This is a genomic window from Pseudahrensia aquimaris (assembly GCF_042676045.1).
In the GTDB taxonomy this organism is placed as follows: domain Bacteria; phylum Pseudomonadota; class Alphaproteobacteria; order Rhizobiales; family Rhizobiaceae; genus Pseudahrensia; species Pseudahrensia aquimaris.
The window spans coordinates 1-115343 of the sequence record NZ_JBHTJV010000025.1 but is presented as its reverse complement, the minus strand read 5'-3'; the positions used below and the strand labels follow the sequence as shown (position 1 = coordinate 115343).

At 54.8% G+C, this 115343-nt stretch carries 104 protein-coding genes, 2 tRNA genes, 1 other RNA gene, 1 pseudogene and 2 riboswitches (1 of these 110 running past the window's edge); of the genes and pseudogenes, 38 read left to right on the top strand and 70 right to left on the bottom strand.

Features of this window, described 5'->3' with window-relative positions:
* Window positions 1–399 carry the beginning of a glycine cleavage system aminomethyltransferase GcvT gene (gene gcvT / locus ACFQ14_RS15010; RefSeq protein ID WP_377213564.1) on the bottom strand. It extends 687 nt beyond the left edge of the window, so 399 of the gene's 1086 nt are visible here — the first part of the coding sequence; its start codon is at window positions 397–399; its stop codon lies beyond the left edge, outside the window.
* A gap of 45 nt (window positions 400–444) precedes the next feature.
* Window positions 445–542: riboswitch (glycine riboswitch) on the bottom strand.
* Between the two features lie 24 nt (window positions 543–566).
* Window positions 567–667: riboswitch (glycine riboswitch) on the bottom strand.
* Between the two features lie 203 nt (window positions 668–870).
* On the opposite strand from gcvT, the gene ACFQ14_RS15005 reads away from it, so the two are divergent.
* Complete coding sequence (locus ACFQ14_RS15005) at window positions 871–2247, top strand: M24 family metallopeptidase (protein ID WP_377213563.1); 1377 nt, start codon at window positions 871–873, stop codon at window positions 2245–2247.
* Window positions 2248–2400: 153 nt separating this feature from the next.
* On the opposite strand, the gene ACFQ14_RS15000 is transcribed toward ACFQ14_RS15005, so the two are convergent.
* On the bottom strand, window positions 2401–3156 hold the full coding sequence (locus tag ACFQ14_RS15000) for a phosphate/phosphite/phosphonate ABC transporter substrate-binding protein (RefSeq protein ID WP_377213562.1): 756 nt from the start codon (window positions 3154–3156) through the stop codon (window positions 2401–2403).
* Window positions 3153–4097 (bottom strand): fatty acid desaturase, encoded by a 945-nt coding sequence (locus ACFQ14_RS14995; RefSeq protein ID WP_377213561.1) that lies wholly within the window; start codon window positions 4095–4097, stop codon window positions 3153–3155. The genes ACFQ14_RS15000 and ACFQ14_RS14995 overlap by 4 nt, the downstream gene beginning before the upstream one ends.
* 164 nt (window positions 4098–4261) lie before the next feature.
* Between ACFQ14_RS14995 and bmt the strand changes: the two genes are divergently transcribed.
* Window positions 4262–5293: a betaine--homocysteine S-methyltransferase gene (gene bmt, locus ACFQ14_RS14990; RefSeq protein WP_377213560.1), complete on the top strand. Its 1032-nt coding sequence runs from the start codon at window positions 4262–4264 to the stop codon at window positions 5291–5293.
* Between the two features lie 8 nt (window positions 5294–5301).
* Here the strand turns inward: bmt and ACFQ14_RS14985 are convergent, their stop codons facing one another.
* Both ACFQ14_RS14985 and ACFQ14_RS14980 read right to left on the bottom strand, forming a co-directional pair.
* Window positions 5302–6081, bottom strand: coding sequence for an outer membrane protein (locus ACFQ14_RS14985; RefSeq protein WP_377213559.1), 780 nt, complete (start codon window positions 6079–6081; stop codon window positions 5302–5304).
* A gap of 363 nt (window positions 6082–6444) precedes the next feature.
* A complete protein-coding gene (locus tag ACFQ14_RS14980) occupies window positions 6445–8013 on the bottom strand; it encodes a trimethylamine methyltransferase family protein (RefSeq protein WP_377213558.1) in 1569 nt (522 codons plus the stop codon).
* A 224-nt stretch (window positions 8014–8237) separates the two neighbouring features.
* Between ACFQ14_RS14980 and ACFQ14_RS14975 the strand changes: the two genes are divergently transcribed.
* The 5 genes from ACFQ14_RS14975 to ACFQ14_RS14955 all read left to right on the top strand — a co-directional run bounded on the left by ACFQ14_RS14975 (window position 8238) and on the right by ACFQ14_RS14955 (window position 12488).
* Window positions 8238–8939 carry a corrinoid protein gene (locus ACFQ14_RS14975; protein WP_377213557.1) on the top strand — a complete coding sequence of 234 codons (702 nt, stop codon included), beginning with the start codon at window positions 8238–8240 and terminating at the stop codon, window positions 8937–8939.
* Between the two features lie 54 nt (window positions 8940–8993).
* Entirely contained in the window at window positions 8994–9605 is a 612-nt protein-coding gene (locus tag ACFQ14_RS14970; RefSeq protein WP_377213556.1) for a DUF1638 domain-containing protein, read from the top strand.
* 34 nt (window positions 9606–9639) lie between these two features.
* Window positions 9640–11226: a GMC family oxidoreductase gene (locus ACFQ14_RS14965; RefSeq protein WP_377213555.1), complete on the top strand. Its 1587-nt coding sequence runs from the start codon at window positions 9640–9642 to the stop codon at window positions 11224–11226.
* Between the two features lie 114 nt (window positions 11227–11340).
* Window positions 11341–11643, top strand: a complete 303-nt coding sequence (locus ACFQ14_RS14960; RefSeq protein WP_377213554.1) for a virulence factor — start codon at window positions 11341–11343, stop codon at window positions 11641–11643.
* Entirely contained in the window at window positions 11640–12488 is an 849-nt protein-coding gene (locus tag ACFQ14_RS14955; protein ID WP_377213553.1) for a methylenetetrahydrofolate reductase, read from the top strand. The genes ACFQ14_RS14960 and ACFQ14_RS14955 overlap by 4 nt, the downstream gene beginning before the upstream one ends.
* On the opposite strand, the gene ACFQ14_RS14950 is transcribed toward ACFQ14_RS14955, so the two are convergent.
* A complete protein-coding gene (locus tag ACFQ14_RS14950; protein WP_377213552.1) occupies window positions 12485–13369 on the bottom strand; it encodes a methylenetetrahydrofolate reductase in 885 nt (294 codons plus the stop codon). The genes ACFQ14_RS14955 and ACFQ14_RS14950 overlap by 4 nt on opposite strands.
* A gap of 234 nt (window positions 13370–13603) precedes the next feature.
* Here ACFQ14_RS14950 and ACFQ14_RS14945 point away from each other — a divergent pair, with 234 nt between their 5' ends.
* The 4 genes from ACFQ14_RS14945 (at window position 13604) to ACFQ14_RS14930 (ending at window position 18177) form a co-directional block, all read left to right on the top strand.
* A complete protein-coding gene (locus tag ACFQ14_RS14945; RefSeq protein ID WP_377213551.1) occupies window positions 13604–14557 on the top strand; it encodes a methyltetrahydrofolate cobalamin methyltransferase in 954 nt (317 codons plus the stop codon).
* Between the two features lie 51 nt (window positions 14558–14608).
* Window positions 14609–14926: a hypothetical protein gene (locus tag ACFQ14_RS14940; RefSeq protein ID WP_377213550.1), complete on the top strand. Its 318-nt coding sequence runs from the start codon at window positions 14609–14611 to the stop codon at window positions 14924–14926.
* A gap of 68 nt (window positions 14927–14994) precedes the next feature.
* Entirely contained in the window at window positions 14995–17052 is a 2058-nt protein-coding gene (locus ACFQ14_RS14935; RefSeq protein ID WP_377213549.1) for an ASKHA domain-containing protein, read from the top strand.
* Window positions 17053–17142: 90 nt separating this feature from the next.
* Complete coding sequence (locus ACFQ14_RS14930) at window positions 17143–18177, top strand: GlxA family transcriptional regulator (RefSeq protein ID WP_377213548.1); 1035 nt, start codon at window positions 17143–17145, stop codon at window positions 18175–18177.
* Window positions 18178–18184: 7 nt separating this feature from the next.
* On the opposite strand, the gene ACFQ14_RS14925 is transcribed toward ACFQ14_RS14930, so the two are convergent.
* Together ACFQ14_RS14925 and ACFQ14_RS14920 are read right to left on the bottom strand one after the other, a co-directional pair.
* Window positions 18185–20599 (bottom strand): EAL domain-containing protein, encoded by a 2415-nt coding sequence (locus ACFQ14_RS14925; protein WP_377213547.1) that lies wholly within the window; start codon window positions 20597–20599, stop codon window positions 18185–18187.
* Between the two features lie 132 nt (window positions 20600–20731).
* Window positions 20732–23248: a GcvT family protein gene (locus ACFQ14_RS14920; RefSeq protein WP_377213546.1), complete on the bottom strand. Its 2517-nt coding sequence runs from the start codon at window positions 23246–23248 to the stop codon at window positions 20732–20734.
* Between the two features lie 371 nt (window positions 23249–23619).
* On the opposite strand from ACFQ14_RS14920, the gene ACFQ14_RS14915 reads away from it, so the two are divergent.
* The 5 genes from ACFQ14_RS14915 (at window position 23620) to ACFQ14_RS14895 (ending at window position 31169) form a co-directional block, all read left to right on the top strand.
* A complete protein-coding gene (locus ACFQ14_RS14915; protein WP_377213545.1) occupies window positions 23620–25275 on the top strand; it encodes an ABC transporter substrate-binding protein in 1656 nt (551 codons plus the stop codon).
* A 255-nt stretch (window positions 25276–25530) separates the two neighbouring features.
* The gene (locus ACFQ14_RS14910) at window positions 25531–26589 is read left to right on the top strand and encodes an ABC transporter permease (RefSeq protein ID WP_377213544.1); all 1059 of its coding nucleotides are present in this window, start codon (window positions 25531–25533) and stop codon (window positions 26587–26589) included.
* Between the two features lie 6 nt (window positions 26590–26595).
* On the top strand, window positions 26596–27798 hold the full coding sequence (locus ACFQ14_RS14905; protein ID WP_377213543.1) for an ABC transporter permease: 1203 nt from the start codon (window positions 26596–26598) through the stop codon (window positions 27796–27798).
* 28 nt (window positions 27799–27826) lie between these two features.
* On the top strand, window positions 27827–30466 hold the full coding sequence (locus tag ACFQ14_RS14900) for a dipeptide ABC transporter ATP-binding protein (protein WP_377213542.1): 2640 nt from the start codon (window positions 27827–27829) through the stop codon (window positions 30464–30466).
* Window positions 30467–30584: 118 nt separating this feature from the next.
* Window positions 30585–31169, top strand: a complete 585-nt coding sequence (locus ACFQ14_RS14895) for a transglutaminase-like cysteine peptidase (RefSeq protein ID WP_377213541.1) — start codon at window positions 30585–30587, stop codon at window positions 31167–31169.
* Between the two features lie 3 nt (window positions 31170–31172).
* On the opposite strand, the gene ACFQ14_RS14890 is transcribed toward ACFQ14_RS14895, so the two are convergent.
* Window positions 31173–31454 (bottom strand): hypothetical protein, encoded by a 282-nt coding sequence (locus ACFQ14_RS14890; protein WP_377213540.1) that lies wholly within the window; start codon window positions 31452–31454, stop codon window positions 31173–31175.
* A gap of 195 nt (window positions 31455–31649) precedes the next feature.
* On the opposite strand from ACFQ14_RS14890, the gene ACFQ14_RS14885 reads away from it, so the two are divergent.
* Complete coding sequence (locus tag ACFQ14_RS14885) at window positions 31650–33230, top strand: SulP family inorganic anion transporter (RefSeq protein ID WP_377213694.1); 1581 nt, start codon at window positions 31650–31652, stop codon at window positions 33228–33230.
* Between the two features lie 2 nt (window positions 33231–33232).
* Here ACFQ14_RS14885 and ltaE read toward each other — a convergent pair whose 3' ends face one another.
* From ltaE to ACFQ14_RS14855, 6 genes are all read right to left on the bottom strand, one after another.
* A complete protein-coding gene (gene ltaE / locus ACFQ14_RS14880; protein WP_377213539.1) occupies window positions 33233–34282 on the bottom strand; it encodes a low-specificity L-threonine aldolase in 1050 nt (349 codons plus the stop codon).
* 14 nt (window positions 34283–34296) lie between these two features.
* The gene (locus ACFQ14_RS14875; protein ID WP_377213538.1) at window positions 34297–34908 is read right to left on the bottom strand and encodes a hypothetical protein; all 612 of its coding nucleotides are present in this window, start codon (window positions 34906–34908) and stop codon (window positions 34297–34299) included.
* Window positions 34909–35072: 164 nt separating this feature from the next.
* Window positions 35073–36320: a cytochrome-c peroxidase gene (locus ACFQ14_RS14870; protein ID WP_377213537.1), complete on the bottom strand. Its 1248-nt coding sequence runs from the start codon at window positions 36318–36320 to the stop codon at window positions 35073–35075.
* Window positions 36317–37219, bottom strand: coding sequence for a PhzF family phenazine biosynthesis protein (locus tag ACFQ14_RS14865; protein ID WP_377213536.1), 903 nt, complete (start codon window positions 37217–37219; stop codon window positions 36317–36319). The genes ACFQ14_RS14870 and ACFQ14_RS14865 overlap by 4 nt, the downstream gene beginning before the upstream one ends.
* A gap of 9 nt (window positions 37220–37228) precedes the next feature.
* Window positions 37229–38491 (bottom strand): cation:proton antiporter, encoded by a 1263-nt coding sequence (locus ACFQ14_RS14860; RefSeq protein WP_377213535.1) that lies wholly within the window; start codon window positions 38489–38491, stop codon window positions 37229–37231.
* A gap of 34 nt (window positions 38492–38525) precedes the next feature.
* The gene (locus ACFQ14_RS14855) at window positions 38526–39671 is read right to left on the bottom strand and encodes an endonuclease/exonuclease/phosphatase family protein (protein WP_377213534.1); all 1146 of its coding nucleotides are present in this window, start codon (window positions 39669–39671) and stop codon (window positions 38526–38528) included.
* A gap of 110 nt (window positions 39672–39781) precedes the next feature.
* Here ACFQ14_RS14855 and ACFQ14_RS14850 point away from each other — a divergent pair, with 110 nt between their 5' ends.
* Together ACFQ14_RS14850 and ACFQ14_RS14845 are read left to right on the top strand one after the other, a co-directional pair.
* A complete protein-coding gene (locus ACFQ14_RS14850; protein WP_377213533.1) occupies window positions 39782–40126 on the top strand; it encodes a hypothetical protein in 345 nt (114 codons plus the stop codon).
* Between the two features lie 193 nt (window positions 40127–40319).
* Window positions 40320–40622, top strand: coding sequence for a BA14K family protein (locus ACFQ14_RS14845; protein WP_377213532.1), 303 nt, complete (start codon window positions 40320–40322; stop codon window positions 40620–40622).
* Window positions 40623–40821: 199 nt separating this feature from the next.
* Here the strand turns inward: ACFQ14_RS14845 and ilvC are convergent, their stop codons facing one another.
* The 3 genes from ilvC to ACFQ14_RS14830 form a co-directional block, all read right to left on the bottom strand.
* Entirely contained in the window at window positions 40822–41841 is a 1020-nt protein-coding gene (gene ilvC, locus ACFQ14_RS14840; RefSeq protein WP_377213531.1) for a ketol-acid reductoisomerase, read from the bottom strand.
* Window positions 41842–41948: 107 nt separating this feature from the next.
* A complete protein-coding gene (locus tag ACFQ14_RS14835; RefSeq protein ID WP_377213530.1) occupies window positions 41949–43175 on the bottom strand; it encodes an FAD-dependent oxidoreductase in 1227 nt (408 codons plus the stop codon).
* A 2-nt stretch (window positions 43176–43177) separates the two neighbouring features.
* On the bottom strand, window positions 43178–43927 hold the full coding sequence (locus tag ACFQ14_RS14830; RefSeq protein WP_377213529.1) for a pyridoxine 5'-phosphate synthase: 750 nt from the start codon (window positions 43925–43927) through the stop codon (window positions 43178–43180).
* Between the two features lie 125 nt (window positions 43928–44052).
* Here ACFQ14_RS14830 and ACFQ14_RS14825 point away from each other — a divergent pair, with 125 nt between their 5' ends.
* On the top strand, window positions 44053–44895 hold the full coding sequence (locus tag ACFQ14_RS14825; RefSeq protein ID WP_377213528.1) for a heme-dependent oxidative N-demethylase family protein: 843 nt from the start codon (window positions 44053–44055) through the stop codon (window positions 44893–44895).
* Here the strand turns inward: ACFQ14_RS14825 and ACFQ14_RS14820 are convergent.
* The 9 genes from ACFQ14_RS14820 to ACFQ14_RS14780 all read right to left on the bottom strand — a co-directional run bounded on the left by ACFQ14_RS14820 (window position 44892) and on the right by ACFQ14_RS14780 (window position 54072).
* Window positions 44892–45326, bottom strand: coding sequence for a hypothetical protein (locus ACFQ14_RS14820; protein WP_377213527.1), 435 nt, complete (start codon window positions 45324–45326; stop codon window positions 44892–44894). The two genes, ACFQ14_RS14825 and ACFQ14_RS14820, sit on opposite strands and share 4 nt — an antisense overlap.
* Before the next feature lie 90 nt (window positions 45327–45416).
* Complete coding sequence (locus ACFQ14_RS14815; RefSeq protein WP_377213526.1) at window positions 45417–46541, bottom strand: ATP-dependent DNA helicase; 1125 nt, start codon at window positions 46539–46541, stop codon at window positions 45417–45419.
* 39 nt (window positions 46542–46580) lie between these two features.
* Window positions 46581–48677 carry a calcium-binding protein gene (locus ACFQ14_RS14810; protein WP_377213525.1) on the bottom strand — a complete coding sequence of 699 codons (2097 nt, stop codon included), beginning with the start codon at window positions 48675–48677 and terminating at the stop codon, window positions 46581–46583.
* A gap of 186 nt (window positions 48678–48863) precedes the next feature.
* Window positions 48864–49514, bottom strand: a complete 651-nt coding sequence (locus tag ACFQ14_RS14805; protein WP_377213524.1) for a TetR/AcrR family transcriptional regulator — start codon at window positions 49512–49514, stop codon at window positions 48864–48866.
* 21 nt (window positions 49515–49535) lie between these two features.
* On the bottom strand, window positions 49536–50288 hold the full coding sequence (locus ACFQ14_RS14800; protein WP_377213523.1) for a sulfite exporter TauE/SafE family protein: 753 nt from the start codon (window positions 50286–50288) through the stop codon (window positions 49536–49538).
* Between the two features lie 6 nt (window positions 50289–50294).
* Window positions 50295–51896, bottom strand: coding sequence for a carboxyl transferase domain-containing protein (locus tag ACFQ14_RS14795; RefSeq protein ID WP_377213522.1), 1602 nt, complete (start codon window positions 51894–51896; stop codon window positions 50295–50297).
* A 10-nt stretch (window positions 51897–51906) separates the two neighbouring features.
* Window positions 51907–52308, bottom strand: coding sequence for a rhodanese-like domain-containing protein (locus tag ACFQ14_RS14790; RefSeq protein ID WP_377213521.1), 402 nt, complete (start codon window positions 52306–52308; stop codon window positions 51907–51909).
* Between the two features lie 82 nt (window positions 52309–52390).
* Window positions 52391–52525 (bottom strand): hypothetical protein, encoded by a 135-nt coding sequence (locus tag ACFQ14_RS14785; protein ID WP_377213520.1) that lies wholly within the window; start codon window positions 52523–52525, stop codon window positions 52391–52393.
* A 158-nt stretch (window positions 52526–52683) separates the two neighbouring features.
* A complete protein-coding gene (locus tag ACFQ14_RS14780) occupies window positions 52684–54072 on the bottom strand; it encodes a mechanosensitive ion channel family protein (protein WP_377213519.1) in 1389 nt (462 codons plus the stop codon).
* Window positions 54073–54125: 53 nt separating this feature from the next.
* Here ACFQ14_RS14780 and ACFQ14_RS14775 point away from each other — a divergent pair, with 53 nt between their 5' ends.
* A complete protein-coding gene (locus ACFQ14_RS14775; RefSeq protein ID WP_377213518.1) occupies window positions 54126–55061 on the top strand; it encodes a DMT family transporter in 936 nt (311 codons plus the stop codon).
* Here ACFQ14_RS14775 and ACFQ14_RS14770 read toward each other — a convergent pair.
* Window positions 55058–55888: an aldo/keto reductase gene (locus tag ACFQ14_RS14770; protein WP_377213517.1), complete on the bottom strand. Its 831-nt coding sequence runs from the start codon at window positions 55886–55888 to the stop codon at window positions 55058–55060. The two genes, ACFQ14_RS14775 and ACFQ14_RS14770, sit on opposite strands and share 4 nt — an antisense overlap.
* A gap of 85 nt (window positions 55889–55973) precedes the next feature.
* Here ACFQ14_RS14770 and ACFQ14_RS14765 point away from each other — a divergent pair, with 85 nt between their 5' ends.
* Entirely contained in the window at window positions 55974–56915 is a 942-nt protein-coding gene (locus ACFQ14_RS14765; RefSeq protein WP_377213516.1) for a DUF1624 domain-containing protein, read from the top strand.
* Window positions 56916–57026: 111 nt separating this feature from the next.
* On the opposite strand, the gene ACFQ14_RS14760 is transcribed toward ACFQ14_RS14765, so the two are convergent.
* The 3 genes from ACFQ14_RS14760 to ACFQ14_RS14750 all read right to left on the bottom strand — a co-directional run bounded on the left by ACFQ14_RS14760 (window position 57027) and on the right by ACFQ14_RS14750 (window position 59194).
* A complete protein-coding gene (locus ACFQ14_RS14760) occupies window positions 57027–57380 on the bottom strand; it encodes an SH3 domain-containing protein (RefSeq protein ID WP_377213515.1) in 354 nt (117 codons plus the stop codon).
* A 189-nt stretch (window positions 57381–57569) separates the two neighbouring features.
* Window positions 57570–58742 carry an isovaleryl-CoA dehydrogenase gene (locus ACFQ14_RS14755; protein WP_377213514.1) on the bottom strand — a complete coding sequence of 391 codons (1173 nt, stop codon included), beginning with the start codon at window positions 58740–58742 and terminating at the stop codon, window positions 57570–57572.
* Between the two features lie 5 nt (window positions 58743–58747).
* On the bottom strand, window positions 58748–59194 hold the full coding sequence (locus ACFQ14_RS14750; protein WP_377213513.1) for a GNAT family N-acetyltransferase: 447 nt from the start codon (window positions 59192–59194) through the stop codon (window positions 58748–58750).
* Window positions 59195–59386: 192 nt separating this feature from the next.
* Between ACFQ14_RS14750 and ACFQ14_RS14745 the strand changes: the two genes are divergently transcribed.
* A complete protein-coding gene (locus ACFQ14_RS14745; protein WP_377213512.1) occupies window positions 59387–59785 on the top strand; it encodes a methyltransferase family protein in 399 nt (132 codons plus the stop codon).
* A gap of 4 nt (window positions 59786–59789) precedes the next feature.
* Here ACFQ14_RS14745 and ACFQ14_RS14740 read toward each other — a convergent pair whose 3' ends face one another.
* Entirely contained in the window at window positions 59790–60176 is a 387-nt protein-coding gene (locus ACFQ14_RS14740) for a MerR family transcriptional regulator (RefSeq protein WP_377213511.1), read from the bottom strand.
* A 65-nt stretch (window positions 60177–60241) separates the two neighbouring features.
* Here ACFQ14_RS14740 and ACFQ14_RS14735 point away from each other — a divergent pair, with 65 nt between their 5' ends.
* The gene (locus ACFQ14_RS14735) at window positions 60242–60817 is read left to right on the top strand and encodes a hypothetical protein (protein WP_377213510.1); all 576 of its coding nucleotides are present in this window, start codon (window positions 60242–60244) and stop codon (window positions 60815–60817) included.
* Window positions 60818–60824: 7 nt separating this feature from the next.
* Here the strand turns inward: ACFQ14_RS14735 and mgtE are convergent, their stop codons facing one another.
* From mgtE to ACFQ14_RS14695, 7 genes and pseudogenes are all read right to left on the bottom strand, one after another.
* Window positions 60825–62231: a magnesium transporter gene (gene mgtE, locus ACFQ14_RS14730; RefSeq protein WP_377213509.1), complete on the bottom strand. Its 1407-nt coding sequence runs from the start codon at window positions 62229–62231 to the stop codon at window positions 60825–60827.
* Window positions 62232–62999: 768 nt separating this feature from the next.
* A complete protein-coding gene (locus ACFQ14_RS17055) occupies window positions 63000–63563 on the bottom strand; it encodes a hypothetical protein (protein WP_449301310.1) in 564 nt (187 codons plus the stop codon).
* Window positions 63564–63713: 150 nt separating this feature from the next.
* On the bottom strand, window positions 63714–64190 hold the full coding sequence (locus tag ACFQ14_RS14715) for a hypothetical protein (RefSeq protein WP_377213508.1): 477 nt from the start codon (window positions 64188–64190) through the stop codon (window positions 63714–63716).
* On the bottom strand, window positions 64187–64723 hold the full coding sequence (locus tag ACFQ14_RS14710; protein WP_377213507.1) for a hypothetical protein: 537 nt from the start codon (window positions 64721–64723) through the stop codon (window positions 64187–64189). The genes ACFQ14_RS14715 and ACFQ14_RS14710 overlap by 4 nt, the downstream gene beginning before the upstream one ends.
* 25 nt (window positions 64724–64748) lie before the next feature.
* Entirely contained in the window at window positions 64749–65144 is a 396-nt protein-coding gene (locus ACFQ14_RS14705) for a hypothetical protein (RefSeq protein ID WP_377213506.1), read from the bottom strand.
* A gap of 20 nt (window positions 65145–65164) precedes the next feature.
* Window positions 65165–65926: pseudogene (locus ACFQ14_RS14700) on the bottom strand (RHS repeat-associated core domain-containing protein); the annotation flags it as partial.
* A 197-nt stretch (window positions 65927–66123) separates the two neighbouring features.
* Window positions 66124–66211: transfer RNA gene (locus tag ACFQ14_RS14695), tRNA-Leu, on the bottom strand.
* Between the two features lie 124 nt (window positions 66212–66335).
* Between ACFQ14_RS14695 and lipB the strand changes: the two genes are divergently transcribed.
* On the top strand, window positions 66336–67046 hold the full coding sequence (gene lipB, locus ACFQ14_RS14690; RefSeq protein WP_377213692.1) for a lipoyl(octanoyl) transferase LipB: 711 nt from the start codon (window positions 66336–66338) through the stop codon (window positions 67044–67046).
* On the opposite strand, the gene ACFQ14_RS14685 is transcribed toward lipB, so the two are convergent.
* From ACFQ14_RS14685 to miaA, 15 genes are all read right to left on the bottom strand, one after another.
* Window positions 67043–67618 carry a nucleotidyltransferase family protein gene (locus tag ACFQ14_RS14685; protein ID WP_377213505.1) on the bottom strand — a complete coding sequence of 192 codons (576 nt, stop codon included), beginning with the start codon at window positions 67616–67618 and terminating at the stop codon, window positions 67043–67045. The two genes, lipB and ACFQ14_RS14685, sit on opposite strands and share 4 nt — an antisense overlap.
* Window positions 67615–68592, bottom strand: a complete 978-nt coding sequence (locus ACFQ14_RS14680; RefSeq protein WP_377213504.1) for a molybdopterin-binding protein — start codon at window positions 68590–68592, stop codon at window positions 67615–67617. The genes ACFQ14_RS14685 and ACFQ14_RS14680 overlap by 4 nt, the downstream gene beginning before the upstream one ends.
* 29 nt (window positions 68593–68621) lie before the next feature.
* Window positions 68622–69305, bottom strand: coding sequence for an XdhC family protein (locus ACFQ14_RS14675; RefSeq protein ID WP_377213503.1), 684 nt, complete (start codon window positions 69303–69305; stop codon window positions 68622–68624).
* The gene (locus ACFQ14_RS14670; RefSeq protein ID WP_377213502.1) at window positions 69302–69649 is read right to left on the bottom strand and encodes an XdhC family protein; all 348 of its coding nucleotides are present in this window, start codon (window positions 69647–69649) and stop codon (window positions 69302–69304) included. The genes ACFQ14_RS14675 and ACFQ14_RS14670 overlap by 4 nt, the downstream gene beginning before the upstream one ends.
* Window positions 69646–70923, bottom strand: coding sequence for a vWA domain-containing protein (locus tag ACFQ14_RS14665; RefSeq protein WP_377213501.1), 1278 nt, complete (start codon window positions 70921–70923; stop codon window positions 69646–69648). Before ACFQ14_RS14665 ends, ACFQ14_RS14670 begins: the two co-directional genes overlap by 4 nt.
* Before the next feature lie 5 nt (window positions 70924–70928).
* Window positions 70929–71858: an AAA family ATPase gene (locus tag ACFQ14_RS14660; RefSeq protein WP_377213500.1), complete on the bottom strand. Its 930-nt coding sequence runs from the start codon at window positions 71856–71858 to the stop codon at window positions 70929–70931.
* Window positions 71859–72141: 283 nt separating this feature from the next.
* Entirely contained in the window at window positions 72142–72738 is a 597-nt protein-coding gene (locus tag ACFQ14_RS14655) for a LysE family translocator (protein ID WP_377213499.1), read from the bottom strand.
* A 79-nt stretch (window positions 72739–72817) separates the two neighbouring features.
* The gene (locus ACFQ14_RS14650; protein ID WP_377213498.1) at window positions 72818–73450 is read right to left on the bottom strand and encodes a hypothetical protein; all 633 of its coding nucleotides are present in this window, start codon (window positions 73448–73450) and stop codon (window positions 72818–72820) included.
* A gap of 116 nt (window positions 73451–73566) precedes the next feature.
* The gene (locus tag ACFQ14_RS14645) at window positions 73567–73968 is read right to left on the bottom strand and encodes a hypothetical protein (RefSeq protein ID WP_377213497.1); all 402 of its coding nucleotides are present in this window, start codon (window positions 73966–73968) and stop codon (window positions 73567–73569) included.
* Between the two features lie 99 nt (window positions 73969–74067).
* A complete protein-coding gene (gene ilvN / locus ACFQ14_RS14640) occupies window positions 74068–74661 on the bottom strand; it encodes an acetolactate synthase small subunit (RefSeq protein WP_377213496.1) in 594 nt (197 codons plus the stop codon).
* Between the two features lie 163 nt (window positions 74662–74824).
* The gene (locus tag ACFQ14_RS14635) at window positions 74825–75529 is read right to left on the bottom strand and encodes a glutathione S-transferase family protein (RefSeq protein ID WP_377213495.1); all 705 of its coding nucleotides are present in this window, start codon (window positions 75527–75529) and stop codon (window positions 74825–74827) included.
* On the bottom strand, window positions 75522–77315 hold the full coding sequence (locus ACFQ14_RS14630; RefSeq protein WP_377213494.1) for an acetolactate synthase 3 large subunit: 1794 nt from the start codon (window positions 77313–77315) through the stop codon (window positions 75522–75524). Before ACFQ14_RS14630 ends, ACFQ14_RS14635 begins: the two co-directional genes overlap by 8 nt.
* Window positions 77316–77606: 291 nt before the next feature.
* On the bottom strand, window positions 77607–79112 hold the full coding sequence (locus ACFQ14_RS14625) for a BCCT family transporter (protein WP_377213691.1): 1506 nt from the start codon (window positions 79110–79112) through the stop codon (window positions 77607–77609).
* 258 nt (window positions 79113–79370) lie between these two features.
* A complete protein-coding gene (locus tag ACFQ14_RS14620) occupies window positions 79371–80135 on the bottom strand; it encodes a GGDEF domain-containing protein (RefSeq protein WP_377213493.1) in 765 nt (254 codons plus the stop codon).
* A 142-nt stretch (window positions 80136–80277) separates the two neighbouring features.
* Window positions 80278–81165 (bottom strand): tRNA (adenosine(37)-N6)-dimethylallyltransferase MiaA, encoded by an 888-nt coding sequence (gene miaA / locus ACFQ14_RS14615; protein WP_377213492.1) that lies wholly within the window; start codon window positions 81163–81165, stop codon window positions 80278–80280.
* A gap of 39 nt (window positions 81166–81204) precedes the next feature.
* Between miaA and serB the strand changes: the two genes are divergently transcribed.
* A complete protein-coding gene (gene serB / locus ACFQ14_RS14610; protein WP_377213491.1) occupies window positions 81205–82107 on the top strand; it encodes a phosphoserine phosphatase SerB in 903 nt (300 codons plus the stop codon).
* Between the two features lie 94 nt (window positions 82108–82201).
* On the opposite strand, the gene ACFQ14_RS14605 is transcribed toward serB, so the two are convergent.
* Window positions 82202–83677, bottom strand: coding sequence for a DegQ family serine endoprotease (locus ACFQ14_RS14605; protein ID WP_377213490.1), 1476 nt, complete (start codon window positions 83675–83677; stop codon window positions 82202–82204).
* A 255-nt stretch (window positions 83678–83932) separates the two neighbouring features.
* Here ACFQ14_RS14605 and ACFQ14_RS14600 point away from each other — a divergent pair, with 255 nt between their 5' ends.
* The gene (locus tag ACFQ14_RS14600; RefSeq protein ID WP_377213489.1) at window positions 83933–85975 is read left to right on the top strand and encodes an acyltransferase family protein; all 2043 of its coding nucleotides are present in this window, start codon (window positions 83933–83935) and stop codon (window positions 85973–85975) included.
* A 3-nt stretch (window positions 85976–85978) separates the two neighbouring features.
* On the opposite strand, the gene ACFQ14_RS14595 is transcribed toward ACFQ14_RS14600, so the two are convergent.
* The 5 genes from ACFQ14_RS14595 to ACFQ14_RS14575 all read right to left on the bottom strand — a co-directional run bounded on the left by ACFQ14_RS14595 (window position 85979) and on the right by ACFQ14_RS14575 (window position 89705).
* Window positions 85979–86164 (bottom strand): DUF2065 domain-containing protein, encoded by a 186-nt coding sequence (locus ACFQ14_RS14595; protein ID WP_377213488.1) that lies wholly within the window; start codon window positions 86162–86164, stop codon window positions 85979–85981.
* Window positions 86165–86187: 23 nt separating this feature from the next.
* A complete protein-coding gene (gene hflC / locus ACFQ14_RS14590) occupies window positions 86188–87093 on the bottom strand; it encodes a protease modulator HflC (protein ID WP_377213487.1) in 906 nt (301 codons plus the stop codon).
* Complete coding sequence (hflK, locus tag ACFQ14_RS14585; protein WP_377213486.1) at window positions 87093–88223, bottom strand: FtsH protease activity modulator HflK; 1131 nt, start codon at window positions 88221–88223, stop codon at window positions 87093–87095. Before hflK ends, hflC begins: the two co-directional genes overlap by 1 nt.
* Before the next feature lie 172 nt (window positions 88224–88395).
* The gene (locus ACFQ14_RS14580; protein ID WP_377213485.1) at window positions 88396–88911 is read right to left on the bottom strand and encodes a dihydrofolate reductase; all 516 of its coding nucleotides are present in this window, start codon (window positions 88909–88911) and stop codon (window positions 88396–88398) included.
* Complete coding sequence (locus ACFQ14_RS14575; RefSeq protein ID WP_377213484.1) at window positions 88911–89705, bottom strand: thymidylate synthase; 795 nt, start codon at window positions 89703–89705, stop codon at window positions 88911–88913. The genes ACFQ14_RS14580 and ACFQ14_RS14575 overlap by 1 nt, the downstream gene beginning before the upstream one ends.
* A gap of 266 nt (window positions 89706–89971) precedes the next feature.
* Here ACFQ14_RS14575 and ACFQ14_RS14570 point away from each other — a divergent pair, with 266 nt between their 5' ends.
* A complete protein-coding gene (locus ACFQ14_RS14570) occupies window positions 89972–90313 on the top strand; it encodes a DUF2853 family protein (RefSeq protein WP_377213483.1) in 342 nt (113 codons plus the stop codon).
* A 104-nt stretch (window positions 90314–90417) separates the two neighbouring features.
* Here the strand turns inward: ACFQ14_RS14570 and ACFQ14_RS14565 are convergent, their stop codons facing one another.
* Together ACFQ14_RS14565 and ACFQ14_RS14560 are read right to left on the bottom strand one after the other, a co-directional pair.
* On the bottom strand, window positions 90418–90870 hold the full coding sequence (locus ACFQ14_RS14565) for a YHS domain-containing (seleno)protein (RefSeq protein WP_377213482.1): 453 nt from the start codon (window positions 90868–90870) through the stop codon (window positions 90418–90420).
* 151 nt (window positions 90871–91021) lie between these two features.
* A complete protein-coding gene (locus ACFQ14_RS14560; RefSeq protein ID WP_377213481.1) occupies window positions 91022–91333 on the bottom strand; it encodes a DUF2853 family protein in 312 nt (103 codons plus the stop codon).
* Between the two features lie 136 nt (window positions 91334–91469).
* On the opposite strand from ACFQ14_RS14560, the gene ssrA reads away from it, so the two are divergent.
* From ssrA to ACFQ14_RS14545, 3 genes are all read left to right on the top strand, one after another.
* Window positions 91470–91831: a transfer-messenger RNA gene (gene ssrA / locus ACFQ14_RS14555) on the top strand.
* 56 nt (window positions 91832–91887) lie between these two features.
* Entirely contained in the window at window positions 91888–92472 is a 585-nt protein-coding gene (locus ACFQ14_RS14550; RefSeq protein ID WP_377213480.1) for an SspB family protein, read from the top strand.
* A gap of 30 nt (window positions 92473–92502) precedes the next feature.
* Window positions 92503–92724, top strand: coding sequence for a ribbon-helix-helix domain-containing protein (locus ACFQ14_RS14545; protein WP_377213479.1), 222 nt, complete (start codon window positions 92503–92505; stop codon window positions 92722–92724).
* Here ACFQ14_RS14545 and ACFQ14_RS14540 read toward each other — a convergent pair.
* Both ACFQ14_RS14540 and ACFQ14_RS14535 read right to left on the bottom strand, forming a co-directional pair.
* Window positions 92721–96431 carry an AsmA family protein gene (locus ACFQ14_RS14540; RefSeq protein ID WP_377213478.1) on the bottom strand — a complete coding sequence of 1237 codons (3711 nt, stop codon included), beginning with the start codon at window positions 96429–96431 and terminating at the stop codon, window positions 92721–92723. The two genes, ACFQ14_RS14545 and ACFQ14_RS14540, sit on opposite strands and share 4 nt — an antisense overlap.
* A 31-nt stretch (window positions 96432–96462) precedes the next feature.
* On the bottom strand, window positions 96463–97872 hold the full coding sequence (locus ACFQ14_RS14535) for an FAD-binding oxidoreductase (RefSeq protein WP_377213690.1): 1410 nt from the start codon (window positions 97870–97872) through the stop codon (window positions 96463–96465).
* 138 nt (window positions 97873–98010) lie between these two features.
* Here ACFQ14_RS14535 and ACFQ14_RS14530 point away from each other — a divergent pair, with 138 nt between their 5' ends.
* The 5 genes from ACFQ14_RS14530 to ACFQ14_RS14510 all read left to right on the top strand — a co-directional run bounded on the left by ACFQ14_RS14530 (window position 98011) and on the right by ACFQ14_RS14510 (window position 104420).
* Window positions 98011–98499, top strand: coding sequence for a thioesterase family protein (locus tag ACFQ14_RS14530; RefSeq protein ID WP_377213477.1), 489 nt, complete (start codon window positions 98011–98013; stop codon window positions 98497–98499).
* A gap of 146 nt (window positions 98500–98645) precedes the next feature.
* On the top strand, window positions 98646–100187 hold the full coding sequence (locus ACFQ14_RS14525; RefSeq protein ID WP_449301309.1) for a chloride channel protein: 1542 nt from the start codon (window positions 98646–98648) through the stop codon (window positions 100185–100187).
* Between the two features lie 24 nt (window positions 100188–100211).
* Complete coding sequence (locus tag ACFQ14_RS14520) at window positions 100212–101411, top strand: lytic murein transglycosylase (RefSeq protein WP_377213475.1); 1200 nt, start codon at window positions 100212–100214, stop codon at window positions 101409–101411.
* Window positions 101412–101461: 50 nt separating this feature from the next.
* Window positions 101462–104002, top strand: a complete 2541-nt coding sequence (locus ACFQ14_RS14515; RefSeq protein WP_377213474.1) for an ATP-dependent helicase — start codon at window positions 101462–101464, stop codon at window positions 104000–104002.
* 82 nt (window positions 104003–104084) lie between these two features.
* On the top strand, window positions 104085–104420 hold the full coding sequence (locus ACFQ14_RS14510; RefSeq protein WP_377213473.1) for a hypothetical protein: 336 nt from the start codon (window positions 104085–104087) through the stop codon (window positions 104418–104420).
* On the opposite strand, the gene ACFQ14_RS14505 is transcribed toward ACFQ14_RS14510, so the two are convergent.
* From ACFQ14_RS14505 to ACFQ14_RS14485, 5 genes are all read right to left on the bottom strand, one after another.
* Window positions 104417–105055 carry a glutathione S-transferase family protein gene (locus ACFQ14_RS14505; protein WP_377213472.1) on the bottom strand — a complete coding sequence of 213 codons (639 nt, stop codon included), beginning with the start codon at window positions 105053–105055 and terminating at the stop codon, window positions 104417–104419. The genes ACFQ14_RS14510 and ACFQ14_RS14505 overlap by 4 nt on opposite strands.
* 4 nt (window positions 105056–105059) lie before the next feature.
* Window positions 105060–105614, bottom strand: a complete 555-nt coding sequence (locus tag ACFQ14_RS14500; RefSeq protein WP_377213471.1) for a peptidoglycan-binding domain-containing protein — start codon at window positions 105612–105614, stop codon at window positions 105060–105062.
* Between the two features lie 235 nt (window positions 105615–105849).
* Window positions 105850–106074 (bottom strand): hypothetical protein, encoded by a 225-nt coding sequence (locus ACFQ14_RS14495; protein WP_377213470.1) that lies wholly within the window; start codon window positions 106072–106074, stop codon window positions 105850–105852.
* A 327-nt stretch (window positions 106075–106401) separates the two neighbouring features.
* Entirely contained in the window at window positions 106402–108447 is a 2046-nt protein-coding gene (locus ACFQ14_RS14490) for a L,D-transpeptidase family protein (protein WP_377213469.1), read from the bottom strand.
* Window positions 108448–108671: 224 nt separating this feature from the next.
* Window positions 108672–109658 carry a complex I NDUFA9 subunit family protein gene (locus ACFQ14_RS14485; protein ID WP_377213468.1) on the bottom strand — a complete coding sequence of 329 codons (987 nt, stop codon included), beginning with the start codon at window positions 109656–109658 and terminating at the stop codon, window positions 108672–108674.
* A gap of 290 nt (window positions 109659–109948) precedes the next feature.
* Between ACFQ14_RS14485 and ACFQ14_RS14480 the strand changes: the two genes are divergently transcribed.
* Window positions 109949–110035 (top strand) — tRNA-Leu (locus tag ACFQ14_RS14480).
* Window positions 110036–110217: 182 nt separating this feature from the next.
* Window positions 110218–112284: an acyltransferase family protein gene (locus ACFQ14_RS14475; protein WP_377213467.1), complete on the top strand. Its 2067-nt coding sequence runs from the start codon at window positions 110218–110220 to the stop codon at window positions 112282–112284.
* A 107-nt stretch (window positions 112285–112391) separates the two neighbouring features.
* Here the strand turns inward: ACFQ14_RS14475 and ACFQ14_RS14470 are convergent, their stop codons facing one another.
* Window positions 112392–115010 (bottom strand): calcium-binding protein, encoded by a 2619-nt coding sequence (locus ACFQ14_RS14470; RefSeq protein WP_377213466.1) that lies wholly within the window; start codon window positions 115008–115010, stop codon window positions 112392–112394.
* Window positions 115011–115343: the final 333 nt, after the last annotated feature.

The window sequence follows — 115343 nt, the reverse complement described above, 5'->3', positions numbered from 1 at the left end:
TTTCGCGACAGCGCGAATATGCGCTTCGTCTTTTTCAGCGCAACCTGCGTTGCAAACCAGCAAATACCGATCCGCTCCCAAGTTCGTAACGATCAGATCATCAATAATGCCCGCCCGATCGTTCAGAAAAAACGTGTATTTACAGCTCCCCAGAGGCTGCTCTGCGGCCTCATAGGGGCAAAGCCGCGAAATGCAGGCAGCCGCATCAAGGCCGCCGATTTCAACGTGCATCATGTGAGAAATATCAAACAGGCCAGCGCTGGTACGGGTGTGCAAATGCTCCTTCATCACGCCAAGCGGATAGAAGAGCGGCATGTCATAGCCAGCAAAGCCGCCCATTTTGGCGCCAGCGCCAACATGCATCGCATGCAGCGGAGTTTGTTTAAGCGGTTCGGTCACGTCCCAGCCATCCACACAAGAGCATGCCGCCGCACCATCGCGACCGCATACCCCTCTGTCTTTGGCCTGAGAGACTCGCGGGGAAGTTTCCCGCTTACACCTTCGGCGCGGACCAGACGGCCCGACTTTCCAGAGTGCATGGAAGCTTCAGACCTGCGCCCTACGCTCCGCTGTCAACGGTCCTTTTGCCTGAGAGATTATGGGTGTTTTCACCTTCGGCGGCAGCGCACTCAAAACCCTAGGCGCCACGCTCTCCCACTGACAGCCCGACTGGAGTCGGCCAGCGCTTAAACGCTATTCCACTTTCTTTCCCTTGTCACCACCCTGATGAACGCTCTTCACTGTTCGGTAAAGCGTCAAGCATTTGTGTCGCATATCCGTCCCCATTTGCCGAGGCGAATGTCGCTTTTCACTCTATCCGAACACTTGGCGCGGCCGCATCATCTTCCGGACAGACGGGAGAACACCGCTATGAACATTCACTCCAAATTCGGTCGTCACAAGCGAAAGATCGAGCCTTGGGTGATGCCGGAACATCCCGGCAATGGCGCAGGCCACGATGCGCTGGAAGCCTATTCACGGGCTAAGGCAGCGGCGATGAATCAACATCTGATCGGTTACGGCGAACTGGCTGAATCGGAATGGAAATCAGCAGGTCTGCCCGCGCCCGATCTGAACGCCATGCGTCATTATCGGCTTGACCGGATCCGCGCCGAACTGCGCAAACGCGATCTGGCGGGCATACACCTTTATGATCCGCTTAACATCCGTTACGCGACCGACTCAACCAACATGCAGTTGTGGACCACCCACAACCCCGCCCGCTGCGCTTTCATCGCGACGGACGGGCCAGTGATCCTGTTTGAATTCCACAATTGCGAGCATCTGTCAGACCATACAGGCGTGGTCGACGAAATACGCGGTTGCACAGCCTGGTTCTATTTTGAAGGCGGCAACCGCTCGTTTGAATTTGCCGAGAACTGGGCGCGAGACGTTGCCGATCTGGTGCGAGAGTACGGCGGCGGCAACATGCGCTGCGCCTTCGATCAGGTCGACAGCCACGGCGTCCCATATTTGGAGAAGTTTGGTGTCGAGGTTGTCTATGGCGAAGAGGCGATGGAAGAAGCCCGTAAAATTAAGTCCTCAGACGAAATCATTTGCATGCGCCGCGCCATTGTTGCCTGCGAAGCCGCTATGGGCGAGATGGAAAAGGCTCTCACCCCCGGCATGAGCGAAAACGATCTTTGGGCCGTTCTTCACGCGGAAAACATACGCCGCGGCGGCGAATGGATAGAAACACGCCTTCTTGCCTCCGGTCCACGCACGAATCCGTGGTTTCAAGAATCATCCGCTCGAATCATCGAAGAAGGAGATATCGTCTCTTTCGACACCGACCTCGTCGGCCCGTACGGATTTTGCTGCGATATTTCCCGCACATGGCTTGCCGGAGATGGCAAACCCACAAATGAACAATGCGATCTGTATCAAATCGCTGCCGATCAAATTCAGACCAATAGCGCCTTGTTGAAACCCGGCATGAGTTTCAAAGAATTGTCACTGACCGCCAAACAGGTGCCAGACGACTGCATGCCCACCCGGTATGGCGTGCTGTTCCACGGTGTCGGACTGTGCGACGAATATCCATCAATCCGCTATGCCTGCGACTACGAAGGCCATGGCTATGACGGCGTTTTAGAGCCCGGCATGTGCGTCTGCGTTGAAAGCTATGTTGGCCGCCACGGCGGCGGCGAGGGGGTGAAGCTGGAAGACCAAGGCATCATAACCGAAACAGGCTATGAGCAGCTATCCGCTTATCCGCTCGACAAGCGCCTCATGGGCAAGGCGTAATTGAACGACTAGGCCGCGCAGTTTCCTCCCAACCACGCGGCCCTGCTGATGTGGGAGCACTTGGACACTCCGGTTCAGCATGTGCCGATGTCGAGGGGGCATCGGCACATGGAGAAACGCTAATAGTCGTGGTTTGGTTCGCTCTATCTGCGGTCACAGATTTTGAAGCGCCGCGTAGTCAGCGTTTTGCGCGTCTACGATGGTTCCAAGCCGCAAAGGCTTACAACGAGCCTCTGTTTGAGCGAGGGCAACGACCTTTGTGAGAATTGCACCCATCGCTTTCGCTTCGTCGGAAGAAAATCGCTTCGAGCAAATGAAAGGTAGCGACGGAAATTCTGGCGCCCACGCAACCACCTCCAGTTTGGCAGCAACATTGCGGTCAAAACGGCGCACCATATCCCAACAAACCGCGTCCAGCGCTGCGCAATCAGCCTCTCCCCGCGCAACCATTCGCGCCGACTCACGATGGCTGCCGCTCATCCTCGTTTCTCCGAAGAAGACCTCAATGTCGTCCACCAATGGCTTCAAACACCGATAACCTGACAGAGAATCACGACCGTTGAACGCCAGCCGCTTGCCGGCAAAATCAGCCAAGCCAACATCTCCACCCCGTCGCGCTACGATTGCGCTGCGATATGTGCCCTGCCCGCAGCCCTCAACCGCATAACTTGGTCGTCCCAAAAGGTGAACGTTGTCTTGCAATTGGGTGATGTATGGGTAGCCGCAGGTCTGGCTGAAAAGCAGATTGTCAGCCCTCCAATGGGCCAAGACATCTGCCGGTCGAGACAAATGATCAGGCGCATCAAAACCTGCGGCTAACAGTTGGCCTCTAAGCAATTCCCAGAAAGCCGCAGTCGCCTTTTGCTGCTCCTGCCAGTCATACATCGGCAAAGATGCGATCAGGCTCATTCGGTCGCCATTGTGTCTCTTCGGGTGGGATTACGGTGCAAAAACGGATGATCGACAGGCTGTTTGACACGGAAGGCAAAACGGCGCGCGATTTCGCTGTAGCCATGAAACAATGTGTTTTCGTTCGCTGCCAGAAACTGAGCGCGACGCTCACGATAAAGCGATGGCAGATTGTACCAAGCGACGGATGGATTGGCGTGGTGAACGATATGGAGATTGTTGTTGAGATAGAGCAGTGCAAGCGGCGGTACAGTTTCCACGATGGCGGAGCGCGCGCCCACATTTTCCGCTGCCTGATGCTCTGCATACGAGCGCATGGCGGTAAGTGCCAAAGCGGGATAGACAACACCAAGGGCATAAGCCCACAGCGGCATCCCAAAAACGAATGTCACAATCGCAGCCACTGCCAAAATGCCGGGAACGTGCAGTGCCCAAGCACGCCTGACACCGCGCTCGTTTGCCCTTAGCCGCGCAATTTCGGTGCGGCTAAAGCCGATAATGGTCAGTGCGGGACCAATAACCAGTCGACCAACGAATGTGTTGTTCGCCGCAAACAGCCATTTCATCACTGGCCGCATGGCCTGATAGTGCTGCACTGGCCAAAAATAACTCTCGGGATCCTCATATGGGTCCGTCAGGTTCATATCGTTGTGGTGTTTCAAGTGTAGATCGCGATACCGACGATAGGGAAAGACACCCGCCAAGGGCAAGCTAACAAGGCTTTCATCGATCACCCTCTGGCCCGTTGGATGTCCGTGGATCGTTTCGTGCTGAAGCGATGTGTGAAAGGCGGCGACAATTGGAAGAACAATTAATCCAAGCCACCAGAACCCGGTTTGCCACGACAGCCCAGCCAACAGCCAAAGGCCATAGCAAGCAGCCATCAGGCCGATTGTTTGCCATTCGATGTTTTTAAAGAAGTCCTGCCTCATATCCTGCATAACACATGCTCCCCATCCACCACGTTGTGAACATTGGGATAATCGCGCTCAAATTTTGAATTCCGCAAGCGATTTTTATTCTTTTGCATACGAATGCAATCATTGCGCCGCCCCATCAATCAATATAAAGATTTCATTATATCATTGAAGATCGGACCTCTCCCATGCCCACCCCCCTCGCAGACCTCATTGCCGAGCGTGGCGTACTGCTCGCCGATGGCGCAACCGGCACTAACTTTTTCGACATGGGGCTGCAATCAGGCGATGCGCCGGAGCTGTGGAACGAGGATGAGCCGGAAAAGGTCAAAGCACTGCACCGCTCTTTCGTGGAAGCCGGAGCAGACATCATTCTCACCAACACATTCGGCGGCAACCGCAATCGGCTGAAGCTCCACAACGGACAGGATCGGGTTCACGAATTGAACTTGGCGGCTGCCAAACTGGCCCGCGAAGTTGCCAACGAAGCCGACAAGAAAGTTCTGGTTGCTGGCTCCGTCGGCCCGACAGGCGAACTCTTCGTTCCGCTGGGAGAATTGACCCACGAAGACGCCGTGTTCTCGTTTCGCGAGCAAATGGAAGGGCTTAAGGCTGGCGGAGCCGATGTGATCTGGATTGAAACCATGTCAGCGGAAGAAGAAATCCGCGCCGCTGCTGAGGCTGCACAGGCAACCGGCATGGAATACGTCTTTACCGCCAGTTTTGACACCGCAGGCCGCACGATGATGGGCATCACACCATCACGTTTGGGCAACATTGCCGAGAGCCTTTCTCCACCGCCCGTCGCTGTCGGTGCAAATTGCGGCGTTGGTGCTACCGACCTGCTCTACTCAGTGCTCGACATGACGGGCGAAGGGCCAACCTCGGACAAAGGCTCAATTGCCGTTGTCGCCAAAGCCAATTGCGGCGTCCCGCAAATCAAAGGCGGTGACGTGGTGTATTCGGGCACGCCCGAACTCATGGCACGCTATGCTGAGTTGGCTGTGGATTCAGGCGCGAAAATCATCGGTGGTTGCTGCGGCACATCTGCAGATCATTTGGCGGCCATGCGTGTGGCATTAGACCATCATAAAAAAGGCCAGCGCCCCGCTTTGGAGGCGCTGGTTGAAGGCACTGGAGCCTTGGTCAACGAGATCAGCACGGCTTCTACCGAGCCAAAACCCGCCGGTGGCGGACGCCGTGGAGGTCGCCGCCGCTAACGCTCGCCTCAAAACTTGAAGCGAAGGCCGCTCATAACCGAATGGCTGTCGAGCGAGACATCTGTGTCGGTGCCATCGACTGCGGTTAGTTCCACGTTCTCTATGCCAGAATAACGATAGCCAATTTCAAAGTCGATTGTTTCAGTTACAGCCACACTTGTGCCAAGTCCAACCTGCCAGGCAAAGCCGTAACCGCTGTCATCGATAGCCGTGACGGGACCGGCCGGCAGTCCAGCGGTGGGCGCGGCCAAGTTGATACCGTAATTGTCGAAATCCAACTGCGCCATGCCGATACCTGCGCCGACATAGGGTTTGAACGTGCCCAGATCGAAATCATAATAGCCGTTCACCAGCCCAGTAATCGCCGTGGCGTCGCCAAATGCATCTGAACCGCCGAAGCGGGTATCGAGTGCAGTGAGCCTATGGGATTCAACATCAAACGAGGAATATCCAAGTTCCAATTCACCGCGGAATCCGTTGCCGAATTCCATACCAGCAGCGACTGCACCGGAAAGGTTCCAGTCTTCATAGGCAGTTGAAACGCCGGTAGGCACATCTGCCGCCGTATCAAGGCCAAACGAAGTATCATCCGGCAGCGCAAACCCAAGCCGTGCAGCGACGTAATAGCCATAGAGTGCCGCATCTTCGACCACCGCAGGAGGTGGAGGGGTTGGGTCTTGCTCAATTACCGCGTCAGCGGCGAAAGCGAGGGGTATGGATACGCCACTCATCGCCAAGGCGGCAAAAATGCTTTTTATGGGGGAAGTTTTTGCGAAAGTCGTTTTCATGATCGTTCTCTTTCCTTCTGCGGTCGCGGACGGGGATTGCCGAACCTGTGGAATGAGAAAGAGCTTGTCGCAGTGCTGTGATTGCAATGTGGAGACGCAATTCAATGTTGGCGACAGCCTGAGACACAAATTGCAAGACTGCCACCTAGACGCCGCCTTGATTGCCTCAGTGTCGCCAAATAGATGAACGAATGTTTATGCCGCATCAGCACTTTGCCGAACGCCGCTGAATCACTTTAGCACGTGATCAAAAGCCGTAATTCAGCCCTTGATGGCCGAACGCCACACTTCCTTGTGAATGAACTCCGCGATGGTTTCGCGGCTATTCGCTTCCCGACAATGTGGCGCCCTGACCTCGCGTGTTCAACTGAACGCATCGGGCATTGAGTTCTTCTTCTGAGCGATAAATTCGTCCAAAGCCTCACGAATACCCTCATCCAAGGCGGGTGCTTCGTGCTCTTCTATCCATTTACGGGCGATAGCATTGGCGCGTTCGGGAGCCGACTTTGAGCCTTCAACTTCCCATTGCTCGAACGAATTGTTGTCCGAAATGGTTGAGGCGAAGAACGCCGTCTTGAAGTTGTTCTGCGTGTGTTCAGCGCCAAGATAGTGGCTAACAGGACCAAGGCCAACTTCGCGGATCGCATCCAGTGCCTGGCCGTTTTCGTCAACTGACACGCCTTGCGCCATTTTCTGTTGCGCGGCGAGTTGGTCGCAATCCATGACAAATTTCTCGAACGAGGACACCAAGCCACCTTCCAGCCACCCGGCCGCGTGGAGCGAAAAGTTCACCCCACCCAAAAGCGTTGCGTTCAGCGTGTTGGCACTCTCGTATGCTGCCTGCGCATCGGGCAATTTCGAACCCGTCAAAGAACCGCCCGAACGGAATGGCAGATTGTATTTCCGCGCAAATTGCGCGGCACCGTATAACACTTGGCTCGGCTCGGGCGTGCCGAAGGCTGGAGCGCCCGATTGCATGGAAATTGATGTCGCAAAGGTGCCCATAATCACCGGCGCACCGGGTCGGCAAAGCTGCGAAAAGGCGATTGCTGCCTGCGCTTCCGCTAAAACCTGAGTTAACGTGCCCGCGACTGTCACCGGAGACATGGCACCGCCCACGATAAACGGCGAAATAATACAAGCCTGCCCTGCACGGGCATACACTTTCAACGAGCCCAGCATAGTATCGTCCATCACCAGCGGTGAGTTGATGTTGATGAGCGAAGTGACAACGCAGTTGTTGTCGACGAAATCATCGCCAAACAGGATCTTTGACATTGCCACAGTGTCTTCCGCCCGTTCCGGCGCGGTCACTGACCCCATATAAGGCTTGTCCGACAGCGTCATGTGAGCGTGGACCATATCCAGGTGACGCTTATTGACTGCAATATCCGACGGTTCAACAACGGTGCCGCCACTGTGGTGCATAGCGGGCGCTGCGTAGGCCATTTTCACGATGTTGCGGAAATCTTCGATGGTGCCGTAACGGCGAACACCATCCAGCGCGCGCACGAAAGGCGGACCATAAACGGGCGCAAACACTGTATTGTGGCCACCAATCTCCACATTCCGCTCAGGATTACGTGCGTGTTGGGTGAATTGCGACGGTGCCGTCTTCATCAATTCGCGACACATGCCCTTTTCAAAACGCACCCGCTCACCATCAATCTGGGCTCCTGCGGCCTTCCACATGGAAATCGCCTCGGGATCATCACGAAACTCGATGCCGACTTCTGCAAGAATCGTATCGGCATTGCGTTCGATTATCTCCATCGCTTCTTCGTCGAGAATTTCGAACGTATTAATTTTGCGCTGAATGTAAGGAAGCTGAACCGCCTTACCGCCACTCCGTTCGGCTCTTCGCGCCGCAGCACCGCCTCCGGCGCCTCCGCGTCCACCCCTGCCTCTTCTGCCCTCAGCCGCTTCAGCCATTGTTCGCCTCTTAAAAATCCTGCGCGGAAAAACTGCTGCAATATCCCTGCCCGTCTACTCCGGCAACTGCCTGCCAGCGTCACCCCTTGGCGCATTGGCGATATAGTCGCGACAGGACAACAGGTCGCAATCGTCTTTGGTCAGGTCGCTTTAGGAAAGGTTGAGACTTTTGTTGCAAAGGTATTCTATGACAATGCAGTGCTGCCTTGGTGGAGGAAAATTCCATGGCTGACGAAGAAGAAATCATCCTGTCCGAACTGACCACCGAGGAACTCGTGCTGCAAATGCACGACGATCTCTATGACGGCCTGAAAGAAGAAATCACCGAAGGCACTAATATTCTGCTTGAACGCGGCTGGCAGCCCTATCAGGTACTCACAGAGGCCCTCGTTGAAGGCATGCGGATCGTCGGTGAAGATTTCCGTGACGGCATTCTGTTCGTGCCAGAAGTTCTGCTTTCAGCCAACGCGATGAAGGCGGGCATGAACATTCTACGTCCGCTTCTGGCAGAGACCGGCGCTCCCAAACAGGGCAAGATGGTTATCGGCACCGTGAAGGGCGACATTCACGATATTGGCAAAAACCTCGTCGGCATGATGATGGAAGGCGCGGGCTTCGATGTGATCGACCTCGGCATCAACAACCCGGTTGAAAACTACCTCGAGGCGCTGGAAGAACATCAGCCAGACCTACTCGGCATGTCAGCGCTGCTCACCACCACGATGCCCTATATGAAGGTCGTGATCGACACGATGGTCGAAAAGGGCATACGTGATGATTACACCGTCCTTGTCGGCGGCGCACCCTTAAACGAGGAATTTGGCGCAGCCATCGGCGCAGACGCCTATTGCCGTGATGCAGCAGTCGCCGTTGAAACCGCCAAAGACTATATGGCGCGCAAGCACAATCAGCGCGAAAGCGCTTAGCGTCTTGGCAACAGGAATTGAGACAAGGGCGCTTTCAAGCGCCCTTTTTCGTTTATGAGCAAAACAGCAAAACAGCCTGAAAAGACTCGCATAATCGGATGCGGAATGATCGCGCGCGAGATTCTTGCCGTGCAGCGGGCCGGCCAGTTGGACCACCTTGATCTGAAATGCTTGCCTGCCATGTGGCACCACCACCCAGAACGCATCGCGCCGGGCGTGGAAAAGGCCATCAACGAGGCTCGCGCGGAAGGCTTTGACAAAATATTCATCGCATACGCCGAATGCGGCACGATGGGGCAGCTCGACAAGGTTTGCGAAAAGCACGGTGTTGAGCGGATTGAAGGCCCGCACTGTTTTTCATTCTACTGGGGCAATGACGCCTTTGCGCAGGCCGAAGACGAGCACATGACAGCCTTCCTGATGACGGACTTTCTGTGCCGCCATTTCGAAGCTTTTTTCGTCAAACCGCTGGGCCTAGACCGCCACCCGGAACTGAAGGAAATGTATTTTGGCAACTACGAGAAGCTGATTTACCTCGCCCAGACGGAAGACCCTAAACTCGAAGCCGTCGCGCGTTCCGCCGCTCATTATCTTGGCCTAGCCTACGAGTACCGCTTCACAGGATACGGCGATCTGGTTCCGGCATTAAACTTGACCAAAGCATGACACCCGCTCACCTTCGCATCAGGAGGACTAAGACATGGACAGGTTCGATTACATCGTTGTCGGTGGCGGATCCGGCGGTTGTGCGGTGGCTTCGCGGCTGAGCGAAGACCCGAATACGAGCGTTTGCTTGATCGAAGCGGGTGGCGAAGGAAAGAACGTTTTGAGCCGGATGCCAGCTGGTGTCGCGGCAATCCTGCCCTACCCCATCCTCAACTACGCCTACAAAACGCTCCCCTCCCGCAACTCTGGCAACAAGGCCAAATTTCAACCAAGAGGCCGCGCTCTTGGCGGCTCCAGCGCCATCAACGCAATGCTGTATGTGCGCGGCCATCGCGGCGATTATGACGAATGGCGCGATCTTGGTTGCTACGGTTGGGGGTGGGACGACGTGCTGCCCTATTTTAAAAAGTCAGAGACCAATGAACGCGGTGGAGATGCATTGCACGGCATTGACGGCCCGCTGAACGTGGCAGACCCACGTTCACCCCATGAAATCAGCCATGCTTTTCTGAAAGCAGGCGAGGAATTGCAGATACCCACCAATCCGGACTTCAACGGCGAAACGCAAGAAGGTTTGGGGTTCTTCCAGGTCACCCAGAAGAACGGCGAACGCCACAGCGCAGCTGCCGCTTACATCTGGCCCCATATGAACCGCAAAAATTTGACAGTTCTAACCAAGACTCGCGCTGAAAAGCTGCTGTTTGAAGGCACCCGCGCCGCGGGCGTGCGCGTGACCAACAAAAGCGGCACACGCGATCTTCATGCCGGTTCTGAGGTCATTCTCGCAGGCGGTGCATTCAACTCCCCGCAATTGCTCATGCTGTCTGGCATCGGCCCAGCCCAACACCTGAAGCAACACGGCATCGGAGTCATAGCGGACCGCCCACAAGTGGGCGAAAATCTCCAAGATCACGTCGACTACATCACCGCCATCCGCTCGCCCCGAAAGGATGTATTCGGCCTATCAATTTCGGGCACCGTCGACATTTTCAAGGGGGTTTTCGATTGGCGCAACAAACGAACAGGCAAGCTCACCACGACTTTTGCGGAAACCGGCGGTTTCATCAGGTCTTCTCCGGACATAGACCGCCCGGACCTGCAATTGCATTTTGTCGTTGGCATGGTGGACGACCACAACCGCAAACTGCATCTAGGACATGGTTTTTCCTGCCACGTCTGCGTGCTGCGACCCAAAAGCCGCGGCACTGTTCGCCTTGCCGGTCCGACCAGCAAAACCGCCCCCGCTATCGACATGAATTTCTTCGGTGAGCGCGAGGATTTCGACACAATGCTGCGCGGCTATCATGCCATGCACCGCATTCTCGATGCCCCGGCCCTTAAACCATGGCGCGGGAAAGACCTCTACACCGAAAAGGTGGCGAACGAAGCCGAACTGGAGCGCATCATCCGCGAGCGCTCCGACACCGTCTACCACCCCGTAGGCACGTGCCGGATGGGCAGTGACGCGGATGCGGTCGTTGACCCGCAATTGCGCGTCAATGGGGTTACAGGTCTTCGCATTGCAGACGCCTCGATCATGCCACGGTTGATCGGTGGCAACACCAACGCTCCGACAATCATGATAGGCGAAAAATGTGCCGATATGATCCTCAACCCCTAACAGCGCCGGGAGGTCGCATTCGCGCTTGGAGTGCGTCGTGCTTGCACTAGGAATCTCGACGTAAAACCACCATTTTCGACATCAGAAAATGCACACGCCTGCGGAACGTTTTTTATGGCTCAGCTACAAATCGTCTATTGGCGTGATATTCCAGCGCAAATCATGGTCAAAGCAGGACGCCGCAATCAAGCCAAACGTGAACTCTCCCTGCGCTTTACCGAAGCCATAGACATGGCCGCCATGCGCACGGGCGCAGCAGAGACCGACGATTATCTGGCAGAATGGCGACGCGGTGATCCGCAAGAAGTTGGCGATGATCTGGAAGCCGAGGCTGAAAAGGCGACGGCTGCGATCGAGGCTGAGTACGACAAAGAGCGCCTCGTCGCGCTGGTTAAGAACGGAGGCCGCGAGGCATGAGCAAACACATTTCAGCTTCGATGGAAGTCTCGGCCAAGCACGTCCACGACGGCAAGTTGCAGGCAGGCATGTTCCCCCATGGCACCCGCGTCTACATCACCGATGTTGGTGTCGATCCGGTCGCCGACATCATCAAAGCCACACGCGCCATCACCGATATGGGCTACCATGCCGTGCCCCACATTCCCGCACGCCGCATCGAAAGCCAAAATGCCTTGGAAAGCCGTCTTTCCGGCCTCGTGAACGAAGGTGGCACGAACGATATCCTGGTCATCGCAGGCGAAGCGGACCGCCAGATGGGCCCGTTTTCGCAATCGCTGGAAGTCCTTCAATCCGGCCTTGTGGACAAGCTTGGAATCGCCCACGTCGCCATCGGCGGCCATCCTGAAGGCAACGCAGCCTATAGTGGCCGTGATGTTATGGAAGTGCTGAAAGAAAAGGTAGCTTTCGCAAGCCAGATGGACGCCGAACTTCGGCTCACCACACAATTCGGCTTCGACGGCCCCAAATTTGTCCAATGGGCAAACGATGTGAAAGCCGCAGGTATAGATGCGCCAATCCATTTGGGTGTTGCTGGCCCTGCCAAGATCACAACGCTGATCAAATATGCAGCCATGTGCGGAGTGGGCAATTCACTCAATTTCTTCAAGAAGCGCACCAGCGCCATTGCAGCGCTTGCCACAAAACACTCACCAGAGGACGTTGTGAAGCCTATTGAGGCATCATGGGCATCGGGCGAAAACAACATTGCCCAATTGCACGTATTCCCCTTCGGCGGGCTACAAGCCTCTGCCGACTGGCTAAAAGAGCGCGGCTCTTTCGCGCCAGCCGAAAACGCAGCCTAACTTGCCAGTTTCAGGTGATGCGATTGCGCAATCGCATCGCTTTCACCCTGAAAGGCACGGATTGTATCGGCAGCCAGATCGATGCGGTTCATCGTGTAAACATGGATTGCCTCCACACCGTTTCGAGCGAGATCAGCGACCTGTTCACTGACCAGTTCCCGCGCCAAAATCGTGTGATTTTCGCGATCATCACCACAAGCAGCGAAACGTTCACGCATAGTTTGTGGAATTGCCGCGCCGCACTGCTCAGCAAAGCGTGCAATCTTCTCAAAGTTTGTGATGGGCATGATGCCCGGTACGATTTCACGATAAAACCCGGCTCGTTCTGCCCTATCGCGAAAGGCGTAAAAGTCCTCGTTATCGAAGAAAAATTGCGTAATCGCCCAGTCAGCTCCGGCCTCCTGCTTTGCCAACAGCACATCAAGGTCGCTCGCGTCTGAACCCGCAAGCGGATGCACTTCGGGGTACGCAGATATGGAAATATCGAAGGGGTGCAGACCCTTAAGCACACGAACGGCATGGGCGACCGACTGGAAACCCACCAGTACCCCATCCCCGTCTCCTCGTATCACGACGAGCCGCCTGACCCCGCGCTGCCACAAATGATCGGCATGGGAGAGAACAGCATCCCTGCCCTGAAATCGAGACAGCGATAAATGCGCAGCTGTTGGCACCTCGTTTAGGTTCTGCAAGCGTGATGGCCAATCCAGACTGTCGCTAACATCGCTACCACCAGCGCCGAAAGTAACGGTTTGATAGGCCGGTTTGAACCGCGCCAGCGCATGAGCGGCCGTCATCAGAGCACGCTCTGCCGAAATCGATTTCGGCGGGAAATACTCAAGGCTTACACGGGCTTTCGGGAAGAGAACGGGGCTGGACATACATGAACTCCTGAGGCTGTGGAGCATCAAGAATGATATAAAGATTTCGTTATGTCAATATGGACATAAGTTTTTCTTTATGTCATTCATAGGCATCTAATCACACCGTTCTCACCACCATTCCAAACGGAAAAGTGGGTGTCGCATTTGGAGTGGTGAAATGCCCGCAAGGCGTTGAAAGTCTCGCACGAACAACATTCAAGCCGCCGCGCGCGCAGATTCGGGATCGAACCAATGACCAGAACAATCATTGCCTCCGCCACCAAAGAAATCGCCATGGGTTTCGACGAAAAATTCTGCGTCATCGGTGAGCGCATCAACCCGACAGGCCGCAAAAAGCTGGCCGCGGAAATGCAGGCAGGCAACTTTGATACGGTCAAAGCCGACGCATTGGCCCAAGTCGCGGCCGGTGCGACGATGCTGGATGTGAACGCGGGCGTCACCGCCGTGAACCCCAACGAGACAGAGCCACCGCTTATGGTGCAGACGCTGGAGATCGTTCAGGAACTCGTGGATGTGCCGCTGTCGATCGATTCGTCCGTCACCGCCGCCATCGAAGCAGGCCTGAAAGTTGCCAAGGGCCGCCCCTTGGTGAATTCGGTTACAGGCGAAGAGGAAAAGCTGGAAGCCATCCTGCCGCTCATCAAGAAATATAACGTGCCGGTCGTCGCGATTTCCAACGACGAGACGGGCATTTCAGAAGACCCGGACGTCCGCTTTGCCGTCGCCAAAAAAATCGTCGAACGCGCCGCCGATTTTGGCATTCCCGCCCACGATATCGTGGTTGACCCCCTCGTCATGCCAATCGGCGCGATGGGAACGGCAGGAAAGCAGGTCTTTGCTCTTGTCCGCCGCCTGCGCGAGGAGTTGGGCGTAAACACCACTTGCGGCCTGTCGAACATCTCGTTCGGCCTGCCCCACCGCCACGGCATCAACGCAGCCTTCATCCCCATGTGCATCGCATCCGGCATGACCAGCGCCATCATGAACCCCTGCCGCCCGCAGGAAATGGAAATGGTTCATGCGGCGAATGTCTTGGCCGGAAACGACCAAGACTGCACCGAATGGATCATGAATTACAAAGACCACGCAGCAAACGCAGCCTCTGGCACACCCAACGCTGCTCCGGCAGCCGCAGGCCGCGCAGGCGGTCGCCGCGGGGGACGTGCCGCGCGGATAGGGGGCTGACTAGCAGTTTGACCCACCAAACCTCATGCGAAGCACATACCGACAGATGAAATGGCCGACGAAAGCGCTTCCAAGGCCAATCAATACGAACAAAGACAGCCCAGCGGTTTTGGAGAAAGGATTGAACCACAGAAGCCAGAGCCAGCTGAACAACGTCATGATGAGCAGATAACGCAGATCGAACAGTGCCCGTTGACGGATAATCTTCTCCCAACCGTATGGAGAAAAGAAACCGTCATTGTAGCCATTCAAAGGGTGATCATGATGCTCTCTCAGCCCTTTTTCGGTCTCGGCATCTGCTCTCTCAAGAATTGCCAAAACCGACGCAGCGCAGATGAAGGCCGCGATCAGGCAAAGAGCTGCGGATAAAACATGGGCTTCCATAACGGAATGGTAGGACACGAAATCTAAGAATGGGTGAAAGAAGCTAAATCTCCATGTCAAAAACCGACCCCCTCATCATCTTCACCCCCAGCGGCAAGCGCGGCCACTTTCCTGTGGGCACGCCCATCCTTGATGCGGCGCGAGAACTTGGCGTTTACGTCGAATCCGTTTGCGGCGGACGGGGCATTTGCGGGCGCTGTCAGGTGGCGCCGGAATTTGGACACTTCGCCAAGCACAAGATCGAATCCAAGGCTGATGCTGTCTCCGATTGGACGGCCAAAGAGGCCCGCTACACCGACAAGCGCGGCGATCTGCCGGAAGGCCGTCGCCTGTCCTGCTCAGCCACCATCCAAGGCCCGCTGGTCGTCGATATTCCCGCCGACACGGTCGTGAACCAACAGACGATCCGCAAGGCCGTCGACACCCGCGACATCCACCGCAACCCAGCTATTCAGATGTGCTATGTCGAAGTCGAAGAGCCGGATATGCACAAGCCGCTCGGCGATCTCGACCGGCTGAAGCTGCAACTGGAAGAAGAATGGGGCTTCGCCGACCTGCTGGTCGATCAACAGGTAATGCCGCAAGTGCAGAAAATTCTGCGTAAGGGCGATTGGGCCGTCACCGCCGCCATCCATCAGGATTTGGAAACATCGCGTCCTACACTGGTCGCGCTGTATCCGGGCCTGAAAAACGAAGCCTACGGCATCGCCTGCGATATCGGCTCCACCACCATCGCAATGCACCTCTCGTCGCTCCTGTCCGGCCGCACGTTGGCATCCGCTGGCACGTCAAACCCCCAAATCCGCTTCGGCGAAGACGTGATGAGCCGGGTCTCCTATGTGATGATGAACCCGGATGGCCAAGAGGCCATGACGAAAGCGGTGCGCAAAGCGGTCAACGATCTGATCGGGCAAGTCTGCGCGGACGCAGACATAGACCGCGAAGATATTCTAGACAGCGTGTTCGTGGGCAACCCGATCATGCACCACCTGTTCCTCGGCATTGATCCAACTGAACTCGGCGGCGCGCCCTTTGCGCTCGCCGTTTCCGGCGCAGTTCACACGTGGGCAACGGAAATCGGGCTGGAAATGAACGCTGGCACGCGCGTCTACATCATCCCCTGCATTGCAGGCCATGTCGGTGCAGACGCTGCCGCTGCCACGCTGTCCGAAGCACCCCACAAGGGCGAAGGTTTGTCATTGATGGTTGATGTCGGCACCAACGCCGAAATCGTGCTGGGCAGCAAAGCGCATACGCTCGCCTGCTCATCACCGACGGGCCCTGCCTTTGAAGGCGCGGAAATCTCTTGCGGCCAACGCGCCGCTCCCGGCGCCATCGAGCGCGTGCGCATCGACCCCGTGACACTGGAACCGCGCATCCGCGTGATCGGTGCTGAAATGTGGTCCGATGAGGAGGGTTTTGAAGAGGCCGTCGCGGGAACGGGCATTACCGGCATTTGCGGTTCCGGCATCATCGAAGTGATCGCAGAGATGTATCTCGCTGGTATCATCGACGAAGATGGCGTGATTTCCAGCAGCGGCACAGCTCGCAATCCGCGAATATTCGAAGATAAGCGCACCTTCTCCTACAAATTGTGGGAAACCGCCAGCGGCCCGGATATCACCATCACTCAAACAGACGTCCGCGCCATCCAAATGGCGAAGGCAGCACTGTATGCAGGTGTCAAACTGTTGATGGAAAAGCTGGACACAACAACGGTAGACCGCATCAGTCTCGCAGGCGCGTTCGGCACGTTCATCGACCCCAAACACGCCCTTGTCCTCGGTCTCATTCCCGATTGCGAGGTCGAGAACGTCTCCGCCGTGGGCAATGCCGCCGGAACTGGCGCAAGGATGGCGCTGCTCAACCGCGATCACCGCCGCGAAATCGAAGAAACCGTGCGCAACATCGAGAAAATTGAAACCGCTCTCGAGCCTAAATTCCAAGAACATTTCGTCAACGCAATGGCTTTCCCCAACAAGGTCGAGAAATTCCCAAAACTCGAACAGAGCGTAACACTGCCGCCGAAACGCGCGGCGAAGGACGACAACGGAGACGGCAACCCTTCAGGCGCTCCACGCCGCCGTGGCGGACGCCGCCGCGCGGCCTAAGCCTTATCAATGCGGCTCAAACTATTCTGTTTGCGACCTGCACTTTTCCTGCTAAGAGCAACAAACGATTGATCGCTGAGATACGATTGAATGGACGGTTTGGAAAGCCACGAAGAACCCAGAGCGGCGCCTCCCAGCCCCGATATCCAGCGTTCTTTTGTATTTTTTCTGGTTCCAGATTTCTCCATGATCGCCTTCGCGACAGCCATAGAAGTGCTGCGCCTGGCCAACCGCATGATCGGCTACAAAACCTACTCATGGCGTCTCGCATCACAAGATGGCGAAACCGTCACCGCCTCCAACAGCGTCGAGGTTTCAGTAAACACGTCTCTTGCAGATGAGCGCCGGCTGCTCTCCGGCAAAGATCGCCCGTCGATGGTTTTCATCTGCTCCGGCGTGAATGTAGAGAAGTTTGACAACAAAGCCGTTCACGGCTGGCTGCGCGAAGAACACAATCGCGGCGTCGCCGTGGGTGGCCTTTGCACCGGCGCGTATATACTCGCCAAAGCCGGCCTGCTGAGTGGTAAGCGCTGCGCAATCCACTGGGAGAACCTCCCCGGATTTGCCGAAGCTTTTCCTAAGGCGGACGTTTATGCAGATTTGTTTGAGGTAGACGGCAACATCTACACCTGCGCGGGCGGCACAGCAGCGCTCGATATGATGCTCTCGCTGGTGGCAGAAGACCACGATGAAAACCTCATCAACGCCATTTGCGAACAGGCACTCACGGACAGAGTGCGCGGCCCCCATGACCGTCAGCGTCTGCCACTGCGCGCGCGGCTAGGCGTTCAAAATGCGCGTATTCTGTCAATCATCGAAATGATGGAAGCCAACCTCTCCGAACCGCTAACGCTGATCGAAATTGCAGATCATGCTGGCCTGTCACGCCGTCAAATCGAGCGCTTATTCCGCCAACACATGGGGCGTTCACCGGCGCGCTATTATCTGGAAATCCGTCTCGACCGCGCCCGCCACCTGCTGCTGCAATCCGCACTACCTGTGGTTGAGGTTGCCGTCGCTTGTGGCTTTGTTTCCGCATCGCATTTCTCCAAATGCTACCGCGAACTCTACGGTCGCTCTCCACAACAAGAACGCGCCGAACGGATGGCACTGGAAGACAGTTGAGGCGTTCTCATCGGCGGTTCTGGTTGAGCCGGTTCTGTATTGAAATGACCTTGGCCCGAGTGGCATCAGATGCCACTTCCTCCCCCGCAATCGGATAACGGGAAAACTGGTGCAACGCATTTTGCGGCATCGGTTTGTCGAGCAGGAAACCCTGAACCTGCTGACAACCCTCAGAGCGAAGCAGTTCGATGTGCTCGCGCGTTTCAATGCCTTCGGCCAATGTCGTTATGTTGAGATAACCGGCAAGGCTCAGGATCGAGCGCACAATGGCAAGATTTTCAGGCGACTCTGCCGCCCCTTGCACAAACGAGCTATCGATTTTGAGTTTGTCGAATGGGAAGCGCACCAGATAGGAAAGCGACGAATAACCCGTACCAAAATCGTCCAACGCGATCGAAACGCCCAATTCACGAAGATTACGAAGCAATTCAAGCGTTGTTTCAGGATCATTGATCAAAACGGATTCCGTCACTTCCAATTCCAACCGTTGCGGCGGAAGACCGGATTCGTGCAAAGCGTCCAAGACACGCTGCACCATCTTAAAGCTGGTCAATTGCTTACCTGACAGATTGACAGACACCTTCATGTGAGCTGGCCAACCCGTAGCGTCACGGCAGGCTTGTCGAATTACCCAATCACCGATGTCATGGATCATGCCGGTCTCTTCCGCCAGCGGAATGAACTTTGCGGGCGGCACCTGCCCACGGCGCGGGTTGTTCCAGCGCACCAAGGCTTCAAACCCGATCACACGACCATCTTCGATTTCTGCCAGAGGCTGATAGTGCAATTCCAATTCGCCATTGGCCACAGCCGATCGTAATTCGCCCTCCATCGCACGACGTTCGCGCAAGGCTGTATCCATATGTTCAGCGTACAGCTTAAAACATCCACGACCGTCAGCTTTGGCGCGATAGAGTGCCAGGTCAGCAGCATGAATTAATCGTTCGGCATTGTCCGACACGCGGTCTGCCATAGCTATGCCAATGGATGTGCCGATCATTAGCTGATGCCCATCCGTCGTGAAGGGACGCTGAACGGCGGCAATGAGTTTTTCGCTAATGGTCTCGATATCTTGCAATCCACCGGGTGCCTCAACAAACACGGCAAATTCATCGCCACCGAAACGCGAAGCGACACCGTTAAGGCCAACCACTTCGCCGATACGTTTAGCGACTTCAATCAGCACGCGATCACCAATTGCATGGCCCAATGTGTCGTTAATATTTTTGAATTTATCGAGATCCAGATACAAGACGCCGAGAAATTCTTCTGAACTACGCAGGCTGCCAAGGCGGCTGTTCAGGCGGGTGGTAAATTCGGTGCGGTTGAACAGGCCGGTCAGGTGATCTTGCCGCGCCAATTGCGCCAACTTCAATTCGGCTTCCTTACGGTCGCTAATATCAGAGCAAACGCCTTTGTAACCGGCCGGATTTCCACGAGCGTCTTTCACGCTGTGACCGGAAAACACCCACCACTTGCGGCCAAACGGCGAAGAAACACAAATTGTTATCTCGCGGAACTGTTGGCGCGAAGCAATCAGCTGACGCAAATTTTCTTCGTCAATAACATTGGCCCGGCGGCGTTCAACCTGCGGAATATCCTCCATCAAAGTAAGGATTGTCATCGTCTCCAAATCCACCGCATCGCGGCCAGAGACTTCGCAGAACCGTTTTGACGGGTTGCGGAAAAAACCATCGGCGTTCGTTTCCCAAATCCAGTCGCCGGAATTGTCTTCAAACTCGCGCAGCAACAAGCCGATAGTTTCAGCAGAATCGCGCACCTGATGCTCGCTCAAACACGATTCGATATAGCGCTGCCCCTGCTCGCGAACAGATTTCATGAGCGCATAGCTGTAATTCACCAGCAACATACAACACACGAGATAGACCGGGTCAGAGTACTGAACCATCGTGACGAAACAGCCGATACCGATGGATAAGACCAAGACATTCGATGCTGCCGAAACATAAGATAGCGCCAGCGCCCCACCACCCATCATGCCCGCAACTACGCAGGTTATGAAAACCCGCTCTGCAGTGTTGGCGTCGTGGAAGAACATGAGCGGCAACGCGCCCCACACCATGCCAAGCACCATAGCATTTCGCACGGGCTTGCGGGTCGAGCGGGTTGGGCGCGGCGTCAAAACTTTGCCAAAGTGCTTACGATGCCCCCAAGCACCAACCAGCACAACGCCAATCGCGAACACCGACCAGATGGCCAGCAACACAGGATCGGCGCTTCCGTTCAGCACAAAAATGGTCAAAGCAACGTTGAGCGCCATCGCGAGCAGCATCGGCGGCGTTGCATTCATTGTAGCAGCGGTCTGGTGACCGCGCAGCATGTCGCCGACTTCATCGTTCGGCACAAACCGTGAAATCTGATCGGGCGCAATCAGATCCCACAATTGAGCTAAAGGCTTCATAACCTGCTTTTCCAACCCTCATGGTCTAGCAGCGATTATGAGCAAGCAGAGTTGCCTTTACGTTAACCAGATAATTAAAAAACCGCCGAAGCTGGGCTATGCGGCGGTTTTTGTTTTGCGATGCAATGCAGATCAGACGTCGGCGCGCAGACGCTCATTTGCAGGATCAAACGGGCTTTCTTCCAGTACGGTCGCCTTATAGCGTTCGCCGAGGATTCGAATTTCCATATTGGTTCCGATTGCCTCAAAACCGGGTTTTACCATTGCCAGCGCCAGAGATTTGCCAGTGCGGAAGCCGAAACCACCGTGGGTGGCACGACCAACCAGTGTGTCGCCTTGATAAATCGCTTCGGAGCCACGCGCATCGGCATCCTTCACACCGTGCACTTCCAGCGTCACGAATTTCCAATCATCACCCTTCTCGCGGCGTGCAACCAGCGCCTCTTTGCCAACGAAATCCTTGTCCAGCTTGATGAAGCGGTCGAGAGCGGATTCAAAGGCAGAGTATTCAATGGAAAGCTCACGCGGTATAAGGCGGTAGGATTTCTCAATCGCCATAGCCGTCATAGCCCGGATACCGAATGGCTTGATGCCAAACTCTTCACCAGCCTCCATCACAAGATCCCATATCTTGTTTTGCATCTCAATCGGATGGTGCAACTCCCAGCCCAGTTCACCGACAAAGTTCACACGCAGCGCATGAGCGGTTGCGGTGCCAACGCTGATTTTCTTGCCCGACAACCAACCAAAATTGGCGTTATCGAGCGGCGTGCGCGTGAGTTTCTGCAAAACCTTGCGAGCGTTCGGCCCGGCCAACACCAAAACGCCCAAGCGCTCGGTCAACGGCGTAAGCGTGACCGAACCGTCAGCCGGCGCATGGCGGAACAGTACGTCATGGTCATGCGCCTCAAACGCTCCAGCGGAAACGAGATAAAAGCGCCCCGGTTTCCACTCATAGACCGTGAATTCCGATTTAACGCCGCCATGCTTTGTCAGCACATGGCAAAGCGCGATGCGCCCCTGCTTTTTTGGAATTTTGTTAGCGAAGATCGATTCCAGCCAATCCCGCGCACCGGGACCAGATACCTCCATCTTGGCAAATGCCGACATGTCCAACAGGCCACAGGATTCCGTGACGGCCTTAACCTCATTGCCCACATGCTCGAAATAGTTTGAGCGGCGGAACGACCATTTCTCGCGGATACGGCCTGTATAGTCGGCAGGCGCATGGTTTTCTGTGACCAACACATCGGCACCAACGCCAATTTCGTCAGCAGGCAGTTCATAGCCTTCCGGCGCATACCAGTTAGCGCGCTCCCAGCCATAGACGGAACCGAATACAGCGCCGTGCTGTTTCTGACGCTCATAAGAAGGCGTGGTTTTCAGTGGACGACCAGCGGCACGCTCTTCGTCAGGGAAGTGAAGGGTGAAGACGTTGGCGTAAGCCTCTTCGTTCTTCTCGATCAAATAACCTTCGGTCGCATAGGGGCCGTAGCGGCGTGGGTCGACGCCCATCATGTCGATGGTCGGTTCACCGTCGACAATCCATTCAGCCAATTGCCACCCTGCCCCACCCGCAGCTGTAATGCCAAACGAGTGGCCTTCATTCAGCCAAAAGCCCTTCAGACCGGGTGCCGGGCCAATAATCGGATTGCCATCGGGCGTGTAAGCGATAGCGCCGTTGTAGACCTTCTTGATGCCAGCCTCACCGAAGTAAGGAACCCGCTCCACCGCAGTTTCGATATGCGGCATGAGGCGATCCAGATCTTCTTGGAACAGCTCGTATTCGCTCTCATCATCCGGCCCATCAATATAGCAGCACGGTGCGCCTTTTTCGTATGGCCCAAGAATGAGCCCACCGGCCTCCTCACGCATATACCACTGCGAATCACTCTCCCGCAGAACGCAAAGTTCTTCGCCGTTGCCAGCACGGAACTTCTCGATCTCAGGATGGGCTTCCGTGACTATATATTGATGCTCCACAGGAATGACCGGCACATCGAGGCCAACCATTTCGCCTGTTTTGCGCGCGAAGTTGCCTGTGCAGGAAATAACGTGCTCACATTCAATGTCGCCCTTGTCGGTGGAGACAACCCATGTGCCATCGGGCTGCTGCGTGATCGCCGTCGCTTTGGTGTTGCGGTAAATGGTGCCGCCCAAGTCCCGTGCGCCTTTGGCAAGCGCTTGGGTAAGATCAGCAGGCTGTATGTAACCGTCATCAACATGCTGGATAGCGCCAAGTAGACCGTCTTTTTCAACATAGGGCCAGCGGTCGGTGATCTCCTCAGGCGTCAATTTCTTGACATTGATGCCAATCGTTTCAGCGACGCCCATGTAGTATTCATATTCATCCCAGCGATCCTGCGAACGGGCCAAGCGCACGTTGGAAACCTTGCGAAACCCTGTATTCATGCCGGTTTCCTTCTCTAACTCTTGATAGAAGGCGACCGAGTATTTGTGAATTTGTCCCACCGAATATGACATATTGAACAGCGGCAGCAGGCCAGCAGCGTGCCATGTGGAGCCAGAGGTCAATTCCTTGCGCTCAAGCAAGATTGAATCCGTCCAGCCCTTTTTGGCCAGATGATAAAGCGTGGAGACGCCGACAACGCCTCCGCCGATAACGACTGCGCGCGCTTTGTTTTTCATAGGGTGGCTCCTCGCACCAAAAACGTGGCCCAGACGTCAGGGCCGATCTGTCGCAGACGCTATCGCGCAACGCCCGCGCAGAGGCTGTTATTTGCGACATAGGCAACCGTTTGCGCGACCGTCCAAGCCGATGAAACGCTGGAACAAAGCCTTCGAGCACTGCCTCCCTCGATAGCCCTGAGAAACCATGTCGCAAATTGTCTCATACCCTGTGGACTCTGCCACACCGCTTGTGTGAGACTGTCAACGGAATGCCAAGGGAGGAATTTGTGCAGGGTAAAGCTAGCCGCGCGTCGGCAAGTGCGATGCCGGGGGCCACTCGACACCCATTCCAACGAGCTATCCAATTGTTGTCACGACCGGAGGAACATATGTCTGACACTAAAATACATCCAAAACTTCCAGCGCTTGCGAAAGACACGCTCAATGGCGACATGAATCGCCGCGAGTTTCTCGCAACCGCTTCAGCGCTCGGTGCATCCACCGCAGCAGCCTATGCCATGATCGGACTTGCCGCGCCTGCTAAAGCAAACGCAGCGGCGCACGCAAAAAAAGGTGGCACAGTCCGCATGCAGCAGGAAGTTCGCGCGCTGAAAGACCCGCGCACTTATGACTGGTCGCAGATCGCAAACTTTGCACGCGGCTGGCACGAATATCTGGTCCAATACAACAACGACGCAACTTTCGAAGGCAAATTGCTGGAAAGCTGGGAAGTTTCTGACGACGCCAAGACCTACACACTGAATGTCCGCAAGGGCGTCAAATGGAACAATGGCGACGACTTCACAGCCGACGACGTGATCCGCAACATTGAAGGCTGGTGTGACAAGTCTGTAGAAGGCAACTCGATGGCTGGCCGCATGGCGACGTTGATCGATGAAGCAACGGGCAAAGCAGCCGCTGGCGTCATCGAGAAGGTCGACAGCCACACTGTGAAGCTGAACCTGCCGCGCGCAGACGTTTCGCTGATCCCCGGCATGTCGGACTATCCGGCAGCTATCGTGCATTCGTCGTTTACGCCCGAAACCGCCCTTTCCAACCCAATCGGTACCGGCCCATACAAGCCCGAATCGCTTGAAGTCGGCGTTAAGGGCGTTCTTGTTCGCAACACCGACCACACGTGGTGGAACGAGGGCAACGGTGCATTTGTCGACCGTTTCGAATTCATCGACTACGGCACAGAACCAGCCGCTTGGGTGGCCGCAGCCGAATCCGATGAGGTTGACACGACTTATTCGATCGAAGGCGAATTTATCGAACTATTCGAGCAGCTTGATGGCTGGCGTCGTGACGACATCGTCACCGCATCCACCATCGTTATCCGCCCGAACCAGCAGGCTGAAATCGATGGCAAGAAGCCCTACGCAGACGTTCGCGTTCGTAAGGCCATTCAGATGGCTGTCGACAACAACGTGCTTCTGGAACTCGGCATTTCCGGCCTCGGCATCGTGGCTGAAAACCACCATGTTGGCCCGATGCACCCAGACTATGCCCCAATCGGGGGCGTGAAGTTTGACCCCGAAGGTGCGATGAAACTGATGACCGAAGCCGGCATGGCCGACTACGAGCACGAGATCATCTCAATCGACGCTGGCTACCGCAAGGATACGACGGACGCCGTCGCAGACCAAATGCGCAAGGCTGGCATGAAAGTGAAGCGCACAGTGCTTCCAGGCTCTACTTTCTGGAACGATTGGGCAAAATACCCATTCTCATCCACCAACTGGAACCACCGTCCACTCGGCGTTCAGGTTCTTGCTTTGGCCTACCGCTCAGGCGAAGCGTGGAACGAGTCCGGCTTTGCAAACAAAGAGTTCGACGATCTTCTTACACAAGCACTTGCAATTCCTGACGTTGAAAAACGTAAGGAAATCATGGCTAAAGTGGAAAAGATTATGCAGGACGAGGGTGTCACCATCCAGCCATACTGGCGCGCTCTGACCAACTTCTCGAAAGAGGGCTTGGGCGGTTCCGCACACCACATTTCGTATGAGTATTACCCGCACGAAATGTACTGGAAAGCCTAAACGCTAGCCGGAATAATTCGGGAGGCGCAAAACCGCGCCTCCCGTTTTTGTTGTCTGAAATCAAGACCGGTTGAGCGCACCGAAAGACTAACTGCTTGTCCTTACAATAACGGAGCATGGCGTATCATTTGCGCCGCCCATGCACCGCTCCGCTGTTGTAAAGACAAACCATCGCAAAACCGTGGAGGCGGCGGCGCGACAGCCTGAAAAACAGGCGGCTTGAACTCGCGAGAGAGCAAGCAATTGGGGAGCGACATGGGTAGTTTTTTAATACGGCGTATCGGTGTGATGCTGCTGACGGCTTTGTGCCTCACCTTCGTGGTCTTCTACCTCACCAACCTTGATCCCAATCTGGAAAAACTCGCCAAGAGCGAGGGCAACCAGCGCATGACCGAGCAGCAGGTTGAGAACTGGCTGCAACGCAACGGCTATCGCCAAGGCATTTTCCGGCAATATGGCCAATGGCTCGGCGTGGCGCCCGGCTTCACACGGACCACCGACGACGGAAAAATAGCGGGACGCTGCATTGGCCGCTCGCCAGTAGAGCCCGATCAAGCAGCCGACGCGTCAACCTATTGCGGCCTGCTACAAGGGTACTGGGGCCAATCGACAGTGTTCAAAGAGCCAGTCGGCGGCATCATCTTGAAGAAGCTGGGCCTTACCGGCTGGCTGATGTTCTGGGTGATGATCGTTATGGTTCCTCTCGCTCTGATAATCGGTGTGTTTGCAGGCATGCGCGAAGGTTCCAAGACCGACCGCACGCTCTCCACATTCTCGATTTTGACGACATCAACACCGGAATACGTCTCCGGCGTTATTCTCATCGTCGTCTTCGCATCGAACCTGACGGGCCTGAAATGGTTTAAAGGCACAGCAGCGTCAGCGATGGACTCCATCACCTTCACCAACTTTACCCTGCCCGTCATCGCGCTTGCACTTTACGGCACAGGCTACATCGCCCGCATGACCCGCGCTTCGATGACTGAAGTGATGACAGAGCAATACATTCGCACCGCGCGGCTCAAGGGTTTGGACTTCCGCTCGGTCGTGCTGAAACACGCACTACGCAACGCGCTCATCGCGCCGTTTACTGTGATTATGCTTCAGATACCATGGCTGTTGACCGGCGTTGTGATCATCGAGACGCTGTTTAACTACAAGGGCTTTGGCTGGACGCTGGTTCAGGCCGTGGGCAACAACGACATCGAACTGATGATGGCCGCTTCCGTGGTCGCCGTGTTCGTGGTTCTCGTGACGCAGCTGATTTCTGATATTGGCTACGTCTTCCTCAATCCACGCATCCGCGTAGCGTAAGGGGCGATGATCATGGAACGTCTTACCGGACTTGAAATAACCTTCCAGGTTCTGGCGCAGTTTACGCCGGTCTGGATTGGCCTTGCAGTCATCCTTTTCCTATCCTTCAGCTTCCGCTCGCGGCTTGGCCTTTATGGCAAACTGATGGAAAGCCCGATTGGTGTCACTGGCTTGGTACTGGTGCTCTTCTGGGTTCTCACTGCCATTTTCGCAGACCAAATCGCCACCTTCGACGCGCTCGATCAAATATCGGGAATGAAGAACAAGAAGCCCGGCTGGCCCGTTCGCGGCCAAGAGGGTGCTTTCTATTTGCTGGGTGGCGACAACCTAGCCCGCGACGTCTTCTCCCGCGTGGTGCAGGGCTCCCGAGAAGTTCTGATCATTGCACCGGCTGCAACGTTGTTCGCCTTCATGGTGGGCATCACGCTTGGCCTGCCAGCCGGTTTCTTCGGCGGCAAGATCGACACTGTTTTGACCTTTCTGGCGAACCTTGTGCTCGCCTTCCCGGTTATTCTGCTGTTTTTCTTGCTGGTAACACCGGAAATTCGCGCCGCCGGACCGGAATATGCCATCTGGGGCGGGAAGACATGGGTCGCCTCGGTGCCAAACATCATGGCACTGGTTCTGTTCACCTTCCCCATCGCCTTCTTCTGTATCCTGTGGGTGTCGAAATATTCGACCCAACCTTCTAAGCTGACCTTGCTTCTAGCGCTAACCGCGATTGCTGGGATCTGGCTCTATACCGGTATGGTGTTTAACGCAGACCCTCTCGGCGTCCTGTACATGGACCCCAACCTGCTCAACATCTTCGTTTCAGTGGTGTTTGTGAACTCGCCAACCGTGTTCCGCATCGTGCGAGGTGTGACTATCGACATTAAAACCCGTGACTATGTCGCCGCCGCCCAGACCCGTGGTGAGCGCCCCTGGTATATTATGCTTTGGGAAGTGCTGCCCAACGCGCGAGGGCCACTGATCGTCGATTTTTGCCTGCGCATTGGCTACACCACAATTTTGCTCGGCACGTTAGGCTTCTTTGGCCTCGGCGTATCGCCGGAAAGCCCCAACTGGGGCCAGACCATCAACGAGGGCCGCAAGCTGCTCGCCCTCTATCCGCACCTCGCCCTGCCCCCCGCGCTCGCGCTCATGTCGATGGTTCTCGGCCTGAACTTGCTGGCCGATGGCCTGCGCGAAGAAAGCCTGAAGGATTGATCCGATGCCAGACCCGATGAATCGTGATATGCAAACACCCGTCCTCGAAATCGAAGACCTCAACATTTCCTTCTTCGTTCGCGCCGGTGAAATTCCCGCCGTGATGGATTTCTCGTGTAAGGTCATGCCCGGCGAAACCATGGGCCTTGTGGGCGAATCCGGCTGCGGCAAGTCCACCGTTGCGCTCGGCATCATGCGCGACATGGGCAACCGGGGGAAAATCGTAGGCGGCTCGATCAAGTTTCAGGGTCGCGACATGGGAGAGATGTCGGAAGAGGAATTGCGCGATATTCGCGGCTCCAAGATCGCCATGATCTATCAGGAACCGATGGCGAGCCTGAACCCCGCTATGAAGATTGGCCGTCAGTTGATGGAAGTGCCAATCATCCATGAGGAAGTGAGCGAAGAAGAGGCCTACAGCCGTTCGCTCGCAATGCTGGAATCCGTCAAATTGCCGGACCCTGCCCGTGTTATGGAAGCCTACCCCCATCAGATTTCCGGCGGCCAACAACAGCGCATTGTCATCGCAATGGCATTGCTGTCCAAACCTGATCTGCTGTTGCTGGACGAGCCAACGACTGCGCTTGATGTGACGGTTGAAGCCGGCATCGTGCAGCTTATCAAAGAACTCGGACGAACCACCGGCACATCCATGCTCTTCATCAGCCACAATCTCGGGCTGATCTTGGAAACCTGTGACCGCATTACGGTCATGTATTCCGGTGAAGCGGTGGAAACCGGCAGCGTCCACGAGGTCTTCGATCGGATGCGTCACCCCTATACCCAGGGCCTGTTCAATTCGATACCCCTGCCCGGCGCCGACAAAAACTCGCGGCCGCTCATCGCCATCCCCGGCCAGCTGCCTCTGCCCATGGATCGCCCCCGAGGCTGCAATTTCGGCCCCCGCTGCGATCACTACGTTGAAAGCGTCTGCAACGCCCACGAAATCCGTATGCAGCCGATACCCAATGAAGACCGTCACTTCTCCCGTTGCGCTCGCATCAGCGAAATCGACTGGAACGCAGAACCTGAACGCAATGTTGTAGAGGCGCCGGTGGAACCCGGCAAAGTCGTTTTGGAAATGAAAAGCGTCAAAAAATACTACGACGTCGCGGCAAACAAGATATTTGGCGGCGGAGACACCCGCACTGTCAAAGCAAACGAAGAAATCACCTTCAACGCCCGTGAGGCCGAAACCGTCGCCATCGTGGGCGAATCCGGCTGCGGCAAGTCCACACTCGCCAAAGTCTTGCTCGGTCTGGAAACGGCCACCGAAGGCGAAGTCTTGCTGGACGGGAAAAACATTGGCGACAGTGAAGTCCAGTCGCGTTCCAAGCGAACAGTGGCTGCCGTGCAGATGGTTTTCCAAAACCCTTTCGACACACTCAACCCCAGCCACACTGTCGGCTCGCAGATCATGCGAACACTGGAAAAATTTGGCATCGGCGATAATGCCACTGCGCGACGAGACCGCATGTTGGAATTGCTGGACCTGGTTAAACTCCCGCGTGCCTTTGCAGAACGTATGCCGCGTCAGCTTTCCGGCGGCCAGAAACAGCGCATCGGCGTTGCACGAGCTTTCGCAGGCCAGCCACGTGTTGTGGTTGCAGACGAGCCGGTATCAGCGCTGGATGTTTCGGTGCAAGCGGCGGTGACGGAACTGCTGATGGAAATTCAGCGTGAAGCCAGAACCACAATGCTGTTTATCAGCCATGACCTATCCATCGTTCGCTATATCGCAGACCGTGTGGTCGTTATGTATCTGGGCCATATCGTTGAGCAGGGAACGACTGACGACATTTTCTCGCCGCCATACCACCCTTATACCGAGGCTTTGCTGTCTGCGATTCCCATTGCCGATACGAGCGTGCAAAAGAAACACATCGTGCTTGATGGCGACATTCCCTCCGCCATGAACCCACCATCGGGTTGCCCTTTTCAAACCCGTTGCCCGCGCAAGGCGCAGGTTCCCGGCGATTTGTGCGAGCGCGAGGTGCCCCCACAGCGCGAAGTTGCCGAAGGTCACTTCGTAAAATGCCATCTCAACGAAGACGTGTTTGCCGCAATGGAACCGGTGATTGTGTTGGGCGGCGAGAACCCGAGCAAATCAACGCCAAAAACCTCCACAAAGCGCAAAAAAATAACGATGTCGAAATCGACAGAAGTGCCGGCCGCCAAGGCAAGCGGCCTGCCAACGGGCGGCGCAGCGGCATTGGGCGGGCTCAGCGCGGCTGGCGCGGTTGCCGCCAAAACCTCGGCTCCGCGCCGACGCCCCGCAGCCAAGAGCGCGACTAAAGCTAAAATCAAATCAGGCGATGTGCCCCTGTCAGATGCACGTGCTCGCGCGGAGGCTAAAGCCAAAGCCAAACCCTCAGCTGCAAAAACGCGCACTGCGACAAAAGCGAAAGACAACAGCCCTGCTCGCATTCGTAAGCCAGCCAAGCCCGATGATCTGAAACTCATCTCCGGCGTTGGCCCGAAAATCGAAGGCATTCTAAACAGCCTCGGCGTCTACACATTCGCCCAGATTGGCGCTTGGAAAAAGGCCGAACGCGAGTGGGTAGACGACTATCTCAGCTTCAAAGGGCGCATCGACCGCGATAATTGGGTTGGGCAAGCCAAAAAGCTGGCTAAACAATCCGTGAAACAGGCCACCAAGAAGAAATAGGCTCACAACGCCGTAAAACTGTTGTTTACCTTAACAACACGTTAAGACGCTAGTTTCGTTGACTCTCATCAAGCCGCCGCAATAGGTTAACAATGTCTTAACCGATGCGGGCTGTTTCATGCGTTCTATCTCCCTATCGCTTCTTCTGGCAGCATCGCTGTTCGGTGCCACCCAGTCAGACGCGGCATCGCGCATGAAACTTGGCGGTCTTACCAGCCAGCCCATCGGCCATGCAGTGTTCTGCGAACAATTCAAAGGCGATTGCGCACGTATTTCCGGCAATCAAGAGCCACAACGTCTCACACAATTGCGTTGGAACGATTTGGTGGATGTGAACAACATCGCAAATGTCGGCGTGGAGCCTGTCACCGATCAAGAATTCTACGGTGTCGAAGAGCACTGGACATACCCCCGCTCTTATGGCGATTGCGAAGATTATGTCCTGCTAAAGCGCTACATGCTTATCCAGCGCGGGTGGTCGGCGGCAAACCTGTTGATCACTGTTGTCCGTCAAGCCAACGGTGATGGCCATGCAGTGCTGACAGTGCGGACATCAAACGGTGATTTCGTGCTCGATAATCTGGAAAGAGATATCAAACGTTGGGATAAAACTCCCTACCGCTATGTAAAGCGCACGGCATCAAACCACAGCGGACGCTGGATTTCGATCCGCGACAGCCGCAATCAAGTTGCTCGATATTAGGATTTAGTGCTCGCCGCCTGGAAACGGCTGCATCGCACAAGCCGGGCAGGCCCGATAAGCGTCCCGCATTTTGATCCACTGCGCCTTTTGCGCAGCCGTGACGCTACGTCCGGTGACGATGGGATCCAACCCTGCATCCAAAGCACCCCTGCCCGCCAACTTCTGGCCAGACAAAGTCTGCGATGAAAAAATGGTGCCTTCGCCAATCTGCACGCCATCGACGGGAACCCCGGTAGTTGGCACAACGAAAGTGAAAGCAACGATAGCAAACATTTTTGCGAACATAACAGCCTCCTACGGCTATCCCTAGAATGCGGGTGGATTTCCTAACGAAGCGTTAACACTTGGAACTCGCTAAGCGTCGCAAAGCAGCACACCCTTTCTTTTTGTCCATACAGCCGCTACACGGCGGAAGAAATACTCCCCAAACTCATTGGAACTGTTTTGGTAAAGCCAACGATCGCAGCTTTTGCGGAACGCATGTCCCGTGGTGAACGCATAGATTTCTCCGTCTACACCCCCTCGCGCATCAAGACGGAGGTCCTCTCCGGCCTTACAGTTGCACTTGCGCTGGTGCCTGAGGCTGTCGCATTTGCTTTCGTGGCTGGCGTGCATCCACTTGTGGGTTTGTATGCTGCTTTCATCGTAGGCCTCATCACCGCCCTCTTCGGCGGTCGCCCAGGCATGATTTCCGGTGCGACTGGCGCTTTGGCTGTTGTGATGGTCGCGCTCGTGGCGCAGCACGGCGTGGAATATCTGTTTGCAACAGTTGTTCTGATGGGCATTTTACAAATTCTTTCGGGCATCTTCCGGCTCGGCAAGTTCATTCGACTTGTCCCTCACCCGGTCATGCTTGGTTTTGTGAACGGCCTTGCCATCGTGATTTTCTTGGCACAACTCAGCCAATTCAAAGTGGCGGACCCAAACAGCACCGTGGAGGGCGCAAAAGTCTGGATGTCGGGCATGACGCTTGTGACGATGTTGGGATTGGTGGCACTGACAATGGCGCTCATTCACTTTATGCCGCGCATCACCAAGGCAATTCCCGCCCCGCTGGCAGGCATCGGAATTGTTGCCGGTATCGTCATCGCTTTCGGAATAGACGTTCCGCGTGTTGGCGACTTGGCATCTATCGCTGGTGGCTTGCCGACTTTCCATATCCCCCAAGTGCCACTGACCTTGGAAACGTTGCAAATCATCCTACCCTATGCCGTCATTCTCGCAGCCATTGGCTTGATTGAGAGCCTGCTGACACTGAATCTCGTTGGCGAAATCACTGGAAAAACTGGCGGTGCTTCACAGGAATGCCTTGCTCAAGGCGCTGCCAACACAGTCACCGGCTTCTTCGGTGGCATGGGTGGTTGTGCAATGATTGGCCAATCAATGATCAACGTGAAGTCGGGTGGCCGCACCCGCCTGTCTGGCATTTCTGCAGCTTTGTTCCTGCTGGCTTTCATCATGTTTGCCTCCGGCTTGATCGAGCAAATTCCGTTGGCTGCCTTGGTTGGCGTTATGTTCATGGTCGTGATCGGAACGTTCGCTTGGCAGAGTCTTAAAATTCTTTCCCGCATCCCCCGCACCGACGCTGTCGTGATCATTCTCGTCACCATCGTCACTGTGATGAGCGATCTGGCTGTCGCAGTGGTCGTGGGTGTGATCGTCTCGGCGCTGGCCTACGCATGGAGCAACGCAACGCGCATCAAGGCACACTCAACGGTCGAGAAAGATGGGTCAAAAATCTACATGCTAGAAGGCCCGCTCTTCTTTGGCTCCACCGACAGCTTCACCGAGCTTTTCAATCCAAAAGAAGACCCTGATACGGTTATCATCGATTTTCTAGAGAGCCGCGTAGCAGACCAGTCTGCGCTGCAAGCAATTGAAGCGCTGGCAGCGAAATACGAGGCGAACGGCAAGACGCTTCAATTGCGCCACCTATCGCGGGATTGTCATTCGCTTTTGAACCGTGCCGGCCAACTGATTGTCGATTCTGACGATGATCCCGATTACGGAATCGCAGTCGATTACGACATCAAAACCGGCTCACTGGGCGGCGGTCACTAGACCTAGCGTAGCCAACCAGCGAAACCATCGACAACCTTGTCGATATCATCGGCGCTGAAATCGAGGTGACAGACAAGGCGCATGCCAGGGTCTGGTTCGCCGATGATGATACCGCGCTCCAGCATATAGGTGCTAAAGCTGCCCTCACCGCGCTTCGATAGACGCAGCCAGATCATGTTCGTCTGGACGCTGTTCATATCAATCTCGACGCCATCAATCTCGGTCAACTTTTGCGCCATCGCGCGGGCATTGGCGTGGTCGTCGGCCAGGCGTTCGACATTGTTGTGCAGGGCATAAAGCCCACAAGCGGCCAAAACGCCGGATTGACGCAATCCACCGCCCACCATCTTGCGGTTTCGCCGCGCCTTGGCGATGAAGTCTTTCGGGCCAGCAAGCACGGAGCCAACAGGCGCCCCCAACCCTTTCGACAGGCACAATGAGACCGTATCAACAGGCGCCACCAATTCCTGTGCAGATCTGCCAATTGCTACCGCCGCGTTGAGCAAACGTGCGCCATCAATATGGATCGAAAGGCCATTATCTCGCGCAACAGCGCAGGCAGCTTCTATCTTCGCTTGATCTTGTACACGGCCGTTGAACGTATTTTCCAAACACAACAAGCGCGAAATGGCGAAATGCGGATCATCCGGCTGCACCGCAGCTTCAATTTCCTCTGGCACCAACGCGCCGCTCTCATCCGGCGTCAGATGGCGTGGCGAAATTCCACCAAGCACCGCCGCACCGCCCGCCTCATATTTCGCAATATGATACCCTACACCCCCAATATATTCCTCTCCCCGTCCGCAATGGGAAAGCAGAGCGATGAGGTTGCTCTGCGTGCCAGACGCCACAAAAAGCGCCTCTTCCTTTCCCAGCAGATCAGCGACCTGCTCCTCCAGCGCTGTCACAGTCGGGTCGTCACCATAAACATCGTCACCCACATCAGCAGATGCCATCGCCTCTCGCATACCTTTAGAGGGACGCGAGACGGTATCGCTGCGCAAGTCTATCAGATGGTTTGATACAGCAAGTTTGGGGAGCGTGGCATACACGGCAAAACCTCGGTTTAAGTTGGTGATCCGGCCCACGGCAAAGCCGCAACCACGTGAACCCGATGGCTCTCACCACCATTGAGAGCGGTATGATAGCCGCGCGTGTCGGTGAAATACACCGATCCATCGGCCGGAAGATGCGTCACATGGTGGTTCACGATAAACAGCGATCCTGGGTTCGAAAGAATAGGAATGTGCAGCCGAGGCTCCGGATCGCGGTGCCATGAGTTGCAATTGTATTGCCCTTTGGAAAGCACCCGCATTCGCCCAATTTCAAAGCGACGGGTAAGTTCCGTATGAACATGCTCAAAATAGGTGCCAGCAAAGGCAGGCACGAATTCGGTGAAACGACTTTCATCCACCACTTCCTCGCGCCGCACTTCTTCGTAGCTATCGTCTACCCGCGTGAAAAAAAGACCCGATAGATCATTCGGCGTTTCCACCTCTACTCCAGGCCGTCGCGTGAGCGAAAACGCGCCAAATCCGGCAGCTAGATCACCTTTGAATTCCGTGCGCTTCAAACAAATGTCCAGCGCCTCACGCAGCTTGTCGATATCGAAAGATAGGTCCAGTTTTTCGATACCCGGTCCCGCCTGAAAGCGAGCGACTGACTCGGTGTCGGGCATTTTGGACAACCAAGATTTCATCCGCTGGGTATCTGCGTCTTCAATTCGCGTTGCTTGCGTCACATTCTTGGCCTTTATCTCCGGGTCGACAATTCAAAACCCGAATTGACAAAAGAGACAATGGCTCCGCAACACTAAATTGCGCGGAAACGTCTGCTGACCAATCAATCGATTGCAAGCGAACTGGGCACGGCTTCCGGTTTGCCCAAACGACCAGCCAGACCGGCTTCATCGGTCAGGCTTTCGAGAAAGGCGATGAGGTCTTTCTGCTCCTCGAGCGATGCGCGTTCAACGCGGCGCACCCTGATGTCCATCTCGGTGTCAGAATCAGCAGGTCTGTAGCTGCCAATTTTCACTGCATCGAAACCGCCTGCATGAACACGCATCAGTTCCTCCAAGGTCTCATATTGCCCTGCCAAACCATAAGGAGCCGTGCGAGCCACATTTCGAAGGCTCGGCGTGCGCACTTTCATCAGATCTTTCGCATCGCCAGTGACATTCATACGCCCAAGCCATCGAGGCCTGTCACCCTTTTCCGCCTCGGACTTGTGTTGCGGAGCTGTGAGGAACGCGGCGTGAAAGCCATGGTCGGTTTGAAAAGAACCGCTGTGGCAAACGTTGCATCCAGCCTCTCCATAAAACAACTTCATACCCCGTTGTTGTTGCATTGAAAGCGCAGTCGCATCACCTCTCAAATATCGATCAAAGGGCGCGTTATCGCTGCGCCACTCGCTTGCGACAAACGCGCCCAAGGCATTGGCTATGTGATCGATTCGGATGTCTTGCGACGCTGCCACATCATCAAAAGCGGCGTTGAAAAATGGGGTGTAATCCGGCAAATCTGCCACCCGCGCCACCAGCGCATCCCAGATCGCGCTATGATTGGATTGAGCCAAATCGCTGCCTTGGGTTCCGGTCAATTCATCGCTGGTGATGGTCGGAAACAGCGATTGCGCAGCCAAAACATCGGTTACGCCATCGGGCAGTTTAGCCTCCGGCGGCACAATCAATTGCCCGTCTTTCAACTGCACCCGCCCATCGGAGAACAGCGTATCGAACTCGTAAGCGCCCAGATTAAACAATGCTGGCGCGTGGCGCGACGAAGGAGCAAACGGTGCCCAAGGCGAAACGCCATTGGTTGCCATTTCGTCAAATGTCATCTCTGGCGCGCCATCGAGTCGGTAGCCATTTGACGAGCCACGATCATGATTGTGACAGGTGGCGCAAGACACACGATAAGTGCCGGAAAGCACGCGGTCGTAAAACAACATTTGCCCCAACCGTGCCTTTGCAGGCTCAACAGGGCGGTATTCTTGCTCGGAGACCGGCATTGGCAGTGTCTGCGCGGAAGGGGTCGAGGCGCTGGCAATTAGCGCAAGACACCCAGTCAAGATGCACAGAGTTGCGTTCAATCCACCAATTCTCCATTGGCAAACAGACGCACCATTCCGCCAATCCGCCCGCCGCTCATCGCACCGTCTTCCATATCAATTTCCAACTGAATGACGGAAGGGCGCCCCATTTCGATGCCCTGTTCGATGCGAAATGAATGCAGACCATCGGGCAAATCGTCAAACAAAGCGACGGCACGCGCAAACGAAGACACGGCAGAACCTGTTGCAGGGTCTTCTGGAATCCCGCTGTCTGGCGCGAACATGCGGGCATGAAACTGGTTTTCGTGCCCGACAGTATCGCGGCAATAAACATAAGCGCAATTGTGGCTGTGCGTGCCAAAAGCATCACGCCAATAGACCATGTTCGGCGCAGCGCGTGCTGCGGCATCCAAGTCCTTCACAGGCACCAATTCATAAGGCAAACCGCCGTCAAAGCTGGAAAGCAGATGGTTTTCAAAGCCGATATCAGCAACGTCGAGTCCAAGTGCCAGAGCCGCCTTCTCTTTATCTCCCGGGGGCACCAAACGTTTGGCGATCTTTGGCAGATCAAATTCCGCAAAAGCACCAGCTTCGTCAAAGCGAACGCCGCAGCGCATGGGACCTACATTTTCCTCCAGCACAACGATCCCCTGCCCTAGCGTGTCAATTCCCTGTTCCCGCGCAACCGCCACCGCAGCACCAACTGTAGGATGGCCAGCAAAGGGCAATTCGTTTTTCGGTGTGAAAATTCTCACCCTAGCACTGTGAGCACCATTTTCTGGCTCAGCGAGAAACACCGTTTCCGAAAACCCGAACTCAGTCGCAATCGTTTGCATTGCATCACTGTCCAAGCCTTCACTGTCATAAACGACTGCAAGCTGGTTGCCACCAGCCTTCTGCTCCGCAAAAACGTCAAAGATAGCAAAACGACGGGTCATGAATTTTCCTCAAACAAGTGTCGGATCAACGGTCGCACTGACCAATGGTTTAACAGTCAGTCCCTGCACAATGATGGAAAAAAGCACAACAGCATAGGTGGCTGCCAGCATAACCGGCTTATGCGCCATCGTCGGAAGCGATAAGGCTAGCGCCACCGATATGCCGCCGCGCAATCCACCCCATGTCAAAACGGGGATGGCACCAGCAGTAAAGTTTCGCCGCAGCGACAACAGCAAAATCGGAAGCGACACCGAGATAAACCGCGCAAACAAAACCAAAGGTATCGTTGCACCCGCCACCCATCCGAAAGAAGGATCAAGAGCAATCACGAGCACTTCAAGGCCAATGAGCAGGAACAGAACAGAGTTCAGGATTTCATCGATCAACTCCCAGAAGCCGAAGAGGTTAGACCGGGTTTCTTCGCTCATACCAAGCCGCGCGCCACGGTTTCCCACCAGCAACCCCGTCAGAACAACGGCAATAGGACCAGACAAATGCAGCCGTAGAGCAAGCGCATAGGTTCCTGCAACGATGCCCAGCGTGATGAGAATTTCAAGGGTGTAATCATCCATCATCGCCATAGCACGATATGCAATCCAGCCTGTAACAAGACCCAACACCGCGCCGCCAATAGCTTCAACGAAGAACAGTTCCGCCACTTCCAAAGCTGTAACCTGCGCACCTCCCTCGCCCATCGCAATCGCAAGAAGAATGGTAAAGACAACCACGCCGACACCATCGTTAAACAGCGATTCGCCAGCAATCTTGGCTTCCAGCGCATGAGGCACATTGATCGATTTCAGCAGACTCAAGACAGCTACTGGATCGGTGGGTGAAATTAGCGCGCCAAAGACAAGCGCCCAAAGCAAAGGCACCTGAACACCAAGAAGACCTGTTAGATAATAGAATCCGAAACCGACAATGAAGGTTGACAGAATAACGCCAACCGTCGCCATTAACCCAATCGCCCACGCCTGGGTGCGCAAGAACGAAAAATCCACGTGCAGTGCACCTGCAAAAAGCAGGAACGCCAACATGCCTTCCATAACAGTGGCGTAAAAATCAATCTGCCCAATGGCAGCCTGTAGTGTGTCTGTGATGCCCAGCGCGGGAAACAGTTTCTGGACACCCAACAAGACCAATGACGAAATTAACGCCATTACAAGCAGGCCAATCGTGTGAGGCAATTTCAATACGGTGTGGTTGAACCACCCAAAGAAGCTGGACAGCACCAGCAGAAGGGCGGCGATTTCAAAAAGTGACAGTGTCATGACAAGCGACGGTTCCGAGTTCGGCGAAGTCCGATCAAAGCATTTTCAAAGACACGACAACAGGGCAATGATCAGACGCCTTCGGCCTGTCCCAGCCCGTTCGCGGATAACGCGGTACATCTTGATGCGGAGGAAAAACCGTTCGATATGGCTGGCCCATCCGTATGATTTCTGGAACGGCTTTGCCGTTTTTGCTCGCCAATGCCGGTGAGGCCATGAAATAGTCAAGTTGCACGAGATGGCGCAATTCCCGCTCCTCAACCTCAGACAAATCCGACACACCACCAGCTGCATAGTAGAGCGTCCAACGGTTATCGCCCGACCGCCGCTGCACCAGATCCATAGCAAAACCATCGGTAAACAAAGGCTCAAGCCCACTCGTCGGCTCTGGCACTAAGTTGAACCGATAGCCTTCTGATTTGCTGCCGGAAACGACAAGTCGTTCGCGGTAATCGTTCAAATCACCACAAATCATCCAACGCATATCAGGCGCGCGCTCTGTTCCAAATTTCCGCTCTACAATGCGTCGCACGCCCTGCGCTTCGGCAAAGCGGACGGGCATCGTGTAGTCACGCCCGCTCACCCCATCTTCCTTTGATGAGCCCATGGATTTGAAATGGCACACGAACAGCGTCAGCATTTTGCCGCCGATACGCAAATCGACCTCAAGGCAATCGCGGCGAAACACCCGCTCGTGCGGCTCGTAACCCATTTGAGCCAAACGGCGGGTGTGGACGTCCAGATCCTTAAATGTGCTTTTGCGGTGCGATTTCACCCGCACAATCTCAATTTCCCGCCCATCGGCTGTGCGTTCGCGAGCCATCAGCGCGACGTCTATGCCGCGCCCGTCGTTGCCCTGCCGCCAAATTTTGTGCGGATAGGTCAAACCTGTCATACGCTCGAGATAATTGTCCTCAAACGCTTCAAGCGTATGGAGATCTTCCACCTCCTGAAGGCACACGATATCGGCTGCACAATCTGCAATGGCCAAGGCCGTCATCTGCCGCGCATCATCCGCATGGGCGATAACCCGCGCTCTCTCTAGCGCTTTGTATTCCTTTTCCGATTCCACATCGACCATCGCGATGGTGCGGTCACGTCGACGATCTTGCCGCCAGCCCGAAAAGTCGAACCGTGCCATCAGATTTTCAGCATTGAAGGTCGCGATGCGCACAGTCATGCATCTGTTATGGCCTCTTCCCTGCGCCGATTACAGCCTTTTTTGGCTGTTCAGTTTCGGTTCAGGTTGGGAATGCTTCTATAGACGCAGCAGAAACGAGGAGACTTCCTATGAACAAGATTCTCACAGGTTTGATGGCCGCCATGCTTTCCTTCGGCATTATCGGCTCCACCATGCAAACGGCTGACGCTGGGAAGCGTGAACGCCGCATCGCGGCTGGTATCGCTTTGGGCATTATCGGTGCGGCAATTATTGCAGATACGGCCCGCTCCGAACGCCGCTACAAGAAGCGCCGTTACTATCGCAATCGGCACTATCGTAACAAACACTACCGCAACCACCGCCGTTACGATAACCGCTACCATTCGCGTCGTTATTACAAAAAGCGTCGCTACTACAAACACCGCCACTACAACCGCGGCCACAGAGCGCAAGTGCGTCGTCACTACCGTTAAAATTCGGCGCCAGCGCACAAATCAAACGCCAGAAAAAGCCCGGCTCAACACCCGGGCTTTTTGCTTTTCAGCAGTGTGCGTAAGTGCACAGAAGCATGGCAACAGACCTGACATGATGAAACCAAGCCGGGGAACACCGGACAAAACCACAAAACAACAATTGCCCAGACTGGCCATAAAGAGGAAGAAAACCATGTCGAAACTCATCACCACAGCCCTTGCAGCAACGCTCGCCATTACAATTGCAATTCCTGCTGCTTTGACCGACGCAGACGCAGGCAAAAAAGGCCGTTACTTCGCAGGAGGTCTGGCCGCTGGCATCATTGGCACCGCGATCATTGCGAGAGAGAGCCGCCGCCGCGACCGCGAATACGACCGCTCCGAACGCCGCTGGGACCGCCACGTGCGCCGATGCTACGCCGCTTATCGCAGCTACGACGAGCGTTCCGACACTTGGATCGACAAATACGGCCGCGAGCGCATCTGCCGAAAATAGGCGAAACGCTTAGGATTGATCTCCAACAAAAAAGCCCTGCCAGCGTGATGCCGGCAGGGCTTTTTTGTTTGTTTCGCTGAGGCTTGATAGCCCTTAAGGCAAATCTGACCCCCTATGATTTTACTTCGCCGCCAAGCCCAGAGCGAAGCGAGGACGGTCAAACCAAGCACAGCCTTGGATTGCCCAACCTCTAATCCAATTAGTTTTTGTCTTTATCGACCAACTGGTTCGATTTGATCCAAGGCATCATGCCGCGAAGCGTTTCGCCGACTTCTTCGATCTGGTGACGGTCATGGCCACGGCGGGTCGCTTTGAAGCGGGCAGCACCTGAATGCCATTCCTGCATCCACTCCGACGTGAAGCGACCGGTTTGAATGTCTTTCAACACGCGGCGCATTTCATCTTTGGTGTCCGATGTGATGATGCGCGGGCCGGAGACGTATTCGCCCCATTCGGCTGTGTTGGAGATCGAATAGTTCATGTTGGCGATGCCGCCTTCGTAGATCAGGTCCACGATCAGCTTCACTTCGTGCAAGCACTCGAAATAGGCCATTTCCGGTGCGTAACCGGCTTCCACCAGCACTTCAAAACCGGCGCGGATGAGTTCAACCAAGCCACCGCAAAGAACAACCTGCTCACCGAACAGATCGGTTTCGCATTCTTCCTGGAATGTCGTCTCGATAACACCCGAACGACCGCCGCCAACGCCACAGGCGTATGAAAGCGCAAGATCATGGGCATTGCCGGAAGCGTCTTGATGGATAGCAATCAGGCACGGCACGCCGCCGCCTTTTTGATATTCGCCGCGAACCGTATGGCCCGGGCCTTTTGGCGCGATCATCACCACGTCGATGTCTTTGCCAGGCTCAATCAGGTTGAAGTGGACGTTGAGGCCGTGGGCGAATGCAATGGCAGCACCCGGCTTGATGTTGTCGGCAATGCTCTCTTTCCAGATACCGGCCTGAAGCTCATCGGGAGCGGCCATCATCATCAGATCAGAGACTTTGGCAGCGTCTGCAACAGACATAACCTTGAAACCGTCGGCTTCGGCTTTTTTGGCGGTGGCGGAGCCTTCACGCAGCGCGACAACAACGTCTTTCGCGCCGGAATCCTTAAGGTTCATCGCGTGGGCACGGCCCTGCGAGCCATAACCGATGATGCAAACCTTTTTGCCTTTGATCAAATTCAAATCCGCATCGCGGTCGTAATAAACGCGCATAGGCCCGTCTCCTGAAGTCAATGAAATGAGAGTGTTGGTCGGGGAACCCCGATCAAAGTTCGCGATTGTGTAGACGGGTGCGCGTCAAATGGCAATTGCGCAGCGCATCAATCCTTGCCTCGATAGTGCGAAAGCCCAATGGGCGCGAGCGGATCGACCAATGTTCCTGCAACCATGGCTCTTAAAAGCGCCGGAGCGGGCGGCACTCGGGCGACGCTTCCCATCAGCAAATCACGCATTTTTGGAATAGCGATGCTGTCGGATTGATAGAACGGGGTGAGCAGATAGGACAAAGCCTGATAGACCTTCACATGCCAGCGGCGTGCCTTCTGGTGAGCGGTAAGCGCTTCATCCACACTGTTGCTAGCGGCAAGAGCAAACGCGAAAGATGCAGCGTCAAGCAGAGCCATATTCGCCCCCTGCCCCAATTGTGGACTGGTTGAATGGGCGCTGTCGCCAAGATGCAAAACGCGGCCCGTATACACGGTTTTAAGCGTGTGGTGGCCGTATCCGGCCAGTGTGAGTTGGTCAAAATCGGATATTTGATCGAGGTAAGGCGCGGTTTGCGGCCAATAGCCCCGCACCTTTCCTTTCCAAGCGTCGATCCCCTCAGCGCGCACGTCATCGGCATCGCAGGCTTTCAAACTCCAAAAGAACGCGGCCTTCTTTGAGGACTCGCCGGGGCAATATCCTACCGGCAAAACGCCGATCATGACGCTGGCTTTGTCATAGCGCTGCTGAAGCGCATGCGGGTCAAACGCTTCGCCTACCCAATCCAGCGTCGTCCAAAACGCGCCATAGGCAAGCTTGCGTTGCTCAACATACGGCAACACGGATCGGCGCAAAGGTGAATGCCCCCCACAACAATCGATCAGCAAGTCCACAGGCTGCTGTGCTTGCCCGTCTACGAGCGGGGAAACCTTGTCACCTTGCTCCTCACGATCTGTGACCGGATGCGAAAATCGCATTTCTATGCCTTCCGCTTTCACAGCCTTGTAAAGCACATCGAAAAGCGCGGTGCGGTGAACGGCAAGACCGAAGCGTCCGGTCTTTTGGCGCTCATAGCTCACATCCAGCACAACACGGCCAGACGCAGCGTCGTTTCCGACCAGTCGGTCGATACGGTTGCCCATACTCAATATTGCATCAGCCAAGCCAAGCTCTGCCAGCACGGAAAGCCCGGTGGGCTGGAGCATCAGGCCGGAACCAACAGGCGCAGGCTTTTCGAAAGCCTCATAGATGCAAACGCTGTGACCGGCACGGTGCAGAAACAGCGCAACCGCCAATGCGCTCATGCCAGCTCCGGCAATTGCAATGGAGAGCTTCTTGTCCACGGTTAAGCCGATACGTGCCCGCAAGCGGCAAGGAAACGTCTTGTGGTTTCCGCCATGCCAAACTCCAACGCATCGGCTGTAAAACCGTGCCCAATAGAAACCTCGGCCAATTCTGGTATCCGCGCCACCAGCGGCGGCAGATTGGCAACCGTCAAATCGTGCCCAGCATTCACCCCCAGCCCCAAAGCCAAAGCCGCATCCGCCGTTGCACCAAGCCGCTCAATCTCAGCGGCGGCTGCTACCGGGTCATCATGGGTGCCGCCGTAGGGACCAGTATACAACTCGATCCTGTCCGCACCTGTTTCCTTAGCCGCTTGCACTTGAGACGGATCAGCATCGGCAAACAGTGAAACGCGCATCCCACCCTTTTTGAGCCGCGCCACAATCGGCGTCAGGAAGTTGTGGTTGGCAACAAAATCCCAGCCATGATCGGATGTTGCCTGCGAAGGGTCGTCCGGCACTAGGGTCACCTGCTCCGGCTGGTTGGCCTCAACAAGTGCGAGAAATTCCTCGGTCGGATAGCCTTCGACATTAAATTCTGCCTCAGGAAATTCGTCATCAATCAGAGCCCGCAAATCAGGAAGATCGGAAAACCGCGTATGGCGCTGGTCGGGGCGCGGGTGCACGGTTAATCCGTGCGCGCCCGCCTCAAGGCAAATCCGACCAAGGCCAACAACGCTTGGCCAAGGCAAATCGCGGCGGTTTCGCAATTGGGCAACGGCGTTCAAATTAACGGAAAGACAAACAGACATGGGCGAGACGCCGAAAAGCTTTGAATCGATAACAGAACCATGGGGCTTCCCCCAACGCGCTGCAATCCTCTAAACCTGATCTTGCACCAAGCCTTCATCAATCATCCATTGGTCAAACCAGCGCAATGCAGTTTCAACCGTTCACAACCGCTCCTTCAGCTTTTGGCATTGGTTTGAAGCCGCTAACGCCAGGCCACGCCTTGCACCAAGACGGCGAAGCAGAACGATACCGAGCAGAAAAGATCGCACTCTACCGTTCGATCCCCAATGAAGTCGTCCGCGCGCAGGACGATACACTGGAAGCACAGCAAGAAATCAAAGAACTCGTTGCGGCGCTCACTTCGCCCTACGCTAACCAAGAAACTTTAGAAGCGGAGTTTTCAGCCCTTGGCCCGATGGCGGTAGCCGCGCTTGGCATTCAAGACGATCTAATATTGATGCGCCGCAGCGACGACGGCTGGCGGTTGGCCGCAGCGTCGCTGTGTTTTCCCTCCTCGTGGAACCTGTCGGAGAAATTTGGTCACCCGCTCGAAGTCATCCATCAGCCGGTGCCACACATGGCGGGCAAAACAGGTGAGCGCATCCGCCGGATTTTCGACATGCTGCGCCCCGAGCAACCGCTTTGGCGGGAAAATTGGGCGATTGAAGGCGACGACGAGCTACGCCACGAACGCAAACTCAACCAGCGAGGAGCGGCCTACAAGGCCGACAAGCTGGCTGGCACAGTTCACATTCGGTGCGAATATCAAACTTTGCACAAGTTGCCACTTTCGGACGATGTTCTGTTCACGGTGAAAATTCTGGTTCGATCTGTGTCGCAATTGGCTGCTACGCCGAACGGTCGGGCCTATCTGCAACATTTGGTACGAAACGTGGACGAATTGAGCGAAGAAGGGCTGGCTTACAAAGGGCTAGCGGGCAACCGCGAGCGGTTGAAAACCGTTCTTGCAGAGGCAATAGGTGCCTAAGCCCTGCTGCTAAAGCCTTTCTTGCGGGGTTTAGCCATAGCTTTGGCTTTCGCGATTCGTATTTCTGCCTCTTGCGGACTTTCCACCCGACCACAGGGGTAGACCACATAACAGGGTTTTTCCTGCTTGCCGTTTCTCAACACCATATCGACGCGATCACGGCGCTTTTTGTCTTTGTTCACTTCTTCAACGTGCTGGTCGTATTTTTGAGCATACTTGGCGTTCAGCCGATCTTGATATTTCATGGCAAAAAAGAACAGCACCGCAATAATGCCCGTGCCGAAAGTCGCCCAGCGCATGAACACGCTGCGCGCGAAAATCGTGCCTTGAAAAATCAGGATACCTGACATGTCCAACGAAGAGGCAGCTGCGATGTTTATTGATTGCAGGCCAAAGAATGCCGACAAGACGATTGCAAGATAGAAACGCATAACAAGTCCTTCAAACTTGCTTCAAATTGTATGTATAACGGGTTGCGAATCCGTTAAATTACAACTAGCTGATCTTGCTCAATATTTGGCTTAGCGCACAATCGTTATGCGCTCTGAAGCACGCGTGATGGCCGTGTAAAGCCAGCGGTCGGAATGTTCGCGAAAGGCATAGCTTTCGTTGAACAGATAGACATCATCCCACTGCGAACCCTGCGATTTGTGCACGGTAAGCGCATAGCCGTAGTCAAAGTCGTCATAACGACGCTTCATCTGCCACGGAATTTCTGCGTCGGGGTCTTCGAAAGCTGCTTTCAAAACTTTGATTTTGGCCGACACCTGCTCAAGCCCTTCATCTTCGGAACGAACCAGCAGGTTCATGAACGCCTTGGCCGAATTCGGTGCAGAAACGACTTTCCAGAGCGAGCCGTTCAAAAGCCCTTTTGTTGGGTCATTTCGCAGCGCCACCAGCTTGTCGCCAGCAGCAGGAATCGGGCCTTGGAAGTCCTTCAAGTCGCGCAGCCGTTGGTTATAGCGTCGGCGTGTTTTGTTGATGCCGACTAGAACCTGATCGGCAGCGAGAACGTCCGCTTGATCCACTTCCCCGCGACCAATCACCTTGCTGTCACCATACTGCCCGTAAGGGATTTCACGGCCCTCCCGCGCCATCTGTGCAAGATCGATAATCGGATTGTCCCGCGCTTGGCGGTGAATGTTCTCCAAAAGAAAATCCGGCTCATGGTCCGTGAAAAACCCACCACCGGAAACAGGTGGCAATTGCCCAGGGTCACCCAGCACCAAAACGGGCGTGCCGAAGGAAAGCAAATCCTGACCCAATTGCTCATCAACCATCGAACATTCGTCCACCACGATCAGTGCGGCTTTAGAGACCGGGCTTTGACGGTTCAGTGTGAAAAGCGGCGCCATGGACGACTTGCCGGTGTCTTCATCCTCTACCAATTCCTCGCCACGGGGGCGATAGATCAGCGAGTGGATGGTGCTGGCACCTTTCGCCCCACGCGAACGCAAAACGAGCGCCGCTTTGCCCGTAAAGGCAGCAAACAGCACATCGCCGTCGACATTTTCAGCCAAATGCCGCGCAAGGGTGGTTTTGCCAGTTCCTGCATATCCGAACAGTCGATAGACCTGCGGATAGCCTTGCTTCAGCCAGCGGGAGACGGATACGAGCGCATCGTCCTGCTCAGGAGAGAATTTCACGCGCAACTCACCGATTGTTCGAATCCGTTCATGAGAACATTAATAGAACGAAAAGTCACTCGCATCGAGAGTTATCATTGAGCCGTCGGACGAATTCACGGAAATCATGTTGCTCGGTGAGGCGTTCAGTGACACCGTCACCGAAGCCGTGCCGTTGTCGCTGATGGTAAAGTCGTTGAATGCGTCGGCCACAGCGGAAAAGAACCGCAGCGTGTCTAAGCCATCTTGAAAATCGTGAATGATGTCAGAGCCAAACTCGGCCTGCACAAAACGGAACTGGTCCTGATGCTTACCGCCATACAAATCATCATCGCCCGTACCGCCGATGATCGTGTCTCGGCTATTTCCACCGCGTAGGTCGTCATTCCCAGCGTCGCCGCGCAAATAGTCAATGTTGTTTCCACCGAACAGTCGGTCGTCGCCACCGCTGCCGGCAAAACGCGCCCGACCATCTCCTGCGCGCATAATGTCACCAGCAGAAGCTGAGCCAATGAACGTCTCTATGGACGCAAAAAAGTCTCCTTCCGCCGCCAACGCATTCAGGCTCTGGTCGTTGAGATAGATGCGCACCGCCTCACCGCTTATACGAGCGTCAAAAACATCAACGCCCTGACCGCCGGAGAAAATATCAGCGCCGCCCTCGTCAATTATGAAGCGATCATTCCCCGCATTGCCTGCAAATCGGTTGTCCAACTCGTTGCCGCGTCCGATATGGTCGCCCGTGTCTGTAAAATTCAAGCGCTCGAAGTTTGGTGGAAGCGTGTATTCGGCCTGAGTGGTGAATACCTCATCATATCCTTCATCGGGCATTTCATAGACATCATCGAAAACCGAGTTGACGAAGTAATCATCGTTGCCCCTGCCACCACGCATTGTGTCCGAACCGATGTCGCCAAAGAGCACATCATCGCCGTCCAATCCGAGGAGATAGTCGCCGCCGGTGCCAGCCAGAATAATGGAACCATCCGGCCGAGCCGTGAGATAGTCTTGCTCGGCGGTACCGATTGTTAGTTCGTCGCGCGGATCAATGATCCGCAAACCGACATCGGCACCTGCACCCAGTTCAGCCCACGTCACACCAATGCGACCGTCGCTGAGAACGCCCATATTGAAGAGCGAAGCTGAAAGGCCTTCTGCGATAATCAAAGGGTCGCCGACCTCTACGCCATCATTGTCAAAGCGCTGCCCTTCGATCAGTTGATTGCCAACATCAAACCAAGCCACGAAGAAGCCACTGTCGCCGTTGCCCAAGGCTACAACACGCGGATAAAGCTCATTGGTTCCCGGTTCGTCGGCGACAACGAAGCTCGCTCGTACGATATTGTTGTCGATATCGCGAACGTGGCCATACACCCGAATGCCATCGTGCCAAGTGATGAAAACGTTTCCCGTATCGCCCAACTCGTAGGCCATTTGCGGGTCGTATCCCACATCGGCAATCTGGCCTTGTCTGATCAGTGTGCCGTCGAATGCCGTTTGGCGAAACTCGATGCTGCTGTCTACGTTATCCTGTTCGGCATAGACGCTCATGAAATTGAGACCTGCCGTGATCTCGACGTCGCTGTTCCTGTCGAAATCCGTTGCTCCGTTTTGAGCCATATCGAACTCGCTGGAAGCAGCCCCTGCGGCGTTCACATACACCCCTTTCACATCGGTATTCCCAAGAATATTTTCCCGATCAAAGGTGACAATATAACCGTCGCCAATAGTGGAAATCGACGGATCCCCGACCTTGTCGGCATTCGCCGCGCCTGTTGCGAGAGTAAAGCCGGTTGGAAACTGAGATCCGTTCTCGTAGACGTCGACCAGAATGTCCGTGTCGCCATCATCCCCAAACTGTGTGTAGACGACGACATATCCGCTATCGGTAGCAGCGATATCGAATTGGTACTCGTCTTCCAATTGGCCATGCTGGTTCAACTGGAAAGGGTTTGTAACGGCGTCTCCGCGATAAGTGAAAATCTGGCCGACAATATCTCGGCCCTGCGATCCGTCTATGTTATTTTCAAAATCAACCCAGGCGACAAGAAATCGTCCGTTCGACAGGGCTACGATGTTTGGTGTGACTTGAGTACCAAAGGTATTGCCAGCATTGGCAATGATGCTCTCATTCCAGTTCACGGTAGGGCGGGTCATGGTGTTCTCCTGTTCAAAACAAGCCAACACTGCCTCCCCGCCGCAGCTGGCAAGTTGAACTTTACCGAAAAGCCGTTGAAATATATGTGATTTATCTCACAGCAAGGGTGCACAAACTACTAGGCCAGCCATCAGCCGCTTGTAAGGGCATAGGCAAATGAGTTGGCATATAAATACCAAAACCAATCAGCGCGGGGCGCAAAGCCTCAGCCAACGGGTCAGCGCGGTATCCACAATCTGCTCCATCTGTGCCGCATCGGGCCGCGATGCTTCACCGAGCAACAATCGACGCTGCCGGTCGCCGATAAGAAGCCCTATAAGGATATCGAAAGCCTCATCAGCATCGTCGAATGTAACGTCACCCTGTGCCGCACCTTCCTTCAGCAACGCAACAAGGGGAGCCGCCACTTGCGCCTGCCAGTCGGCGATTGCTAAAGCGCCAAGGTCGTTCTTTTGGTGACAAGCGTCCGCCATCGCAACACGGTTGACCGCCAACACCGCTTCACCAGTCAAAATATCAATCAGCGCCAAGCAATAGGCCCGAAGCCGCGTCCGGAATCCGCTGCCTTCAACAGAGGCGTATGTTTTGTTAAGCGCCAGCCCCATAGACCGTGCCTGCTCTTCCACAAGCGCGCGCATAATGCCATCGCGGTCATTAAACCAAGCGTAGAGCGTTTCTTTGGAACACTTAGCTTCCGCCGCAATCTGCGCCGTGGAAATGCCCGTACCGTGACGGCGGATCAAACGCAGAGTAGCGCCCAAAATCTGGCGCTTTCGCTTGTCCTGACGAATCGTGCGGGCTTCTTTCTTCATAAGCGAACCATACGTTACGGTCATTGCTTTGTGAATCCCGCTTCTTCAAACCATCAATTCGCTCACCCCGTCCCAAATCAACTTCACGCCTGCAATGCTGAGCGCACCGATGAGAATATAGTCAAACAGTTTTTGACTGACCTTCCCGTTGAGCCAAAAGCCAAGTGCAATTCCCATCAAAGTGATTGGGAACAGCGATGCGCTGGCAGTGAGGTTGCTCATCGAGAACTGCCCTAAGAAGAAATAAGGAAACGCCTTCATAAAATTGATACCGGAAAACAAATACGAGTTGGTCCCCACAAATTGCTGCTTTGGCAGTTCTTCCGACATCAGCACCATCTTGATCGGTGGGCTGCCCGCATGGGCAACAAAACTGGTGAACCCGCCCATTGCACCCAAAACTGCGGTCAGCACTGGCCCAGGCTTTCGCTGCACTTTGCCTGCCATCCAAAGCCGTTGTGCAACGAAAGCCAGCGACAGCACACCAAGGCCGAGCTTGAACCAAGAGGGATCGGTATATTCAAACATATAGGCACCCAACGCGATGCCGATAATTGAGTATGGCAGAAGCGACCAAAGCACCCGCGCCACCCAGTCGCGGCGGTATCGGACGAGATTGGCAAAATCGATCACCAGCAAGATCGGCAGCATGATTGCAGCAGCGGTTTGCGGTGCCATCGTCAGTGCCAGAACAGGAACCGCCATCATTTCCAAACCCGCTCCGAAGCCGGATTTCGAAATGCCGGTCATGATTACTACAGCAGCGCAGAGCGCAAAAATGGCCGGTTCGAAAATCAAGATAGGCTACATTCGAAACACGCCGAAGCGTGTCTCGGGAATCGGAACGTTTAGGCTGGCCGACAAAGCTAGGGCCAACACGCGGCGCGTGTCGCGAGGACGGATGATGCCATCGTCCCACAGTCGCGCCGTCGAGTAATAGGGATGCCCCTCTTCCTCGAATTGATCGACAATGGGCTGGCGGAATTCAGCTTCTTCAACTTCTGACCATTCCTCGCCGCGCCGCTCCATACCATCACGTTTAACTGTGGCCAGCACGGAAGCCGCCTGTTCTCCACCCATGACGGAAATGCGCGCATTAGGCCACATAAACAGGAAACGCGGCGAATAGGCCCGCCCACACATGCCGTAATTGCCCGCGCCGTAGGAGCCGCCGACAACCAGCGTCAGCTTCGGCACCTGCGCACAAGCAACCGCGTTCACAAGCTTCGCACCATCCTTGGCGATGCCGCCTGTTTCATGCTCGCGCCCCACCATGAAGCCAGTGATATTTTGCAGGAAAATGAGCGGAATTTTGCGCTGACAGCACAATTCCACAAAATGCGCGCCCTTTTGGGCGCTTTGCGAAACCAGGATGCCGTTGTTCGCAATGATGCCAACCTTTATGCCGCACAGATGGGCAAAGCCGGTCACCAATGTGGTGCCAAAACGGGCTTTGAATTCATCAAACTGCGAACCATCGACCAGCCGCGCTATGATTTCGCGGATATCGTATTGCTTCTTGAGATCAACCGGCACGACCTTCTCAAGATCGTCCATGGGATAAAGCGGCTCTTCCACATCAGTCAGATCCAGTGTGCCAGAAGGCGGCAGATTGGCGACGATGGAGCGAACAATGGCCAGCGCATGGGCATCATCCACCGCCAGATGATCAGCCACGCCGGAAAGACGGGTGTGCACATCGCCACCACCCAGATCTTCCGCGCTAACAACTTCGCCCGTAGCCGCTTTCACCAAAGGTGGGCCGCCGAGGAAAATCGTGCCCTGCTGTTTCACAATAACTGTCTCGTCCGACATAGCCGGCACGTAAGCACCGCCTGCCGTGCAAGAACCCATTACGGCAGATATCTGCGCGATGCCCTTGGCCGACATATTGGCTTGATTGAAAAAGATTCGGCCAAAATGATCCCGGTCGGGAAAGACTTCCGTGTGGTTGGGCAAGTTCGCCCCGCCGGAATCCACCAGATAGATGCAAGGCAAATGGTTCTCTTCCGCCACTTCCTGCGCCCGCAAATGCTTTTTGACCGTCATCGGATAATAGGTGCCGCCCTTGATCGTCGCATCGTTGCAGACGATCACGCATTGCCGTCCTTCGATGCGGCCAATGCCCGTGATGATACCGGCGCCCGCAATCGCATCGTCATAGAGCCCGTGAGCAGCCATCGGCGACAGTTCAAGAAACGGCGAACCGGGGTCGATCAGACCCATTACCCGCTCGCGCGGTAACATCTTGCCACGGTCGATATGGCGAAGGCGTGAGCGTTCGTCGCCGCCTTGGGAAGCAGCTGCAAGTTTGGCATCCAGATCATCAATCAGAGAGGACCAAGCTGCCGCATTGGCGTCCACAACCTCGCCGCTGACGGGCAGCTTCGGTGTCAGCAAAACCATATCTGCGCCCCTAACCCTCTTTGCTTTGCGGCGTTTCCACCGGCATTTCCTGATCACGCCAAGCTGTAAACCCGCCTTCGATATGCGCTACTGGCCCGAAACCCATGTTCTGAACGTCCCGCGTCGCCAAGGCCGAACGCCATGCGGCGGCACAAAAGAAAATATAAGTCTTGCCCGTCTGCGCAAACACGTCGCGGTGATAAGGACTCTCAGGGTCTATCCAAAATTCCAGCATGCCACGCGGCGCGTGAACGGCACCGGGCACTTTGCCTTCACGGGCAAGCTCGCGCACATCGCGAATGTCCACAAGCACAGCTTCGCCCTTACCTTGGAGATCAAGCGCCTCTTGCGGCGTCAGTGTCACGATTTCTGCTGTGGCCTCAGCGACCAACTGAGCGGCAGTCTTTTTCATCGGCAAAGCACGCATTATCCCTGTTAAGACGCCCAACGCTATCAGCGCAGCGGCGAAAAAACAAAGTTTGCGACGAATTTGATCAGACCAATTTTTGCGTCAGTTGCGCTGCTTGCTCGCCAGATTGGAACAAGCTGGTGACCAGCACGAGCGCCACAACGATTGCGACTGTCCACAGCGTTACGCCCCAGCAAGACTTTTCGGTTTCTTCCGACATATTACCCCTGTTCACTCGTATTGGGGAGGTTATCGCCCTCCCTCTTCACGAAGCCGCGCGGGGTATAGGCCGCTTCAGTCTCTCCTGCAATCGTAAACCAACCGTTAACCATAAATTTCCGCGCAAGGGCGCAATGCGCCTCGTGCATGGCTGCCCGACTATCCCTTCTTGGTGCGCTTGGGTTCTGGCGCAGACTCGACGGTTATGGGCGTTCGCATGATGATTTCGCGGTGCGGGAACGGGATATTGACGTCATTTTCTTTGAACGCATCCCAGATCGCCAGCATCACCTTGCCACGAATGTTGGTCAGTCCGTTTTGGGGGTCGGTGATCCAAAACCGAGCGACGAAGTTGATCGACGAATCGCCAAACTCAGTCATCCAGCACACGGGGTCTTTAAGCGGGCTGACCCGCTCGACACTCTTGGCAGCCTCAATGACGAGGCGCGTAATCTCGTGAGGGTCACTGTCGTAAGACACGCCGAACTCGACATCCAACCGCACCAATTTATCGGTGAATGACCAGTTGATAACCTTCTCGGTGATGAAGTCTTCATTGGGGATCAAGAATTCTCGCCCGTCCCGCGTCACCACAGAAACAAACCGCGAGCGCAATTCGCGAATCCAGCCAAACGTCTCGTTGAGCGAAATCGTGTCTCCGGGCTTGATGGATTTATCCATCAGAATAATCACGCCGGAGATGAAATTCGACACCACCTTTTGCAGTCCGAAACCAAGACCAACACCCACTGCGCCGGAAAAGACTGCAAATACCGTAAGATCAATGCCAACCGAATTCAGCGCAATAATAATTGCCGTAATGACGAGGAAAATCTTGATGAACTTGCCAAGCAGAACCTGAAGGCTTGGCGTCAGGTCAGTCATCGCTTTGAGGCGCGTCTCAGCAAATTTACCGCCATTGTTGGCAAGCCAAACCAAGCTGATCAAAAGCGCAGTCGTCTGAATGACCAACAGCGGAGATATGCGAACTTCGCCTATCCGGAAAGCCAGCGCATCAAGCGTGTCGGTTGTCGGCTTGAGATAGCCCGTCAGTTGCAGCGCAACGATAATCCACGCCAGCACAGCAACCGTGCGCGCCAATTGCCGCGAATGGATAACCCGCGACAAAACATTGATGACGAGCCACGCCAGCGCCAGCGTATAGGCGATGCGCAACAGCAAAACGTTCCACGGCCAGGTGTAATTGTCTGCAATCAAATAGGCCGTGTAGCAGGCAGGAATGAAAAACACCCATTCCATGCGCCGCAGCAGAGCTGCGAGGACGCGCAAAAAGCCAGGGTTGAGTTTGATGCTGCGAACCCAACTCTCGAGCTTCGGCTCGACAAAGCGCGACAACACAACACTGACGAGCAAAATGCCAAGGATGATGCCAATTTGATACAGCGTCCAAGGCTGGTATATCGAAATCCAAGCCCGCTCGATAAAATTGGCGAGGCCCGTGCCAACGCCTTCCACCACCTGAATGGCGCTTGCCTCTTGCGGTGCCGACGCGTCTGCGGAACCAGGCATACTCACGTGATCAGACATGCAACTCCCTGTGCAATTCTTCTGGTTGATGGGTGTTTTCGCCGATTGCAGCTATGCCCCGAACCGTGCACTACCCTGACATGATTGCTCCGATTTCCAAAGCCACACCGCTTGATTATGCGCTGATGGGCGTCACCGCCTTTGTATGGGCGTCCGCCTTTGTCGCGATCAAGGTTGTGGTGCCGGAAACCGGACCACTATGGCTTGCAACGTGGCGGGTGCTGATTGGTTTCATTGTACTCACGCCTTATGTGTTGTGGCGTGGTGTTGTTCTGCCGAAAGGTGGCTCCGTTTGGCTTTGGCTGACCGTCGCTGCCATATTCAACGTAACCCTGCCGTTCTTCCTCATTTCTTGGGCAGAGCAAACCATTGATGCCGGCGTTGCCTCGCTGCTAATGGGCACCGGCCCGTTCCTCGCGCTGATCGGTTCGCACCTCTCGACAGACGACGACAAACTAACCCTGCCAAAAACCATCGCCGTGATGCTCGGTTTCGCGGGCGTTGTCACCATCGTCGGCGTGGACGCGTTGAGCGGCCTTGGCGGCGAAAACACGCTTGCCCAATTGGCCGCTGTGGCGGGCGCGATGTCTTATGTGATTGCCGGGCTGATGGTTCGCAAAATTGATCTGCCGCCCCTGCGTATGGGTTGGCTCATACTCGGCATCGGCGCTGCAATTCTGCTGGTGCTCGCCCCCTTGATCTCCGGCGCACCGAATCTATCGCTCGGCCCAACGGCCTTCTGGGCACTCGTCTATCTCGGCCTGTTCCCAACCGGCCTTGGCCAAATCCTTCGCATGGTTTTGATCACAAAGGTTGGCTACTCGGTCTTCTCGCTTTCGCTAAACCTCATTCCCATCATAGGCGTCGGCCTCGGCGCGCTCTTGCTTGGCGAGGTCATCACCATCCGTACGGCGCTTGCGCTCGTTCTCGTTTTGTCCGGCTTGTTCATCAGCCGCATGGAATTCGGCGGCAAAGCCAAGAAGGCTTAGGCAGCATCCCACTGCGGTGAAAATTCGAAATCGCATATACGTTCGTGACGCGCACTCAACGCCGAAATTGCAGCCATCTCCGCATCAGATAGTTCGAAATTAAACACATCAAAGTTTTCCGGCAAGCGCGAGGGTGTCGCCGTTTTGGGAATAGCCCCTGCCCCGTCAAACTGCATATGCCAACGAAGCACCACTTGCGCCGGCGACTTACCGTGGGCACTGGCGGCGTCAACGACTGCCTTTTCTGCAAACAGATCACCGCCATGAAAGAGCGGGCAATAGGCAATCAAGGCCACCCCATGCTTCGCACAGGCAGCACGCAAAATGGATTGATCAAGATAGGGGTGGTTCTCAAACTGATTGCAAACGATCGGCCGCTCGCTGGCTTTTACCATCGCCTCAAGCTGCGCAGACGTGAAGTTCGAGACGCCTATATGTTTCGTCCAACCGTTCGCAGCCGCCTCGTTCAACAGATCAGCCCACTGCTCTACAGCTCCCACTTTGGGTGGCCAATGGATAAGCAGAAGATCAACATGATCGAGCTGCAAACGGTCCAGAGTGGTGCGAACGGTGTTTTGAAACGTGCCATCCACCACATCGGTCGGCCAAACCTTCGTCGTCACGAAAAGCTCTGATCGATCGGTTCCGGAAGCCTTGATGCCTTCGCCAACCTCGCGGTCGTTTTGATACATCACAGCAGTATCGATGTGGCGGTAGCCAACGGCAATGGCTTCTTCCACGATGGAAGAACATTCCTCGCCCTTCATTGGCCATGTGCCCAAGCCGAGTGCTGGAATTTCCGCCCCATTTGCTTTCAGAATTTTCATCAACTCGCCCTTCACAGCAATTGGTTTCGTCGCGCGTAAGATGGTATCGCTGGAACCATTCGCCGTCGACCCAAGAGGCCGTCCATTGAGCTTCATCGCCACAAAAGGCCGCATTGCGGCCATCGACATCGCGCGCGGCATCGCTCTGGTCGCCATGGCGATTTATCACTTCACTTGGGATTTGGAGTTCTTTGGCTGGGTCTTGCCCGGAACATCGCGGCAAATCGGTTGGCTTCTGTTTGCCCGTGCGATCGCTTCCAGCTTCCTCATTCTTGTTGGCATAAGCCTCGTGCTCGCTCACAGCGAGGGCATCCGGTGGAACGGCTTTTGGAAACGACTGGCGATGGTCGCCGCAGCGGCAGCCGCGATTTCGCTGGTCACATGGTTTGCCGTTCCAGACAGCTTCATCTTTTTCGGCATCTTGCATGCCATTGCGCTGTTTTCACTTATTGCCGTTTTCACTGTTCGGCTCCCCTGGTGGATCAACGGTGTCTTGGCGTTGGCGGTCTTGATGCTGTCAGAAGCGCTGCGCAGCGAGGCATTGGGAGCGCCGTGGCTTTATTGGCTGGGCCTCGCGCCGGTTAATCCAGCATCCAACGATTACGTCCCGCTGTTCCCATGGTTTTCAGCAACTTTGCTGGGCGTCGCTATCGGCCAGTTCGCAAAAATACGCGGGTGGTTTGAGCGCATCAAAGGGCGCTTCAATGGCAATCGGGCTGACCGCTCGCTTGGGTTCATCGGCCGACACTCTCTGGCCTTCTACCTTATCCATCAGCCCGTTCTAATAGGCCTGATATGGCTGTTCACGCAAGTTATCGGCCCACCGGATCAATCTGTGGCCTTCACGACCAATTGCGAGCGTACTTGTGTCAGCAACAATGATGCCGCTTTCTGCGAACGGTTCTGCTCGTGCATGCTGGATGAGATGAAGAGCGAGCAGATTTTCACACCATTTCTGGAAGGCAAAATTGATCTGGAGACTGATGAAAAAGGTAGCGACGTTCTGCGCTACTGTTCAGCACGCTAAAACGACAAGAAGGCCAGTTTGCCAGCAGGTGGCAGAACCGGCCTTCCGTCTTCCCCGGAAGCTCTTTGGCAAGTGCGACACCCCCGTGTGGTGCCGCGCTCGCAATTCAGTCTAGCGATACCAAGGGTGTGCCGAAGCAAAGTTGCGTCCACCTTTGCGCAGGTATCGACCGTTGACCCAGCCAACCGTGCCGCCAGCGCTGATTTTGCACCAGTCGGAACCGGACTTCAGCTTGCAACGGATCACGTAGACGCGGTCACCGCGATAGGCTTCGCCGATCTTGCGCGAATAGGAGGCGTCCCATTTGCGGATATTCAGCTGATCCCAATTTGGAAAACCGCCTACGCGGGCTGTATCGCGAACTTGGTATCCGGCGGCGCTGGCCGTGGTAACTGCCGCGCCCATCACAGGGGCGGCAAGGACGATGGCGAGGGCGGCTTTTTTGAGTGTGTTTGCAAGTGTCATTTTCTTTTCCTCTCTGTTGATCCTGTTCCCGCATCCAGCGGGTGGGCGTTGGGATCGTTGCTTGACAAGATCAAACCTAGAGGGGCGAACCTGAACGGACCTTGAGAAGCCCGTTCATAATTCGTTCATCATGCAAATTTTTCTGTATACTTTCGCACACTGCGAATTTTTACACAGTGTATCAATCGCTTATGCGGACTTGGAAAACAGTTCCCGCCCGATCAACATGCGCCGGATCTCGCTTGTACCCGCGCCGATCTCGTATAATTTCGCATCGCGCAGCAGTCGTCCCGTTGGATAATCGTTGATATAGCCGTTGCCACCGAGCAGCTGAATCGCATCCAGCGCAATCTGCGTGGCTTTCTCCGCAGCGTAGAGAATCGCACCGGCCGCATCTTCGCGCGTCGTCTCACCCCGATCACAAGCCTGCGCGACGGCGTAGACATAAGCGCGGGTGGCGTTCATGCCGACATACATATCGGCCACTTTGCCTTGTACCAGCTGAAACTCGCCAATCGCTTGGCCAAACTGTTTGCGCTCGTGAATATAAGGCAGCACAACATCCATCGCAGCCTGCATAATGCCCAGCGGACCGGCGGCCAGCACGGCGCGTTCGTAATCCAGTCCGGACATCAACACGCCAACACCGCCGTTCAACGGCCCCAGCACGTTCTCTTCGGGCACCTCACAGTCTTCAAACACCAGTTCCCCGGTCTCCGAACCGCGCATGCCCAGCTTGTCGAGCTTCTGGGCGATAGAGAATCCTTTGAAACCCTTCTCGATGAGAAACGCGGTGATTCCTTTTGGCCCAGCATCCATATCGGTCTTGGCATAAACGATCAGCGTGTCCGCTTGCGGTGCGTTGGTAATCCAGAATTTTGAGCCGTTCAGAATATATCGATCAGCCTTTTTGTCAGCCCGAAGTTTCATCGAAACCACATCAGAACCCGCACCTGGCTCACTCATTGCCAGCGCGCCCAAATGGTCTCCCGTCACGAGCTTTTCGAGATAGCGGCCCTTCTGATCGTCATTGCCCCAGCGCGAAAGCTGGTTCACGCACAGGTTCGAATGTGCACCGTAGGACAGGCCGACCGAGGCAGAAGCCCGTGACACCTCTTCCATAGCAATGACGTGTTCCAGATACCCAAGACCGGAACCACCCCACTCTTCCGGCACCGTGATGCCGTGGAGGCCCAGAGCCCCCATTTCCGGCCAGAGCTCGCGGGGGAACCAGTCTTCTCTATCGATTTTGTCAGCCAGTGGCGCGATGCGGTCTTGCGAAAACGAGCGCACACTGTCGCGCAGCATGTCGGCCTCTTCACCCAGATTGAAATTGAAGGTTGGAACGTCATTGGGGATCATGGGAATCAAACCTTGTGTGCGTATTTGATGAACGGCGTTCGTTCAGCCACCTTGTCATACAGCATCCGCCCCGCATAGTTGAACTCTTGGGTCAGCCAATAAACCTGATCGGAGCCATCTGCCGCAGCCGCTTCATAGACCGCTTCAATCAACGCGCGTCCCACACCCTGCCCTCGCGTTTCCGCCAACGTATACAGATCGTGCAGGTAGCACCGCGGATGCGGCCCCCAAGTGGTGCCGTGATAGAGATAGGTCACCATACCGACCATCACCCCATTGGCATCCACAGCCTTAAACCCTTGAATTTCGCCCTCAGGATCGATCATGCGCTCCCAAGTCTGATGGCCCACGTTCGGCGGAAGCGTGGCCTTGTAGAACACCAAATAGGCTTCCCAAAGCGCCAACCAATCGTCGCGGTCTTTGGCGGTGAAAGTGGTGATCGTTATGGTCATGAAGCGCACCCAACAAACTAAGCAGGACGCCCCTCTAGCATTGCGCCAAAACTTGGAAAACCCTTTCACCGTGCATCTCTAGTCATTGCGCTAAGTTCGCTCTATCGTCGCACAATGGAAGATCGTGCCACACGCCCAAACCGCTTGCCTCTGCCGCCTATGCTCTTGGTTGCCTGTGTAGGTGCGGCCTATTTGCTGCATCAATTTTTACCCATCGGATGGGAGCCGGAGCGCGTTACACCACTCATGACCAACGGTGGCTGGCTTATCATCGCCATCGCTCTCGGGCTTGATGTTTGGACATTTCTGACGCTGCGGCGCCACAGAACGACGATCATGCCCCATAAAGCGGCATCGCAATTGGCGGTAGACGGTCCTTTCGCGGTATCGCGCAACCCTATCTATCTGGGCAATGTGCTGCTGTGTCTTGGCATCGGCTTCGTAATAGGAAGCCGCTGGTTTCTGCTGATGGCAGCTTTGCTGTTCGTGCTGCTGTCGGAACTCGCGATCAAACGCGAGGAGGCCCATCTGGAAGCTAATTTCCCTGAGGAATGGAAAGCCTACGCTGCAAAGGTGCGACGCTGGATCTAGCGGCTCAGTGGCTCACGCCAAGCTCTGCCAAACGCTCGAAACAATTCTCTTCCGCTGCATCCAGTTCGCGCATGCTTTCTTCAATGTCGAGACGCTTCTGCTCCAGCTCGGCGCGTTTCTGGCCAATCTTATCAATCAACAGCCGCATCTGCCCCTCAGCCCCTGGAGGGGCTTTATACATCTCGATTATCTCGCTGATCTCCGCAATGGAGAAACCAAGCCGCTTGCCGCGCAGGATTTGCTTGACCAATTCCCGATCCGCTGGCCGATAGAGCCGCGTGCGGCCACGCCGATGCGGCTTCAGCAGCCCCTCGTCTTCATAGAAGCGCAGAGTTCTGGTGGAAACACCGAATTCACGAGTCAACTCAGTAATGGTATAGAATTCTCTCATCGCCCCGGACTAAGCTCTCAGAAGTTCGCTACAGAACTTACGTAAAAGTAAATTGGAGAACAACCGTGTTCGGCAAAATTCTCGTTGCTACAGTCGCTCTGTGCGCTCTCGCCTCTCCCGTCATTGCCAAACGATTCCAACATCCCTTTGGCGAACTACGCGAGTATCACCGCCATTGGCTCACCGTATGCCCCAACAAAAAGAACATTCAGGCAGCAGCATTCTACGAGCGCACGTGTTGGGCCTCCACATTCAGTGGCGATCGTGAAGGCAATGTCAGCGGATCCTTTCCGGGTAACCGTTTAACCGTCTCGAAAGATCGTTTCACGGGCCGCTTCAAGATCACCTTCGTCGCCTCGACGAAAGCCAATTATCAAAACGAAGGTCCTGTTATTTTGCGTTTTTCAAACGGGGATACGCTATCGCTGACGTTTAACAAAGACGTCGTCACCAATGGCAATTCGCTCAACGAGTTTCCATTTGCCGACGATGCAATGACCTACCAGCTGATCGAAAAAATGCGGCTTGCCTCGCATATGGTGATGACCCTTCCCGCAAATGCAGGGCCACAGCGCATTCAGTTTTCCATGTTGGGATTACGCAGCGCGATGGAATTTATTTCCATACAAGGGCGCAGATAGCGCGCAACTAAATCCCGTACCACCAAGCGGCCAGGCCAAGAAACGCGAAAAAGCCAATCACATCCGTCACAGTTGTCACAAAAACGCCCGATGCGATGGCAGGGTCTGCTCCCCATTTGTCCAGCGCCATGGGGATAAGAATGCCCGCACCCGCCGCAAACAGCATGTTGATGATCATGGCGATGCCGATGACCAAGCCTAACGAAGGCAAACCAAACCATACCGCCGCCACCAAACCGATAATCACCGCGAAAACCAGACCATTAAACAGCCCCACCAGCATTTCCTTGCGGATGATCCGCCTTGCATTGTTGATATCAAGGTCTTTGGTTGCCAAAGCACGTACGGCAACTGTCATCGTTTGAGTGCCCGCATTGCCGCCCATAGAGGCAACAATTGGCATCAGCACAGCCAGTGCCACCATTTGCTCAATCGTTGCATCGAAAAGACCGATAATAAGCGAAGCAAAAATCGCTGTTGCCAAATTCACCAGCAGCCAGCCCACACGTGAACGGGCAATATCACGCACGCTGTCCGACAATTCCTCGTCACCCACACCAGCCAGAAGCCGAATGTCTTCATCCGCCTCCGCCTGGATCACATCGACCACATCATCAATTGTAAGCACGCCGACAAGGCGGTCGTTTTCATCAAGAACGGGCGCGGAGAGCAAATCGTACTGTTCGAAAATCTGTGCCGCTTCTTCCTGGTCCATTAACGCAGGAATTGGATGCGCGTTGGTATCGTGAATGTCTTCTACACGAATGTCGCGCTTGGCCTTGATCAGCTTATCCAGCGGCAACATGCCGGCCAGCTTGAACGTTGGTTCAATAGTGAAAATCTCGGAGAAACGGTCGGGCAGATCGTCCGTTTCGCGGATGTAGTCTATCGCTTGCCCTACGGTCCAAAAAGGTGGCACGGCGATAAATTCCGTCTGCATTCGACGGCCAGCGGTCTCTTCGGGATAATCGAGCGAACGGCGAAGCCGGATGCGTTCCTGAAACGGGATCTGCGCAAGAATTTCCTCTCGCGCCTCGTTGCCCAAGTCCTCCAGAATGAAAACGGCATCATCGGAGTCCAGATCGCGAACACCTTCCGCGACCTGCTCCGCTTCCATTCCGTCGACAATATCAACGCGGATGGCTTCATCAACTTCAGTAAGAACCGTGAAATCAAAGTCCGCACCTGAAAGCCGAACGAATGCCTGCCGCTCGTCGTCGCGCAGCGCTTCTAGAAGATCGGCGGTCTCGGATTCGTGCAAATCGCGGGTGAGCTCAATAATAGGCTCTGCATCGCCTGCTTCGATTGCGGCATGGATGTTGGCGAGCACATCCTCGCGCACTGCCCCGTCCACAGTATAGATCGCGGAGACACCCTCGCCTTCTACGTCAATTTCATCAGCTTCTTGAGACACCGAAAAACCCTGAAAACACCACAGCACCAGCTATCGCACGGCAGGAAGGTGACGCCAACGGGTTTGTGGGTCAGAACATGAGCGTTTTAGAAGATCCGAGAAGAAATGGATCTCAGATCAAAATCACTCAAACGGGATATAGTCTGGGATGGGCGCTGTCCGAAACTCTTGCATGGCTTCGGCAAACCCAGTCATCAAATGGTTTTGATCCCTCACACAACCACGCTTCAATGCGCGCGCCAGCATCAATTCAAAACACTGCTCAACCCCGTCCGCCATGTTCTGCCGAATTAACTCCATTGGCAGGTTGGCGTAGTCATCTAGAGAGATCACCAGGTCAACAATTATTCGCGGGGGATTACCCACCTACCGCGCTGCTGGCGTGGCGGGTGACCGAAACAAGCTCGTCATACACGGAATGGACGTACCGCCATGTCAGGCCATTGGCCTTATCCGTCTTGCGCACCAGATTTCCGTTGACGTCATACTCGAAGGTAAACGCCTCATCTTCCGTAAGACGGTTGGCAGCGTTCGTGACGTGTAGTGAGAAGCGGTGATCAAAGATAAGAAATCGCGGATAGCGATTTCAGCGCCGAACGCCCGAAGCCCTAGCGAAGGGCGGGCCAGATGGGAGGTGACACGGTTGCCCTCATCATCCAGCGTATAGGCCTCAGTTTTCGTATGCGATGCATTTATCAGATGCGTCCGATATTTGAAATGTCAATTTCATAAGTAGTCATTTAAATCAAGCGTCAATCGAACCGAATATTAAAAATCGAGATCGTATATTTTCGCGCTCCAAAAGCCTTCTTCACTTCTCTGCGAGCAGTGTCCTTGGGCCAATTTAACTAGAACAGCTACGGCGTCAGGTGATATTTCGCCAATATGAGTTAGGTGGCAGAATCCGAATTCATGATTGCTCAAAACATCTTTAGAAATATAGTGATTGGGATCATCGCAAAGTGCTATCAATTCATCACCATCACAATCTCCAACATTTGCAATGAATGTCACCTGCTTCTCACCACGAATTATATGTTGGCACGTAAAACATGCAATGTTCATCCAATCGTCAGGTATCTTCATCGACTTATCCACGCTTAGAATTGCAGGAAACACACATGCCTCTAAGATTGCTTGGTTCATCATTACCACCATCTCGCCGATGCCCGTAATGTTGCCCTTCACATTATAGCGATGGTCAAACGTACCCAGCTTTTGATTAAGCTGCGAACCACCCGCACCACCGCCATCAAGGCCATGGGCAATCGAAACAAGACGGCCCGTACCTTGAGGGAAAACAGAACGGTCAGAGGTGACCAAGGCAATCAAGCGTCAACAATTGTAGAGCCAGTCGCTCAGATATGCCCGCTTGAGTAACCGAGTAAATTTTTGGGGAGCGACTGAAAGACAGAAATTATTAAGATTATCGGTCAGTCTTGTTTCACAAATATTTTACAAGTGACAGAAAATCCACGAAAATCACTCAAACGGAATGTATTCTGGAATGGGCGATGTTCGAAAATCTCGAATGGCCTCTGCAAACTCATTCAGCAAGCAATCCCGATCCCTTACACCATCCCTCTTCAATGCACGCGCGAGCATCAATCCAAAACACTGTTCAACGCCGTCCGCCATGTTCTGCCGAATTACCTCCATTGGCAGGTCGGCGTAGTCATCTAGAGATATTACCAAATCAATGATGATACGTGGAGGATTGCGGCCGGTTGCCAACCGCCCTGGCCCGCTGCTGCCATTATGGGTAATAATGCTTCCACCAAAATAGAGCCAAAGCTCAAATCTACTCAGACCAACAAGATGCTTTTCGGCCAACAAATGCTCCGTAACTTGCCTTAGCAGCGTACCGAGAGGTTTAAACGTCCTATCGCATTGCTCACCCCCGCCGAACCCTTGGGCCATGGTTATGAGCCCTTTGTCTAAGGGAGTAGTGTCTGTCATTTCCCTACTCCACGACCTGCCCAAGACTCTCGATTCATGGGGCCAGGATTGTTCATAACGTGCTGGCGTTCTTCATCCAACATATCGGACCGACACCCACATTTTTGAACTTTCAAAATATAACACTTGTTCTTTGGATACCGTCGCAGGGGATTTATCGTAATCCCCCATTTTAAAAATTTTCCAGCTTGGTCATACAATTTGTAAAGGAAGGTTGGTCGTGGGTCGTTACGGCCAATTCCAGCGTTGTGATTCCATATCTCACTCCCTCCAACCAGATAATTGTGCGTCACCTCTCCTGCTCGACTTTCGATTTCCATGTTGTAGACACGGATCGGCTCGTGGCTTTGCAGGATGGCTGTGATCGTGACGGTGTTGTCGTTGGCGGCTTGGAACTGCGCGGGGAGATCCGCTGCGATGCCGAGGCGCTTGAGGGCGTTGATGGAGCTTGATGTAGAAAGCCTGTCGCCCGCCTTCAGCGCCCCCGCCTTGACCCAATCGCCAAACTTCGTGGCTTGCTCGCTTAGGAACAAGATTTGGTCTTTGCAAATAAACCCGTTAACTCGGACGGTCTACAGGCTCTACGACCTCTCCCGAGCTAAAAACAAGTGTGTGGGGCAAATACCATTCCAATTCTGGGTCAGTAATCGCATCAAACAGATTTCTTTCTGCCGCTTCAAAATCAAAATTTACAAAGTTCGGGTTTTTGCCACCTCTTTTCCACCCTCTCATGCGCAAACCAACAACGAAAGGCCATGAAAAAGCCGATAGTGTATAATTTTCAATATCTATGTTATCTATTTTTTCACATAAATCAGATGATTCAATATATTCTGAAAAATCAATATTTTCTTTTATGTGAATAATCATAAATAAAAATGCTTTTTTGACATTTATTATTCCGTTTTTTTGCTTTTTCCAATCCCTAAAGTCATTTATTTCTTGCAGTTCCAAAAGCACTTTCCACTTCTAAGTTATCTTACAGTACCCTTAGGACGTACACTCTCACGGCCCTCACCCCTTTTCCACGCACGTTTATTAGGCCATCGCTTCCACGTTGAGCCGCCATGCCTAGCACGATCCCGTTCCCAATATGAACCATCAGGAGCAATCAGAACCGCTCCACCTCCGTAACCTTTCTCGCCCGCCCGGCGAAACCTGTCTCTCATGTCATCAGGTGTCTGCCCAGCATAAGGTTTGGATGCATCATCATCTGGCGCTGGCTCGTCATCCGGCACCGGCTCCCCATCATCAGCTATCTCCACTGCCAACAGGCCAGCAATCGTGCCGAATATCCCACCGCCGATGACATGGCCAAGCGTTACCCCGACTTTAGGATTCACTGAGGCCATAGTCTTTGCGACAGCATCTTGCTGAACTGCACGTTGCAGTGGATTCGTCATCAGCCTAGAGCCTTGAGCAACCAGTCGGAACAAATGAGCTTCCATTCCATACGTTAGACCGCGGATCACTCCGAGCGAGACGGCCATCGTTCCACCTCGCCCAATGGCCGACATCCCACTCGGATCAACTGAGTTGACCGGATTGTTCCATGTGTAGCGGTAGACGCTGAGATCGCCCGCTTCGAACCAGATCGGGTCTTCCTGCAAGAAACGTCCGGTCTGCGGGTCGAAGGCGCGGGCGCGGTAGTGGTAGAGGCCGGTGGCGGCGTCGTAGGCGCGGCCTGTGTAGCGCAGCCGCTGCGCGAGCGCCTCGACTTCCTTTTCCGCGTTGCCGTAGCTGTCATAGACATATGCGTTGAGAACAGCACCTGCTTTCCGCGCCCGCGCCTTTGTTCAATCACCAAACTTCGTGGCTTCTTCACTAAGGATAAGGGGAAGATGCTCAGCGTAGGTGGGGGGGGGCGAAAAAGCGCAGGCAAGGTAATGCCGGCAAAATGGGATTTGAAAATCCAACTATTAAACCGAAGATATGGTGCGGCCGAGAAGACTCGAACTTCCACGGGATATTATCCCACAGCGACCTCAACGCTGCGCGTCTACCAGTTCCGCCACGGCCGCACTTGCCACGTCTTTTGACTGGTCGCGGGGCTGTAACAAATGCACGGGGGTCGCACAAGGCATAATGCGCTCCCAAATGCGCTTTTCGCTTGTCGCCACACGATGCTCTTGCCACATAGGCTTCATGGCCGTGACCCGCGAAGAAATTTCCGCTTCATTCTTGCCCCCCAAGAGCGCCCCTCCCGTTGAGTGGATCATTGCGGATGGCTTGACCGACTATGAGCAGGCTCTCGCTTTCATGGACCACCGGGTGGCGAAAATCGCCGCAGGCGAAGCCCCGGAATGCGTCTGGCTGGTGGAACACCCACCGCTCTATACAGCAGGCATGAGCGCCGATGAGAGCGATCTTGTAGCGCCCCACCGTTTCCCGGTTTTTCAAACAGGGCGCGGCGGGCAGTACACATATCATGGGCCGGGACAACGGGTGGCCTATGTAATGCTGGATCTCAAACGCCGAAAGCAGGACGTCCGCGCTTATGTGGCAGCGCTGGAAGCGTGGATCATCTGCACGCTGGAGCGATTCAACGTGAAAGGCGAACGGCGAGAAGACCGCGTCGGGGTTTGGGTAAAAAGACCAGAACGGCCTTCACCTTCTGAAGACATGGCAGAAGACAAAATTGCCGCCATCGGCGTTCGGTTGAAACGTTGGGTTTCGCTGCACGGCATTTCGATCAATGTCGAGCCGGATTTGGAGCACTTTGACGGCATCATCCCCTGCGGAGTGAGCGAGCATGGCGTAACCAGTCTGGTTGACTTAGGCCTGCCTGTGACGATGGAAGATATGGATGTTGCCCTCAAAAGCGGCTTTCTAGAGATATTCGGCGCGGTCGATTAATTGCTGAACGCATCCGGCGTGTCGAAATCCTGTGACGCAGCGGGGCCGATCTCGACCTTGATCAGCGTGTCGGCACTGTTTCGGACCAATTCTCCTGCGCCGCGATCGCCCTCCAACAGCTTCAGTGCTGCAAAATGCTCTTTGCCAAAAATAACCGGATTGCCAATTTTGCCCTCATGTGTAGCTACGACAATAGCGTTATCGCTGGCCGCCGCCTGAAAGGCATCGAGCATAGCGTTGATATGGTGTGTTGTTACCAAGGGCATATCGCCCAGCAAGATCATCACCGGTCCATGCCCTTGCAAACGATACAGCCCGGCGCGAATGGAGCCAGCCATGCCGTTTGCGTAGTCGCCGTTACAAGTCATTGCGGCATCGCCCGGCAAGCATGAGGCGACGAGGTCAGCCTCATGGCCCGTCACGCTTACAACAACTGCCAAGTCACTCGCCACTGCCGCGTCATAGACATGGCGCACCAGCGGTTTTCCCCTCCAGACGCGCATTAGTTTGTTTTCCACACCCATGCGGCTTGATGTTCCCGCTGCGAGGATCACGCCTGAAACCTCGCTCACGATGTCTCCTCCCTTGGCTGCGGGCGAGAATGAATTTCCATCAACAAACCACCTACACCAAGCCCGCGCAAATAGTCAGGGTCAGGTGCACTGCCTGTCACGCACCGTGCCAATACCCGATCAAAGCCGTTTTCTGCCGGCGAACGGGCACAGCCGGGGGCGCCGAGCACATGCTTTCCATCGAGCGAGGCCCACATCAGCAAGTTGCCGGGGTCCATCGGCATTCCAAGATGATGCACAATTCCACCAGACTGCTCTACCGCGGCAGGCAACACGTCCCGCCTGTCTACGATGGCAGATGCGCCAAAAAGCACGATGAGATCAACATCTTTACGCATAGCCTCAATTGCATCGCTTACCGCGGCCACAGAGTGTTCGACGCGCAATTCAGAAACAACAGAACTGCCGCTTAAAGCCAAACGCTCGTCCAAGACCCGTCGTGTCTTGTCCATCGTAACAGCCTTTAGCGATCGCAATTTCGTCGCGACAAGGCCAACTCGATGGGGGGTAGCGGGCAAAAGTGTAAGTGCCACTTTCGCGCTGCAAATGGCCTCAAAGCGCTCCACCATTTCCTCACCAGCAGCGAAAGGGATGATTTTCACCGTCGCCATCATACGGCCCGTTTCAACAAACAGGTCATCGGCAAGGCTGGCCACCGTAATGCCCTCATCAAGACTGTTAAGTTCGCAAAAAACTTCAGCATCTACGCGTAACAACCCGTTATGACTCGCATAAAGGTTCACTCGGCCCGTCGCTGCAATTGCCGCTTCCACTCCTTCAGCAGCTTTGACGATAGCAGCCGCCAACCGTGTTGCAGCTTCGTCTTCTGGCACATCCCCTTTTTCCAACCGGGCAACAACAACGGTTTTCAAACCGGCATCCTTCAACCGCTCCAGATCAGCAGACGTCAGCGCATGGCCTTTCTTGATCCGCCCGTCCGGCAGCACAAGGGCATGGGCAACGATGGCACCCAAACAATCACCCACGGGTGCCGGCCCAAAAATCACGCCGCACCTTTGCGAAGGCTAGCGATGATTTCACCCATCACTGCAACTGCAATTTCCTGAGGACTGGCAGCACCTATATCGAGCCCTATGGGGGCACGGATACGGGCAGTCTGCTCTTCGCTTAAGCCAGTGCTGCGAAGCCTTTCCAGCCGCTTGGCATGGGTCTTTCGGCTGCCCAAGGCACCGACGTAAAAACATTCGGCTTCCAGAGCCTTCTGCAAAGGCAGATCGTCAATTTTGGGATCGTGGGTGACGGCGGCAAGCGCGGTGTAAGCGTCAAAATCCAACACTTCGGGAATGTCCTGCGGCCACTCAGCCAACAGCCGCACACCAGCAAACCTTTCCGGCGTGGCAAAAGCACTTCGTGGGTCAATGATCGTTACGTCAAACCCGCAGGCCTGCGCAATCGGATAAAGCGCCTGCGAAATATGAACCGCACCGATCACAACAAGTCGCGGCGGCGGAACATGCATCGCGATGAATGTCTCCACCCCTTCACGCTCCACAATGCCGGACTTTCCAGAACGAAAGCGTTTAACCAATTCCTCATAGAGGGCGTGGGCGGCAATTTCATCGGACGTGACGCAATGCTGCTCACCACTTGCGATATCGGTGACGACCGCAATTGCCTGCCGCGCAAGCCGCGCCGTGTTCACGGCTTCCAGCAGCGACGCCTTCATACTGCTTCCACCGGCTCCACATAAACGCGTATGCGCCCCCCGCATGAAAGGCCAACTTCCCACGCCGTCTCGTCGGCAACGCCAAATTCCAGCATTTTGGGTTTGCCTGTCTCAATCGCCTCCACAGCCTCAAAGACCACAGCCCCTTCGACGCAACCGCCGGAGACGGAGCCTTCAAAATTGCCCTCACCGTCGATCACCAAATGGCTTCCCACAGGACGCGGGGCCGAGCCCCATGTTTCGACCACGGTGGCCAAAGCCACTGACCGCCCTTCCCCAAGCCAACTTTGGGCGACAGTTAGCGGATCTTGCAGATGAGAGGTGTTTTCAGGTGCTTGTGTCATGCGTCGATTATGGTGCCTTGGCGGGCGGGCTTCAACGGCTTTCTCGAAGCAAAGCCTGCCCGCTTTGGTGGAGCGCCCAAAACGCTGCAAAGGTCAGACAGGGAATCCAGCGAGTGAACCGAACGGAAATCATCCACATGAGGCAGCATCATCCGCACGCCCGCCGCGCGCGGCTCAAAACCGTCAAAGCGTAACAGCGGATTGAGCCAGATGAGGCGACGGCAGGATTTCTGCAACCGCTCCGTCTCCCTCGCCAATTGCGCAAGATCTTCCTCACCGCTCGCCCGTTCCAACCCATCGGTGATGAGCAAGACGACAGCCCCCTGCCCCAGAACACGGCGCCCCCACAGCTTGTTGAAATCGTGCAGCGTCTCCCCAATACGCGTGCCGCCTTCCCAATCGGGCACCTGGTCGGACACATCCGCCAGCGCCTCGTCAGGATCTTTCATGCGCAGCGCGCGGGTCACATTGGTCAACCGCGTACCAAACAGGAAGGTGTGCACCCGCTTTCGACGATCCGTAAGCTGATGCAGAAAATGCAAGAAGATCCGTGTGTATTGGCTCATGGAGCCGGAAATGTCCGCCAGCACCACAAGCGGAGGTTGCACGCGCCGCCGCTCGCGAAACTGCGGTAAGATCAAGTCGCCGCCCGATGCCATCGACTTGCGCAAAATAGCCCGAGGGTCCAGCTGCGCACCGCGTGGCGAAGAGCGAAAGCGACGGGTAACGATTTCATCAACCGGCAACCGCAGCCGCTCAATTTCGCTACGGGCGGCTGAAAGCTCCTGAGCGGTCATTTGCGCGAAGTCTTTTTCCTTGAGCACCTCGTTGACGCTCATCGAGAACGAAGCGTCGATTTCCAATTCCGGCCGCTCCGTCTCCTGCTGTCGCTGATCGTCCTGAAACAGCGCTTGCGACACCCGCGCCGATGCCGCTTTCGGCTTTTCCGGCTCACCCCGCGCTTCTGCCGTGGGCGAAAACATGGCAATCATTTTTTCAACCAGGTCACGGGAGCGCCAAAACAGGCGGAACGCCTCATCAAAAACCGCATGGTCTTCGCGCCGTGTCACCAACACACAATGCAATGTCCAATAGAGATCATCACGGCCGCCAATCCCCGCCGCTTTTACCGCTTCTACCGCCTCCACCACGCTCGATGGCCCCAGGCGAACACCAGCGTCGCGCAGTGTTCGAGCGAAATAGAGGACGTTTTCCGGCAGTTTTCCCGCAGGGTCGGCCTGCGGCAGTTCTGGCGCGGTGGGAACAGAGGGCATGGGGTTCAGGCCGCCTTGCCGCTCTTCAACTCTTCCTTCACCTCTCGCAAAATCTCCGCACCTTCGCTGCTCTGAATTTGCGCGATATCGTCCTGATACTTCAGCAACACGCCCAAAGTGTCGGAAATAGCCTGCGGGTCCAGCGCCACCTTATCGAGTTCCATCAACGCCGTTGCCCAATCGAGTGTCTCGGCAATGCCAGGATTTTTGAACAAATCTTGCTGACGCAATTTCTGCACGTATGCGACCAATTCGCGGCTCAAATCGGCGCCCGCTTGCGGCACTTTCGTGCGCACGATTTCCAGCTCTTGCTCCGCCTGCGGATAGTCGACCCAGTGATAGAGACAGCGCCGCTTAAGCGCGTCATGTATCTCGCGCGTTCGGTTGGTGGTTATAATAACGATAGGCGGCTCAGCCGCTTTTACAGTGCCAAGTTCAGGAATCGTAACCTGAAAATCGGAAAGCACTTCCAGCAGAAACGCTTCAAAAGCCTCGTCGGTCCGGTCCAGTTCATCTATCAACAACACCGGCGGCCCGCCCGCATGTGGCTCCAGCGCCTGCAAGAGCGGTCGGCGGATCAGAAAACGTTCGGAAAAGACGCCCTGTTCCATTGCGTTTTTGTCCGTGTCGCCCGTCGCCTCACGCATACGAATGTCCACCATCTGCGCGGCATAATTCCACTCGTAGACAGCGGAGGACACATCCAGACCTTCATAACACTGCAAGCGTATGAGATCGCGACCGAGAGTTTTCGCCAACACCTTGGCGATCTCCGTTTTGCCGACGCCAGCTTCGCCTTCAAGAAACAATGGCCGACCCATTTTCAGCGACAGATAAAGAACGGTCGCCAACGAGCGGTCCGCCACATAATCCGCGCTCTGTAACAAGGCCAATGTTTCGTCAATTGAGGTGGGCAATTTGGCGGCCATGGGCATGCTGGAGTCCGGTGGATTGTTGCTGCACAATCTGGCACAGGCGCGAATTTGGCACAAACCGCCTTTTCGCCACACAAAAAGTGAGACCCGCCGCCTCAAGGAGAAGCGACGGGTCCTATATCACGGCCGCCTGCGGGGCGTGTGACGACCATGAACTCTTTGTTTCTTTGCGGGGTGTGGGAGCATTTCCTATTTCCCGCTTGCGTTGAACTTAGAGCGGCAAGCGGCAACGGGATGTGGCAAAAGTCACACTACCAAAAAGGTAGGCCTGGCTGTGGATAAATCAGACCAACAAAATCGGCCAAAGCGATGCAACCAGTGCCAAGGCCATGCCAACATTGAATATGCGCAGCCGCTTCGGGTCCGACAGCCAATCGCGCATCAATTGGCCGAAAGCCGCCCAAATGGTGACCGAAGGAAAATTCACCACCACAAAGGCAAAAACCACGATGCCTACATTGACCGAATAGTCGCCTTCCGCTGTGTAGGCAGTCATAGCAGAAATGGCCATGACCCATGCTTTCGGATTGACCCACTGAAAGAGCGCAGCCTCATAAAACCGCATAGGCCGCGCCGCGCCCTCTTTAACTTCAACCGGCCCTGCGTTGGCGATCTTCCACGCAAGATAAAGCATGTAGCTGCCGCCAAGCACTTTCAGCACAAGTTTCGACTGGGGATATTGGTCGATCAGAACACCAAGCCCAGCCCCGACAGCCCCGAGCAAAACGCCGAAACCAAAAGCGATGCCGAAAGCGTGCGGCCACGTCCGGCGCAAACCAAAGTTTACGCCAGATGCAAACAGCATGATGTTGTTTGGCCCCGGAGTAACGGAAGAGACAAACGAAAACGCCATAAGCGAGAGGAACGTGGCGAGTGACATATCGGAGCAATCTGATAATTAGTCAGGGACACTGACCTAAAGTTGCCGTCAAAGTCAACAAACTATCGGCAACGTCCGTTCATTGGCCCCGTATGAACTTCAACCGTCGTTCAGCGAAAGCGCAGGCAGGTTTCAGCGTTCGGTCTTCAGACGTTTCATCTTGCTGACGAACGCAGCTGGCTGCCATGCCTTTTCGGTACAGGCGCTCCGCTTCAACAAGGTCAAATTCCGTGCCTTGGCCCAACTCGGTCGCTTGGCCCAACATCGCGCACCCCCAGCCGGTCGAGGCAGCTTTCCCGTCCTTTGAGCAAGCGTGTTTGAACAAACTGTATTCGCAGGCAGCCCGCTGGTCCTCATCGTCATTTTGGAACGTATCTTCTTCGAGATAAGAGTTCCGCAACCCTCCTCCACGGTTCAGGCATGAACCACGACTACCAACTGTGCAGCCGAAAGCGTAAATCTTCCGCGCTTCAACATTGTGGGTCTCTTTGAAAAAGCGCTCCACCCACCGCGCCGCTCGAAAACAGGCACGTTCCGAGCCGGACTTACAGGCATTGAGACAAGCCATAGGATTATCGAGGCACGTTGCCCACGAGGGCGCGGTGAAAATGGCCCATCGATAGAAGAAACTGGAATTCTCACCAAATTGTTCAGCCGGACAGGAACGAAACGCAGCATTGAACCGATCGTCTGCGTCAATTGCAGTTTTCATCAACTCCATGTCTTGCAATTGCGGCTCCTGGGTAGACGAAGACGCAGGTATAAACGCTAATGCGAGACAGAAGACGAATGCTGATAAGGGCAGAGAACTGAAGATGCGAGCGATGTTCAAAATACATCGACCGGATTGGTTTCTTCGCGCTTTTTGAACCATACGCCTTGGTCGATGCGGTGAAAGATAAATCCTGCAAACAAACCCGGTGATAAAAAATAGAGCGACGACGGCGAAAGCAAATTGGACATCGTCATTATGCGCCCACCCAATATGAATAGCCAAATCACAGCCACTATGAGGGTGGCAAAGACGATGCAGGTCCAAAAATTGATACCGATTTGCGCTTTTGCAAACTTATACAGCGGCAGCGCGACCAAGAATGCGGGTATCAGCATTGCCCCTCCAACCACCAAAGCAATGGTGAACCACAACGGCAGATTTCTTAAAAACCGCTCTATCGGGATTTGGCCTTTGAGAAGTGAATCGACCGCCTCAACCGCGCCAATCGATGCCATGAACACAAATGCCGAAGCAGGGACTGAAACAATGATAGCCCGCACGGTATGCGGACCAATAGGTGCAAAAAGAGGTCGTTTCAGCAGCGCCAAACCTAATTACATCCCCGCTTTGCCCCGGTTCATCGCGGCAATTCCTGTGCGGCACACTTCCACCAGACCAAGGGGTGTTACGATTGAGATAAATTGATCAATCTTAGTCGCGCGGCCCGTGATTTCGAAAACGAAATGCTCCGTATTGGCATCCGCCACAGTCGCACCGAAGGCTTCTGCGAGCCGCAGAGCCTCAACGCGCTTGTCACCCTTGCCCTTCACTTTCACCAGTGCAAGCTCGCGCTCCAGCGCCTTTTCATGGCCCAGTTCGTGGGCCCGCAACGTCAAATCGACAACGCGGTGCACAGGCACGATACGGTCGATCTGGCTTTTGATCTGCTCCAGAACAGAAGCCGTCCCGCTAGTGACAATGGTGATGCGCGAGAGGTGTTTATCGTGCTCTGTCTCAGATACCGTTAGGCTTTCGATGTTGTAGCCACGTCCAGAAAACAGTCCGATCACACGGGCCAAAACACCCGGCTTGTTATCCACCAAAACCGAAAGCGTGTGTCGTTCCACGCGCTGATCGTTCGCAGCTATGAAATAAGCAGATGCTGGTGGCTGAACCACCACGTTTTGATTTTGAATTTCGTTGCTCATTGGATTGGCTCACGCCCCCGGATTGATGGATAGAATTTTGCGCTTTGGCCGACAGCACGCAAGGGCGAGGCCAGCAGAAATAATACAAAGCACGATGATTGCGTTGGACGGTGGTTGATCACCGAGGAACGGGATAGTGTATGGGCCACGATCGATATTACCATCATGCGGCACGCTCTTCTGCGGGTGAGACCAAAACCTCAAGCGGCGTTTCGCCCTCTTCATAATGAGCGACAAACCAAGGCTCTTCAAAGGCTTCTGCCCGCCACTGAACGAAAGCCGGATGATCCCAGACCGCATCGGCATAGGTCTGCATCTGCGGTGAGATCTCAATTCCATAAGTCCGCAAACGGCTCACAACCGGCGCAAACATCGCATCGGCCGCGCTGAAACCGCCATAGAGATACGGCCCATCAGCGCCAAAACGGTTGCGGGCATCGCCCCACAACTCACCCAAGCGCTGAACATCGGCAACAACCGCGTCGCCTCGATCCTTTGGCAGAAACGTCTTGGTCAGGTTCATCGGACAGGCCGAGCGCAACCCCATAAAGCCAGCGTGCATCTCACTCGCCGCAGCACGGGCATGGGCGCGAGCGGCTTCATCAGTGGGCCAGATCGCCTTGTCGGGAAACCACTCGGCCACGCTTTCCACAATTGCAAGGCTTTCCCAAACCTTCATGTCGCCACGCATCAGCACGGGCACCTTGCCGGTTGGACTATAGGCCAGAATCTTCTCGCGCGTGTCAGGCTTGTACATCGCGATCACCGTCTCACGGAACGGGATATCGAACGCGCGCAGCAACAGCCACGCGCGCAGCGACCACGAAGAATACAGCTTGTTTGCAATGACAAGATGCAGATCAGACAAGTGCCTTGCCCTTCTCGTCAATCGCCGAGCCCACAGCCTCATCGGTCGCTTCATCCGGCAACAACATTTCGTTGTGCGCCTTACCGGATGGAATCATCGGGAAGCAATTGGCCAACGTCACGACGCAACAATCGAAAATCACCGGACCTGGTGTTTCGATCATTTGCATGATGGCATCGTCAAGCTGATCGGGTTTCGTGCAACGAATACCTGTGCCGCCATAGGCTTCCGCCAGTTTAACAAAATCCGGCATCGCCTCGGTGTAGGAATGGGAAAGACGGTTGCCATGCAGCAATTGCTGCCACTGGCGCACCATGCCCATGTATTCGTTGTTCAAGATCATGATCTTTATAGGCGCGTCGTATTGCAACGCAGCCGACATTTCCTGAATGCACATCTGGATCGACGCGTCGCCCGCAATATCAACCACCAGTGCGTCCGGATGAGCGATCTGCACGCCCAATGCCGCCGGCAATCCATACCCCATCGTGCCAAGGCCGCCCGACGTCATCCAGCGGTTCGGTTCTTCGAAGCCGTAAAACTGCGCAGCCCACATTTGGTGCTGGCCAACTTCCGTGGTGATGTAGGTCTTGCGGTCTTTCGTCAGCGCATACAGCCGCTCAATGGCATATTGCGGCATGATCACGTCTTTGTTCGGCTTGTAGGCCAGCGAGTTTCGGTCACGCCATGTATTGACCTGCTTCCACCAGGCTTTCAGCGCTTTGGTGTCGGCCTTTTTTGCAGAAGCTTTCACCTCTTTCAGCATCACCTTCAAAACAGCTTCAACATCGCCAATGATCGGCACATCGACATGCACAACCTTGTTGATCGACGATGGATCAATATCAATGTGGATCTTCTTGGAGTTTGGCGAAAACGCATCCAGCCGGCCCGTGATGCGGTCGTCAAAACGCGCGCCAACACAGACCATAACATCACAATCATGCATCACCATGTTGGCTTCATACGTGCCGTGCATCCCAAGCATGCCCAGCCAATTGTCGCCCGATGCTGGATAAGCACCCAATCCCATGAGCGTAGAAGTTATCGGAAAGCCTGTTTCCTTCACCAATTCGCGCAGCAGTTTCGACGCCTTCGGCCCAGAATTGATAACGCCGCCACCGGAATAAATCACCGGCTTCTTCGCGCCCATCATCAGCTTCACAGCAGCCTTGATCGCGCTGTCGTCCCCTTTAAGCTTTGGCTGATAGCTCGTTGGCTCAAACGCGCTGGGCGGATGATACATGCCGGTCGCGAACTGAACGTCCTTGGGAATATCAATAACAACCGGGCCAGGTCGACCATTCGTCGCCACGTAAAAAGCCTCGTGCAAAACCATCGCCAAGTCATCAACGCTCTGAACGAGCCAATTGTGCTTGGTGCACGGACGCGTAATGCCAACCGTGTCACATTCCTGAAATGCATCAGAACCGATCAGTGACGTTGGCACCTGTCCTGTGATGCAAACGAGCGGAATTGAGTCCATCAGCGCATCTTGCAGCGGTGTCACAGCGTTCGTCGCGCCAGGACCAGACGTGACCAACATTACACCCGGTTTGCCCGTCGAACGCGCATAGCCCTCAGCAGCGTGACCTGCGCCCTGCTCATGGCGAACCAGCACGTGCTTAATGGTTTCCTGTTGGTGCAATTCATCATAGATCGGAAGCACCGCACCGCCGGGATAGCCGAAGATATCGGTCACGCCATTGTCGATCAGCGCGTTGATGACCATTTCGGCGCCAGTCATTTCCCGTGCTTTGCTCTTCGTCTTTGTCTTGCCTGCCATCGTTCAGGTTCTTTCGTCGTTCGCCCGCTCATGGGCTGGATTGATGTCTTTTAAGGCCGCTTTAGCCAATAAAAAAGGCCCCCGGTGGGAGCCTGATGCGCGTTAGCATTCATGAAAGGTGGTTCAGCCCCTCATGCCAACGCGCTTGCCTACTACTACAAGAATGGAATTCATGACCATCGGTCGTTGTCTCCCGTTTCAACAGCCTCACAATAGCGCGGCAAAGTCATCCGTCAACAGGGTTTGTTGCCGAAGAAAAGGCCCCGCACGGCGTACGGGGCCCTTTGGTGTTTATGCGGGCACCGCTTGCGCGTGCTCGCGGTGGCTTTGCATCAACCCGATAACGAGACTGAAGCACATGGCCAGAAGCACGATTGTGAACGGGAACCCTGTGCTCCCCGCCATGGCTTGAAGCGCTGTCAGCGCACCAGCTCCCCCTACCAGAAGCAGCGTCGCGGCAACCACGCCTTCAAATGTACACCAGAAAACACGCTGGGCAGCGGGTGCGTCCGTTTTGCCGCCTGCTGTGATCGTATCGATCACCAGAGAGCCGGAATCTGATGATGTCACGAAGAACACCAGAACCAACGCGATGCCGATAAAGGAAGTGATGCCAGACAGCGGCAGCGGTTTGAGCATCTCAAAGAGCTTTAACTCCAGTGCAGCATCTTTCAAGGGCGCGGCCGCATTCGCCGCCACCTGAGAAATAGCCGTGCCACCGAAAACACCCATCCAGACAACGCAAACCAGCGTTGGGATGACGATCACGCAAAAGACGAATTCGCGCACCGTGCGTCCGCGCGAGACGCGGGCAATGAACATGCCCACAAACGGCATGGAAAGCGGCAACAAGTTTGTTGCGTATGCCGCGCTACCATAAACGATCGTCGACAAAATAGTCGATGTCGGGCCGACGATGAAAATGAACGCCAAAAGCAATGCAGCGATTACGATGTTGATCTCGGACAGAACTTTCACGCCGCCATCAAGGCCACGCAACACCGAAATCAAGGCAAGGCCTGTTATTGCTCCGATGAGCAGCACTTTTGCCAAAGGCCCGGTTCCCCAGCCGAACAAGAAGTTCAGACCGGCAAGCGCTTGTTCCGTACCGAAGCCCAACGAAGTCGCCAGCCCGAACAGGGTGGCAAATACCGCAAGGATATCGATGGTGTGGCCCCACCAACCCCAGATACGCTCGCCCAATATGGGATAAAATGCCGAGCGCAGGGTGAGCGGCAAACCGCGGTTAAATGTGAAGAAAGCAAGCGACAAAGCAACAACCGCATAGATCGCCCACGGATGCAGCGCCCAATGAAAGATTGTGGCAGCCATAGCAAGATTGCGGGCTGACTCAACATCGCCAACAGCCGCCTCAAGTGGCGCCCAGTCGGTTCGAACACCGGCCTCTGCAGCCGTGCCTCCCATCGAAGAAGCAAAGTGGGACATCGGCTCAGACACGCCAAAAAACATAAGCCCAATGCCCATGCCCGCAGCAAACAACATCGCAAACCAACCGGAATAACTGTAGTCCGGCGTCGCGTTGTCGCCCCCGAGGCGTATTTTGCCAAGCGGTGTGACCATCACAAAGATGCACAAAATGACAAAGAAATTGGCGGCGCTCAAGAAGAACCAATCGAACGTCAACGTCAGCATAGGCCGAAGCCAGCCGAAGAATTCTGCCGCCTGCGTTTGAAACGCTAGTGTGATGAACACGAACGCCACAACCAACAATCCAGAGACCAAAAAGACAGGGTTATGAATATCCAGCCCAAAGGGCGTGATATTGTGCTGACCTATCTAGAAGTCGGTATCGATTGGATGGGGCGCCAGATCGTCTTGCTCTAGTCCGGCCACGCTTGCGGTTGTGGTGTCCGCACTCGTAACGAAGCTCCCTTTCGTTTCTCCCAACCGTGCGAGTGTGTCGGGATCATTTGGGAATGATGACTCTATTTACATCAAAACGCTGGTTTACCTGAGGCAATATGAACAGTGCGCAGACTTTTGAAGGGAAAAACGACTATTTATCAGATCTCTAACAACCTCAACTGCCACGCCCTAGAAGACTACGCGATTGCGGCCCTTGTCCTTGGCTTCATAAAGGCGCTCATCTGAAACCTTTAGGAGTTGGGCGGCGTTTGCAATGCCGTCTGATGTGGCGGCAACACCGATTGAGACGGTGGGGCGCAGGATCACTTGCCCCACGTCGACACGCATCTCCGCGATCATTCTGCAAACACGCTCGGCAAAAGGGCGGATCTGGTCTTCTCGGGAAAATGGCGCGACAATACAAAACTCCTCGCCGCCGGTCCGCGCAACGATGTCATGTTCTCGGGTGAGTTGCTGCAACCGCTTGGCCAGTTCCTTCAGCACGATATCACCAACATCGTGGCCATAGGTGTCGTTGACGCTTTTGAAATGGTCAAGATCAAGCGTCAGCAGCGCAAGCGGCGCTTTGATGCGGCTGAACTCACGTATGTATTCGCCCAGAGCACGCTCAAAATAGCGACGATTGTAAAGCCCGGTCAGCGGATCGGTCACGACCTCAACTTCCAGCTTAGCAGCGTGGTCGGTCAGTTTCGCCTGCTCCAGATTTGCCTTGCGCAGCAACGGCACTGTGAAAAACAGGCCAAATATAAGCGTCAGCGCCATAACGAAAACCGCGATTTCCCAAGTCGACAGCCCCCACTCGCGGCTACCCGATACGGAGGGGAAACCACCGTGATTAACGAAAGCGTAGACAGCCAAGGCCAGGCTGGTGGTCGCACCTGCCGTGTAAACCCAAAAAGCTGTGTCAGCCAGCCTGCGCAAGTCAATTCCCATTGCTGTTTGCCGCGAACGACAACAGGCGGATTCCGCGCAACAATTTCCAGTTGCCCCAACCGCCCCACGGTCAATGGAAAAAAGTAACACTGAAAGTCTAAATCAGCCGCTAATGCGTGGGTTTCCTTGCCGCATCGCTGGATTATTGACCGCCATGCACCTTCCATTTTTCGCCCAAACGGTTGCGAAACCAAGTTGATTGGCGCTTGGCATATTGCCTTGTCGCTGTTTTTAAAAGATTTTCTGTCTCGCTAAGACTTTGTTCACCACGAATGTATGACCCTATTGCAGAAACCCCAATCGCTCGCAAAGCGGTTGCATCCCGCGGCAAATTGAGCGCCAGCAGCGCTCGAACCTCATCAATCGCTCCACCATCCAGCATGGCACCAGCCCGTTGATCTATCCGCTTGTGCAAAGTGGAACGAGGAGGCATCAACAAATGCTTCTGAAGCCGCTTACCGGAGAGAAAACCGCTGTTCTGATCGTCCTCGTGAAAGCTCGCCAAAGGCTTGCCATGCGCCAACACAACTTCCAGCGTCCGCGCAATGCGATGGCTATCTCCCGGCTTTAAGCGGGCTGCTGCCGCTGGATCAAGTTGTGCCAGCTTGGCGTGCATGTGGGGTGCGCCCCGATCAATCAATTCCTGGCGCACGCCCTCGCGCACATCTTCTGGAATGGGTGGCACAGCCGAAAGCCCCTCCTCCAGCGCCATAAAATACAATCCCGTTCCACCAACGAAAATCGGAACACGGCCCCGCTTAGTCACATCGCTAAACGCGGCCTCAGCATGTTGAACCCACTGCGCGGCCGAATATGAGAGCCGAGGGTCCACGTGGGCGTAAAGATGATGCGGCACCCGCTCCAAGTCTTCCTTTGGAGGCCGCGCCGTCAATACATTCAAAACGGGGTAAACTTGCATCGAATCCGTATTGATGATCTCGCCATCAACCCGCTCGGCCAAATCGACTGCAAAGGCCGACTTGCCGCTGGCGGTTGGCCCCGCTATCAAAATCGCATCCAATTGCGGCACCGCAAATCCTCACTTCTTCAGTCGAGACCGTCCCACAAGATGATTACCGCCCAACGTGTCGCGACACTGATCGCCAACCCGGCCAATCCATGCCTCACACCGCAAATCGCTGATGCCGCACGTGATAGCGTAAGAGCACGCGCCGTCTACTTTTTAGCTGACGGCATCGCCTGCGATATCCCGCTGCCGGAAGATACCAAAATCGCCCGCGAGCACATTCTCGTTGCCCTCGAAGACATATCCTCCAACCTCGCCATTGATGTGGTTGTGCAGGATGCCGATGCACGACGCAAGAAAGTGCTGTTGGCGGATATGGATTCCACATTGATCCAGCAGGAATGCATCGACGAGTTGGCAGCCGAAGCCGGCGTTGGAGACCGCGTGGCAGATATCACAGCCCGTGCCATGCGGGGTGAAATTGAATTCGAACCAGCTCTGCGTGAGCGCGTGGGGCTGCTGAAGGGCCTGCCTCTGACCATAATCAACGACGTGCTGGAAAAGCGCATCACATTGATGCCGGGAGCAGAACAATTGACGGCAACAATGAAGGCTCATGGTGCTTATTGTGCGCTCGTCTCTGGAGGCTTCACACAGTTCACCAGCAGGATAGCGCAGCGCCTCGGTTTCGATGAAAACCGCGCAAATGTTTTGGGCGTGGATGGCGACCACTTGTCGGGAGAGGCGATCCCGCCGATTTTGGGTCGTCAGGCAAAGGTCGATGCTCTTGAAGACATCATTGCCAGCCGCAATCTCGTGGCCGACGACGTCATCGCCGTGGGCGATGGCGCGAACGATTTGGCCATGCTGGCTCGCGCTGGTTCGGGCGTTGCTCTACACGCAAAACCGATCGTTGCCGAACAAGCCAAAATGCGTATCGACCACGGAGATCTGACAGCCTTGCTCTATATCCAAGGCTACCGCAAAGCAGATTTTTCAGGATGAATCAGCACTTTAAGCGATCCAATTGAATTATAAAAAAGACGCCTCAAGCCATTGCTTAAAGGCGCCTTTTTAATTTCAGACCAAGACTTCTATTCTACTCGAGTGACAGAACGACGAAACCCAACTGACCATCAGGCGATGAAATCAGAAGCAACGCTTTCTTGCGTCCTTCCTTCTTCAGTGCCGCGAACCGTGCTTCAACTTCCGCTGGTGTCGATACCGCTTCCTGCCCGATTTCGGAAAGCACAGCGCCAGCCTTCACGCCTTTCTCGGCAGCGACTGATCCGTCTTCTACCGCTGTGATCAACACGCCTTTGGTTTCCGAATTGATCTTGAATTCGCTGCGTGCTTCATCGGTTAACTCGCCAAAGGTCATGCCCAATGCGCTTACGGTTTTGCTTTCTTCAGCATCACCGGAATTCTCTCCGGCCGCCATCGCCTTTTCGCCATCTTCCAGACGGCCAACAGCCACCTTTATATTCTCTTCTTTGCCTTTGCGCAGCACAACAACATCGACGGATTTTCCGACCTCTGTGTCGGCAACAATCCGTGGCAGATCCCGCATTTCGTCGACGGATTTCCCATCGAATGTCAGCACAACGTCACCGACCTTGATGCCCGACTTTTCTGCCGGACCTTTCGGCGTAACACCTGCAACAAGCGCACCGCGAGCACTGGTCATGCCAAGCGCTTCCGCTTCGTCCTCATTGACCGGCTGAATGGATACACCCAACCAGCCGCGGCGCGTTTCACCAAAATTGCGCAACTGGTCAATTACGCCGGTAGCAAGACTGGATGGAATGGAAAAGCCCAAACCAATCGAGCCACCCGATGGTGAGATGATAGCAGTGTTGATGCCAATAACCTCTCCGTTCATGTTGAACAGTGGGCCACCAGAGTTGCCTCGGTTGATCGCGGCATCTGTCTGGATGAAGTTGTCATAGGGTCCGGAGTTAATATCGCGGTTGATGGCAGAAATGATACCGAGCGTGACCGATGAGCCCTGTCCGAAGGGGTTGCCGATTGCCATAACCCAGTCCCCCACCCGCGAAGACTTCGAGGCGCCGAACGCAACAGCTTGAAGCGGCTTTTCCGGCGTCACTTTCAAAACCGCAATATCTGTTTTTGGGTCAGTGCCAACCACCGTGGCGATCAATTTTGAACCATCGGTGAAGTCCACGGTGATTTCGTCAGCATCCGCGATCACATGGTTGTTCGTAATAATGATGCCTTCGGGATCAATGACAAAACCCGAACCGAGAGATTGCACTTTACGCGAACGAGGCGCGTTTCGGCGCTGTTGCTGTTGTCCATTGCGGTTGTTGAAGAATTCGTCGAAAAACTCCTGAAACGGCGAACCATCAGGCACTTGCGGGCGCGGGGCTCGCTGACCGGGACCGGAAGCGACGTTTTGTGAAGTGGAAATATTCACGACAGCGCCCAGCAGATTCTCCGCCAGATCCGCCACTGATGCAGGACCAGCAGCGTAAGCGGTAACCGTGCCGGACACGGGTGCCACCGTCACAGCAAAGGCCAACGCAGCCGTCTTAAGGAATTTCTTGAATGTCATGGATTTTCTCCTGAAGTCCGACGAGCCGGATGCACTGCGCAGTGCCAATGACTAAAACCCGCAAATGGGGCGTTTGATTGTCACCATCAAGCCCGATTTGGTGGAAAAGGGGAAGCCTAGAACGCTCACATTGGCTGATATTTGCGCGATTGAGGCAATTGGTCCTAAGCACGCCAAACAAGCAGCCAATTCAGGAAAGTTTAACGGCGCCAAGGCCATAGTGCACCTGCAGTCTTCCGCAGGTGGGCGAAATCGATGGCGAAACTCCAATACAGGCCGGAAATAGACGGGCTACGCGCCATCGCTGTGCTTTCGGTGTTGTTCTATCATGCCGGTTTTACCCTTTTCGGCGGCGGCTTTGTTGGCGTCGATGTGTTCTTCGTCATTTCCGGCTATCTGATCACCAGTCTCATCGTGCGCGAAGTTGGCGAGTCGGGATCATTCCGATTTGGCCGCTTTTATCTGCGCCGCATCAGACGGCTTTTTCCTGCATTGCTCTGCACGGTTTTATTCACATGGGCTGCAGCCTTTATTTTTTTCTCGCCAGCACAAATGCAGGACTTTGCCGCATCAACAATTGCGGCGCTAACCAGCGTATCAAACGTCTATTTCTGGTTTGAGGCCGACTATTTCGATGTTGCCGCGACCACCAAACCGCTGCTGCACACATGGTCCCTCTCGGTAGAAGAGCAATTCTATTTCATCTGGCCCGCAGTGGTGGTTTTCCTGCTCGTGAAGCTGCGCAATCCGGCAGCACTCGCTGTCCTCGGCACAATCTGCATCGCCAGCCTGCTTTTGGCGCAATATTGGCTGGCTGCAGACCGTGATGCCGCCTTCTATCTCCTCCCCGCACGGGTCGTGGAACTCGGCATCGGTGCAGCGCTTGTTTGGCTTCCCAGTACCCGCGCTTTGCCCAATTCGGCTAAAGAGGCCGGGGCCGGAGCGGGCCTGGCGCTAATCGTCTATTCGATCTTCGCCTATGCCCACGACACCCCCTTTCCCGGTGTCGCCTCGCTCATCCCCTGTGTCGGCACAGCCCTATTTATTGCGTTTAGCGATGCCAAATGGGCAAGCGCACCCCTGCGCACTGCACCGATGGTTTGGTTCGGCAAAATCAGCTACTCGCTCTATCTGGTGCATTGGCCGATCGTAGTCTTCTATGCGGTGATTACGCAGAGCCAGCCGGACACTTTCGGTCGCTGGCTCATCATTGCTCTTTCGGTGCTGCTGGGGTGGGTGCAATACCGTTTCATTGAGACCCGCTTTCGCAACAGTGTGCCAAACATGGATCTGCGCTTTGCAGGCGCTGCCGGAGTCTGCGCCATTCTCGTTTCTCTGCCCTCGGCGACCGCCTGGCAGTGGGGAGGAATGGAATGGCGCGTGCCAGCCGAGCGGCGCGTGGCGCAAACGGAAGTCGAAATGCGAAATGCCATGCGCGACCGCTACTGCACTTCCCCCGCACCATCAGGAACGTTTGCAGGCGACCACCGCGATTTGATCACGTGTCAAAACTATCGCGGAAAGCGCCACGACATCATCGTTTGGGGAGACAGCCACGCCCTGCATTTGGCAGCTGGCGTCTCGGAAGCCTACCCGAACTACAACGTCCACATAGCTTATATGAATGGCTGCGTCCCGCAATCCGGTTTCGCAGGCTATGTACGTGACTATGGGAGTACCAAAACCCAAGGCTGCGTTGACCGAAACCTGAAACTCGCCAAGCTGCTCAAAAGCGCACCACCCGCGCACATCTTGATCACTTCAGCAAAACGGTATCAACCGGAACGCATCGCGTACGCCACCTCGCAAATCATCAAGACGTTGAATGATGGAAACCATGCGGTGCGGGTCGTTGCAGACTTCATCCGTCCGGGAAAATCTCTCATTGATTGCGTGAACGTTCCCGCCTTTATGCTGACCGACGAGGCCATATCCCAGCGCTGCACGGGTGATCCAGAAGCTGCTGCGTCCGAACTTTTATACAACGAGCGGTTCGCTGCAGCCCTGCCCGATCTGGTTCGTGTAAGCGATCTGCAATGTGCCGGAGGCGATTGCACCTTTATTCGCAACGGCCAGCTGCTTTACCGCGACAGCCACCATTTCAACATCGAGGGCTCAATCCACTTCACCCGCCTTGCTCGCAATCGTTTGGCAATCACGACGAAGGGTTGGGGCGCACGTTTGGCCGCCTATGAGAAAAACAATGGAAAATACAAACTGGGTGGTGATCCTGCACTGGTCCAATCACCAGCGAATGCATCAGGGATAGATGCGACAGGAACGATCTCGGGAAACTGATCGCTAACCACGAACCAGCCAGACAAGCCCCACCCCGATCACAAGGGCGATCATTCCGCCCTTGCGCAAATATGACTCGTTCATTTGAGAGACTTCGAATGCCATTTTCCGCGCCTGTGCGGGAAGGCCAGCATAGAGTGCGCCCTCAAGGGCAAGAAACAGGCCGATGGCAACGAGCAGGTCACTCATGGCTCACCGGCCTGTCGATTTGCTTAGTTTCCAGCCGCAGGAGCGGCTGGCACACCGTTAGCGTCTTTGAAGAACTGGAAGAACTCGGAGTTGGGCGACAGAACCATTGTCGTCCCAGCATTCTCCAAAGCCTCTTCATAGGCCCGCATCGAGCGATAGAAAGCGAAAAACTCAGGATCGCGACTGTAGGCATCAGCGAAAATACCGTTGCGTTCACCCTCGCCTTCACCGCGAAGAATTTCAGCTTCGCGCTGTGCTTCGGCCTTGATTTCGACAACTTCACGATCGGCTACCGAGGTGATGCGACGGGCAGCTTCCTGACCACGCGCACGAATACGCTCGGCTTCCGCAAGACGCTCTGCGCTCATACGCTCAAACGTTTGATCAGAGACTTCAGCCGTAAGGTCGGTTCGACGAATACGAACATCCACCACTGTCAATCCGAGATCGTTAGCGTCGCTCGAAATTGATGCGCGAACTTCTTGCATCATCACGGCACGTTCTTCCGATAGCGCGGATTCAAAGCCGCGCTTACCATATGTTTCACGCAATGCAGCATCGAGACGGCTTCGAAGACGACTCTCGGCGGCCTGAACGGAGCCTGCAAGCTGACGGCGGAAGGTAGCTGGATTAGAGATGCGATACGTCAAAAACGCATCCACTTCGTAGAACTTACCACCAGCGACCTGAACGCGAATGTCGTCAAGGTCAAACCGCAAAAGACGGTCCTCTACAATCGAGACCGAATCCAAACCAAATGCACCGAATGGTGCTTTGAAATAGAGGCCCGGATCTTTAATCACACGCTTAATCTCACCGAAGCGCAATACGATCGCTTGCTGGCGCTCGTTCACGATGAATAGAGACGACCATACCAGCAGCAAGACAGCCGCAATGAAGATCGCGACAGTTCCTAAACGATTTCCCATTACTGGCTCGCTCCTTGACGTTGTCTATTAATTTCCGGCAGCGGCAGGTAAGGCACAACACCCGTTCCACCTTGTCCGCCTGCACCACCGCCCTCGACGATGACTTTGTTACCGGCCTTCAAAACCTTTTCCATAGTCTCCAAGAAAAGCCGCTTGCGGGTCACTTCCGGTGCCAACGCGTATTGGTCATAGACTGAGATGAAACGCTGCGCCTCACCCTTTGCTTCTTCAACGACACGGCGTTTGTAAGCTGCCGCGTCCTCTCGGATCTGGGCCGCCTCACCACGGGCTGCACCAAGAACACGGTTGCGGTAACGGTTGGCTTCTTCTTGGAACTTGTCTTCGTCCTGTTCGGCGCGCTGCACCTCGTCAAACGCGTCCGCCACCTTGGGCGGCGGCGCCACGTCTTCGATGTTCAATGCGCGAATGGCAATGCCGGCGCCGTAATCATCGAGCGTTTTTTGAACGATGGCACGAACTTCTTCACCAACACCCTGACGGTTGTCACGGAAAGTATCTTGAGCCGGACGACGACCGACAACTTCGCGCATCGCGCTCTCGCCAACTTCCCGGACGATGGCGTCGGGTTCGGCAACATTGAACAGGAAGTCCTTCGCATTCGCGATGGAATACTGAATGGTGAACTGCACATCGAGAATATTCTGGTCACCGGACAGCATCAAACCCTGGCGGTTCGAACCGCGACCAGCCGCACCGATATTGACCTGCTTTTCAACAATCTGAACTTTCTCGGCCGATTCGATGGGCCACCACGCAAAGTGCAGCCCTTCCGACGAAACCTCGTCTTTTGGCACGCCGAAGCGCGTCTCAACACCCAATTCGTCGGGGCCGACTTGATAAGCAGACGCGAACAGCCAAGCACCGACAGCTACAAATCCAAGCACAGCAAAACCAGCAGCACCTATACCAGGACCCGCGCCGCCGCCTGGCAACGCGCCTCTGAGCCGCTCTTGGCCTTTGCGGATGATTTCTTCCAGATCCGGTGGCTGGTTACCGCCACCACCCGGCCCACCGGGCCTCTGTGGCCCACGCGGACCTTGGCCCCACGGGCCGCCAGTCGGGCCGCCGCTGCCATTGTTTCCACCACCGGTTTGGTTACTCCAGGGCATTGCAATTCCTTGTTCTAACGGGGGCTTTCAAATGTTGAATATACCGCCCAGCTTAGGGTCTCAGTTGTTATAGGGATGCCCCCCATCCCTTTCAACGCGGCGGGAGACGATTTAGGGCTTAGTAGGCAACCATTTAGCTGACGGATTGTCGCGGATGCATCAAACGGAGCCGTTAACCGGCTTTCTTACGTCGATATACGCGATAAGTGGTGGTCGCGCTGTCTTTTTCGCCAGCGGGAACCGGCTCTTCATGCACGGCCTGCCATACCGCAAGATCGATAGCAGGAAACACCGTATCGCCCTGCGGTGAAGCATGGACTGTCGTTACATGCAAAACGTCCGCTCGATCCATCGCTTGAGCATAAATTTGCCCACCGCCGACAACACACAGTTCATCAACTCCGTCAGCGTTCGCAATTTCAAGAGCCAAATCGAAGGCCTTGTCCAGCGAGCCTACTGCAACAACGCCTTCCGCCTGCCACTCGCTGTCACGGGTCACAACAATAGAGGTTCGGCCCGGCAACGCCTTGCCAATACTGTCGAACGTCTTGCGCCCCATAATCATCGGTTTTCCCAGCGTCAGTTTTTTGAACCGCTGCAAATCAGTCGACAAACGCCAAGGCATATCGCCATCAGCGCCAATGACGCCATTCTCGGCCGCCGCAACGACAATAGATACATCAACCATCAAACAGCCACCGGCGCTTTGATATGAGGATCGGCCTCATAACCCACCAGTTCAAAATCATCGAAAGTGAAGGCGAAAATATCGCGAACATTGGGGTTTATCTTCATTTGCGGCAGAGCTTTAGGTTTGCGGGTTAGTTGCAACTTTGCCTGCTCAAAATGGTTGGAATACAGATGAGCATCGCCAAACGTATGGACGAAATCACCTGTCTCCAAATCGCAAACCTGCGCCATCATCATCGTCAGCAGTGCATAAGAGGCGATGTTAAAGGGCACACCGAGAAAAATGTCGGCTGATCGCTGATACAACTGGCACGACAGCTTGCCGTCAGCGACATAAAACTGGAAGAGGCAATGGCAAGGTGGCAGCGCCATCTCATCCACCTGCGCCGGGTTCCACGCGGAAACGATCAAGCGCCGTGATTCCGGGTTTGCTTTAATCTGCGCCACCAAATTCTCAATCTGATCCACGGTGCCGCCATCGGGCTTCGGCCATGAACGCCACTGCACACCATAGACGGGTCCAAGTTCTCCGCTCTCGTCCGCCCATTCATCCCAAATCGAAACACCGTTCTCTTTCAGATAGCCAATATTCGACGAGCCCTTCAGAAACCACAGAAGTTCATGGACAATGGATTTCAGGTGCAATTTTTTTGTTGTGAGCACAGGAAAGCCTTCGCTCAAATCAAACCGCATCTGATGGCCAAAAATTGAGCGAGTGCCCGTGCCAGTGCGGTCGCCGCGGTCGGTGCCTGTGTCCAGCACTTTTGCCAATAGATCGTGATATTGTTGCATCGTGCCGCCTCGGCAGTTGTACCAACTCTTTGGCGACTCTCTTAGCGAGTTTGCCAATAGCGCACCATCGCATCGGGCTGTTTGCCACAAATGGTTTTCGCTCAACTTTGCTTTTTCGTTGCACGCAATGCCCGTTTTAATTCACAGCGCTCCTGCCCAACGGACAGAAAAGACTGGTATCGCGTGCCAAAACCCCGCAATTTGACGTTGCGGAATAATCCGAGACACCTTACCTTACGTAAGATAAGAACAGGGATGGACTTCGAATGAGCAAAAGAGACGATCTGATCGCAAAATATGCCGACGATCTCAAAAACAAATGCGGCATGACCCCAGACATGGATTTGTTGACCAAAGTCACGATCGGCTGTGGACCTTCAATTTATAACGCAGACGCTTCCACCGTTTCAGGTTCCGATCCGAGCGAACTGGAAACCGTCAAGAACAACTTCTTGATCAAGAAACTTGGCTTGGCGAACTCTGCCGATCTCGACACCGCAATTAACAGCGTGATCGAGACCTATGGCAAGTCAGAGCGCAATAAATACCGGGCGGTAGTGTATTACATGCTCACCAAGCATTTCGGAAAGGAAGGCGTTTACTCGTAAGCGCCCAACTTCTCCGAAATAGACCGCTCCCAAGCTGCACCACCCCCCAATCCCAGGTTCGGCTGGGGGCGGTCGTCATAACCCATCCAATATACACTATTGTGCTATTTTATCTCCGGCCAATTCTTATCGGCCGATTTTATAAATTCAGTACGATTGCCGTCCCACTGTTTCTTAACGCCCAATGAGAAGTTCAGATACAGGCGACCATCCACAATCGAAAATGCCTCGGGCACGGTCTTCGCGATGTAACCCTTTGCGGCTGCAAACGCACAATGACCGCCGTATTTCGGCGCATATTTCGTCGGGTTGCTAAGAAAAGTGTCGCGGTTTGCCGCAGAAGCAAAGTGCAACTTAACGCCTTCCCAATCGGCTGAAAACGACGCATTGCCCTTCACGGGCTTTCCTTCGGTGAAATATGCAACCGGATCATATCCGTTGATCGCAACACCCTTAGTTGTGCCGGTGAAGGCACGCGCCTGCGCGCTATTGAGAGTAGTCATAGCCAAAGCGGCGGCTGATAGAGCAAGCGTGAAAACAAAAGCGCGACGGTTCATAGCGGTTCGTCCTTGAAGTTTATATTGATCAAAAACTAGTCAAAGCCTGGTTCAACTGCACGTCACAAGATCGTCAGACCTCTGAGAGCGCCAAAGAAAAAGGCGACACCTCTCGGCATCGCCCTTTTCCGCAACTTGTTCAATCTGGCGCTTAGAGCGAGGCCAATTTGCCGTGATGCTTGGCCACGAGATAGTAAAAGGTGACGCGGTTCTTTTGGCGATCGCCTTTCATTTCTTCGCAGACTTTTCCGATCACTTCATCGCAAGCTGACGCGTCGGTTTCACCGAGCTTTTTCATCGACCATTTTTCGCGAACGCGGTCCAGTTCCGTTGTGTCGGAGCATGACACAAGAGAAGAATCCTTGCCTTTAAGGGCGATGCCCAAATGCTTTACGATCTTTTCGATTGTATCCGCATCGGCACCCGAATCATAACGTTGAACGTCGCTGAGATAGTCACTCATAAATTGTCCTTCCCTCGATTGTTGAAGAATTGCCTTCTTTAACAATCACCTGTTCTAAAATAATGGAGAGCTTTGACCGGCCCTGCGGGGCCATCAAGTAAAAGATCGTGCACTCTCCTCGTACGTTTCAAAGTCTGGCCTTTTCAGAACGCATTGCCAACCCTATATTGGGAATTGTCGGCGCAAGCCGTCTATGGCGATAAATGACCTTTGTAATAAGCCATTCGGACCCGGGGGCGGTACCCGGCGCCTCCACCAAGCCGCTTGAAACGGCAAGCAGCTTGGCGGGGGCGAAACAGGATCGACGAGGGTGTAAAGACTGCGTTTTCGCTCGGCATGGTACCCACCGATATCGGGCCATTATAGTAGTTGCAAATGATAACAACTATGTGGAAACCGCAGTCGCAGCGTAAGCTGTGCCTAACGTTTCAAATTAAGTCCTAGCGGTTCACACCCTTAGGCGGGGTTCGGAGGCACCTGGCAACAGAAGCCTCCACTTTATTTATGCATCGGTCTATGGTGACCGCAGCAAAAACGGAGCTGACCGCAAGCCAATGGCTGACCTGACAGATACACCAGAAGTCGAAGATCTAATCCGCTACGATATTCTCGCTCAGGAGGCCCTGCGCGGCGTGGTGAAAAAAGTGCTGCATGAGGTTGCCCGTATCGGAACGTTGCCGGGCGAGCATCACTTCTACATCACCTTCGACACCAGCGCACCAGGCGTGAAATTGTCCCCTCGCATGAAAGCCAAATACCCTGAAGAGATGACAATCGTCGTCCAACATCAGTTTTGGGATTTGAAAACTACAGATAACGGCTTTTCCATCGGCCTTTCTTTTAACGAAATTCCCGAGACACTGGTTGTTCCCTATTCAGCCATCCGCGGTTTCTTCGATCCTGCGGTTCAGTTCGGTCTGCAATTTGATGCAGATGAGACTGAAGGCGCAGAGGATACCGCCAAAGCGCTGGAAAGTGGCGTGACGCCCCTGCCCGCGCTCGAAAATGCCAACGGCAAGAAGGCACAGAGTGACGCGCAAAACGACTCAGCAAACACCGAAGATGGGCATGATACCGACGATGATGGCGATGGCAGCAGCGCCGAAGTCGTCTCGCTAGATGCCTTTCGCAAAAAATAAAATCAGCCTGAGGCAGTCCCTGGTTTACGGATGAAGAAGCACTCCGTTTCCATTCGCGGTCATTCCACATCGTTTTCTCTGGAAGACCAATTTTGGGATGAGTTAAAGCTCATCGCCAAGCGCAACAACCAGTCCATCGCGCATCTGGTGACCCAAATAGACGCCAAGCGCAGCGCGGACGAAAATCTTTCCTCTGCGCTGCGCCTGTTCGTTCTAGCCCATGTGAAACTGCGCGCAGAAAAACAGTCCTAGTCGGAGACCGATGGAATCCATTGACGCGGCGTGCCAGCAGCAGGAACCACCCCTTCACCCGACAGGCTTTCGCGCACTTTACGCGTTAGATCCTGCAACACATCATCGCTATTGCTTTCGCGCTCCGGCACAGGCGTGGGTGCAGGCAAAGCTTCACGCAAACGCCTCTGTTCCTCTGCCGCACGCTGGGCAGCCGCCTCTTCTTCCCGCAACCGCTGCGCCCGTTCCCGGGCTTGGCGAGCAAGAACTATTGCGCGGCTTTCGCGCGACAGCCTCTGCCGTTCAAGAATAGCGGCTTGCTGGCGCACGAAATCGCGCTCGCGCTCTTCCGCCGAGCGTTGCGCGAGAAAAGTCTCCATAGGGGTGGTATCAACTGAACGCTGAAGTTCACCGGGCTTGCCCTGAAGCAATACTGAAAGCTGTGGTGCCGCCCCAACGACGGCCTCCTGTCCGGCATCAAACGCAATGCGGGCGTTGAAATCTGTTTCCAGATCAGCAAGCAAAATCCTCAAATCCATGGTGCCATTAATTTTGTCGTTGCCAAAAGCAACGTCATTTGCCCGAACAAATCCGGAGGAGACGGAAAACGGGATATCCATATTCAGAAAGCCGGTAGCCCCATTGAACAAACCCGCTTCTACAATTTGCTCACCGCTTACTCCCGTCAACTCGCTACCGGCCTTACTGTTTGCAGCATCGTTGGCAGCAAGCAATTTGGGCAAGATATCAGCGTTCAGACCGACAATGCGCAACGGCGCAATACTCACCTCACCACCACCGGTCAAAGCCTCAATAATTGACGCTTGTTTGTCGCTCGACGCATCAAAATTGAATGTTGCTTCAACCACGCCTTCGCCGCCAAAGTCATAGCCAAGAGCCACTAACAGTCTGGCCAGATCTGCGTCGCTAAGCGTCAGTCGACCGCTCAGAACCTTTGCTTCTCCGGCCGTGCCAAGCGCGACCCGCCCAGTGGCTTGGCCGCCGAAAACCGAAGCCTTTACATCCTCAAAAGCGATGTCGCCATCGCTGACCTTAGCCAGCGTGCTGACCTGCCGCAGCGCCAACAGGCCGCCATTGGGCGCAGTCACCGTGCCTGCGCTCAACGCAATTTCGCCATCCCATCCAGACAACAAACGCCCGTCACCTTCCGGCAAGCCAAAAGCAATCGCCAAAATCGTGTCCCCGTCCAACCGTTCGGTTGAAAGCTGACCGTTTAAACGGGGTCTTAACCCCTTCGCCAAACTGGCCTCCAATCGTCCGCGCAAGTCTGTGGAACCATGAAGGATCGTTAATCGATCAGCGGTCAGCTTGCGTGGCGACAGCGTCAATGCGGCCCTCATTTCACCTGCCAGGCCTTGTCCAAAGCCCGGCAGTGGTAGTCCGGTCAGAGTAATCAGCGTATCGAGATCGGTCGATCGGATATCAACATCCAGTGCGCCAGAAAGACCCATTTGATCGCCAGAAAGTTGCGGCTTCAGATTCCCCTGCATCGCGCCAACAACACCGGCAATATCGAAGCTCGTCAGCGTATCCAGCCCTTCATCCAGCGTACCTTTGGCAGATAAAGTAATATTTCCAGCGCTGCTCGTATCCAGCGGCAAAACGGGCAAGCCAAGCTGCGCCAACAAAACGTCGGAACGCGGGTTAGTAGCTTCCAACAAAAGACTGTTACGCCTTCCAAGCCACGCGCCTTCCCCGTCTATAATGCCTTCAAAACCGACAACACTGCCACCCACGCTGCCTTCCAACGATAAAGCGGACTGCTCAGCAGCAGCGGTTAGCGCAAAGGTCAGATCAGCGTCTTGGGTGAGCCTTGCGTCGTCGAGAAAATGGCTAAAGCGGGAAAGCGATCCAATGCGCCCTTCTAAACGCTCCTCCAAACGCTTCAGTAAGTCACGTAAATCTACAGCCTGAACAGTGCCGCCCAGATTGCCTGTAAACCCTGCATCGCCCTTGCGGATGTTGCCCGTCAGAACCACAGCAGCGCCATCAAGCGAGCCGATGGAGGCCGTTTCCAATGCCAAACTATCAGGCCCAAGAATACCCTTGGCAAAAACTGCCTGCGCCTCAAGTCCAAAGGCGATCAGCTTCTTCGTGGAAATATCAAACTCCAACGGATCGCGCCGCGCAATGTCATCACCACCAAGCAGATTGACCAGCGCCCGCAGCGCATCAAGATCGATGGTGTCGCCAGTCAGTTTCGCCTTCAAGAGAGGAGTATCGCCCACAACCCGCTCAAGACTGCCCCTAAGCAGTTCATTATTCAGCACCAATTCCACATCCCGCGCTTCTGCAACGCCTGCGCCCAGTTTTACATTTCCGGAAAATCCAGCATTTCGCAGACGGCGAATTTCAAGGGGCACATCATCGACAAACCAGCCTGCGAAGCCCGAAGGTTGACGCGAGGCCAGCACCAACGATCCGTCAAATGTCATAGCATCGCGCAACCCCAAATCGCCACGGGCCAAAAGGTCGGTCCGCCCCGGCAATTCTGCCTTAAGTGATGCCAGCGCCCAACCGTCACCGCCCTTTAACGGACTGGCTTCAACCACCACATCACGCACCACCGTATCGCCAGCGACAACGGCTGGAAGCGTGAGATTGATCTTGCCCGGCGAAGTAAAGCGCGGCATCTGCAACAGCAGGACACGCAGCAATTCCAACCGATCTTGCAGCGTCTTTGGTGGGTTCGCCACGGAGTCCGCATCAGCCTCCAGACGTGCAAAATTCACCTGCTGCCCATCGGCGTTTATCTCGAAAGAAGCCTCATCATCGAAGTTTGCAAACGCCGTGCCACTGATCACGTATGGATCTTCCGCGTCACCGATATTCAGTTTGTATTCCGGCACAACAACGCCACGCACACCTATCTTAACCTGCCCTTCCAACACGCCGTTGATAGGTTTGGGAGCCTTTCCACGATCAAATGCGATGCGTGCGGTATCGTTCTGCACAGCAGCAGGTCGAACGCGGAAATTTCCCGAAAACTGCGGTGCGCCTTTGCGAAATATGACAGGGCCGTTGAGATCGAAATCGTAAGCCAGATTCTGGGGCCGAACTTCAAGTTTTACACGCAATTGACCCGTTTTGTTTTCCGCGTCAGCGGCCGTCCAGAGCCCGGTTGTGCCAGCGACCTGATACCGTTCACCAGTTCGACTCACAAAACCTTCTGCTCGCCAAGGCCCGGCAAGCGATCGGGCGGAGCCCTCCAGATCAATATCGCGAACGATCATTTCTCTCTGGTTGATCGTGTCACGCAACCTAACCGCCCCATCCGTGATGGTGAAATTGTTGAGAGCCACATCAGCGGCACGAAAGTCTGCTGGCAATTCAAGGGAGCGAGCCGACCAATCCACCTTGCCGTCTTCGCCAATGCGCAAATCAAGACGCGGTGCAGCCAGCGCCATATCAACGATCACCACATCGCCCTTTAGCAGCGGCGCAAGCTCCATGTTTATGTGAAAAAACTCAGCCGCCAGAATTGGTTTCTCAGCATCACCAACCCGAATTTTTTCGAAGGTAACAGAGGGCAGCGGCAGCAAGCGCGCGGATGTTTGCCCCAAAACCTCGACAGGCTGGCCCACAATGCGGCTGGCTTCACGCTCGAAACGATCGCGAAACTGGTTCCAGTCAACAAAAGGCGGAACTATTAGCGCGGCACAAAGAGCCAAAACCAACAGGCCGCCGAAGAAGACGAACAGTCTCATCGATGTTCAGCCCCTTTCGGTTTGCGATTGGTCAGAGTGAAACGACCTTGCCAGGGTTCATGATGTTGTCCGGATCGATGCCACGCTTGATGGCAGCCATAACATCAACGCCGGTGCCGTGCTCAAGCTTCAAAAAGCGGCGCTTGCCCTGCCCGATTCCATGCTCGCCCGTGCATGTTCCATCCATTGCAATGGTGCGCAAATTAAGGCGTTCGATCATCTCTTCGGCGCGGGCAACCTCGTCAGCGTCATCCATCATCACCAGCGGTGAGACATGAAAATTGCCGTCGCCTACATGGCCTACAATCGGCGCGACAAGACCCAGACGCTCAACATCTTCCACCGTTTCCGCCATACATTCCGCAAGCCTCGAAATCGGCACACAAGCATCTGTGGCGATGCCCTGTGCGCCGGGGCGGAAGGCCAGCATCGATGGATATGCATCATGACGCGCTTTCCAAAGGCGGTTGCGCTCTTCTACCGAAGACACCCAAGTGATTTCGGAACCGCCAAACTCGCTGGCAATTTCGTTGAACATCGCCGTTTGCTCCGCAACACCCGCATCGGTGCCATGAAATTCCAGCATCAGCATCGGTGCTTCGGCAAAACCGAGCTTGCTATAATTGTTAACCGCCTGAACCATCAGCGTGTCCAACAACTCAATGCGCGCCATCGGCAAGCCGATCTGCATGGCCGCAATCGTGGTGTTGCAGGCCGCATCGACGGAAGGAAACTGGCACACACCAGCAGAGATGTTTTCAGGTATGCCGTATAGTTTGAGGGTCATTTCGGTGATGATACCCAGCGTACCTTCCGAGCCAACCATCAACCGCGTGAGGTCGTATCCAGCAGAAGACTTCCGCGCCCGGTTGGCGGTTTTCACCACCGAACCATCCGGCATCACAACTGTGAGGTTGATCACGTTGTCGCGCATCGTGCCGTAGCGCACGGCGTTGGTGCCGGAAGCGCGGGTAGCCGCCATGCCACCAAGACTTGCATTTGCGCCAGGATCGATGGGAAAGAACATGCCCTTGTCCCGCAATTCAACATTCAGCGCCTCGCGGGTCACGCCCGGTTGCAGCGTCACGTCAAGATCTTCAGTATTGATCGCCAGAACTTTGTCCATCTGTTGCAAGTCGATGCAAATACCTCCAGCTGGCGCGTTGACGCCGCCCTCTAATGAGGTGCCTGTGCCAAAGGGAATGATCGGAACTTTGTGTTCAGCACAAACCCTCACGACGCTCTGCACTTCTTCCGTAGAGCGCGCGAAGACCACCGCATCTGGCAATTGCGCGGGGATGTATGTCGTCGTGTGAGCATGCTGTTCACGCAACGCTTGGCTGGTCTGCAATTGCTCACCGAAGCGCTGTTTCAAAATGGAGATCGCGGTCGCGATACCGTCATCATTACGCGTTGAATCCTGAAGATCGGCCAATGCCACGTTTTTGGTCCTTCCCATCGCGGCACCCCCTGTCGATTCAGGGCTGTTGCCGCACATGAATTGTCTGATAATCACTTTAAGCAGAACGGGTGGGCGCGTCTACGATTGGTATCGCCCATGCCGTAGGGAGAAATTCGCATGAGTGTCATTAGCCAAAACGCACCGATCATTTCGCCGTTGATGGAGCTGCAAGCGGACTGGATCGACTACAACGGTCATCTAAACATGGCATTTTACAACGTACTGTTTGACCGCGGCTGCGACCACGCTTTTGAAATGCTGGACCTTGGGCCGGAACGGGCAGAAAGCGACCGCGTCACCATCTACACAGCAGAAGTTCACGTTTGCTATCTGCGCGAAATCCATCTGGGTGACCGCGTGCAAGCGACATATCAGATCATCGACCACGATGAAAAACGAATCCACGCCTTTCAGGAGTTGCGCCACGAAGACGGTTGGGTGTCGGCCACGTCAGAGACGCTGTCGCTGCACGTGAATATGGACGGGCCGAAAGTTGCTCCATTTCTCCCCGATACAATGGCAAAGGTTGAAGCAATGGCTTCCGCACACTCCACGCTGGTACGGCCTGACCAAGTTGGTCGCTCCATAGGCATCACACGCAAATAACCTGCTACAACTGCAACGCAACAATAGAGAGAAAGCGAGGAAGGATGTTAGACGATCTGCGTCAGATCCCTTCCCGCGCCATCGCACGCGTTTGGGCTCAAATAAAGGTCAATCTTCGCTCGTTCTGGTCTTCCAAGCAGCCACACATGTGGTTGCTCGCCGGCGCAATCGGCCTGCTCGTTTCAGTCGCCGCCATCGCCTTTCGGGAAGTGATCGGCCTCGTCCAATTATTATGGCTTGGAGATCGCTCCGAAAACGTCGCCAGCGCGGCACGGGAAATTCACTGGCTGTGGATTTTGCTCACGCCCTGTATTGGGGGACTGTTTGTTGGCTGGATGTTAGAACGCTTTTTGCCAAGCCGAAGAACCGCGAGCGTGGCAGACGCGATGGAGGCCTGCGCCCGAGGTGGACGCAACATTGAAATGGCCCCTGGCCTCACCTCTGCCTTCATCAGCGCAGTTTCCCTAGGCGTTGGAGCAAGCGCAGGGCGCGAAGGGCCGGTCGTGCATCTGGGCGCGACGATCTCCACATCCATAGCCCACCTGTTTGCCATGCCTGAATGGGGCCGCAGAACGCTATTAGCCTGCGGTGTGGCAAGCGCCGTCTCCGCTTCGTTCAACGCACCAATCGCGGGCGTTTTGTTCGCCCATGAGGTCATCCTCGGCCACTACTCCAAACGCTCTTTTGTGCCCATTGTGATCTCATCAGTTGCAGGCACCATCCTGACCCGGCAATGGTTCGGCAACGACGCCGCATTCGTTATTCCAGATTATTCCATTACGTCCTATCTCGAATTTCCCGCCTTTGCACTGCTCGGCATCATCTGCGCGATGGTGGCGCTTCTTTTTCAGTACTCCGTCAATTCAGCCGACTTCATAGCCCGCCAAATCGTCATGCCCCTATGGTTGCGCCCCGCGGTTGGCGGATTAGCCATAGGTGCAATCGGTGTCTTCTATCCAGAGATTTTGGGCGTTGGGTATGAAGCAACCAGTCAGGCGCTCAACAACCAATTGCCGCTGACACTGCTGTTCATGCTGCTCATTCTAAAAACAGCCGCCACCGCCATAACCCTAGCCTCTCGCTTCGGCGGTGGGGTGTTCTCACCATCGCTTTATCTTGGCGCAATGGCAGGCGGAGCCTTTGGATTGATCGCAGCAGGAGCCTTCCCAGAACTGGCATCGAGCCAGGGGATTTATTCGATATTGGGCATGGGCGCCGTGGCAGCAGCCGTACTGGGCGCACCCATTTCAACGGTGGTTATGGTGTTTGAACTCACCGGCGGTTACGCGCTTTCCATCGCGCTGTTGCTTTGCGTTTCAATTTCCAGCGGCATCAACCAGGCGCTCATTGGCCGCTCCTATTTCCAGCGTCAGTTGGAACAGCGCGGTGTGCAAATTGAGGACGGGCCGCACAAGTTTCTCATTCAAACAACGCGGGTTTCGTCCTTCATGGTCGATCTTGCAGAAGACGACGATCCGTATATTGATCCCGAAAGCGATACCCCCGTCCTGAACCCGGAGACACCACTCGAACAAGCTCTCCGGGCCTTTGATGAGAGCGGACACTCCCGCCTGCCCGTAGCCAGCAAGAAGGACGAGACAATCCAAATCGGATGGGCAACGCAGGTGGGCGCTTTGCGCAAATTCAATTCGATTTTAGTCGATACCAGCGTTGAGGAACACAGATAGACGATTTCAGGGTAAGTTCTCAAAATGATTCGCTTGCTTCTCACATTCACTCTAATCGCGTGCACCCCGGCTACCGCAGCTTCCAACCCCGGGTTCCAATCATGGCTGGAAAAGTCTTTATGGCCGGAGGCGAAGCGTTCTGGCATCGCCCGTGCAACTTTTGATATGGCCTTCAAGGGCATCACCTTCGACCCCAAAATGCCGGAACTTAAAAGCGCAGCACCCAAGCGCCAGACCCAATCAGAGTTTCGCGCACCTGAAGGATATTTCAACCAGCGCTCAATCGACCGCCTTGCAAAGCAAGGCGCAGCCTTGGAGAAGCGCTGGCGCGATACTCTGGCTCGCATCGAAAAGCGGACTGGCGTTCCTCGAAGAATCATTCTTGCCATATGGGGGCGTGAATCCGTTTATGGCACATTCAAAATGCCCAAAAATGCCATCCGTTCGCTGGCAACTTCCGCTTATGCGGGAAGGCGTTCAGAATTGTTCAAGGGCGAATTGATTGCCGCGCTGCGCATCATCCAAGAAGGTCATATCTCGGCCAAAGCGATGGGTTCGTCTTGGGCAGGCGCACTGGGCCAACCGCAATTTCTGCCATCCAAATTCTTCGACTACGCGGTCGATGAAGATGGCGACGGCAAGCGCGATATCTGGAACAGCGTTCCCGACACTCTTGGTTCAATCGCTAATTACCTTGCAAAATTCGGCTGGCAGCGAGGCCGCGATTGGGGTTTTGAGGTCACTATTCCGGCCAGCGTATCGTGCTCGCTCGGTGGACCAGACCAAGGGCGCAAGATCGCGGGTTGGGCAGGCATGGGAATTGAGCGCGTCAGTGGGCGGCCCTTCCCCAAGATTGAGCTAGCCAACACCGGATACTTGCTTTTCCCTGCTGGGAGATACGGCCCGACCTTCGTGACGACCCCAAATTTCTATGTGCTGAAACAATACAACGAGAGCGATCTCTACGCATTGTTCGTTGGCCATTTGGCAGACCGAATGGCAGGTGGCAAAGCCTTTCGCGGCCGGTGGCAGGATTTGCCAAGCTACACCCGCGCCGAGGTCAAACGGATGCAAGACGTGCTGGTGGCCCAAGGATACGATGTGGGTGGGGCTGATGGATTGATCGGCTACAAAAGCCGCAACGCCATCGGCAAGTGGCAAAACAAAGTGGGCCGAGCAGCCACCTGTTTCCCCTCGCGCGAAACGATCAAAGCCATCCGCTAGTTTGTTGCCTACCCCTCGCAACGGGGCGCAAAACCCACTAAGTACATTTCATGAACGGGAATGATACGAATCAGCCGCCTTCCAGTGTGGGCATGGGCATAGCCGCGCGTGCCGCTGCAGCGCGTGCGCCCGCGCAAAGCGCCACGCCGAATTATCTTGAAGGCTTGAACCCGGAACAGCGCGAAGCTGTGCTGACGACCGAAGGCCCGCTTCTGGTTCTGGCTGGTGCGGGCACGGGCAAAACCCGCGTTCTGACCACCCGCATTACCCATATCCTGAGCGAAAAGCTCGCTTGGCCCAGCCAGATCCTCGCCGTGACTTTCACTAACAAAGCCGCACGCGAAATGAAGAACCGCATTGCGCTGATGGTGGGCGAGACGGTTGAAGGCATGCCGTGGCTTGGCACATTCCACTCGATCTGCGTGAAGATCCTGCGCCGCCATGCGGAACTCGTCGGTCTGAAATCCGGCTTCACAATTTTAGACACTGACGATCAGGTGCGCTTGCTCAAACAGCTTATCCAAGCTGAAGGAGTGGACGACAAACGCTGGCCTGCGCGGCAACTGGCAAACCTGATCGACGGATGGAAAAACAAGGCGCTCGGCCCCAACGAGATCGCCGAAGGCGAAGCCCGCGCCTTCGCTAACGGCAAGGGCCGCGAGCTTTACCGCCAATATCAGGAGCGGCTGAAAGTCCTCAACGCCTGCGACTTTGGCGATCTTTTGGTCGAATGCATCCGCCTGTTCCGTGAGAACCCGGATGTGCTGGCCGACTATCACGCCCGGTTCCGATATATATTAGTTGACGAATATCAAGACACAAACGTCGCCCAATATCTGTGGCTGCGGCTGCTGTCTCAGCCCAGCGAAGCAAGAGCAGCAGCGCATGGAAAACCGATTGGTCAGCAGCTTCGCGCAGAAATTGCCGCCGGGTTGCATGAGGAGCCAAAAGGAAATTCCCAAAGCGGCGAACCTGACAGTGCAAGCGCACCACCGACGAACATTTGTTGTGTCGGTGACGATGACCAGTCAATCTACGGGTGGCGCGGAGCGGAAGTCGACAACATCCTGCGCTTCGATAAAGACTTCAAAGACGCCACGGTTATACGGCTGGAGCGAAATTATCGCTCCACGTCTCACATTTTGTCCGCCGCATCTCACCTCATCACCCACAATGAAGGCCGCCTCGGCAAAACGCTGTTCACCGACATTGACGACCCCGACGAGGAGAAGGTCCGCGTCGCCGCAGGCTGGGACAGCGAAGAAGAAGCCCGTGCCATCGGTGAGGAAATTGAAGCCTTGCAGCGCAAAGGCCACGCGCTAAACGATATCGCCATCCTCATGCGCGCTTCGTTTCAGATGCGCGAATTCGAAGACCGTTTCGTCACGCTTGGCCTGAACTACCGCGTCGTCGGTGGCCCACGCTTTTATGAGCGCATGGAAATCCGCGATGCGATGGCCTATTTCCGCGTTGTGACCCAACCCGCCGATGATTTAGCTTTTGAGCGCATCGTCAACACGCCGAAGCGCGGCTTGGGCGACACGACAATCAAGAAAATCCGCGACCACGCCCGCAGCCGAAATATCCCAATGCTGGCCGCCGTTCATGAGATGGTGGAAACAGAGGAACTCGGCGCAAAACAACGCACGACGCTGAAACTGCTTGCGCTTAATTTCGCACGCTGGGCCGATTTGATCGACAACACGTCCCACACCGACCTGGCCGAGATGATCCTCGACGAAAGCGGCTATACCGAAATGTGGCAGAACGACCGCAGCGCCGAAGCGCCGGGTCGGCTGGACAACCTCAAAGAACTCATCCGCTCAATGGAGGAATTTGAAGGTTTGCGCGGATTTCTCGAACACGTCTCGCTGGTCATGGATACGGACAACAATCCCGATCTGGACGCTGTAAATTTGATGACGCTGCACAGTGCAAAAGGACTGGAATTCGACACCGTCTTCCTACCCGGTTGGGAAGAGGGGCTCTTCCCCCACCAGCGCAGCCTGGACGAAGGCGGACGGTCGGGGCTCGAAGAAGAGCGACGCCTCGCCTATGTCGGCATCACCCGCGCGCGCAAGAATTGCCATATCTGGTTCGTTTCCAACCGCCGCATCCACGGCCAATGGCAGGCGAGCATCCCCTCCCGTTTCATCGATGAACTGCCCCATGCAAATGTGGAAGTCGTCGAAGCCACAGGCAATTACGGCGGCTATGGTGTTGGCGGTGTCGGCGGCAATCCTTACGGCTCCAGCCGTTTCCATACGTCGGACCCATTCACCCGCTCGGGCTATTCATCACCTGGATGGAAACGTGCCCAGGCCAATGCAACCGACGAGACCGGCAGCGCATGGGGCAACCGCTCTGGCCACAAGACTACCTACAATGGCGGCCCACGCACCATTGAGGGCGAATTGGTTGCGAAATCCGTCATTGGCGCAGAGGAAAGCTCGTTCGGCATGGGCGAACGGGTATTCCACATGAAGTTCGGCTATGGCGCGATCATCGGCATTGATGGCAACAAGCTGACGATTAATTTCGAAAAGGCTGGCGAAAAGCGTGTGCTGGATTCGTTCGTCGAGCGGCACTGATAAGCATGGGCTTTACCCGCCATTAACCACGTAGCGGCATCCTCGGTGTTCCAATCCACTCGATTCGCCGAAACCCGCCTCAATGTATCAAGTACCCCACGGCCAAATAGACGATATTGAAGACGCTATCGATATGGCAGATCTCGTAAGCGCGGCGGCTGTTTTGTATCCACCGCTCGCCTCCTCCTCTGGCGTTTCTCTTTGCGCAGACGATGTACTGGCCGAAATTGCGTGCAACCGCCATCCCAACGAGACAATAGCCCGCTTTCGCGACGACCCTCTTGGCTTTCTTACCAAAGGCGAGATGATCGATATCGGCCCCATCAGCGCTGCATCTTTTGCCGTACTGGTTTCAGCCTTGGAAGCGGTTGGTTCTGCCGGCCATGCGCTTGACCAGTTGACCGGCGTAAAAGACTAAAAAGACCAGTATCCAGCGCCTGCATCTTTAGAGCGCTCGATAGAACGCTTCCATGCTTCGCGCTCGTGTATCATGTCACAAAATGCGGCCAGCTTCGGGAAGTCTCCTGCCCTGCCCTGGCGCACGGCAACTTGCGCCGGAAAGCTCATCATCACATCAGCAGCGCTCAAATCGTCCATCACAAAATGTCCGCTTTCACGCAAGCTCGCTTCCATGAAAGAGAAATGGCTGTCGAGTTGTTCCTGAATCCGCGGCTGCAGGGGCGCTGCCCCCTCGCCCAGCCGTGAAGTGTAAAGAGCCAAAAGAACGGGTAACATTACACTGCCCTCGGCAAAGTGCATCGCTTCCAAATGACGGATGTGCGACTCACTCCCAGCTTCAGGGACCATCTGCGGCGCGTGAACAGCACAGATCGCCTCAACGATTGCGCCGCTTTCGGCAATCAACACACCGTCCATTTCGATCATCGGGCTTTTGCCCAAAGGATGAACCGCCAACAAATCCGGCGGTGCAAGGTTGGTCTTTGCATCCCGCTTGTAGGTGATGATCTCGTAATCGAGTCCGATCTCCTCCAGCAACCACAGAATGCGCTGCGAACGGGAATGGTTGAGGTGATGGACGCGGATCAAACCCATGACTTTAGCCAAACCACCCTTTAACGCGCCCCCACATGCTCTTGGTGGGCGCAGGCTCGTCCATTCCGCCTTTGACAGGCTCCCATCCGCCCTCAATTTGCGGCAGCGGCCCGACTTCCCAATCAGCAGCTTCCGCTTCGCTCACTTCAGCGCGAGCCACAGTTTCCGGCGTCACCACGTCGGCAAAAGACGCCATTTTTGAAAGCGTCGCAGGTCCAGCCATGCCGTCAGCCACCAAACCATTGGCTTCCTGGAAAGTCATCACCGCTTTCTTGGTGCCAGGGCCAAATCGTCCATCAGCATCAATTCCAAGATCAGCCTGCATCTTCTTCACCGCTTCGCCGCGTGAACCAACGCGCAGAAGAACCAGTTCATGCAGTCCCATCGCCGTAAATGTGTCCGGACCGGCTATTCCATCGACCACAAGGCCATTTGCCTTTTGAAACTCTTTCACAGCACGCTCAGTGCCAGGGCCAAAGTCACCATCGGCGCCAATACCAAGACTTTCTTGAAGGCGTTTGACGGGCACGCCTTTGAGGCCGCGTTTAAGAATGGACATGGGGTTGATCTCCGGTAGGAAAAAGAATCGTTATTTCACCATCAACACACGAAAGTGCGCGGCAAACAATCGCTAACAAGCCCCCTTCACCAAACAAAAAATCCCAGTGACGCGGGGAACGCCACTGGGATCATTCAGTTTGTCAGCTCCACTGACTACCGCGCTGAAGTCAGCATTGCGGGGGTGGGAAGCCTATGGCACTGACAAACCTATCCGGGGAGGTATAGGCGAGCGCTTAGGAAGCGGTCAGGGCCGTATACTCTTCCTCGTTCAGGCCACCGTCGCCATTGGCATCAGCCGCAGCGATTTTCGCTTCATCTGCATCAGGCAGAGCGACCTTTGCTTCTTCCATCGACACCAAACCATCTTGGTTCACGTCAGCTTCTGCAAAGCTTGGGCCTGCTGCGTATGCAGCGGTAGTGAACAGAGCAACGGTGAGTGCTGTAATGATCTTCTTCATGGTTCTCTTCCTTGTTGTTGGCACATTGAAAGCGCCTGTTAAGTCTTCCGCGGCGCCCGCTCCTGTCTGACGGGAAGTTGGCAATGCGGAGCGGCAGAGCGTCTGCCACGACCCCAAGATTGGCTTCGAATGAGGCTTGAAACAGACAAAAAATGGTCGAAACCATGATTTGAAAGCCGTTTGGGTAAAACTTGGTTTCAGGGAAGAAACATTCAATAAATCAATATTTTACAGCGGAAAGAAATAGTCAGTGATGGATGAAAAGAAGAAGGTCGGCGCGATTTTCATCGCACCGACCTTCGGTAAACTATTGCGCTGTATGGCCCGTTAGCTGGACTGATCACGCACCGCATGTTCAGCTTGCAGAGCTTTGCGCAGAAACGCATCACGGCCATAAACATCGGAGTAGTAGCCGATAGAACCGTCCGCATTTGGCCAAGCGGTGAAGTAAGAAACGTAAACCGGCAATTTGCCGTTCAACTGGCGCGTCTTGTTCTCGCCTTGCGCAATTTCATTCTCGACATCACCAATCGTGGTGCCGAGCACAGCAGCCGCCATCTCCTCCGGTCGTTCCAGACGCACGCAGCCGTGGCTGTAAGCGCGTGTGGGCTTTGAGAAAAGAGATTTAGCAGGGGTGTCGTGCATATAAATTGCATGGCTGTTGGGGAACATGATCTTCAAACGGCCAAGCGCGTTGCGTGGACCGGGGGGCTGACGAACATTATACGGAAAGTTTGCTCCCACACTCCACCAGTCAATGGAGGACGAAGCGATGCGGCGCCCGCTGCCAGTGGTAACTTCATAGCCTAGGCGATCAAAGTAACTAGCGTTTTTGCGTAGCTTAGGCAGCATCTCGTTTACGAGGATCGATCGGGGGATACCCCAGTAGGGATTAAATTCAACGTAGTCGATGTTGTCGTGGAAGAAATAAGTCTGGTTAGACTTTTTGCCGACAACTACATTCATCGCGACCTTTTCACGTCCACCTTCAATCATAGCTGCCCGATAGGAAGCCTGGTTGATAAAAACGTGCCTGTCGCCAAAGCGGCTGGGATGCCAGCGCATACGTTCCATTGCCAACAAAATACGCTCACGCTTGACAGCGGGTGAAGCCTTCTTCGATTTCAACAAGCTGCGGATCGTGTTTTTGCCTACGATACCGTCTGGCTTGAGCCAAAGCGCTTTCTGCATATCACGAACCAGCGCCACAACCTCAGGTGTGTACTCGCCCAGCGAGTGGTCTTGTTCCAAAACTGCAGCGTGCTTGGCCTTGATCTCGTCGGATGCCCGACGGCGGATCGCCTCAACAATGTTTTCAAGCTCCGGGTCCATATCGCCGGGGCGCAGGAAAGTGCCACTGGCAATCCGAACTGGCGGCAATACCGTGGCTGTTAAACCCTGTAGGCGGTCCAACTCAGCCTTCAGAGCTGCAAAAGCGGGCTCTTTGGGATGTGAAGCAAGCAAAGTCTCGTCTGCGCGCCCCTCCCGTGCGGCGAAAGCCAGTGTCGCCATCACCTTATCAGCGTTTGCGTAATTCTTCGCAAAGTCGTGATAATCACTAATCCGATTAGGATCGACCACACCATGACGCGCATCGATTATATAGCGAAGTGCCCTTGCGGTAAGAGCAAACTCCATCGCAGCTGCTGCTTTTGCATCGCTACCATTTGGAAGCGGCGGCAACTGATAATCATTACTGCGAAGGCCGTAAGCATCCGCATCAGCCAACACGTCGATAAGCGCATCGCCTTGCTCGTTCAAACGACCGTCAGCGCCAATCCACATGAATTCCGGCGATTGGGAATAGTGTTTAATCAGCGCTTTACCGATGTTTTTTCGCGCGATCAGGCGAATGTCTTTCAAGCTCTCAGACGCATCGGCCAAGGTCATTCCTGTCGGTTCAACAGGCGGCGGAGCCAAAAGCGCGTAGGTGTGAATGTTTATCCGCTTCAACTCCAACCGAGCGTTCATAATCTCTGGGCTTGGCTGCTCCACAGACACAACGTTTTGACCGCGCGAAGCCTCGAACGGCTTTGCAAGACTGGCCAGTGCGACAGGCGCAACATTGCGAGCCTTGTATTTGTGATACTGAGCCCCCTTGACCTTGGCAGGCTTAGAGGCTGCGGCGCGGCGTTTTTTCTGTGCTCGCGCAGCAGCGCGGACGCGACGCTCTTGCGACTTTCGAGCCCGATCGCGCTGTTCAAACAATCGGATTTGCTGCTGACGGCGCCGTTCGGCGCGGGCGCGGCGGCGCTCCGCAGTGCGCGGAAACAGCGTTTCAAAGAGGGAAGACGCCTCAGCCACGTCTGGAAAAACCGGTGGAGCGACTGTCAGCATCGAAGTGGCTGTCAAAACTGCTAGAAAGTGGCGCATGATGGGACTGTTACTCTTAATTACCAATGTTGATGCGCTTACTGCGCAATTAAGGCGTCGAATGGTTTCGACGCCAATCCGTTTCCGTTTCGGGTGATTTTGTGTTCAGACCGTTGCAACGGTGCATCAAATCTGAACGGAAACGGTTAAGTCTCGGTAACATTTCGCGACCGAAATCGATAAAATTCTCGTTATCTCAAAGAAACCGCTTCCCTAATCTACCCTCAAAGACCGCGCCGCGCCTCAAATTGCCCATGCTTGCGGAACCGCACCAGATACGTTGGTAAGATTGCAGACAATGCCGTCGGAGTCACCCCCATACCCTCTAGGGTGCGACCAGCCGCCTCCATTTCCGTAGAAACCACATTGTCACTTTTCAGCATTTCCACTTGGCCGGGCGTGATTGGCGCACCAGGCAAATACTGGGCAAACGCGCCCATTGCAGAGGCAATTGGAAAGGGCAGCGACACCAGCAAACGCTTGCGCTCAATAACTTCCAGCATCTGCTCCAGACACTCGCGAAAAGTCAGCTTTTCCGGACCACCCAGTTCCCAAATCGAACCCGGCTCCAGCTCTCCCTCGGCCGCTTTCACGATCGCCTTGGCTACATCGACCACGTAAACGGGTTGAAACATCGTGCTACCGCCGCCGATCAACGGAAGAGCCGGTGCCATCGTTGCCATGCCTGCGAAGCGGTTGAAGAAGTCGTCTTCCGGTCCGAAAATAATTGAAGGGCGCAGAATAATCGCATCTGGCAGCACTTCGTGTACAAGCCTTTCTCCAGCGGCTTTGGTCCGCGCATAATCGGCCCTAGAATTATCATCCGCACCAATGGCGGAAATTTGCACCATCTTCGCCCCCTCGGCCTTGGCAGCTTGCGCAACCCACTGCGCGCCCCGCGCTTGCAGCGATTGGAAAGTCTGCTTGCCGCTTTCAGCCAAGATAGCCACAAGATTCACCACCACGTCCGCGCCTTCAACAGCGCTGTCGATGGAATCCTTAAACCGCAGATTAGCCTGCACCAGTTGGATCTGCCCCACATTTCCCAACGGCTGCAAATGCCCTGCCAAATCAGGGCGCCGACAGGCCACACGAACCCTCCATCCGCGCTTGGCAAATTCGCGCACCGCATAGCGGCCTACAAAACCGGAGCCGCCAAATATGGTAACCAGCTTTTCGCGTGATAGGGGTTTGTTGTCTTCGATTGTCATATAGAGGGCTCCGCAATTATCCCGGTCACACACGAGCGTTATTAAACCGCACTCCATGCTCCCCTTTGGCCTTCTATCTAAGGCTTCAAGGCCAACAGGGAAAGAGCCCAAACGCGCTATTGCGACGCGCAAACACCAAGCGCGATATTCCTTCGAAAAGGTCGCCAGCATGAGCGTTGAAATGAAATCCGAAGCCAGGCTCCAGCAACTTCGCGATTGGTCCAAAAGCGCCAGCGCGATTCTGATTGACACCATGTTTGAACGCTCCTAAACACGGCTCGCTTCCTGATGCCCAGGTGGCGGAACTGGTAGACGCGCTGGCTTCAGGTGCCAGTGGCCTTACGGCCGTGGAGGTTCGAGTCCTCTCCTGGGCACCAATAACCGCAGTCGCTTATTTTCATTACTTGTGTTCGGGTACCGAATACGCCCGCATTCAACACGGCTGATAGGTAGAACACGAAACCGCTGCATAAAATTTTGTGGCAGGTTGGGAGACATCTCTCCTTAAAGCGATTAGCGTCGTTTTTGTAGCTCCATAAATTTTTAGGCCCAATTTTTAATGAGTTCGACGGTAGCCGTAAAATACCGGCCGGAAATCGACGGCATGCGGGCGATCGCGGTCGTTGCGGTGGTTCTGTATCACGCCGATTTGACGTTTTCGCAGGGCCGCCTGTTCTCGGGTGGCTTTCTGGGTGTCGATATTTTCTTCGTTATCTCTGGCTATCTCATCAGCATGATTTTGCTGAAGGAAACGGCTGAAAACCGTTTCAGCTTCCTCCGCTTTTACGAGCGTCGCGCAAGACGGATATTGCCCGCCCTGTTTGCGGTTATGCTTTTCACAATCGTCCCGGCGTGGTTTTTGCTGATCCCGGAATCCATGAAGGAATTTGCCGGTTCTGGCATGTCGGCTCTTCTGTTCGGTTCCAACTTCTGGTTCCGCTATGAAGACTCCTACATCGCGGAGGCCAGTGCATTAAAGCCACTGCTGCATACGTGGAGCCTTTCGGTTGAAGAACAATATTACATACTTGCACCCATCTCTCTTTTGATCGTTCGGCGCTTTTTCAACGATTGGTTGATGCCGCTGATGATCGTCGGGTTTTGGGGCTCGCTTGGATTGGCAATTGGAATTGTTCGATCAGAGCCTGAATTCGCATTCTTCTTGCTGCCAACAAGAGCATGGGAAATTCTGGCCGGTGCCATCCTCGCTAAACTAGAACTCGACTGGCGCGATGGAAAAACGGGTAACGCCCTTCAACAATTCCTTGGCGGGCGCTCCGGAAACGGCTGGCTGACAGGTCTGGGTTTGGTGATGATCCTCGGTCCCATGGTGTTGATGAATGAGGAGATGGCGCATCCCTCATATCTTACGATCATCCCCGTTTTGGGAACGGTTTTGGTGATCCGGTTTGCTCGCGAAAACGTATGGTCAGCGCAGCTCCTATCAAACCGCCCGATGGTCGCGGTCGGTCTGATTTCCTATTCGCTCTATCTTTGGCACTGGCCAATATTGGTCTACGCGCGGATCGCCTACGATGAGATTGGCTTAGCGCAAAAAATCATCTGCATTGCTTTCGCTGTAGCGCTTTCCATAGCGAGCTATTTCATGATCGAACGACCCTTTCGGGGAACTCGTTTCGGGCGCAGATTCTTCACTGCCGCAAGCCTCGGCGTTTTTGCGGTACTCATGTTCCTGTTCTCTAATTTCTACGCAACGAGCGGCGCTCTCTATCGCCTCGATGCGAAGGCGCGTGACTACTATCGCGCGGCAAATTTCACCCATTGGCACACCCTGAAAGATGGCAAGAACCTCGGAAAAAGCCTGCAGAACTCGCGCGAAAGCGCGCGCTGCTATATGCGTGATCCGCGCACCGCCTGTCAGTTCGGCAATGGAAAATGGATAACGGTTGGGGACAGTTATGCGGGCAGTTACAACATCGCCTTGCGCGAGCTTATGAAGCCGCGCGGCGACGGGATAACAGATTTCAGCTACAGTCGGTGTTCGTTTGTTAGCGAAATTTGGTTCTCGAACACAATTTGCGTCATCGTCAATCGCCTTCGCTGGGAGGTCATTCGCGAAATGAAGCAGCCAAGGGTATTCGTCATTACCATGAACGACGACTACCTTACCCGCGGCAAGGAAGCGACGGCCGATCCCCGAGCTGATTTCAAACGCAAGCTAAGACGCGGCAAAAAAGTACCAATCGTCGACGTTGTTGCGTCCTATCACAACAACGTCCGCGAATTGCTCAAGCTCGGTCACCGGGTCGTGTTGATCAAAGCCATGCCGAAACCCAGAGAAAGCGTGAGAGACGTCTATTTCCGCGAGCTCATTCGTCGTTCTGCCGGAAGCGCGCTGGGTAAACTCGATTATCTATTCAACAAGAACCCAGAGGAATATGCGCGCCTGAAGAAGATTGACGCCCTTCTGACAATGGAAGATCACCCCAATCTGATTCAAGTGTCACCGAGCGAAATCTTCTGCCCTGAAAAGTTCAATCGTCGTTGCATCAATGTGAATCCTGACGGCCCAATCTATTCCCAAGCCGGCCACCCATCAGTGCTGGGGGCCAAGATCGTCCTGCAAAAGGTGCTCGAAGAATACGACCGCCGGTTTAGCCAATGAGACGTTGATTACCCTTTCAATAATTATCGACGCTGTCACCAGCGCAGACCGCATCTGCGACGAAAGATTTGTGAACCGGATAAATAGCTGAACGCGTATTGAGCGGCTCAGTAGAAAAGGAAATCGCCAGCATCAATTGTGACGTTGGCGCCGCCCGATCCTTGAACGGTGATGGTGTTTTCCCCTGTACCGTCATTAAGCGTCAACAGCACCGACGAGGTTCCATTTCCAGTGATGGTGAAATCCGAGACTTCGTCTGCGACGTTGGAAAAGACGCGAAAATAATCGAGCCCATCTTCGAAGTCTGTAATCGTGTCATGGTCGAAGCCGGCGAAGACATATTGGAAATAATCCCGGTCTGCACCGCCGGTCAGAATGTCGTCACCAGTAAACCCGCGCAGCCCATCGCGTGCTCCCATGCCAGACAGAACGTCATTGCCAATTCCACCGTCAAGATAGTCCACCGAAGCGCCACCAGTCAGAGTGTCATTACCGCTAAAGCCATAAAACTTTGCACGGGCTGCCCCTGTCAGCATTGTATCAGCAGCGCTGTTAGACCCCCAAAAGACCTCGACTGACGCAAACAGATCGCCTGCCGCGTCACCACCATGAGTTCCAGTGGACAAATTGATATCAATACCGTTTGCGCCAAGGCGTGCATCAAAAGTGTCTTGCCCCTGCCCGCCGGAGAAAATGTCTGCACCGCCCTCATCGAGAACGAAAGTATCGTTACCCGAATTACCAGCGAAACGATTGTTCAGTTCATTTCCCTTGCCGGTGTGATTGCCGCTATCGGTAAAATTCAATCGCTCCACATTCGCAGGCAATGTATAGACCGACAGTTCGGTGAACACCTCATCATATCCTGCGCCAATACCCTCCACTATGGTGTCCCCAGCATCGTCGATGAAATAGTCGTCGTTTCCGATGCCGCCCTCCATGACATCCGCATCCAGCCCGCCATCAAGGCTATCAGCTCCAGCACCACCTTTGAGGATTTGCTCGCCTTCTTCACCGGTTAGCGTATCTGCGAAGTCACTGCCCAGCGCCGTTGCAAAGCCACCTCCAGCCTCAAAAGTCACAGCAGCGACGGAATCCGATGCATCATAGGTGCCCATCAGGTTTCGAAACAAAGCATCGTGTTGTTCCGGATCACCGTTCTGCAATTGATCTATCGAGAGCTGATAATACGCCGCACCAAACGTAAGCCCGAAAACAGCGCCTACATAAGTGGAGCCATCATAAAGCTCGATTGAAGTGATCTCACCAGAAACAAGCCCTCCCGAAACCGGATCAACGGACAGGCCGGTTCCAACCAGTTTTGCAGACAGCGTTGGATCAGTAGTGCCGTTAAGGGTCACAACAGTCGCCGTCGACGCTGTGACCTCACCATTAAGGATGGCCTCGTCATAGATCGTTTTGACATCGCCCATATCAAACTGTTTCAGCGTCACCGGGTTGACCGTTGAAACAACATCAAAGCTAGCTGTGATGACATCGAAACCATTTGTGTCACTTGGCCCGTCACTTTGGCCCCAACTCACGGACAAATCGCCATTCGCCAACTCATAAGCAGTGATCAAGAATTCCTCACCGCCAGTCACACCAAGACTGACTGGCGCACCCAAAGGAATTCCCGCACTCGAAATGTGTTGAAGGAAACCCTGTCCGGAAAGTAAGCCATCGGGCGTTTCGTTCCAGCCCACAACAAATGTGCCATCCGACAGCGCAACAATCGTTTCCGCCCCAATGAATGCCCCTTCAACAAATTTCAAAGTCGTTGTGTCAACAAGAATTGAACTGCCAGGCGGCTGGCTAGGATCCATTATTGCGAAGGAAACGCTGCCCTCTGTTGCGGGATCATCTTCTCCATTCGCAATTATCAAGAAGGCCAGATTTCCGTTAGCGAGTTCAACAGCAGACACTACGTCCAAGAATTCTGTCTGACCCAGTGTGAGGGATGCGGGGGCTAAAAGATGCTCGGGATAATCAAACGGATTTGTTCCCAAGCTACCATCCACTATCCTTATATCGACAGCCTTACCCGTGGCACCACCGAATCCATATATCGCCGCAAACTCGTTACCGTTGACGCTCAACAAGACTTCGGGGTCAGAACTCAAGATAGTTGGCGCAGTTGAAAGTGTGTTGAGTGAAGCACCGTTACCATCAAAAGCGAGAGCAACAGTTTCGCCGTTGATCTCGCCGTTGCCGTTAGCAAATTCAACAAACGTCGTATAACCGACGGCTACCTGAACTCCGCCGCCGGCAGTATCAATCAGCAACAGCGATTCAATAAAGCTATCCACTACGGTACCGGAGCTTGGCAATGGAATACCGAACGTTTCTGACGAAAGTAAAGAGCCGTAAGTTGCGCCCGGCGTGATGCTGAAACGAGACATGGTTATGGACGAAGCGAGCGGATCATTTTCATCCGCATTGCTCGAAATAATGCCAATGCTTCCATCACCAAATTCGTGAATGAACTCGGGAAAAAGCGCCGTATCGAACCCGCTGAAAGCCCCAACTTCAAAGCCGCTTCCTGCGATCACGTTGCCTTGCGCGTCAAAGCGCTGCGCATAGGTTGAAAAGCCGGGAACAGAGGAATCGATGCTTAAATATGTGCGTAGAGTTTGACCATTGGCAAGCTCTAGAGAGGCAGTTGGCACTTCGTCTTCGGCGGTGATGTGATTGGTCAGTGCAGCGTTGTTGTTACTAATCAGCATATTAGATCTTCAATCTTCAAATATTTTTGTTGATGAATGAACGCCGAGAATCAACTCGAGCATCTCTTGGAGAGACTAACGCTTTTACAAAGCGCTTCAACTTAATCACTGACAAGCGAGACAGACCAGACTTGGCAGAAACAGCATTTATTCTACTAAAGTTTTTCAAAGCCCTACCAAAAATACAACTGTTCCGCACGGCGTTGAATTCGGCGCACGGAACAGTAATGAATAGCCCCTAGATTTGTAGACACCTTCTTCCCTAATTTTGAGGCAAGGAGGCCATTATGGGCAAAGCCAATTTCAGTGACGATTTCAAGCGTGATGCGGTGC

What these genes read in the sequence shown, in the direction of transcription:
- ACFQ14_RS15005 (WP_377213563.1), top strand. Translation starts at nt 871, where the DNA reads ATGAACATTCACTCCAAATTCGGTCGTCACAAGCGAAAGATCGAGCCT.
- ACFQ14_RS15000 (WP_377213562.1), bottom strand. Translation starts at nt 3,156, where the DNA reads ATGAGCCTGATCGCATCTTTGCCGATGTATGACTGGCAGGAGCAGCAA.
- ACFQ14_RS14995 (WP_377213561.1), bottom strand. Translation starts at nt 4,097, where the DNA reads ATGCAGGATATGAGGCAGGACTTCTTTAAAAACATCGAATGGCAAACA.
- bmt (WP_377213560.1), top strand. Translation starts at nt 4,262, where the DNA reads ATGCCCACCCCCCTCGCAGACCTCATTGCCGAGCGTGGCGTACTGCTC.
- ACFQ14_RS14985 (WP_377213559.1), bottom strand. Translation starts at nt 6,081, where the DNA reads ATGAAAACGACTTTCGCAAAAACTTCCCCCATAAAAAGCATTTTTGCC.
- ACFQ14_RS14980 (WP_377213558.1), bottom strand. Translation starts at nt 8,013, where the DNA reads ATGGCTGAAGCGGCTGAGGGCAGAAGAGGCAGGGGTGGACGCGGAGGC.
- ACFQ14_RS14975 (WP_377213557.1), top strand. Translation starts at nt 8,238, where the DNA reads ATGGCTGACGAAGAAGAAATCATCCTGTCCGAACTGACCACCGAGGAA.
- ACFQ14_RS14970 (WP_377213556.1), top strand. Translation starts at nt 8,994, where the DNA reads ATGAGCAAAACAGCAAAACAGCCTGAAAAGACTCGCATAATCGGATGC.
- ACFQ14_RS14965 (WP_377213555.1), top strand. Translation starts at nt 9,640, where the DNA reads ATGGACAGGTTCGATTACATCGTTGTCGGTGGCGGATCCGGCGGTTGT.
- ACFQ14_RS14960 (WP_377213554.1), top strand. Translation starts at nt 11,341, where the DNA reads ATGGCTCAGCTACAAATCGTCTATTGGCGTGATATTCCAGCGCAAATC.
- ACFQ14_RS14955 (WP_377213553.1), top strand. Translation starts at nt 11,640, where the DNA reads ATGAGCAAACACATTTCAGCTTCGATGGAAGTCTCGGCCAAGCACGTC.
- ACFQ14_RS14950 (WP_377213552.1), bottom strand. Translation starts at nt 13,369, where the DNA reads ATGTCCAGCCCCGTTCTCTTCCCGAAAGCCCGTGTAAGCCTTGAGTAT.
- ACFQ14_RS14945 (WP_377213551.1), top strand. Translation starts at nt 13,604, where the DNA reads ATGACCAGAACAATCATTGCCTCCGCCACCAAAGAAATCGCCATGGGT.
- ACFQ14_RS14940 (WP_377213550.1), top strand. Translation starts at nt 14,609, where the DNA reads ATGGCCGACGAAAGCGCTTCCAAGGCCAATCAATACGAACAAAGACAG.
- ACFQ14_RS14935 (WP_377213549.1), top strand. Translation starts at nt 14,995, where the DNA reads ATGTCAAAAACCGACCCCCTCATCATCTTCACCCCCAGCGGCAAGCGC.
- ACFQ14_RS14930 (WP_377213548.1), top strand. Translation starts at nt 17,143, where the DNA reads ATGGACGGTTTGGAAAGCCACGAAGAACCCAGAGCGGCGCCTCCCAGC.
- ACFQ14_RS14925 (WP_377213547.1), bottom strand. Translation starts at nt 20,599, where the DNA reads ATGAAGCCTTTAGCTCAATTGTGGGATCTGATTGCGCCCGATCAGATT.
- ACFQ14_RS14920 (WP_377213546.1), bottom strand. Translation starts at nt 23,248, where the DNA reads ATGAAAAACAAAGCGCGCGCAGTCGTTATCGGCGGAGGCGTTGTCGGC.
- ACFQ14_RS14915 (WP_377213545.1), top strand. Translation starts at nt 23,620, where the DNA reads ATGTCTGACACTAAAATACATCCAAAACTTCCAGCGCTTGCGAAAGAC.
- ACFQ14_RS14910 (WP_377213544.1), top strand. Translation starts at nt 25,531, where the DNA reads ATGGGTAGTTTTTTAATACGGCGTATCGGTGTGATGCTGCTGACGGCT.
- ACFQ14_RS14905 (WP_377213543.1), top strand. Translation starts at nt 26,596, where the DNA reads ATGATCATGGAACGTCTTACCGGACTTGAAATAACCTTCCAGGTTCTG.
- ACFQ14_RS14900 (WP_377213542.1), top strand. Translation starts at nt 27,827, where the DNA reads ATGCAAACACCCGTCCTCGAAATCGAAGACCTCAACATTTCCTTCTTC.
- ACFQ14_RS14895 (WP_377213541.1), top strand. Translation starts at nt 30,585, where the DNA reads ATGCGTTCTATCTCCCTATCGCTTCTTCTGGCAGCATCGCTGTTCGGT.
- ACFQ14_RS14890 (WP_377213540.1), bottom strand. Translation starts at nt 31,454, where the DNA reads ATGTTCGCAAAAATGTTTGCTATCGTTGCTTTCACTTTCGTTGTGCCA.
- ACFQ14_RS14885 (WP_377213694.1), top strand. Translation starts at nt 31,650, where the DNA reads ATGTCCCGTGGTGAACGCATAGATTTCTCCGTCTACACCCCCTCGCGC.
- ACFQ14_RS14875 (WP_377213538.1), bottom strand. Translation starts at nt 34,908, where the DNA reads ATGCCCGACACCGAGTCAGTCGCTCGCTTTCAGGCGGGACCGGGTATC.
- ACFQ14_RS14865 (WP_377213536.1), bottom strand. Translation starts at nt 37,219, where the DNA reads ATGACCCGTCGTTTTGCTATCTTTGACGTTTTTGCGGAGCAGAAGGCT.
- ACFQ14_RS14860 (WP_377213535.1), bottom strand. Translation starts at nt 38,491, where the DNA reads ATGACACTGTCACTTTTTGAAATCGCCGCCCTTCTGCTGGTGCTGTCC.
- ACFQ14_RS14855 (WP_377213534.1), bottom strand. Translation starts at nt 39,671, where the DNA reads ATGACTGTGCGCATCGCGACCTTCAATGCTGAAAATCTGATGGCACGG.
- ACFQ14_RS14850 (WP_377213533.1), top strand. Translation starts at nt 39,782, where the DNA reads ATGAACAAGATTCTCACAGGTTTGATGGCCGCCATGCTTTCCTTCGGC.
- ACFQ14_RS14845 (WP_377213532.1), top strand. Translation starts at nt 40,320, where the DNA reads ATGTCGAAACTCATCACCACAGCCCTTGCAGCAACGCTCGCCATTACA.
- ilvC (WP_377213531.1), bottom strand. Translation starts at nt 41,841, where the DNA reads ATGCGCGTTTATTACGACCGCGATGCGGATTTGAATTTGATCAAAGGC.
- ACFQ14_RS14830 (WP_377213529.1), bottom strand. Translation starts at nt 43,927, where the DNA reads ATGTCTGTTTGTCTTTCCGTTAATTTGAACGCCGTTGCCCAATTGCGA.
- ACFQ14_RS14825 (WP_377213528.1), top strand. Translation starts at nt 44,053, where the DNA reads ATGCAGTTTCAACCGTTCACAACCGCTCCTTCAGCTTTTGGCATTGGT.
- ACFQ14_RS14820 (WP_377213527.1), bottom strand. Translation starts at nt 45,326, where the DNA reads ATGCGTTTCTATCTTGCAATCGTCTTGTCGGCATTCTTTGGCCTGCAA.
- ACFQ14_RS14810 (WP_377213525.1), bottom strand. Translation starts at nt 48,677, where the DNA reads ATGACCCGCCCTACCGTGAACTGGAATGAGAGCATCATTGCCAATGCT.
- ACFQ14_RS14805 (WP_377213524.1), bottom strand. Translation starts at nt 49,514, where the DNA reads ATGACCGTAACGTATGGTTCGCTTATGAAGAAAGAAGCCCGCACGATT.
- ACFQ14_RS14795 (WP_377213522.1), bottom strand. Translation starts at nt 51,896, where the DNA reads ATGGTTTTGCTGACACCGAAGCTGCCCGTCAGCGGCGAGGTTGTGGAC.
- ACFQ14_RS14790 (WP_377213521.1), bottom strand. Translation starts at nt 52,308, where the DNA reads ATGAAAAAGACTGCCGCTCAGTTGGTCGCTGAGGCCACAGCAGAAATC.
- ACFQ14_RS14785 (WP_377213520.1), bottom strand. Translation starts at nt 52,525, where the DNA reads ATGTCGGAAGAAACCGAAAAGTCTTGCTGGGGCGTAACGCTGTGGACA.
- ACFQ14_RS14780 (WP_377213519.1), bottom strand. Translation starts at nt 54,072, where the DNA reads ATGTCTGATCACGTGAGTATGCCTGGTTCCGCAGACGCGTCGGCACCG.
- ACFQ14_RS14775 (WP_377213518.1), top strand. Translation starts at nt 54,126, where the DNA reads ATGCCCCGAACCGTGCACTACCCTGACATGATTGCTCCGATTTCCAAA.
- ACFQ14_RS14770 (WP_377213517.1), bottom strand. Translation starts at nt 55,888, where the DNA reads ATGAAAATTCTGAAAGCAAATGGGGCGGAAATTCCAGCACTCGGCTTG.
- ACFQ14_RS14760 (WP_377213515.1), bottom strand. Translation starts at nt 57,380, where the DNA reads ATGACACTTGCAAACACACTCAAAAAAGCCGCCCTCGCCATCGTCCTT.
- ACFQ14_RS14755 (WP_377213514.1), bottom strand. Translation starts at nt 58,742, where the DNA reads ATGATCCCCAATGACGTTCCAACCTTCAATTTCAATCTGGGTGAAGAG.
- ACFQ14_RS14750 (WP_377213513.1), bottom strand. Translation starts at nt 59,194, where the DNA reads ATGACCATAACGATCACCACTTTCACCGCCAAAGACCGCGACGATTGG.
- ACFQ14_RS14740 (WP_377213511.1), bottom strand. Translation starts at nt 60,176, where the DNA reads ATGAGAGAATTCTATACCATTACTGAGTTGACTCGTGAATTCGGTGTT.
- ACFQ14_RS14715 (WP_377213508.1), bottom strand. Translation starts at nt 64,190, where the DNA reads ATGACAGACACTACTCCCTTAGACAAAGGGCTCATAACCATGGCCCAA.
- lipB (WP_377213692.1), top strand. Translation starts at nt 66,336, where the DNA reads ATGGCCGTGACCCGCGAAGAAATTTCCGCTTCATTCTTGCCCCCCAAG.
- ACFQ14_RS14675 (WP_377213503.1), bottom strand. Translation starts at nt 69,305, where the DNA reads ATGAAGGCGTCGCTGCTGGAAGCCGTGAACACGGCGCGGCTTGCGCGG.
- ACFQ14_RS14670 (WP_377213502.1), bottom strand. Translation starts at nt 69,649, where the DNA reads ATGACACAAGCACCTGAAAACACCTCTCATCTGCAAGATCCGCTAACT.
- ACFQ14_RS14665 (WP_377213501.1), bottom strand. Translation starts at nt 70,923, where the DNA reads ATGCCCTCTGTTCCCACCGCGCCAGAACTGCCGCAGGCCGACCCTGCG.
- ACFQ14_RS14660 (WP_377213500.1), bottom strand. Translation starts at nt 71,858, where the DNA reads ATGCCCATGGCCGCCAAATTGCCCACCTCAATTGACGAAACATTGGCC.
- ACFQ14_RS14655 (WP_377213499.1), bottom strand. Translation starts at nt 72,738, where the DNA reads ATGTCACTCGCCACGTTCCTCTCGCTTATGGCGTTTTCGTTTGTCTCT.
- ACFQ14_RS14650 (WP_377213498.1), bottom strand. Translation starts at nt 73,450, where the DNA reads ATGAAAACTGCAATTGACGCAGACGATCGGTTCAATGCTGCGTTTCGT.
- ACFQ14_RS14645 (WP_377213497.1), bottom strand. Translation starts at nt 73,968, where the DNA reads ATGGCATCGATTGGCGCGGTTGAGGCGGTCGATTCACTTCTCAAAGGC.
- ilvN (WP_377213496.1), bottom strand. Translation starts at nt 74,661, where the DNA reads ATGAGCAACGAAATTCAAAATCAAAACGTGGTGGTTCAGCCACCAGCA.
- ACFQ14_RS14630 (WP_377213494.1), bottom strand. Translation starts at nt 77,315, where the DNA reads ATGGCAGGCAAGACAAAGACGAAGAGCAAAGCACGGGAAATGACTGGC.
- ACFQ14_RS14620 (WP_377213493.1), bottom strand. Translation starts at nt 80,135, where the DNA reads ATGGGAATTGACTTGCGCAGGCTGGCTGACACAGCTTTTTGGGTTTAC.
- serB (WP_377213491.1), top strand. Translation starts at nt 81,205, where the DNA reads ATGATTACCGCCCAACGTGTCGCGACACTGATCGCCAACCCGGCCAAT.
- ACFQ14_RS14605 (WP_377213490.1), bottom strand. Translation starts at nt 83,677, where the DNA reads ATGACATTCAAGAAATTCCTTAAGACGGCTGCGTTGGCCTTTGCTGTG.
- ACFQ14_RS14600 (WP_377213489.1), top strand. Translation starts at nt 83,933, where the DNA reads ATGGCGAAACTCCAATACAGGCCGGAAATAGACGGGCTACGCGCCATC.
- ACFQ14_RS14595 (WP_377213488.1), bottom strand. Translation starts at nt 86,164, where the DNA reads ATGAGTGACCTGCTCGTTGCCATCGGCCTGTTTCTTGCCCTTGAGGGC.
- hflC (WP_377213487.1), bottom strand. Translation starts at nt 87,093, where the DNA reads ATGGGAAATCGTTTAGGAACTGTCGCGATCTTCATTGCGGCTGTCTTG.
- hflK (WP_377213486.1), bottom strand. Translation starts at nt 88,223, where the DNA reads ATGCCCTGGAGTAACCAAACCGGTGGTGGAAACAATGGCAGCGGCGGC.
- ACFQ14_RS14580 (WP_377213485.1), bottom strand. Translation starts at nt 88,911, where the DNA reads ATGGTTGATGTATCTATTGTCGTTGCGGCGGCCGAGAATGGCGTCATT.
- ACFQ14_RS14575 (WP_377213484.1), bottom strand. Translation starts at nt 89,705, where the DNA reads ATGCAACAATATCACGATCTATTGGCAAAAGTGCTGGACACAGGCACC.
- ACFQ14_RS14570 (WP_377213483.1), top strand. Translation starts at nt 89,972, where the DNA reads ATGAGCAAAAGAGACGATCTGATCGCAAAATATGCCGACGATCTCAAA.
- ACFQ14_RS14565 (WP_377213482.1), bottom strand. Translation starts at nt 90,870, where the DNA reads ATGAACCGTCGCGCTTTTGTTTTCACGCTTGCTCTATCAGCCGCCGCT.
- ACFQ14_RS14560 (WP_377213481.1), bottom strand. Translation starts at nt 91,333, where the DNA reads ATGAGTGACTATCTCAGCGACGTTCAACGTTATGATTCGGGTGCCGAT.
- ACFQ14_RS14550 (WP_377213480.1), top strand. Translation starts at nt 91,888, where the DNA reads ATGGCTGACCTGACAGATACACCAGAAGTCGAAGATCTAATCCGCTAC.
- ACFQ14_RS14545 (WP_377213479.1), top strand. Translation starts at nt 92,503, where the DNA reads ATGAAGAAGCACTCCGTTTCCATTCGCGGTCATTCCACATCGTTTTCT.
- ACFQ14_RS14540 (WP_377213478.1), bottom strand. Translation starts at nt 96,431, where the DNA reads ATGAGACTGTTCGTCTTCTTCGGCGGCCTGTTGGTTTTGGCTCTTTGT.
- ACFQ14_RS14530 (WP_377213477.1), top strand. Translation starts at nt 98,011, where the DNA reads ATGAGTGTCATTAGCCAAAACGCACCGATCATTTCGCCGTTGATGGAG.
- ACFQ14_RS14525 (WP_449301309.1), top strand. Translation starts at nt 98,646, where the DNA reads ATGTGGTTGCTCGCCGGCGCAATCGGCCTGCTCGTTTCAGTCGCCGCC.
- ACFQ14_RS14520 (WP_377213475.1), top strand. Translation starts at nt 100,212, where the DNA reads ATGATTCGCTTGCTTCTCACATTCACTCTAATCGCGTGCACCCCGGCT.
- ACFQ14_RS14515 (WP_377213474.1), top strand. Translation starts at nt 101,462, where the DNA reads ATGAACGGGAATGATACGAATCAGCCGCCTTCCAGTGTGGGCATGGGC.
- ACFQ14_RS14510 (WP_377213473.1), top strand. Translation starts at nt 104,085, where the DNA reads ATGTATCAAGTACCCCACGGCCAAATAGACGATATTGAAGACGCTATC.
- ACFQ14_RS14505 (WP_377213472.1), bottom strand. Translation starts at nt 105,055, where the DNA reads ATGGGTTTGATCCGCGTCCATCACCTCAACCATTCCCGTTCGCAGCGC.
- ACFQ14_RS14500 (WP_377213471.1), bottom strand. Translation starts at nt 105,614, where the DNA reads ATGTCCATTCTTAAACGCGGCCTCAAAGGCGTGCCCGTCAAACGCCTT.
- ACFQ14_RS14495 (WP_377213470.1), bottom strand. Translation starts at nt 106,074, where the DNA reads ATGAAGAAGATCATTACAGCACTCACCGTTGCTCTGTTCACTACCGCT.
- ACFQ14_RS14490 (WP_377213469.1), bottom strand. Translation starts at nt 108,447, where the DNA reads ATGCGCCACTTTCTAGCAGTTTTGACAGCCACTTCGATGCTGACAGTC.
- ACFQ14_RS14485 (WP_377213468.1), bottom strand. Translation starts at nt 109,658, where the DNA reads ATGACAATCGAAGACAACAAACCCCTATCACGCGAAAAGCTGGTTACC.
- ACFQ14_RS14475 (WP_377213467.1), top strand. Translation starts at nt 110,218, where the DNA reads ATGAGTTCGACGGTAGCCGTAAAATACCGGCCGGAAATCGACGGCATG.
- ACFQ14_RS14470 (WP_377213466.1), bottom strand. Translation starts at nt 115,010, where the DNA reads ATGCTGATTAGTAACAACAACGCTGCACTGACCAATCACATCACCGCC.